At 71.5% G+C, this 111,596-nt stretch carries 115 protein-coding genes (2 of these 115 running past the window's edge); 57 read left to right on the top strand and 58 right to left on the bottom strand.

All coding sequences use genetic code 11. From position 1 onward, the window contains the following. A protein-coding gene (locus C4V41_RS39515; protein WP_103961114.1) for a PP2C family protein-serine/threonine phosphatase crosses the window boundary here: on the top strand, positions 1–617 show its 3' portion. It extends 580 nt beyond the left edge of the window; the window shows 617 of its 1,197 coding nt (coding positions 581–1,197); the start codon falls outside the window, past its left edge; it ends in the stop codon at positions 615–617. Here C4V41_RS39515 and C4V41_RS39510 read toward each other — a convergent pair. Then, positions 599–1,072, bottom strand: coding sequence for an SRPBCC family protein (locus tag C4V41_RS39510; RefSeq protein ID WP_103961113.1), 474 nt, complete (start codon positions 1,070–1,072; stop codon positions 599–601). The two genes, C4V41_RS39515 and C4V41_RS39510, sit on opposite strands and share 19 nt — an antisense overlap. A gap of 95 nt (positions 1,073–1,167) precedes the next feature. Here C4V41_RS39510 and C4V41_RS39505 point away from each other — a divergent pair, with 95 nt between their 5' ends. From C4V41_RS39505 to C4V41_RS39485, 5 genes are all read left to right on the top strand, one after another. Further along, entirely contained in the window at positions 1,168–2,076 is a 909-nt protein-coding gene (locus C4V41_RS39505) for an aldo/keto reductase (protein WP_200824526.1), read from the top strand. A 255-nt stretch (positions 2,077–2,331) separates the two neighbouring features. Then, positions 2,332–3,303, top strand: a complete 972-nt coding sequence (locus tag C4V41_RS39500) for a C40 family peptidase (RefSeq protein WP_235030663.1) — start codon at positions 2,332–2,334, stop codon at positions 3,301–3,303. Positions 3,304–3,546: 243 nt separating this feature from the next. Beyond that, positions 3,547–4,359 carry a peptidoglycan recognition protein family protein gene (locus C4V41_RS39495; RefSeq protein ID WP_160150540.1) on the top strand — a complete coding sequence of 271 codons (813 nt, stop codon included), beginning with the start codon at positions 3,547–3,549 and terminating at the stop codon, positions 4,357–4,359. A 52-nt stretch (positions 4,360–4,411) separates the two neighbouring features. Then, on the top strand, positions 4,412–5,710 hold the full coding sequence (locus tag C4V41_RS39490; RefSeq protein WP_103961109.1) for a family 4 glycosyl hydrolase: 1,299 nt from the start codon (positions 4,412–4,414) through the stop codon (positions 5,708–5,710). An 8-nt stretch (positions 5,711–5,718) separates the two neighbouring features. After that, positions 5,719–6,498, top strand: a complete 780-nt coding sequence (locus C4V41_RS39485) for a DeoR/GlpR family DNA-binding transcription regulator (RefSeq protein WP_200824525.1) — start codon at positions 5,719–5,721, stop codon at positions 6,496–6,498. Here the strand turns inward: C4V41_RS39485 and melA are convergent. Together melA and C4V41_RS39475 are read right to left on the bottom strand one after the other, a co-directional pair. Beyond that, on the bottom strand, positions 6,495–7,763 hold the full coding sequence (gene melA, locus C4V41_RS39480) for an alpha-glucosidase/alpha-galactosidase (RefSeq protein WP_103961107.1): 1,269 nt from the start codon (positions 7,761–7,763) through the stop codon (positions 6,495–6,497). The genes C4V41_RS39485 and melA overlap by 4 nt on opposite strands. Then, entirely contained in the window at positions 7,760–8,710 is a 951-nt protein-coding gene (locus C4V41_RS39475) for a carbohydrate kinase family protein (RefSeq protein ID WP_200824524.1), read from the bottom strand. The genes melA and C4V41_RS39475 overlap by 4 nt, the downstream gene beginning before the upstream one ends. A gap of 116 nt (positions 8,711–8,826) precedes the next feature. Here C4V41_RS39475 and C4V41_RS39470 point away from each other — a divergent pair, with 116 nt between their 5' ends. From C4V41_RS39470 to C4V41_RS39460, 3 genes are read left to right on the top strand one after another with little or no spacing between them, the layout of a single operon-like run. Next, the gene (locus C4V41_RS39470) at positions 8,827–10,125 is read left to right on the top strand and encodes an ABC transporter substrate-binding protein (RefSeq protein WP_103961105.1); all 1,299 of its coding nucleotides are present in this window, start codon (positions 8,827–8,829) and stop codon (positions 10,123–10,125) included. A 2-nt stretch (positions 10,126–10,127) separates the two neighbouring features. Beyond that, positions 10,128–11,066: a carbohydrate ABC transporter permease gene (locus C4V41_RS39465; protein ID WP_103961104.1), complete on the top strand. Its 939-nt coding sequence runs from the start codon at positions 10,128–10,130 to the stop codon at positions 11,064–11,066. Continuing rightward, positions 11,066–11,884 carry a carbohydrate ABC transporter permease gene (locus C4V41_RS39460; RefSeq protein ID WP_103961103.1) on the top strand — a complete coding sequence of 273 codons (819 nt, stop codon included), beginning with the start codon at positions 11,066–11,068 and terminating at the stop codon, positions 11,882–11,884. The genes C4V41_RS39465 and C4V41_RS39460 overlap by 1 nt, the downstream gene beginning before the upstream one ends. A gap of 5 nt (positions 11,885–11,889) precedes the next feature. Here the strand turns inward: C4V41_RS39460 and C4V41_RS39455 are convergent, their stop codons facing one another. The 4 genes from C4V41_RS39455 to C4V41_RS39440 all read right to left on the bottom strand — a co-directional run bounded on the left by C4V41_RS39455 (position 11,890) and on the right by C4V41_RS39440 (position 14,788). Further along, positions 11,890–13,086, bottom strand: coding sequence for a cytochrome P450 (locus tag C4V41_RS39455; RefSeq protein WP_103961197.1), 1,197 nt, complete (start codon positions 13,084–13,086; stop codon positions 11,890–11,892). A 126-nt stretch (positions 13,087–13,212) separates the two neighbouring features. After that, on the bottom strand, positions 13,213–13,890 hold the full coding sequence (locus tag C4V41_RS39450; protein WP_235030662.1) for a GntR family transcriptional regulator: 678 nt from the start codon (positions 13,888–13,890) through the stop codon (positions 13,213–13,215). 111 nt (positions 13,891–14,001) lie between these two features. Continuing rightward, positions 14,002–14,397 carry a hypothetical protein gene (locus tag C4V41_RS39445; RefSeq protein WP_200824523.1) on the bottom strand — a complete coding sequence of 132 codons (396 nt, stop codon included), beginning with the start codon at positions 14,395–14,397 and terminating at the stop codon, positions 14,002–14,004. A 100-nt stretch (positions 14,398–14,497) separates the two neighbouring features. Further along, on the bottom strand, positions 14,498–14,788 hold the full coding sequence (locus C4V41_RS39440) for a hypothetical protein (RefSeq protein ID WP_103961100.1): 291 nt from the start codon (positions 14,786–14,788) through the stop codon (positions 14,498–14,500). 714 nt (positions 14,789–15,502) lie between these two features. Here C4V41_RS39440 and C4V41_RS39435 point away from each other — a divergent pair. From C4V41_RS39435 to C4V41_RS39410, 6 genes are all read left to right on the top strand, one after another. Beyond that, complete coding sequence (locus C4V41_RS39435; protein WP_146103953.1) at positions 15,503–15,886, top strand: hypothetical protein; 384 nt, start codon at positions 15,503–15,505, stop codon at positions 15,884–15,886. Between the two features lie 121 nt (positions 15,887–16,007). Continuing rightward, a complete protein-coding gene (locus tag C4V41_RS39430; protein WP_103961098.1) occupies positions 16,008–16,547 on the top strand; it encodes an RNA polymerase sigma factor in 540 nt (179 codons plus the stop codon). After that, positions 16,544–17,407: a hypothetical protein gene (locus tag C4V41_RS39425; RefSeq protein WP_103961097.1), complete on the top strand. Its 864-nt coding sequence runs from the start codon at positions 16,544–16,546 to the stop codon at positions 17,405–17,407. Before C4V41_RS39430 ends, C4V41_RS39425 begins: the two co-directional genes overlap by 4 nt. Positions 17,408–17,428: 21 nt before the next feature. Next, positions 17,429–17,890 (top strand): SRPBCC family protein, encoded by a 462-nt coding sequence (locus C4V41_RS39420; protein ID WP_103961096.1) that lies wholly within the window; start codon positions 17,429–17,431, stop codon positions 17,888–17,890. Positions 17,891–17,929: 39 nt separating this feature from the next. Continuing rightward, positions 17,930–18,595, top strand: coding sequence for a dihydrofolate reductase family protein (locus tag C4V41_RS39415; RefSeq protein ID WP_103961095.1), 666 nt, complete (start codon positions 17,930–17,932; stop codon positions 18,593–18,595). A gap of 41 nt (positions 18,596–18,636) precedes the next feature. Beyond that, a complete protein-coding gene (locus tag C4V41_RS39410; protein ID WP_200824521.1) occupies positions 18,637–19,200 on the top strand; it encodes a cysteine dioxygenase family protein in 564 nt (187 codons plus the stop codon). Between the two features lie 149 nt (positions 19,201–19,349). Here C4V41_RS39410 and C4V41_RS39405 read toward each other — a convergent pair whose 3' ends face one another. Continuing rightward, positions 19,350–20,351, bottom strand: coding sequence for an alpha/beta fold hydrolase (locus tag C4V41_RS39405; RefSeq protein WP_103961094.1), 1,002 nt, complete (start codon positions 20,349–20,351; stop codon positions 19,350–19,352). Between the two features lie 70 nt (positions 20,352–20,421). Here C4V41_RS39405 and C4V41_RS39400 point away from each other — a divergent pair, with 70 nt between their 5' ends. The 3 genes from C4V41_RS39400 to C4V41_RS39390 all read left to right on the top strand — a co-directional run bounded on the left by C4V41_RS39400 (position 20,422) and on the right by C4V41_RS39390 (position 24,368). Continuing rightward, a complete protein-coding gene (locus C4V41_RS39400) occupies positions 20,422–20,994 on the top strand; it encodes a helix-turn-helix domain-containing protein (protein ID WP_235030661.1) in 573 nt (190 codons plus the stop codon). An 87-nt stretch (positions 20,995–21,081) separates the two neighbouring features. Then, on the top strand, positions 21,082–22,344 hold the full coding sequence (locus C4V41_RS39395) for a glycosyltransferase (protein WP_103961195.1): 1,263 nt from the start codon (positions 21,082–21,084) through the stop codon (positions 22,342–22,344). After that, positions 22,341–24,368: an ArnT family glycosyltransferase gene (locus C4V41_RS39390; protein WP_103961092.1), complete on the top strand. Its 2,028-nt coding sequence runs from the start codon at positions 22,341–22,343 to the stop codon at positions 24,366–24,368. Before C4V41_RS39395 ends, C4V41_RS39390 begins: the two co-directional genes overlap by 4 nt. A 3-nt stretch (positions 24,369–24,371) precedes the next feature. Here the strand turns inward: C4V41_RS39390 and C4V41_RS39385 are convergent, their stop codons facing one another. Next, complete coding sequence (locus tag C4V41_RS39385; protein ID WP_103961194.1) at positions 24,372–24,884, bottom strand: phospholipase; 513 nt, start codon at positions 24,882–24,884, stop codon at positions 24,372–24,374. A gap of 292 nt (positions 24,885–25,176) precedes the next feature. Between C4V41_RS39385 and C4V41_RS39380 the strand changes: the two genes are divergently transcribed. After that, positions 25,177–26,523: a carotenoid oxygenase family protein gene (locus C4V41_RS39380; protein ID WP_103961091.1), complete on the top strand. Its 1,347-nt coding sequence runs from the start codon at positions 25,177–25,179 to the stop codon at positions 26,521–26,523. Here the strand turns inward: C4V41_RS39380 and C4V41_RS39375 are convergent. From C4V41_RS39375 to C4V41_RS39345, 7 genes are all read right to left on the bottom strand, one after another. Further along, positions 26,520–29,699 carry an efflux RND transporter permease subunit gene (locus C4V41_RS39375; RefSeq protein ID WP_103961090.1) on the bottom strand — a complete coding sequence of 1,060 codons (3,180 nt, stop codon included), beginning with the start codon at positions 29,697–29,699 and terminating at the stop codon, positions 26,520–26,522. The genes C4V41_RS39380 and C4V41_RS39375 overlap by 4 nt on opposite strands. Before the next feature lie 133 nt (positions 29,700–29,832). Then, positions 29,833–30,498 (bottom strand): response regulator, encoded by a 666-nt coding sequence (locus C4V41_RS39370; RefSeq protein WP_103961089.1) that lies wholly within the window; start codon positions 30,496–30,498, stop codon positions 29,833–29,835. Then, positions 30,495–31,694 carry a sensor histidine kinase gene (locus C4V41_RS39365; protein ID WP_200824520.1) on the bottom strand — a complete coding sequence of 400 codons (1,200 nt, stop codon included), beginning with the start codon at positions 31,692–31,694 and terminating at the stop codon, positions 30,495–30,497. The genes C4V41_RS39370 and C4V41_RS39365 overlap by 4 nt, the downstream gene beginning before the upstream one ends. A gap of 9 nt (positions 31,695–31,703) precedes the next feature. Beyond that, positions 31,704–33,578, bottom strand: a complete 1,875-nt coding sequence (locus tag C4V41_RS39360) for a cytochrome c oxidase assembly protein (RefSeq protein ID WP_235030672.1) — start codon at positions 33,576–33,578, stop codon at positions 31,704–31,706. A 5-nt stretch (positions 33,579–33,583) separates the two neighbouring features. Further along, positions 33,584–34,063: a DUF305 domain-containing protein gene (locus C4V41_RS39355; protein WP_235030671.1), complete on the bottom strand. Its 480-nt coding sequence runs from the start codon at positions 34,061–34,063 to the stop codon at positions 33,584–33,586. A gap of 63 nt (positions 34,064–34,126) precedes the next feature. Beyond that, positions 34,127–34,897 carry a SigB/SigF/SigG family RNA polymerase sigma factor gene (locus tag C4V41_RS39350; protein ID WP_103961086.1) on the bottom strand — a complete coding sequence of 257 codons (771 nt, stop codon included), beginning with the start codon at positions 34,895–34,897 and terminating at the stop codon, positions 34,127–34,129. Between the two features lie 174 nt (positions 34,898–35,071). Further along, positions 35,072–35,638, bottom strand: a complete 567-nt coding sequence (locus tag C4V41_RS39345; RefSeq protein ID WP_103961085.1) for a TetR/AcrR family transcriptional regulator — start codon at positions 35,636–35,638, stop codon at positions 35,072–35,074. Between the two features lie 74 nt (positions 35,639–35,712). Between C4V41_RS39345 and C4V41_RS39340 the strand changes: the two genes are divergently transcribed. After that, entirely contained in the window at positions 35,713–37,467 is a 1,755-nt protein-coding gene (locus C4V41_RS39340; RefSeq protein WP_103961084.1) for an ABC transporter ATP-binding protein, read from the top strand. 54 nt (positions 37,468–37,521) lie between these two features. After that, positions 37,522–38,523 (top strand): iron-containing redox enzyme family protein, encoded by a 1,002-nt coding sequence (locus C4V41_RS39335; RefSeq protein WP_103961083.1) that lies wholly within the window; start codon positions 37,522–37,524, stop codon positions 38,521–38,523. A 929-nt stretch (positions 38,524–39,452) separates the two neighbouring features. Here C4V41_RS39335 and C4V41_RS39325 read toward each other — a convergent pair. The 4 genes from C4V41_RS39325 to C4V41_RS39310 are packed head-to-tail and all read right to left on the bottom strand — an operon-like array spanning position 39,453 to position 43,532. Next, positions 39,453–39,668, bottom strand: a complete 216-nt coding sequence (locus C4V41_RS39325; protein ID WP_103961192.1) for a CDGSH iron-sulfur domain-containing protein — start codon at positions 39,666–39,668, stop codon at positions 39,453–39,455. Between the two features lie 35 nt (positions 39,669–39,703). Continuing rightward, complete coding sequence (locus tag C4V41_RS39320) at positions 39,704–40,699, bottom strand: hydroxyacid dehydrogenase (RefSeq protein WP_103961082.1); 996 nt, start codon at positions 40,697–40,699, stop codon at positions 39,704–39,706. Then, positions 40,699–41,745 carry a LacI family DNA-binding transcriptional regulator gene (locus C4V41_RS39315; protein WP_103961081.1) on the bottom strand — a complete coding sequence of 349 codons (1,047 nt, stop codon included), beginning with the start codon at positions 41,743–41,745 and terminating at the stop codon, positions 40,699–40,701. Before C4V41_RS39315 ends, C4V41_RS39320 begins: the two co-directional genes overlap by 1 nt. Further along, positions 41,742–43,532, bottom strand: coding sequence for a DUF2264 domain-containing protein (locus C4V41_RS39310; protein ID WP_103961080.1), 1,791 nt, complete (start codon positions 43,530–43,532; stop codon positions 41,742–41,744). The genes C4V41_RS39315 and C4V41_RS39310 overlap by 4 nt, the downstream gene beginning before the upstream one ends. 218 nt (positions 43,533–43,750) lie before the next feature. Here C4V41_RS39310 and C4V41_RS39305 point away from each other — a divergent pair, with 218 nt between their 5' ends. The 8 genes from C4V41_RS39305 (at position 43,751) to C4V41_RS39270 (ending at position 52,719) form a co-directional block, all read left to right on the top strand. Next, positions 43,751–45,037: an ABC transporter substrate-binding protein gene (locus C4V41_RS39305; RefSeq protein WP_103961079.1), complete on the top strand. Its 1,287-nt coding sequence runs from the start codon at positions 43,751–43,753 to the stop codon at positions 45,035–45,037. Beyond that, positions 45,034–46,023 carry a carbohydrate ABC transporter permease gene (locus C4V41_RS39300; protein ID WP_103961078.1) on the top strand — a complete coding sequence of 330 codons (990 nt, stop codon included), beginning with the start codon at positions 45,034–45,036 and terminating at the stop codon, positions 46,021–46,023. The genes C4V41_RS39305 and C4V41_RS39300 overlap by 4 nt, the downstream gene beginning before the upstream one ends. After that, positions 46,020–46,841 (top strand): carbohydrate ABC transporter permease, encoded by an 822-nt coding sequence (locus C4V41_RS39295; RefSeq protein ID WP_103961077.1) that lies wholly within the window; start codon positions 46,020–46,022, stop codon positions 46,839–46,841. The genes C4V41_RS39300 and C4V41_RS39295 overlap by 4 nt, the downstream gene beginning before the upstream one ends. A 27-nt stretch (positions 46,842–46,868) precedes the next feature. Next, complete coding sequence (locus C4V41_RS39290) at positions 46,869–48,284, top strand: RICIN domain-containing protein (protein ID WP_103961076.1); 1,416 nt, start codon at positions 46,869–46,871, stop codon at positions 48,282–48,284. Between the two features lie 66 nt (positions 48,285–48,350). After that, the gene (locus C4V41_RS39285; RefSeq protein ID WP_103961075.1) at positions 48,351–49,307 is read left to right on the top strand and encodes a hypothetical protein; all 957 of its coding nucleotides are present in this window, start codon (positions 48,351–48,353) and stop codon (positions 49,305–49,307) included. 71 nt (positions 49,308–49,378) lie between these two features. After that, positions 49,379–50,308 (top strand): cucumopine synthase-related protein, encoded by a 930-nt coding sequence (locus C4V41_RS39280; RefSeq protein WP_235030660.1) that lies wholly within the window; start codon positions 49,379–49,381, stop codon positions 50,306–50,308. Further along, positions 50,305–51,393, top strand: coding sequence for an NAD(P)/FAD-dependent oxidoreductase (locus tag C4V41_RS39275; protein WP_103961073.1), 1,089 nt, complete (start codon positions 50,305–50,307; stop codon positions 51,391–51,393). Before C4V41_RS39280 ends, C4V41_RS39275 begins: the two co-directional genes overlap by 4 nt. A gap of 3 nt (positions 51,394–51,396) precedes the next feature. Continuing rightward, positions 51,397–52,719, top strand: a complete 1,323-nt coding sequence (locus tag C4V41_RS39270; protein WP_103961072.1) for a cytochrome P450 family protein — start codon at positions 51,397–51,399, stop codon at positions 52,717–52,719. Here C4V41_RS39270 and C4V41_RS39265 read toward each other — a convergent pair. Further along, complete coding sequence (locus tag C4V41_RS39265) at positions 52,716–53,330, bottom strand: TetR/AcrR family transcriptional regulator (protein ID WP_103961071.1); 615 nt, start codon at positions 53,328–53,330, stop codon at positions 52,716–52,718. The genes C4V41_RS39270 and C4V41_RS39265 overlap by 4 nt on opposite strands. 99 nt (positions 53,331–53,429) lie before the next feature. On the opposite strand from C4V41_RS39265, the gene manA reads away from it, so the two are divergent. The 3 genes from manA (at position 53,430) to C4V41_RS39250 (ending at position 55,540) form a co-directional block, all read left to right on the top strand. Then, complete coding sequence (gene manA, locus C4V41_RS39260; protein WP_235030659.1) at positions 53,430–54,584, top strand: mannose-6-phosphate isomerase, class I; 1,155 nt, start codon at positions 53,430–53,432, stop codon at positions 54,582–54,584. 109 nt (positions 54,585–54,693) lie between these two features. Next, positions 54,694–54,885 carry a hypothetical protein gene (locus C4V41_RS62260; RefSeq protein WP_160150538.1) on the top strand — a complete coding sequence of 64 codons (192 nt, stop codon included), beginning with the start codon at positions 54,694–54,696 and terminating at the stop codon, positions 54,883–54,885. 25 nt (positions 54,886–54,910) lie between these two features. Beyond that, positions 54,911–55,540 carry a flavin reductase family protein gene (locus C4V41_RS39250; RefSeq protein ID WP_200824519.1) on the top strand — a complete coding sequence of 210 codons (630 nt, stop codon included), beginning with the start codon at positions 54,911–54,913 and terminating at the stop codon, positions 55,538–55,540. Here C4V41_RS39250 and C4V41_RS39245 read toward each other — a convergent pair. After that, complete coding sequence (locus C4V41_RS39245) at positions 55,518–57,101, bottom strand: FAD-dependent oxidoreductase (protein ID WP_103961068.1); 1,584 nt, start codon at positions 57,099–57,101, stop codon at positions 55,518–55,520. The two genes, C4V41_RS39250 and C4V41_RS39245, sit on opposite strands and share 23 nt — an antisense overlap. Before the next feature lie 92 nt (positions 57,102–57,193). Here C4V41_RS39245 and C4V41_RS39240 point away from each other — a divergent pair, with 92 nt between their 5' ends. Next, entirely contained in the window at positions 57,194–57,772 is a 579-nt protein-coding gene (locus C4V41_RS39240) for a helix-turn-helix domain-containing protein (RefSeq protein ID WP_103961067.1), read from the top strand. Here the strand turns inward: C4V41_RS39240 and C4V41_RS39235 are convergent. Then, complete coding sequence (locus tag C4V41_RS39235; protein WP_103961066.1) at positions 57,747–57,986, bottom strand: sigma-70 family RNA polymerase sigma factor family protein; 240 nt, start codon at positions 57,984–57,986, stop codon at positions 57,747–57,749. The two genes, C4V41_RS39240 and C4V41_RS39235, sit on opposite strands and share 26 nt — an antisense overlap. Before the next feature lie 193 nt (positions 57,987–58,179). Here C4V41_RS39235 and C4V41_RS39230 point away from each other — a divergent pair, with 193 nt between their 5' ends. After that, entirely contained in the window at positions 58,180–58,872 is a 693-nt protein-coding gene (locus C4V41_RS39230) for an RNA polymerase sigma factor (RefSeq protein WP_200824518.1), read from the top strand. A gap of 21 nt (positions 58,873–58,893) precedes the next feature. On the opposite strand, the gene C4V41_RS39225 is transcribed toward C4V41_RS39230, so the two are convergent. After that, the gene (locus tag C4V41_RS39225; RefSeq protein ID WP_103961065.1) at positions 58,894–59,736 is read right to left on the bottom strand and encodes an NAD(P)H-binding protein; all 843 of its coding nucleotides are present in this window, start codon (positions 59,734–59,736) and stop codon (positions 58,894–58,896) included. Between the two features lie 82 nt (positions 59,737–59,818). On the opposite strand from C4V41_RS39225, the gene C4V41_RS39220 reads away from it, so the two are divergent. Then, positions 59,819–60,853: an AraC family transcriptional regulator gene (locus C4V41_RS39220; RefSeq protein WP_235030658.1), complete on the top strand. Its 1,035-nt coding sequence runs from the start codon at positions 59,819–59,821 to the stop codon at positions 60,851–60,853. Between the two features lie 106 nt (positions 60,854–60,959). On the opposite strand, the gene C4V41_RS39215 is transcribed toward C4V41_RS39220, so the two are convergent. After that, on the bottom strand, positions 60,960–62,351 hold the full coding sequence (locus C4V41_RS39215; RefSeq protein ID WP_103961063.1) for an amino acid permease: 1,392 nt from the start codon (positions 62,349–62,351) through the stop codon (positions 60,960–60,962). Positions 62,352–62,413: 62 nt separating this feature from the next. Further along, positions 62,414–63,976, bottom strand: coding sequence for a hypothetical protein (locus C4V41_RS39210; RefSeq protein ID WP_103961190.1), 1,563 nt, complete (start codon positions 63,974–63,976; stop codon positions 62,414–62,416). Between the two features lie 125 nt (positions 63,977–64,101). On the opposite strand from C4V41_RS39210, the gene C4V41_RS39205 reads away from it, so the two are divergent. Continuing rightward, entirely contained in the window at positions 64,102–64,860 is a 759-nt protein-coding gene (locus C4V41_RS39205) for an alpha/beta hydrolase (protein ID WP_103961062.1), read from the top strand. A 96-nt stretch (positions 64,861–64,956) separates the two neighbouring features. Next, positions 64,957–67,404 (top strand): hypothetical protein, encoded by a 2,448-nt coding sequence (locus C4V41_RS39200; RefSeq protein WP_146103951.1) that lies wholly within the window; start codon positions 64,957–64,959, stop codon positions 67,402–67,404. 62 nt (positions 67,405–67,466) lie between these two features. Here the strand turns inward: C4V41_RS39200 and C4V41_RS39195 are convergent, their stop codons facing one another. Next, a complete protein-coding gene (locus C4V41_RS39195; RefSeq protein ID WP_103961060.1) occupies positions 67,467–68,549 on the bottom strand; it encodes a Gfo/Idh/MocA family protein in 1,083 nt (360 codons plus the stop codon). Further along, on the bottom strand, positions 68,534–69,241 hold the full coding sequence (locus C4V41_RS39190; RefSeq protein ID WP_103961059.1) for a ThuA domain-containing protein: 708 nt from the start codon (positions 69,239–69,241) through the stop codon (positions 68,534–68,536). Before C4V41_RS39190 ends, C4V41_RS39195 begins: the two co-directional genes overlap by 16 nt. Positions 69,242–69,439: 198 nt before the next feature. Here C4V41_RS39190 and C4V41_RS39185 point away from each other — a divergent pair, with 198 nt between their 5' ends. From C4V41_RS39185 to C4V41_RS39160, 7 genes are all read left to right on the top strand, one after another. After that, on the top strand, positions 69,440–70,339 hold the full coding sequence (locus C4V41_RS39185; RefSeq protein WP_160150537.1) for a CHRD domain-containing protein: 900 nt from the start codon (positions 69,440–69,442) through the stop codon (positions 70,337–70,339). 149 nt (positions 70,340–70,488) lie between these two features. After that, positions 70,489–70,647 (top strand): hypothetical protein, encoded by a 159-nt coding sequence (locus C4V41_RS62255; protein WP_160150536.1) that lies wholly within the window; start codon positions 70,489–70,491, stop codon positions 70,645–70,647. Between the two features lie 27 nt (positions 70,648–70,674). Continuing rightward, entirely contained in the window at positions 70,675–72,618 is a 1,944-nt protein-coding gene (locus tag C4V41_RS39180; protein ID WP_103961057.1) for a B12-binding domain-containing radical SAM protein, read from the top strand. Continuing rightward, positions 72,615–73,610, top strand: coding sequence for a multinuclear nonheme iron-dependent oxidase (locus tag C4V41_RS39175; protein ID WP_103961056.1), 996 nt, complete (start codon positions 72,615–72,617; stop codon positions 73,608–73,610). Before C4V41_RS39180 ends, C4V41_RS39175 begins: the two co-directional genes overlap by 4 nt. Continuing rightward, positions 73,592–74,347, top strand: coding sequence for a hypothetical protein (locus C4V41_RS39170; RefSeq protein WP_103961055.1), 756 nt, complete (start codon positions 73,592–73,594; stop codon positions 74,345–74,347). Before C4V41_RS39175 ends, C4V41_RS39170 begins: the two co-directional genes overlap by 19 nt. A gap of 23 nt (positions 74,348–74,370) precedes the next feature. After that, positions 74,371–76,308 carry a RiPP maturation radical SAM C-methyltransferase gene (locus C4V41_RS39165; RefSeq protein ID WP_103961189.1) on the top strand — a complete coding sequence of 646 codons (1,938 nt, stop codon included), beginning with the start codon at positions 74,371–74,373 and terminating at the stop codon, positions 76,306–76,308. Continuing rightward, positions 76,305–76,973 (top strand): DUF5825 family protein, encoded by a 669-nt coding sequence (locus C4V41_RS39160; RefSeq protein ID WP_103961054.1) that lies wholly within the window; start codon positions 76,305–76,307, stop codon positions 76,971–76,973. Before C4V41_RS39165 ends, C4V41_RS39160 begins: the two co-directional genes overlap by 4 nt. On the opposite strand, the gene C4V41_RS39155 is transcribed toward C4V41_RS39160, so the two are convergent. Beyond that, positions 76,954–77,715: a Stf0 family sulfotransferase gene (locus C4V41_RS39155; RefSeq protein WP_103961053.1), complete on the bottom strand. Its 762-nt coding sequence runs from the start codon at positions 77,713–77,715 to the stop codon at positions 76,954–76,956. The two genes, C4V41_RS39160 and C4V41_RS39155, sit on opposite strands and share 20 nt — an antisense overlap. 172 nt (positions 77,716–77,887) lie before the next feature. On the opposite strand from C4V41_RS39155, the gene C4V41_RS39150 reads away from it, so the two are divergent. Then, positions 77,888–78,343: a hypothetical protein gene (locus C4V41_RS39150; protein ID WP_103961052.1), complete on the top strand. Its 456-nt coding sequence runs from the start codon at positions 77,888–77,890 to the stop codon at positions 78,341–78,343. 18 nt (positions 78,344–78,361) lie between these two features. On the opposite strand, the gene C4V41_RS39145 is transcribed toward C4V41_RS39150, so the two are convergent. Beyond that, on the bottom strand, positions 78,362–79,345 hold the full coding sequence (locus C4V41_RS39145; protein WP_103961051.1) for a helix-turn-helix transcriptional regulator: 984 nt from the start codon (positions 79,343–79,345) through the stop codon (positions 78,362–78,364). Between the two features lie 191 nt (positions 79,346–79,536). Between C4V41_RS39145 and C4V41_RS39140 the strand changes: the two genes are divergently transcribed. Beyond that, positions 79,537–80,745, top strand: a complete 1,209-nt coding sequence (locus C4V41_RS39140; RefSeq protein ID WP_103961050.1) for a cytochrome P450 family protein — start codon at positions 79,537–79,539, stop codon at positions 80,743–80,745. On the opposite strand, the gene C4V41_RS39135 is transcribed toward C4V41_RS39140, so the two are convergent. Both C4V41_RS39135 and C4V41_RS39130 read right to left on the bottom strand, forming a co-directional pair. After that, on the bottom strand, positions 80,738–81,397 hold the full coding sequence (locus C4V41_RS39135) for a phosphatase PAP2 family protein (protein WP_103961049.1): 660 nt from the start codon (positions 81,395–81,397) through the stop codon (positions 80,738–80,740). The two genes, C4V41_RS39140 and C4V41_RS39135, sit on opposite strands and share 8 nt — an antisense overlap. Continuing rightward, positions 81,390–82,130 (bottom strand): phosphatase PAP2 family protein, encoded by a 741-nt coding sequence (locus C4V41_RS39130; protein WP_235030657.1) that lies wholly within the window; start codon positions 82,128–82,130, stop codon positions 81,390–81,392. The genes C4V41_RS39135 and C4V41_RS39130 overlap by 8 nt, the downstream gene beginning before the upstream one ends. A gap of 98 nt (positions 82,131–82,228) precedes the next feature. On the opposite strand from C4V41_RS39130, the gene C4V41_RS39125 reads away from it, so the two are divergent. Next, the gene (locus tag C4V41_RS39125) at positions 82,229–83,113 is read left to right on the top strand and encodes a diacylglycerol/lipid kinase family protein (RefSeq protein WP_103961047.1); all 885 of its coding nucleotides are present in this window, start codon (positions 82,229–82,231) and stop codon (positions 83,111–83,113) included. On the opposite strand, the gene C4V41_RS62250 is transcribed toward C4V41_RS39125, so the two are convergent. Genes C4V41_RS62250 through C4V41_RS39115 form a run of 3 tightly spaced genes read right to left on the bottom strand, consistent with a single transcriptional unit; the run spans position 83,114 to position 84,296 of the window. Beyond that, a complete protein-coding gene (locus C4V41_RS62250; RefSeq protein ID WP_160150535.1) occupies positions 83,114–83,284 on the bottom strand; it encodes a hypothetical protein in 171 nt (56 codons plus the stop codon). Between the two features lie 53 nt (positions 83,285–83,337). Next, positions 83,338–83,760 carry a PPOX class F420-dependent oxidoreductase gene (locus C4V41_RS39120; protein ID WP_200824517.1) on the bottom strand — a complete coding sequence of 141 codons (423 nt, stop codon included), beginning with the start codon at positions 83,758–83,760 and terminating at the stop codon, positions 83,338–83,340. A gap of 20 nt (positions 83,761–83,780) precedes the next feature. Then, a complete protein-coding gene (locus C4V41_RS39115; RefSeq protein WP_103961046.1) occupies positions 83,781–84,296 on the bottom strand; it encodes a pyridoxamine 5'-phosphate oxidase family protein in 516 nt (171 codons plus the stop codon). Positions 84,297–84,424: 128 nt separating this feature from the next. Between C4V41_RS39115 and C4V41_RS39110 the strand changes: the two genes are divergently transcribed. Then, positions 84,425–84,706 carry an ArsR/SmtB family transcription factor gene (locus C4V41_RS39110; protein ID WP_103961045.1) on the top strand — a complete coding sequence of 94 codons (282 nt, stop codon included), beginning with the start codon at positions 84,425–84,427 and terminating at the stop codon, positions 84,704–84,706. Next, the gene (locus C4V41_RS39105; RefSeq protein WP_103961044.1) at positions 84,703–85,092 is read left to right on the top strand and encodes a VOC family protein; all 390 of its coding nucleotides are present in this window, start codon (positions 84,703–84,705) and stop codon (positions 85,090–85,092) included. Before C4V41_RS39110 ends, C4V41_RS39105 begins: the two co-directional genes overlap by 4 nt. A gap of 8 nt (positions 85,093–85,100) precedes the next feature. Here the strand turns inward: C4V41_RS39105 and C4V41_RS39100 are convergent, their stop codons facing one another. Continuing rightward, on the bottom strand, positions 85,101–85,571 hold the full coding sequence (locus C4V41_RS39100; protein WP_103961187.1) for a VOC family protein: 471 nt from the start codon (positions 85,569–85,571) through the stop codon (positions 85,101–85,103). A 175-nt stretch (positions 85,572–85,746) separates the two neighbouring features. Between C4V41_RS39100 and C4V41_RS39095 the strand changes: the two genes are divergently transcribed. Beyond that, positions 85,747–86,022, top strand: coding sequence for a hypothetical protein (locus C4V41_RS39095; RefSeq protein ID WP_103961043.1), 276 nt, complete (start codon positions 85,747–85,749; stop codon positions 86,020–86,022). A gap of 6 nt (positions 86,023–86,028) precedes the next feature. On the opposite strand, the gene C4V41_RS39090 is transcribed toward C4V41_RS39095, so the two are convergent. From C4V41_RS39090 to C4V41_RS39080, 3 genes are all read right to left on the bottom strand, one after another. Beyond that, on the bottom strand, positions 86,029–86,919 hold the full coding sequence (locus C4V41_RS39090) for an ABC transporter permease (protein ID WP_103961042.1): 891 nt from the start codon (positions 86,917–86,919) through the stop codon (positions 86,029–86,031). 245 nt (positions 86,920–87,164) lie between these two features. After that, positions 87,165–87,761 (bottom strand): TetR/AcrR family transcriptional regulator, encoded by a 597-nt coding sequence (locus tag C4V41_RS39085; RefSeq protein ID WP_103961041.1) that lies wholly within the window; start codon positions 87,759–87,761, stop codon positions 87,165–87,167. Positions 87,762–87,843: 82 nt separating this feature from the next. Beyond that, positions 87,844–88,854, bottom strand: a complete 1,011-nt coding sequence (locus C4V41_RS39080) for a D-ribose ABC transporter substrate-binding protein (RefSeq protein WP_235030656.1) — start codon at positions 88,852–88,854, stop codon at positions 87,844–87,846. A gap of 131 nt (positions 88,855–88,985) precedes the next feature. On the opposite strand from C4V41_RS39080, the gene C4V41_RS39075 reads away from it, so the two are divergent. After that, complete coding sequence (locus C4V41_RS39075; RefSeq protein WP_235030655.1) at positions 88,986–90,431, top strand: sensor histidine kinase; 1,446 nt, start codon at positions 88,986–88,988, stop codon at positions 90,429–90,431. A 19-nt stretch (positions 90,432–90,450) separates the two neighbouring features. Here C4V41_RS39075 and C4V41_RS39070 read toward each other — a convergent pair whose 3' ends face one another. Continuing rightward, a complete protein-coding gene (locus tag C4V41_RS39070) occupies positions 90,451–91,293 on the bottom strand; it encodes a hypothetical protein (protein ID WP_200824515.1) in 843 nt (280 codons plus the stop codon). A gap of 103 nt (positions 91,294–91,396) precedes the next feature. Then, positions 91,397–92,182, bottom strand: coding sequence for a polyphosphate kinase 2 (gene ppk2, locus C4V41_RS39060; protein ID WP_103961039.1), 786 nt, complete (start codon positions 92,180–92,182; stop codon positions 91,397–91,399). 102 nt (positions 92,183–92,284) lie between these two features. Here ppk2 and C4V41_RS39055 point away from each other — a divergent pair, with 102 nt between their 5' ends. Continuing rightward, a complete protein-coding gene (locus tag C4V41_RS39055) occupies positions 92,285–92,932 on the top strand; it encodes a helix-turn-helix domain-containing protein (RefSeq protein WP_103961038.1) in 648 nt (215 codons plus the stop codon). On the opposite strand, the gene C4V41_RS39050 is transcribed toward C4V41_RS39055, so the two are convergent. The 6 genes from C4V41_RS39050 to C4V41_RS39025 form a co-directional block, all read right to left on the bottom strand. Continuing rightward, positions 92,933–93,706, bottom strand: a complete 774-nt coding sequence (locus C4V41_RS39050; protein WP_103961037.1) for a DUF6544 family protein — start codon at positions 93,704–93,706, stop codon at positions 92,933–92,935. A 97-nt stretch (positions 93,707–93,803) separates the two neighbouring features. Then, positions 93,804–94,928: an esterase-like activity of phytase family protein gene (locus tag C4V41_RS39045; RefSeq protein ID WP_235030654.1), complete on the bottom strand. Its 1,125-nt coding sequence runs from the start codon at positions 94,926–94,928 to the stop codon at positions 93,804–93,806. A gap of 132 nt (positions 94,929–95,060) precedes the next feature. After that, entirely contained in the window at positions 95,061–95,849 is a 789-nt protein-coding gene (locus C4V41_RS39040; RefSeq protein ID WP_103961036.1) for a putative protein N(5)-glutamine methyltransferase, read from the bottom strand. Between the two features lie 157 nt (positions 95,850–96,006). Further along, positions 96,007–98,508, bottom strand: a complete 2,502-nt coding sequence (locus C4V41_RS39035; protein WP_103961035.1) for a sensor histidine kinase — start codon at positions 98,506–98,508, stop codon at positions 96,007–96,009. Next, positions 98,478–98,861: a response regulator gene (locus tag C4V41_RS39030; protein WP_160150534.1), complete on the bottom strand. Its 384-nt coding sequence runs from the start codon at positions 98,859–98,861 to the stop codon at positions 98,478–98,480. Before C4V41_RS39030 ends, C4V41_RS39035 begins: the two co-directional genes overlap by 31 nt. Positions 98,862–98,925: 64 nt before the next feature. Further along, positions 98,926–99,612 carry a response regulator transcription factor gene (locus C4V41_RS39025; RefSeq protein ID WP_200824513.1) on the bottom strand — a complete coding sequence of 229 codons (687 nt, stop codon included), beginning with the start codon at positions 99,610–99,612 and terminating at the stop codon, positions 98,926–98,928. A gap of 201 nt (positions 99,613–99,813) precedes the next feature. Between C4V41_RS39025 and C4V41_RS39020 the strand changes: the two genes are divergently transcribed. Both C4V41_RS39020 and C4V41_RS39015 read left to right on the top strand, forming a co-directional pair. After that, positions 99,814–100,098, top strand: a complete 285-nt coding sequence (locus C4V41_RS39020; protein WP_146103950.1) for a hypothetical protein — start codon at positions 99,814–99,816, stop codon at positions 100,096–100,098. 6 nt (positions 100,099–100,104) lie between these two features. Continuing rightward, positions 100,105–100,698: a hypothetical protein gene (locus C4V41_RS39015; RefSeq protein WP_103961031.1), complete on the top strand. Its 594-nt coding sequence runs from the start codon at positions 100,105–100,107 to the stop codon at positions 100,696–100,698. Positions 100,699–100,901: 203 nt separating this feature from the next. Here the strand turns inward: C4V41_RS39015 and C4V41_RS39010 are convergent, their stop codons facing one another. Further along, on the bottom strand, positions 100,902–101,792 hold the full coding sequence (locus C4V41_RS39010) for a calcium-binding protein (RefSeq protein ID WP_103961030.1): 891 nt from the start codon (positions 101,790–101,792) through the stop codon (positions 100,902–100,904). A gap of 197 nt (positions 101,793–101,989) precedes the next feature. On the opposite strand from C4V41_RS39010, the gene C4V41_RS39005 reads away from it, so the two are divergent. After that, positions 101,990–102,757: an NAD-dependent epimerase/dehydratase family protein gene (locus C4V41_RS39005; RefSeq protein WP_103961029.1), complete on the top strand. Its 768-nt coding sequence runs from the start codon at positions 101,990–101,992 to the stop codon at positions 102,755–102,757. On the opposite strand, the gene clpX is transcribed toward C4V41_RS39005, so the two are convergent. The 6 genes from clpX to C4V41_RS38975 all read right to left on the bottom strand — a co-directional run bounded on the left by clpX (position 102,749) and on the right by C4V41_RS38975 (position 107,718). Continuing rightward, a complete protein-coding gene (clpX, locus tag C4V41_RS39000; protein WP_103961028.1) occupies positions 102,749–103,990 on the bottom strand; it encodes an ATP-dependent Clp protease ATP-binding subunit ClpX in 1,242 nt (413 codons plus the stop codon). The two genes, C4V41_RS39005 and clpX, sit on opposite strands and share 9 nt — an antisense overlap. A gap of 6 nt (positions 103,991–103,996) precedes the next feature. After that, complete coding sequence (locus C4V41_RS38995; RefSeq protein WP_103961027.1) at positions 103,997–105,187, bottom strand: cytochrome P450 family protein; 1,191 nt, start codon at positions 105,185–105,187, stop codon at positions 103,997–103,999. A gap of 75 nt (positions 105,188–105,262) precedes the next feature. Beyond that, a complete protein-coding gene (locus C4V41_RS38990) occupies positions 105,263–105,760 on the bottom strand; it encodes an OmpA family protein (protein WP_103961026.1) in 498 nt (165 codons plus the stop codon). Beyond that, on the bottom strand, positions 105,760–106,326 hold the full coding sequence (locus C4V41_RS38985; RefSeq protein WP_103961025.1) for a hypothetical protein: 567 nt from the start codon (positions 106,324–106,326) through the stop codon (positions 105,760–105,762). Before C4V41_RS38985 ends, C4V41_RS38990 begins: the two co-directional genes overlap by 1 nt. Positions 106,327–106,613: 287 nt before the next feature. Further along, positions 106,614–107,132, bottom strand: coding sequence for an FBP domain-containing protein (locus C4V41_RS38980; protein ID WP_103961024.1), 519 nt, complete (start codon positions 107,130–107,132; stop codon positions 106,614–106,616). Positions 107,133–107,145: 13 nt separating this feature from the next. Then, on the bottom strand, positions 107,146–107,718 hold the full coding sequence (locus tag C4V41_RS38975) for a TetR/AcrR family transcriptional regulator (protein ID WP_103961023.1): 573 nt from the start codon (positions 107,716–107,718) through the stop codon (positions 107,146–107,148). A 106-nt stretch (positions 107,719–107,824) separates the two neighbouring features. Here C4V41_RS38975 and C4V41_RS38970 point away from each other — a divergent pair, with 106 nt between their 5' ends. Next, complete coding sequence (locus C4V41_RS38970) at positions 107,825–108,298, top strand: DUF5946 family protein (RefSeq protein WP_103961022.1); 474 nt, start codon at positions 107,825–107,827, stop codon at positions 108,296–108,298. Here the strand turns inward: C4V41_RS38970 and C4V41_RS38965 are convergent. Beyond that, entirely contained in the window at positions 108,285–109,148 is an 864-nt protein-coding gene (locus tag C4V41_RS38965; RefSeq protein ID WP_103961021.1) for an SMP-30/gluconolactonase/LRE family protein, read from the bottom strand. The two genes, C4V41_RS38970 and C4V41_RS38965, sit on opposite strands and share 14 nt — an antisense overlap. Then, the gene (locus C4V41_RS38960; RefSeq protein ID WP_200824512.1) at positions 109,145–110,053 is read right to left on the bottom strand and encodes an EamA family transporter; all 909 of its coding nucleotides are present in this window, start codon (positions 110,051–110,053) and stop codon (positions 109,145–109,147) included. Before C4V41_RS38960 ends, C4V41_RS38965 begins: the two co-directional genes overlap by 4 nt. A gap of 106 nt (positions 110,054–110,159) precedes the next feature. Here C4V41_RS38960 and C4V41_RS38955 point away from each other — a divergent pair, with 106 nt between their 5' ends. Then, on the top strand, positions 110,160–110,654 hold the full coding sequence (locus C4V41_RS38955) for a MarR family winged helix-turn-helix transcriptional regulator (RefSeq protein ID WP_103961019.1): 495 nt from the start codon (positions 110,160–110,162) through the stop codon (positions 110,652–110,654). Between the two features lie 5 nt (positions 110,655–110,659). Here C4V41_RS38955 and C4V41_RS38950 read toward each other — a convergent pair whose 3' ends face one another. Together C4V41_RS38950 and C4V41_RS38945 are read right to left on the bottom strand one after the other, a co-directional pair. After that, on the bottom strand, positions 110,660–111,556 hold the full coding sequence (locus C4V41_RS38950; RefSeq protein ID WP_407670134.1) for a pentapeptide repeat-containing protein: 897 nt from the start codon (positions 111,554–111,556) through the stop codon (positions 110,660–110,662). 26 nt (positions 111,557–111,582) lie between these two features. Further along, positions 111,583–111,596 carry the end of a GNAT family N-acetyltransferase gene (locus tag C4V41_RS38945; RefSeq protein WP_103961017.1) on the bottom strand. The gene runs 772 nt beyond the window's last position, so the window shows 14 of its 786 coding nt (coding positions 773–786); the start codon falls outside the window, past its right edge; it ends in the stop codon at positions 111,583–111,585.

Raw genomic sequence — 111,596 nt, 5'->3', positions numbered from 1 at the left:
CCCTCGACGACGACACCCTAAACCTGTCGATCTTCGACGCCATGGGCCACGACACCTCCGCCGGGCTGACGGCCAGCGTCGCGATGGGCTCGTGCCGGAACAACCGCAGGCAGGGCATGGGCCTGGCGGCGAACGGCGAGGCCATCGACGCGGCGATCCACGCGGAGTTCACCGGCAGGTTCGCCACGGGGATCCTGGCCCGGCTGGAGCTGAGTACCGGGTGGCTGACCTGGGTCAACCGCGGCCACCACCCGCCCCTGGTGATCCGCGAGGGCCGGCTGGTGGCAACCCTGGAGAGCAGCCTGCCCGACCCGCCGATGGGCTTCGGCCTGAGCGGCGACACGGGCGAGCTGCGCTACCAGCTGCAGCCGGACGACCGGCTGCTGTTCTACACCGACGGCATCGTCGAGGCGCAGAGCCCGGACGGGGAGCGGTTCGGGCTGGAGCGCTTCATCGACTTCGTGATCAGGCAGGAGGCCGACGGCGTGTCGGCGCCGGAGACGCTGCGTCGGCTGATCCAGGCCATCCTGCGGCACCAGCGCGGCCGCCTCCAGGACGACGCGACGGTGATGACGGTGGAGTGGCGCAGCCCGCGCCGCTACCAGCTCCTGCTCTGATCCTCACCGGCGGCCCGCTCGATGTGGGCGTTGCGCAGCAGGATGAGCTTGGTCATGTAGCGCCGCAGGACGAGGAGGTCGGCGAGGGCGCCCAAGGGGCCGGCGGGGGCGGTGAAGTCGATGACGTCCGTCATGAGGGTCGCCGCGCCGCCGTCCGCCGGCTCGAAGGCGTGCGCGTGGTGCCAGCGCCGGAACGGGCCGCGTACCTGCTCGTCGACGAAGGACGCAGGCCGATCGTACGCGCTGATCGTCGAGGTCATGTGCCAGGTGAGGCCGAAGTGCCGGGCCCGCCACGTGACCTGGTCGCCCAGGCCGAGCAGGCCCGAGGTGACGCCCGCGACCGCCCGCTCGCCCGAGTGGCGCATGGAGGAGGCGTGCAGCTCGACCGACAGGGACACGTCGAAGACGACCTCTGGCGGCGCGGGAACGAGGGTGACCACCTCGAAACGGGACATACGGGGAGCCTATCCACGGCCGGAAATGACGGTCATGGGAGGATCGGCGGCGGGGAAGCGATCTCCAGCAGGTCTCGACGAGAAGGAGCGGACAGTTGCCAGAGCAGCAGGGGCGCCGCGTGCCCGGTATGGAGGGGCCCATGGAGGCGGTGACCCTCGGCACGTCGGGGCTGGGCCGGAACCCGGGTGACGAGCAGCTCGCGGACGCGCTCATGACCGGCCGGTTCCGCCAGATCGACACCTCCAACGAGTACGCGGGCGGCCGCAGCGAGACGCTGATCGGCCAGGCGTACGCGAAGGCGCGCGAAGGGGTGACGATCTTCACGAAGGCGGATCGCGACCCGGAGACGGGCGTGTTCGACGGTGACCGCGTGCTGCGGTCGTTCGAGGAGACGATCACCCGGCTCGGCGTCGAGACGCTGCCGATCTACCATCTGCACGACCCGTTCACGATCACGGTGGCCGAGGCGATGGCGCCGGGCGGGGCCGTGCCGGCTCTGGTGTCGCTGCGTGAGCAGGGGCTCGTCGGCGGGATCGGCATCGCGGCCGCCGACGACGGCACTCTGGTGGAGGACTACATCCGTACCGACGCGTTCGACGCGGTGCTCACCCACAACCGGTACACGCTGGTGGACCGGCGGGCGGAGGAGATCCTGCGGCTCGCCACGGAGCGGGACATGACGGTCTTCAACGCCGCCCCTTTCGGCGGCGGCATCCTGTCCGGCTCTCCGCGCCACGCCACCCGGTACGGCTACCGTCCCATCTCCCCCGAGTTCGCCCGGCACGTCGAGCGGGTCGGGGAGCTGTGCGAGCGGTGGGGCATCGGCATCGCCGCGGCCGCGCTGCACTTCTCCCTGGCCGAGCCGCGCGTCCACTCCACGGTCGTCGGCATCTCGTCCCTGGAGCGGCTCGCCACGCTGGCCGATCTGGTGGACACCGAGATCCCCGACGGCTTCTGGACCGGCCTGGAGGCCCTCGGCACCCCACCGCCGTCGACCGGCTGAATCCGGGCAGGACTCCGCCCCGGCCGATCGGCCGATCGGCCGAGTCCAACGAGGATCCGGAGGAGGAGGTCGGCCTCGCGCTGGAGGCGCGGCGCAACTCCGACGGGATCGTGCCGGCCTCGCCGCGTTCGGCCACCGCCGCCTGGCCTGTCTCGCGGGCCCTCCGCCTCGCCGCCGTTCATCTGAACGGCGGCGAGGCGGCCTGCGTATCCCCTCATGAAGCGGCACCGGAAAGACTTTCGAGGAGCCATGCGAGTGAGAGAGCTCAGGCGAGCGGCGATGGCCGCGGCACTGGCCGGGATCGCGGTGGCGGCCATGCCGGGCACCGCCCTCGCCGACCCCTCACCGGCCCAGGTCAGGGCCAAGCTGGTGAAGCTGAACGAGCAGGCCGACCAGCTCGTCGAGCGCTACAACCAGGCCACGGAGACCTACAAGAAGGCCAGGAAGAAGTACGAGACGCTCAACGCCGAGCTCGGCCGCAAGAGCGCGTACGCAGACGGCCTGCGCCAGGATCTCGTCACCGCGGCGGTCAGTGAATACCAGTTCGGCAGCCCCCAGACCTGGCAGCGGCTCGTCGGCGAGGGCAGCCCCGAGTCGGTCCTGGGCAGCATGGCCTCGCTGGAGCAGATCGCCGGCGACCGGGCCGCGAAGATCCGGGCCTTCGAGGCGGCCACCAAGGACCTGCGCGACCGGCGCGACGAGGCCAAGAAGGTCCTGGCCGAGGCGGACAGCGCCCGTGACAAGGTCAGCCGGGAGAAGGAGAAGGTCGACGACCTCGTCGACAAGCAGACCGAGATCCTGCGCCGCCTGGGCACCCTGAAGACCGGCGATCCGAACAGCGTCGGCGTCAAGTACACCGGCCCGGCCTCGGGCAACGCCCGCGAGGCCCTGCAGTTCGCCTTCGCCCAGGTGGGCAAGCCGTACCGGTACGGCGCCACGGGGCCGGACTCCTTCGACTGCTCGGGTTTCACCCAGGCCGCCTGGCGGGCCGCCGGGGTCCAGTTACCCCGCACGACGTACACGCAGTGGAGCTGGGGCGCCAGGCGCCGCATCTCGCTGGAGGCGATCCAGCCCGGTGACCTGCTCTTCAGCAAGGGGCTCGGGCACATGGGCATGTACGCGGGCAACGGCAGGATGGTGCATTCGCCGCAGACCGGGGACGTCGTCAAGATCGTCAATCTGGACGACTACTGGCGCAACCGTCTCGTGGGCGCGATCCGTCCTTAAAGCCACCGGTTTACCGATTTTTCCGGCCATGTGCCTCTGCGGCATGCTAAAGATCTATAAGGACACGCCCGCGCCGTCATGAGGAAAGCCGCAGCCATCCACCTTCCAGGACGTCTGACCCGCACCTCCGATGGCGCCGCCCTGTCCGTCTCCCTTCATGGTGATCACTTACCGCAATCGAGTGGCCACTTTTTGTCAATCGAAGGTTGTGAGACTCATCCAGACGCCTATTGGAGGTGCCCGATGCCCTATTTGACGCAACTCGCCGACGTTGCCCGCCGTACCGGTCACCCGGTGACCGAAGTGGCCGGGTGGAAGACCCGTGGCCACGGCCCGCAGCCCGAGGTGCAGGGCCTCGTCTGCCACCACACCGCGGGCCCGGCCGGCGGTGGTGACTATCCGTCACTGGCGGTCGTGCGCGACGGCCGTCCCGGCCTGGCCGGGCCGCTGTCGCAGTTCGGGCTCGGCCGGTCCGGCCGCATCTACGTCATCGCGGCCGGGCGCTGCTGGCACAACGCCCCCTCGACCTCGCCGCTGCACGACAACTCCAGCTCGCTCGGCATCGAGGCCGAGAACAGCGGCGGCCAGCCCTGGCCCGAGGTCCAGCGGGAGGCGTACGTCCGGCTGTGCGCGGAGCTGTGCCGCGAGTTCGGGCTGGCCGCCTCGCGCGTGAAGGGGCACAAGGAGGTCAACACGGCCAAGCCGGACCCCCACTCGATCAACATGAACGACTTCAGGGCGGCCGTGGCCGCCATCATCGGCGGCACCACCCCGCCGCAGCCCTCCTGGACGGAGAAGATCGTGAGAGAACTGCCGATGATCGGGCTCGGCGACGACAACCAGGACGTCAAGACGGTCCGCGGCTGCCTGTTCGCCCGTGGCCAGGTGCCCGCGGCCGCGTACGCGAGCGTCCCGAACGGCCTGCGGGGCTGGCTGGAGACCGCCCTGTGCGACGCCGGGCTCGTCACGCTCATCCGCAATTTCCAGCAGGCCCAGGGCATCGGCGTGGACGGGATCGTCGGCCCGGTCACCTGGCCGACCCTGCTGCGCGTGTAGCGGCGATCGCACGTCCGCCGGTGGGACGTGGCGGACGTGCGATACTTCGGGGATGGCGCGGATCGTCTTCATCGGGGTCGGTGATGTGGAGCTGACGCGCCGCGTCGTCTCCGCCCTCGCGCTCGCCCCCCTGCTCCGCGGCGAGCTGGAGATCGTGCTGCACGACGACGACCCCGGCCGGCTCGCCACCGCGGAGACCCTCGTCCGGGCGCTCGACGCGGAGGCGGCCGCGGACGCCAAGATCCGCAGCATCTTCGACCGGCGGCAGGCCCTGCGCGGCGCCGACTTCGTGGTGAGCCAGCTAGAGGTCGGCGGGTTCGAGGCGATCCTGCGCGACTTCGAGATCCCCCACCGCTACGGCCTGCGCCAGACCATCGGCGACACGATCGGCATCGGCGGCATCTTCCGCGGTCTGCGCACGATCCCGAAGCTGATCGAGCTGGCCACCGAGATGGCCGCCCAGTGCCCGGACGCCTGGCTGCTGAGCTGCACCGACCCGATGGCGATGACCGGCTGGGCGGTCCACGAGGCCACCGGCCTCGAGCGGTTCGCCGGGCTGTGCCACGCGGTGTGCGACACGCACGCCTACCTGGCCGACCTGGTGGGGCGCGGGCAGGACGAGGTGAGTTTTCTCAGCGCCGGGCTCAACCACCAGTCGTTCGTGCTGCGCTTCGAGGCGGGCGGCCGCTCGCTCTATCCCGATCTCGACGCGGTGCTCGCCACCGACCCGCAGCTCAACCGGCACGTACGCGCCGAGCTCTACCGCAGGTTCGGCTACTTCCCCACGATGTCGAGCGAGCACACCGCCGAATACGTGCCCTGGATCATGCGGCACTCCGAGGAGACCGCCAGGCTCGGCGTACCGGTCGAGGAATACCTGCGCCGCGTCGGCAAGAGCCTGCACCTCTACGAGGAGACCCGCCGCGCCCTGTCGGCCGGGCACTCCCTGCTCATCAGATGGCAGCACCAGGAGCCGGCGGCCGCGGTGATCCTCGCGATGCTGACCGGCGAGGAGAAGGAGATCTACGTCAACGTGGCCAACCGGGGCCTGATCGGCAACCTGCCGGAAGGGTGCTGCGTGGAGGTGCCGGCCCTGGTCGGCTCCGCCGGGATGCGGCCGCTGGCCGTCGGCGACCTGCCCGTCCAGCTCGCCGCGCTCAACCGTACGTTCCTCAACGTCGTCGAGCTGACCATGCGCGCGGTGCTCGACGGCGACCGGGAGCACATCTACCACGCGGCGATGCTCGACCCGAACACGGCGGCGACGCTGCCGCTGCCCGCGATCGAGTCGCTCTGCGACGAGCTGATCGAGGCGCACGGCGACCTGCTGCCGCAGGCGGTCCGTGCATGATGGAGTCGATGCCGACCGAGGTGCGGCGCGAGCGCATGCTGGCCCTGCTCACCGAGCAGGAGTTCGCGCGGGTCGCGGAGCTGGCCGAGGCGTTCGGAGTGTCCAGCGTGACGGTCCGCGCGGACCTCGACGCGCTGGAGGAGCAGGGCCAGGTGCGCCGGGTGCGCGGCGGCGCCGTGTCGGCCGCTCCGGCGCCGCACGTCGAGCCGTCGTTCGAGCTGTCGCTGGGCACGGCGGCGGTGGAGAAGTCGCTCATCGCCAAGGTCGCCGCGCGGCTGGTCGGCTCGGGCGACAGCGTGCTGATGGGCGCCGGCACCACGACCGCCTACGTGGCCAGGGAGCTCGTCGCCCGCCCCGACCTGACCGAGGTGACCGTGTTCACCAACGGGCTGCGCACGGCGCTGGAGCTGGAGCCGGCCCTGCCGCGCATCTCGGTCGTGGTGACCGGCGGCAGCCTGCGGCGCCAGCAGCACTCGCTGGTCGATCCGCTGGGCGGCAAGCTGCTGGAGGGCATCCGGGCCCACTCCGTCATCCTGGGCTGCGGCGGCGTGGACGCCGCGGGCGGGGTGACCAACGTGAGCCTGCCGGACGCGGAGATGAAGCAGCGCATGCTGCGGGCCGCGACCAGGAAGATCCTGGTCGCGGACGCGTCCAAGCTGGGGGTGGTGGAGATGGCGCCGATCTGCGCGATCGGCGAGATCGACCTGCTGATCACCGGCGAGTCGGCCGACCCCGAATGCGTCGCCTCGCTGCGCGACAAGGGGCTGGAGGTCGAAATAGCCCGTTAGAGCCGCAGCGCCTCCGGGAGGAGGTCGCCGTGGGCGCGGGTCATGTCGTCGGCCAGGCGCCAGATGTCCTCCACCGGCAGCGAGGCGGCCGTGTTGGGGTCCACCATGAGGGCGTGCCTGACGTGCCGGGGGTCCCCTTCGAGGGCGGCGCGCACGGTCAGCTCGGCCACGCTGACATAACCCCTGTTCACGGCCGCGCACTGCGGCGGCAGCGCGCCGACCGCGGTGGGGCGCACGCCGGTGGCGTCCACGACGCAGGGCACCTCGACGACGCAGCCGGCGGGCAGGTTGGAGATCAGCCCGTCGTTGACGACGTTGCCGTAGACGACGCGCGGGGTGCCGGTGACGATGCTGTGGATGATCTGCGGGGCGTACTCGTCGGTGCCGGCGATCTCCAGCTCGCCCCCGTGCCGTACGAGGTCGCGGGTGCGCTTGTACTCGCGCACGTTCTCCTCACTGATCCCCAGGTACTCCCCCACCGGGATGCGCAGCCGGTCGATCTCGGAGTCGTGGTGCATGAACCAGGGCACGTACTCGGCCGAGTGCTCGCTGGTCTCGGTCGGGTAGTAGCCGAGCCGCCGGTACATGTCGACGCGCACCCGCCGCCGCAGCTCCGGGTCGTCGACGTCGAGGCGCGGGTACAGGTCCTCGCCGTCGCGCTCGAAGCGCAGGACCCACGCCTGGTGGTTGACGCCGGCCGCGACGTACGAGATCTCCTCGTACGGCACCGACACCAGCTCGGCCAGCCCCCGCATCGTCCAGTAGACCGAGTGGCAGAGGCCGACCACGTTCTTGACCTTGCCCGACAGGTACCAGACGTTCATCGCCATCGGGTTGGTGTAGTTGAGCAGCAGCGTGTCGGGGCAGACGGCGGCGATGTCGGCGGCCAGCGCGTCGAGCACGGGGAACGTGCGCAGCGCGCGGAACACGCCGCCGGTTCCGATGGTGTCGGCGATCGTCTGGCGCAGGCCGTACCGGGCGGGGATCTCGAAGTCGATGACGGTGGAGTCATAGCCGCCGACCTGGATCATGTTGATCACGAAGTCGGCTCCGTCGAGCGCCTCGCGGCGGTCGAGGTGGGCGGTGACGGTGGCGGCGTCGCCGGTGATGCGGCGGGCGACGGCCTCGGCCACTTCGAGGCGTTCTGGGTCGATGTCGTGCAGGGAGATGTGCGCCCCCCGCAGCTCGGGGAACGTCACCAGGTCGGCGAGCAGGCCCTGCGTGAAGACGACGCTTCCGGCCCCGACGAACACGATCTTCTTCATGAGGTTGCTTCCTCCCAGGTGGGCTGCGCCGCGGTGCCCCCGGCGGCGCGGGTGGACAGGGTGCCGCAGGCCACGGCGACGGCCAGGCTGCGGCGGAGCGGGAGGCCGCGCAGGAGCGCGGCGAGCAGGCCCGCGTTGAAGCTGTCACCGGCGCCGACGGCGTCGACCACGGTGGCGGGCCGCGCGGGAGCCTCGACCGGCTCGCCGTCGGCGAAGGCGAGAGCGCCGTGCGCGCCGCGCTTGACGACGGGCAGGGTTCCCCGGGCGGCGAGCGTGCGCACGGCGTCTTGTACGGTCTGCTCACCGGCCTGAGCTGCGGGGCTTCCCTTGAGGGAGGCCGCGATCGACAGGGCCTCGGACTCGTTCGGCAGGAGGACGTCGGTGAACGGAAGCACCTCGTCGAGGCCCGCCCACGTCCCGGAGGGGTCGTCGTTGGTGTCGAGGGAGGTGGAGGCGCCCGCGTCCCTGGCCTTGCCGAACAGGCCGGGCAGCCCGGCGGCGAGCAGGGGCTGCAGGAAGTACGAGGAGACGTGCACGTGCGCGGCCCGCTCGATCAGCCCGGTGGGCACGTCCGCCGCGGCGAGCCGGTCGAGGCAGCCGGGGGCGGTGAGGATGGCCCGGTCGTCGCCGTCCACCAGGACCACGGTCATGGCGGTGGGCACGGCGGGGTCGACGACGCAGCCGGACACGTCCACGCCCCCGGTACGCAGGGCGTCCAGTACGAAGGCCCCCGCGGGGTCGTCCCCCACCCGCCCGGCGAACGCCGTGCGCAGGCCGAGCCGGGCGGCACCGTACGCGGTGATGGCGCCGGAGCCGCCGAGCACCAGGCCGGCGGCGGGGACGAGTTGCTCGCGCTGGCCGAACTCGGGATGGCGAGGCGAACCCGAGACGATCACGTCCGGGTTGGCGTCGCCCACGACAAGAAGGTCGAAGGTCGTTCTGGACACCAGGGCACCGTCGCAGGAGTTGTGAAAGCTTGTCAAGCCTTGCGATTTTTCGAAGGTATTGACAAGACTTCGAAAGACACCATGATTGGCTCCAACATCCGGGAGGAGCATCCACAGTGCGAAGAAGAACCGCGACAGCCCTGGTCGCAGCGATCATCCTGGTAGCCGCGGGCTGCGGGGGAACGCCGCAGGAGGGCCCCAAGACGGCGGACCCGCAGGCGAAGGTGAAGCTCACCTGGTGGACGGGCCAGACCTCAGACGCGCAGAAGATCCTCGAAGGGCTGGCCGCCAAGTTCACCAAGGCCCATCCCAACGTCACCATCGAGCTGGCCTCGGGCGCGTCCACCACCGACGAGCTGCTGCAGAAGCTGTCCGCCGGCTTCGCCAGCGGCGTTTATCCCGATATTTCGTACGCTTTTGGTAGCTGGGCTTCGCAGCTCCAGGAGTCGGGCAAGGCCCAGGACCTCACGGCCAAGGTGAAGGACCCGGCGGTCAAGTGGGAGGAGTTCCCCGAGTCCGCCCGCACCACCGCCACCCCGAACGGCCAGGTCATCGGCTTCCCCGCGCTCGTGGACAACCTCGCGCTGCTCTACAACAAGACGGTCTTCGACGCCAAGAAGGTGCCGTACCCGACCGACGAGTGGACCTGGGACGACTACCGGAACGCGGCCAAGCGGCTCACCGACCCGGCGAAGAAGATCTACGGCGCCGCGTACACGGTGAGCGGATCCGAGGACACCACCTGGCGGTTCTGGCCGCTGCTCTGGCAGCGCGGCGGCTCGGTCCTGACGCCCGACCAGAAGAAGCCGGCGTTCAACTCCCAGGCCGGGGTGGACGCGCTGGAGTTCCTGCGGGCGATGGCGGTGGACGACAAGAGCGTCTACCTGGACCAGACCGACGCCCGGTATCCGGCGCTGTTCGAGGACGGCAGCATCGGGATGATCATCTCCGGGCCGTGGGTGCTGTCCGACCTGAAGCGCAAGAAGACCGACTACGGCGTGGCCTTCCTGCCCGGCACCAACGGCGACCACCAGACGGTGTCCGGGCCCGACCTGTGGACCCTGTTCGACAACGGGGACGCCAACCGGGCCTACTGGTCGTTCGAGCTGATGAAGTGGCTCACCTCGGCCGAGGGCGACTCCGAATGGAACCTGGCCAGCGGCAACCTGCCCCTGCGCTCCTCCGAGAAGGACATGCCCGCGTACGACACGTACGTGAAGGAGTACCCGGGCGCCGAGAAGCTGGTGGCCAACCTGGCGAACGCCAAGCAGGCCAGGCCCACGGTCAGCGGGTACGTCGAGATGTCCAGGTTCGTCGGTGAGGCCATCTCCAAGACGCTGCAGGGCGCGGCCACACCGAAGGAAGCCCTCGACCAGGCGGCGACCAAGTCGGCCCAGGCCCTGGCCGGGGGCTGAGGATGTCGCTGCTGTTCGCCGGGCGCCGCCCGGTCGCCCACCGCGCCACGAGCCCCTCCGGCCGGGCGCGGTGGCTGAGCCGCACGCTGATCGGCTGGGGGTTCGCCGGGCCGGCCACCGCGCTCGTGGTGGGCCTGTCGATCTTCCCGGCCGTGTGGGCGTTCCTCATCTCCCAGCAGAAGTGGAACGGGATCGCCCCCGCCAAGCCGATCGGCTGGCTGAACTACGAGCTCATGGCCCAGGACCCGGACCTGCTCGCGGCGGTCGAGCACACGGTCGTGTTCACGGTGCTGTTCGTGCCCGCGTCGATCTTCCTGGGCATGCTCATCGCGGTGGCGCTGAACCGGCCGATCCGGCTGGTCGGCTTCTACCGTACGTGCATCTTCATCCCGTTCGTGGCGTCGGCGGCGGCCACCGGCATCCTGGCCAACTTCGTCTTCAACCCCCAGTACGGCGCCGCCAACAGCGTCCTGCGCACCATCGGCCTGCCACAGCAGCAGTTCCTGGAGAGCCAGTCGCAGGCGCTCCTGGTGATCGCCCTGATCGCGCTGTGGGGACAGGTCGGGTTCACCGTCGTCGTGTACCTCGCCGCGCTGCAGGACATCCCCAAGGACGTCGTCGAGGCGGCGCGGATGGACGGCGCGAACCGCTGGCAGGTGTTTCGGAACGTCACGCTGCCGCAGCTCGGGCCGGTCACCGTGTTCACCGCCATCTGGCAGACGATCACCGCGCTGCAGCTCTTCGACCTGGTGTTCACCACGACCAGGGGCGGCCCGCTGGGCTCGACCCAGACGATCGTGTACTACGTCTACGCCCAGGCCTTCCAGCTCACCAGGTTCGGCTACGGCTCGGCCGTGGCGTACGGGCTGTTCGCCGTGACCATGCTCATCACCGTCGGGATGCTCATCTACTCCCGGCGCAGCAAGATCGAGGCCTTCTGATGAAACGCCTGCCGTTCAGTCCGTGGCATCTGCTGCTGATGCCGGTGGCCCTGCTGTTCGCGCTGCCGCTGGTGCAGATGGTGCTGACCGCGTTCATGCCGGACAGCGACATCAACCGGTTCCCGCCCCGGTTCATCCCGAGCACCCTGCAGCTCGGCGGGTTCATCGGCCTGTTCACCGAGTCGTCGGCGCTGCGCTGGCTGCTGAACACGGTGATCGTGGCGGCGGTCGCGGTGGTCTCGCACCTGATCCTGTGCTCGATGGCCGGGTACGGCTTCGCGCGGCTGAAGTTCTTCGGCCGGGGCGCCGGGTTCCTGATGATCATGGCGACCATCATGATCCCGGCCCAGTTGCTGATGATTCCGACGTACGTCATGTTCAGCCGGCTCGGGCTGGTCGACACGCTGGCGGCGGCGTTCGTGCCGTGGCTGGCGTCGGCGTTCGGGATCTTCCTGATGCGCCAGTTCTTCCTGTCGCTGCCCGCCGAGCTGGAGGACGCGGCCCGGATCGACGGGTGCTCGACGTTCGGCGTGTTCTGGCGGGTGGTGCTGCCGCTGGCCAGGCCCGCGCTGGCGACGCTGACCGTGTTCACGCTGCTGGGCTCGTGGAACGACCTGATCTGGCCGCTGATCGCGATCAGCGACGAGAGCCTGTACACGATCCAGCTCGGGCTGGCCAACTTCCAGGGCACCCGGCACACGCAGTGGTCGCTGCTCATGGCGGGCAACGTGGTGGCCACGATGCCGCTCATCATCGCCTTCGTGGTGGCGCAGCGGCAGTTCGTGGCGACGATGACGTTCAGCGGGCTCAAGGGCTGAGGCGGCTACCAGGCGACCTCGAAGGACGACAGCCCGTAGACGACGTTGAAGGAGCGGAACTCGGCCGGCTTCCCCGCCTCGCGCAGCCCGGGGAAGCGCTCGAACAGGGCCGGGAACGCGATATGGAGCTCCATCCTGGCCAGCGGCGCGCCCAGGCAGTGGTGCACGCCGTGGCCGAACGCCACGTGGCCCAGGTCGCCGCGGGCGATGTCGAACCGGTCCGGGTCGGCGACGAGCGCGGGGTCGCGGTTGGCGGCCGGCAGCACGCACACGACCAGCTCGCCCGCCGGGATGCGGACGCCCGACAGCTCGACCTCGGTCGTGGTGACCTTGAAGGTGCCGGTGTGGACGATGCTGAGCCAGCGCATCAGCTCCTCGACCGTCGCGTTGATCCGCTGGGGCTCCTTCTTGAGGAGTTCGAGCTGGGCGGGGTGGCGCAGCAGGGCCAGGGTGCCGATGCCGAGCATGTTGGAGGTGGTCTCGTGGCCGGCCAGCAGGAGCAGGCCGCCGATGCCGATGAGCTCGTCGGCGCTCAGGTCGTGGCCCTGCTCGCGGACGAGCATGCCGAGGAGGTCCTCGCCGGGGTCGGCCTGGGTGCGGGCCACCAGCTCCGCCATGTACGCGCGCGACTCCCTGCTGGCCGCCATCCGGTCCTCGATGCGTACCGAGAGGTCGAGCATCTGCCGGGTACGCCGCTGGAAGTCGTCGCGGTCGGCGTACGGCACGCCGAGCAGCTCGCAGATCACCAGCGAGGGCACCGGCAGCGCGAACGCGGTGACGAGGTCGGCGGGCGGCCCGGCCGCCTCCATCGCGTCAAGGTGCTGGGCCACGATGGCCCTGATGCGCGGCTCCAGCCGCCGCATCCGGCGCATGGTGAACTCCGGCGTCAGCATCCGGCGCAGCCGCGTGTGCTCGGGCGGGTCGAAGGACAGCAGGTTGCCCGCCCGCATCTTCCTGATGTCCTCGGGGCTGACGTCGGGCAAGCCCGGCGGCCGGAAGTTCGACCGCTCGGCGTTGCTGAACCGTGTGGAGTCGCCGAGCACCTCCCGCACGTCGGCGAAGCGGGTCACCATCCACGCGTCGAGCCCCAGCGAGGTGCTCACCCGCCGCACGCCCTCCTTCTCCCGCACCTCGACCAGCTCGGGGTCGGGGTCGAAGCCGGCGCGCCACATGAACAGAGGTAATACCGGGGAATCGCTCATCGTCGTCTCCTCACCGGGATCGGCGCTGATCACCGCCTAAGGAGACCCTAACTCCGCATCCCGCCCCGTGGTCGCCGCGGCGGGAAGCTGCTCGTTCGCCCTGCGGTCGCCGCGACGGGGAGTGGCTCAGAAGGCGGGCGGGGGGCTCGGCCGTTCGCTCAGCGTCGCGCGGATCCTGTCGCAGGACCCGTCGAGGTGCGCGGCGAGCGCGGTGAGCGCCGCCGCCACGTCGCCCGAGCGGATGATCCCGCTCAGCTCGGCGTGGTCGTCGGCGACGGGCACCAGGTCGCGGTCGGTGTTGGTGATCTCCAGTACGGTCGCGAACAGCGGCCGGTGCAGCGCCCACGTGGCGGTGAGCCAGCGGTTGCCGCCGAGCGTGTAGAAGCCGCTGTGGAAGTCGAGGTCGGCGGCGGCGAAACTGGCGGGGTCGGAGGCGGCGGCGGCCGACCGCATCCGGCCGAGCGCCTCGTCGATGGGGGTCCAGTCGGCGGCGTCGAGCCGGGCGACGGCCTCCTTGATGGCCAGGCTCTCCAGGGCGCCGCGCAGGGAGTAGAGCTCCACGAGATCCTTGTCGGACAGCCCTCGGACCGAAACGCCGCGTTTGCGCGTCTCGACCAGCCCTTCGATCTCGAGCTGGCGCAGCGCGTCGCGGACCGGGCCCCGGCTGACGCCGAAGCGCTCCGCGATCTTGCCTTCGACGAGATGTGTGCCCACGCTCAGCTCACCGCGCACGATGAGCGAGCGGAGCTGGACGAGCAACTGATCTCCGAGCGGCGGGTTCCGCAACGGATTGATGATCGTCACCAGCGTTCCTCTCGTGGTCTCCGCCCGGGACGGAACCATCCCGCTTCACCCTACCTGATCAACGTCAACCGTTTACGGTTAACCGACATCGGTAGTGATCAAGCTCCGATCTTACCGGTGGTCCCGCCGCAGGCGTTCCACGAGCCGGGCCGGGGACTCGACGGTGACCGTCAGCGCGGGGTGGGTGAGCAGGCCGAGGGGGTCGCTGCCGCGTACCGGGCGATGGAAACGGACGCAGGCGCCCTGCTCGGTGCTGGTGCCGAAGGTGAGCCCCCGGTCCGCCAGCGACACGCGTACACCGATGGCCTTGAGCGGTGAGTAGGGGCCGGACAGCTCGGCGCCGGCCACGTTGCTCAGCGGCGTCCGCACGACCCAGGGCCCGAAGCGGACGTGCAGCGCCTGCGGGGTCAGCGTCAGCCCGCACGTGCGCGGGCCGATGCCGAGCACGCCCAGCAGCGGCCGGTAGCGGTCGTCGAAGACGAATCCGTACTGCTCATCATGGCTCACATGCCTGCGGATACCCGGCCCGCCCGCCGCCACACCGGCCGGACGTCCTCGGGGGCCGGCCGCTACCGGTCCACCATCACTGATCCACCGCCGCTGATGGTCAGCCCGCCACCTGGATGCGTTCGCGCGCCCGCGCCGGGCCTACCCGGCCGCCCGCCTGGAGGCCCGCGGTCACGGCCGGCACGCTGTCGGCCATGACGATGTGATCCGCCAGGCTGGTGCGGCGCATCATGATCGTGCACACGTGCGGCGGCCGGGCCCCCGGTGCGCTGGTGAAATCCATGTCGCCCTGCACGCGAAGAACCGAACACCCGTTGGCGCCGGCCCCTTCCGCCTGAAGCCGCGGCCCCCGCCAAGCGATCTCACGCCGTTCGCCCTCGATGATCCTCACCTCCTGTGAACAGTGCTCTACCCCGGGCAACAACGCGCACTCTCGTGCCGCCGGGATCGGCCTCAGGCCAGGGTCGCGACCACTACCGCGCAACAACCCAGCGACTCCAGCCACCGGCGCCGGGCTCGGCGCCGGACACCCACGGGTTTCGTACGGCGAAGGCGCATCCGTTCTCTCCGTTCACGCAGGATCGGCTCCCGGCTGCCGGGAGATGATGACCCTTGCCAGCATGGAGGACGCCTCTCTTCGGATTGTCGCGATCTTCTCTCGAGGACGGTCCCGGCCTCCGGCGCCTCGCTCGGGCGGCATCTGGACCGGAGCGGGATCGGCCCGGCCTGGTCAGGGCCGGTGGGTTCCGAACTCCCAAGGATCGCCCTGGGATACTTTGAGCCGGAACACGGGCCGGACCACCCGTGTGGGGGTACGGGTACGCGGGGCCTGGCGGCGTATGGTGGGTTGCCTGGGACATTTCGCATGTCGGCAACCGTGTCGGCGTCGCCCCCCGACACAGCCGGCCCTCGACGCCGGAGACAGGCGGCACGCCCGATGCCGAACCGCTACCCATCGCCCCCGACCGGCCTGGATCCGGAAGCCGCCGACGCCGCGTGCGGCACCCGCGGCCCGTACGTTCCCCCGCAGCGCCCTAACGAAGGGAATTCGATCATCGTCACCCGTTCCAGTCCACCGTCCGAGCAGCCGGTCCGGCGTCGCCGCGTGAGCGAGGCGAAGCTGGGCACGCGCGGCCAAGCGGCCGCGGACGTGGCCCGATGGACCTGCCCCCACGGCCTGCACGCCGGCAGGGGTTGCATCGCCTGCTACCACGCCACCGCCGACGCGGAGCCGGGGTTGCCGCTGTGGCGGAGCGCGGTGTGGTTCACCTCGGAGCGGCCCATACCGATCAGGGTCCTGAAGGACGTACGCCGTCACGGCCGCCGCTTCGCGCTCGACCAGCCGTCCACGCCCCTGGTCTACCTTCTCAGCGGACAGGTACGGGCGGCCACGGGTACGGAGGCGATCGCGGGACTGGTCGGGTTCCTCCTGGACAACCGGCACGTCGTCGACGCGTTCACCGTGACGGAGATCCGCGCCGCCGCCTGACGGACGGCCATCCGCCCGGATGTAATGGTTCACCGCCTTTCTCGCCAAGAAGGGGAAACTCGGGAGCTATAGGAAGGCACACGGGATGGCCGACGTTCCATCGCAGGATCTTCGCCGGACGATGCGAGATCCCACGGCGTTCGAGGTCTTCTACCGAAGACACGCCGAGCGCGTGAGCCGCTTCGTGGCCCGCCGGATGACCGATCCGCACACGGTGGACGGTCTCACCACAGAGGTGTTCCTGGCCGCCATCGACACCGCGGCCACCTACCGGCCGGATCGGGGCAGCGAGGAGGCCTGGCTGTTCGGCATCGCGCGCAACGTGGTGGCCTCCGAGCAGCGCAGAGCGGCCAAGGAGCTGCACAAGAACGCCCGAGCGGCGGGGCGGCGCACGCTGGACGCCGACGACATCACCCGCCTGGAAGAGCGCGTCGACGCGGAACGGGCCGCCCGCCCGCTGCTGACCGCCATCGCCGGCCTGCCCGGGAGTCTGCGGGCCGTGGCCGAGCTGGTGGACGTCGACGGCCTCTCGGTCACCGACGCGGCGACGGCGTTGCGCATCCGCGTCAGCACCGCCAGGGTCCGGCTGCACCGGGCGCGCCGCCGGCTCTTGGCCGACCCGGCCGGCCTCCCGGAATCCGTCTTGGAAGGATCGTCATGAACGAGACCCTGGCCGGCTTCGAAGAGCGCCGGCTGGCCGAGCTGAAGGACCACATCGCCGCGCGGGCGGCGGCCGGACGGAACAGGCGGCCACGCCGCCGGATCATGTTCGCCATGGCGGCCGGAGCGGCGGCCGCGACGGTCGCCGCGGTGGCCACCGTCACGTCTCTGGGCGGCGGCGACACCGCCTACGCCGTCACCAAGGACTCCGACGGCATCGTTCATGTGACGGTACGCGACTTCGCCGACGCGAAGGGCTTGAACAGGCAGCTCACGAGCCTGGGCGTGCCGGCCCTCGTCGACTACGTGCCCGCGGGCCAGAGGTGCAGGGACGAACGCGGGACCGCCGTACGGGACGTTCCGCGCGGCCTGTACCACGCGCCGGCGAACATCCCCGGCGACAAGGAGGGCCACGGCTGGCAGATGCGGATCGACACCAAGCTGTTCAAGCCCGGCCAGACCTTCGTCTGGACCCTGGAGGTCGACCCCATCTACGGATGGACCGGCACCAGCACCATCCTCATGCACGGCCCCGTGGCCCCCTGCGTGCTGGTCCCCGATGACACGCCGCACAACGTGCCGGCCGTGTCTCCGCTCCGGGTCACGTCCTCGCAGGCGTACGAGGGGAAGACCGTCGGCCGGGTCCGGCCGGAGATCGAGAAGCGCGGCCTCAAGGTCACCTATCTCGTCACCGAGCCCCGTCCCGCCGGCGACCGACGGCCTCGCGAGGCCTCGCGTGACATCCCCTACGTCATGTACCCGAACAAGCAGAACACCCCGGTCGGCGACGACTGGTTCGTCTGGCAGGTGGACGAGCCGCGGCAGGGGACGTTCCGGCTGATGGTCACCCGTGAACTCTGAGTGTTACCGGCTGGAGGAGAAATGAGCGGCGCCCAGTACACGCTGGCCGGCGGCCTGTCGGTCGCGCTGCCGCCCGCCGAGGCGTTCGAGCTGTTCACGCCGCGCGGCGAGGAGCGGTGGGTGGACGGCTGGAGTCCGCGCTTCCCCATGGACGCCGCCGACGACTCCGCCCCCGGCACCGTGTTCGAGACCGACGCGGACGGCCGGACGACCACCTGGGTCGTGGTCGGGCGCGAGGCGGGCCGCTGGATCTCGTACGCCAGGGTCACGCCCGGCCGGCGGGCCGGGACGGTCACCGTCGAGGTGAGCGCGGACGACCGGGGCGGCAGTGACGTCGGGGTGACGTACGAGCTGACCGCCCTGTCGCCGGAAGGGGAAGAGGAGCTGCGCGAGTTCGCCGACGGTTACGCCGGTTTCCTCGGCTCATGGGAGGAGGCCATCGCGCGCCAAGGGGGCTTGTCAATCGGACATCGACGTGTCTAGCTACGAACGACGACCCCCGATTGCCCAGGAGCATCAGCCATGTCACTGGTCCGCGTTCACAACTTCTCCATCTCGCTCGACGGCTACGGCACCGGTGAGGGGCAGAGCCACGACGCGCATTTCGGTCACGCCGGGGAAAGGCTGCACGAATGGATGTTCGCCACTCGGTGGTGGAAGACCGGCGGTAGTGGCGGCGTCGACGACGTCTTCGTGCAGCGGCACAATCCGGGGATCGGCGCCGAGATCATGGGCGCCGGGAAGTGGGGCCACCCCGGGTGGCACGAGGACCCGGAGTGGAAGGGCGCCTGGGGTCCTAACCCGCCGTTCCACACGCCGGTCTTCATCCTCACCCATCACACGCGCCCGTCGATCGAGATGGAGGGCGGCACGACGTACCACTTCATCGACGCCTCCCCCGCCGAGGCCGTCGAGGCGGCCCGCAAGGCGGCGGACGGCAAGGACGTGCGTCTCGGCGGGGGTCCGACCGTGATCCGTGACTTCCTCGCCGCCGGGCTGATCGACTACATGCACGTCGCGGTGGTGCCGATTCTGCTCGGCCGAGGTGTACGCCTCTGGGAGGGGTTGGAGGGCCTGGAGAAGGACTACCAGGTCGAGGCCACCTCCTCGCCGAGCGGAGTCACGCATGTGACGTTCACACGCGGTGGGGATGTCGAGACGGCCGGGGCGGCTCCGACCATTCGTTGACGGCGCCGGATGGCGCCGCCGGCGAATCGAAGGAGAACGACGTGGAGACCTTGGACCGCTTCATCGAGGACGTGACGAACCTGGTCGGCAGGATCGACGACGAGCACGAGATCACGAGAGAGGTCTCGGCTCTGCTGTCCCGGCTGCTGGCCGGCGGCTACCGGCTTCCCCCGGAGGTCACCCGGCCGTCGAAAGATCGCCATGTCACGTACCCGCTCTACATCGCCCCCGACGACAGCTGGTCGCTGGCGTCCGTGGTCTGGAACATGGGTCAGCGCACGCCCGTGCACGGGCACGAGATGTGGGGTGTCGTGGGCGTCTACTCGGGCGCCGAGCAGGAGGTCCGCTACGTCAAGCCCCTGCCGTCCGAGACGGGCAGGGCCCTGACGCCGGCCGGTGAGCAGGTGTGGGAACGCGGGCAGGTCACCGTGTGCTGTACGACCGACGACGACGTCCACGCCGTCGTGGCCATCGGCGACGAGCCCACCATCGGGATCCACGTCTACGGGGGCAACATCGGCACGATGAGCCGGCGGTCGTACGATCCGGCCACGGGGGCGGTCCACTGGTTCGTCTCCGGCTGGGACAGCCCGGTGGCCGATTAATGTCCGGTGAATGTCCGCCTTTCACGCGGTTATCGACGGTCGGACTTTTGATACGTTGTCAATCGTTCGACCGACGTCTCAAGCCAGGGCAGCAAAGAAGTGACCGTGTGCGCGTGCCGCCGTGCCGATCTCGGGCGTCATGTTCATGTTCAGCAATCACCAGGCCTCATGTGCGGCCCTGGCCGGCATGGAGTCGGACCTTTGCCCGTGAACGCGAGGATTTCGCGCACCACGGCCTTGGGGTTTTCTTCCGCGAGCCAATGCCCTGATTTCGGGATCTCGACCGCGCGTGTGATGTTGCCGAGCATCGGCGCCAGGGTCGGCCGGGTGGCGGCGAGTGAACCGGTGGCCGTGAGGAGAAGCGTGCGGGTGCTCACGCGGGCGGCCGCGGTGTTGTCGCGCTCGTCCTGGTCCAGGCTCCGGTAGAGCTCGAATCCGGCACGCAGCACGTCCGGGCGGCTGTAGGTGCGGACGAATTCACTGGTTTCCGCTTCGGTGAACGGCGATCGTGTCCTCGTGCCGCCGAACGCCGTTCCGCCGTAGGCGACTTGCGGGTAGAACGCCGTGAGGTAATCGCGCACATCGCCCGGGTCGTCGATGAGTTTCTCGGGGATCGCCCGCTGGCTGTTGAAGGCCATGTGCCAGGAGAAGGTTCGGTACCGCGCGGCGGCCAGTTTCGGGCCGGGGAGCGGATAGTCCATATGCACGTAGGACTTCACCTCGCCGGGGAATTGGGAGACGTACTGGAATCCGACTCCGGCACCGAGGTCATGGGCGACCAGGTCGAATTCGTCGAGTCCGATCCGATCGCGCAGCAGGTCGTGGACATAACGTGCCAGGGTCTTCTTGTCGAAGCTCGCCGGGCTTCCCGCACTGTCGCCGAGGCCGGGGAGGTCGAGGGCGTAGACGGTGTGATGCTCGGCGAGGGCCGGCATGATGTCGCGCCATTCGTACCAGGTCTGCGGCCAGCCGTGCAGGAGCACCAATGCCGGGCCCTTTCCGGCCATGACGTAGTGCATGCGCACGTCGCGGACCTTCGCGAACCTGTGCTTGAACTCCGTGTCGTGCTTCGTGGTGGCCGCGGCAGTGCCGCCCATGACGAGGGAGAGGGCCAGCGCGACGGCTCCGAGGAGGCGGAGAGAGTGCTTCATGTGCACAAGCTTCACGTGCGGGCTTGCGGTGCTGCATACTTTTTTGCAGGATTGCAAAAGGAGCCGGCCCGTGACAGAAGACGAAGCGGTACTGGAGAACGTCGGCCCGAGGCTGCGGCACTTCCGCAAGGCTCTCGGCATCACCCTCGCCGAGCTGGCGGAGCGCACAGGGCTCACTCCGAGCACCATCTCCCGGCTGGAACGCGGGCACGTCCGGCCCACGCTGGAACAGCTCTTGCCGCTGGCCCGCGCCTACTCCGTGCCGCTCGATGAGCTCGTCGCGGCACCGTCCACCGGGGATCCGCGGGTGCACCTGCGGCCCTTTCAGAAGCATGGGCTGACGTTCGTGCCGCTGGGTATGAAGACGGGGGGCGTGCAGGCGTACAAGGTGATTTATCCGCCTGTTTCGCAGCTTCCGCCGCCGAAGCTCCACCGGCACCCCGGCCGGGAGTGGTTCTACGTGCTCCAGGGCGCGGTCCAGCTCGTCCTCACCGGCACCAAGACGGTGCTGACGGCGGGCGAAGCGGCGGAGTTCGACACCAACACCGCCCACTGGATCGGCAACGCCCGGGACGACATACCGGCGGAGACCATCGCCATCTACGGGCAGCAGGGCGAGCGCGTTCACATCACGGACGTCTGAATCGGCGAGAGCTCTCACATTACTCACACAGTCGCATGCGATGACTGGCGTCATGACAGATTCGCGAGCGGGCGAGTGGTGATGCGCATGACCGACAACGCCGTGACCGCGCGAGGCGACACCGACGTGCCTCCCGGACTGACCGCGACGGTGGAGATCGTGGTCCCCGTCCACAACGAGGAACGGGCTCTGCCCGGTTGTATCGACGTACTACGCGACCATCTCCAGCGGTATTTCCCTTTCGAGTGGACCGTCACCGTCGTGGACAACGCCAGCACCGACCGCACCCCTGAGGTCGCCGCCGAGCTGGCCGAGCGCCATCCCGACGACGTGCGGGTGCTGCGGCTGGAGCGCAAGGGGCGCGGACTGGCGCTGCGTACGGCGTGGGCGCGCAGTCAGGCCGACGTCGTGGTGTACATGGACGTCGATCTGTCGACCGGTCTCGACGCGCTGCTGCCGTTGACGGCGTCGCTGGTCAACGGGCACTCCGACGTGGCGATCGGCTCCCGGCTGGCGCGCGGGGCACGCACGTTGCGCGGGCCGCGCAGGGAGATCATCTCGCGGGGCTACAACGCGTTGATCCGGTGGACGCACGGGGTGGGGTTCACCGACGCGCAGTGCGGGTTCAAGGCCGCCCGCACGGCGGTGATCCGGCCGCTGCTGGAGAAGGTCGAGGACGACGGCTGGTTCTTCGACACCGAACTGCTGCTGCTGGCCGAGCACAACGGGCTGCGGGTGCAGGAGGTCCCGGTGGACTGGGTGGAGGACGTGGACAGCCGGGTGCAGGTGATGTCCACCGCCCTCGACGACATCAAGGGCCTGCTCCGGGTGGCGCGGGCCAAGGCGTCGGGCGCGGCGCGCGTACCGGATCTGCCGCGGCGGCCCGAGCCGCGCGCCGCGCACCCGGACGCCGTGCTGGCCGACCGGAGCAGCGGCGGGTTGTTGTGGCAGGTGGTGTCGTTCGGCGCCATCGGGGTGCTGTCGACGGTGGCGCATCTGGGCCTGTACGCGCTGCTGCGGACGTGGTTGCCCGTGCTGCCGGCGAACCTGCTGGCCCTGACGCTGACCACCGTGCTCAACACCGAGGCCAACCGCCGTTTCACCTTCACCTCCTCCCGCGGCTCCGCCACGCGTACGCACCTGCTCGGGCTGGTGGTGTTCGGCCTGTACTACGCGCTGACCTCCGGCGCGCTGCTGGCCCTGCACGCCGTCACCCCGGCTCCGTCGCGCGCCGTGGAACTGACGGTGCTGGTCTGCGCCTGCGTGCTCGGCACCGCCGGGCGATTCCTGTTGTTGCGCGGCTGGGTCTTCCGCCGGGCCGCCGCTCCTGAAAGCCGATCATCCAGATGACCGTCATCTCCCTGCGCGCGGCCGCCCCCAGACGGTACGCGCTGACCGCGATCTGCCTGCTGGCCGCCGTGCTCTACGGCTGGTCCTGGTGGACCTGGGGCTGGGGCAACACGTATTACAGCGCCGCCGTCAAGTCCATGTCGGCGAGCGTCACCACGTTTCTGTTCGGCTCCTTCGATCCGGCCGGTGTCGTCACGGTGGACAAGCCGCCGATGGCGATGTGGCCGCAGGTCGTCTCGACCTGGATCTTCGGCTATCACGGGTGGTCGCTGCTGCTGCCGCAGATCATCGAGGGCGTGGCGGCGGTCTTCCTGCTGCATCGCGCCGTACGCCGGTGGGCCGGTGAGGGCGCCGGACTGATCGCCGCCCTCGTGCTCGCGCTGACCCCGGTCACCGTCGCGATCAATCGGGACAACAACCCGGACACGCTGCTGGTGCTGCTGCTGGTGGCCGCCGCCTACGCCCTGACCCGTGCGCTGCGAGGCGGCATCGCGCCGCGCCGGGCCACCGGGTGGCTGATGCTGGCCGCCTTCCTCATCGGGTGCGGGTTCACCACCAAGATGCTGGCCGCGTGGGTGTGCCTGCCCGCCTTCCTGCTCGCCTACCTGTTCGGTACGGCCGCGCCCTGGCGGCGGCGGATCGGTGACCTCGCCGCGGCGGGCGGGGTGCTGCTGGCCGGCTCGCTGTGGTGGGTGGTGCTGGTGGATCTTTGGCCGGGGGAAAAGCCGTACATCGGGGGCAGTACGGACGGCTCCGCCCTTGATCTCGTGCTCGGCTACAACGGCCTCGGACGAATCTTCGGCGGGGGCGGTCCGGGTGGTATCGGTCCAGGTGGTGGCGGTCCGGGCGGGGGCGGTCCGGGTGGGATGCCGTCGATGCCGCCGGGTGGGTTCCAGCCTCCCGATACGCCCATGCCGCGTGGTGGTTTCGGCGGGTTCGGTGGTTCGTCCGGACCGTTGCGGATGTTCAACGAAGTAGTGGGCGGGCAGATCAGCTGGCTGCTGCCGCTCGCGCTGCTGATCGTCGTGGCCGCCGTCGTGTTCGCCGCTAAGGCCAGGCGCCGGGGAGTGCCGGCCGTTCGTGGCGGGTGGTTGTTGTGGGGCGGGTGGCTGCTGGTCAACGCCGTCGTCTTCAGCTTCGCCTCCGGGATCTTCCACTCGTACTACACCACGATGCTGGCGCCGGCCCTGGCCGCTCTGGTCGGCGCGGGAGTGGTGTGGCTGGCCCGGCACTCCCGGGGCGCCGTGGCGGCCGCCGGCGCGGTGGCCGTCACCGCGGTCTGGGCGTGGGTCCTGATCTCGCGCGACACCTCGTGGAACGGCTGGCTGCGGTACGCCGTGCTCGCCGCCGCCGTCGCCGCGATCGCCTTCCTCCTCCTCACCGGGCTGCGCGGTGCCCGTACGGGGCCGGCCGTGGCGGCGGCGGTGCTCATCCCCTCGTTGCTGGCGCCGGCGACGTGGTCGATCGCCTACGCCTTCGGGCCGCCCGACGCCAACGGCACCAACCCGGCGGCGGGCCCGCGCACCACCTTCGGCGGCGGGATGCCCGGCGCCCGTCCCGGAAGAGGCGGGCCGATGGGCGGCGGGCCGACGGGCGGGCCGATGGGCGGCGGGGCCGAGCTCAGCGCCGGTCAGCGCAGGATCCTCGACTACGCCGTCGCCCACTCCGGCGGTGCCCGCATCAAGCTCGCGATCAACACCGCCGCGATGGGCGCCGCCGCGTACATCATGAACAGCGATGAGACGGTGATCGGCATGGGCGGCTTCATGGGGTCCGATCCCGCGCCGACCGCGGAGCAGCTCGACCGCTGGGTCAAGGCGGGCGAGCTGCGCTACGTCCTCAGCGGCGACGGCCCGGAGCGGATGATGGGAGGCGGGCAAGGGGCCGCGCAAGCCCGTACCACCTGGATCGCCCGCGCCTGCGAGGAGGTTCCCGCCGCCGAGTACGGCGGCACCGAGCAGAGCGACACCTCGGACAGATCACCCTTCGGCGGCGCCCAGAAGCTCTACCGATGCGGCTCGTGAACGTCACGCGGCGGCGCGCCGGGCCTCCCGTTCGACCCGCCGGATCTGCTCGTCGCTGACGGCGAGGTCGCCGAACTGCCGGACCGCCTGATAGTAGGTCCAGGCGAGCCCGTCACAGGTCCTCTTGGACACCCCCGAGTATCCGGCGCACACCGCCCGCATATCGAAGAGGAACGCGTCGTCGATTCTGTCCTTGTTCGCCGGGAACTGGCTTACGGACTTGTAGTTCCGGTAACCGAAATCGTGCCGTCGGCACGACATCCGGAAGTCGAATCCGAGCGGCTGGTCCGGGCTGCTCGAACACAGGTCCGTCGACCAGTCGAAGGCGTACGACTCCCACGCCCCCTGGTTCTCCCAGGCGTTCCGCCACGAGGCGGCGCTGGGGGCCGTGGGCTGGGAGAACGAGGACAGGACGGCGAGTTTCTGTTCCAGGGTCACGGCCGCGTGGGCGGGTGACGCGAAGGACAGGAGGAGGGCGGCGATGGGGGTGAGTGTCACAACGGATCTGCTGACCATTCTGCTGACCATGAGACCTGCTTCTTCTGCCCGGGGCCGGATACGTGTCGCGGCCAGGTTCGCCCGACGCCCTAACGATGAAGCGAAATAACGGAGAACGCGAAGCAGATCTTGCTCAATTTTCGGGCGAGAGTTTACGGAGGAAGACCCTTTACAGAGGGTCTGCCACATGTCAAGGGAAGAGTCAGCGATCGCCCGGCTGACGCCGCCGGAAACGACAAGACTGTTTTTTCGGAAATCTTCCCGGCATGCTGGCGCGGCCGGATCGGACGACACACGAAGGAGTCGGCGGATGACGACCGCGCAAGAAGGCAACCTGCCTCTGCACCTGGCGGGCAACAACGCACCGGTCACCGAGGAGGTGACGGTGGAGCCGGCCGAGGTGACCGGCGCCATCCCCGAGGAGCTGAACGGGATCTATCTCCGCAACGGCCCCAACCCGCGTACGGGCTGGTCACCGCACTTCTTCGCGGGCGACGGCATGGTGCACGCCGTGGCGCTGGCGGGCGGGCGGGCCCGCTGGTACCGCAACCGCTACGTCCGCACCCCGCTGTACGAGCACCCCGGCGAGTCCCGCTACGCCCTGGCCTACGACGCGGCCACCGGCCAGGTCGACTACCGGGTCACGACGGCCAACACCCACCTGGTCTCTCACGCGGGCCGGCTGCTCGCCCTGGAGGAGGGCGGCTTCCCGTACGAGATCACGCCCGAGCTGGAGACGGCCGGGCCGTACACCTTCGGCGGCGCCCTACGGACCCCCATGACCGCCCACCCCAAGATCTGCCCGCGCACCGGCGAGCTGCTGTTCTTCGGCTACCGGCTGCGCCCGCCGTACCTGACCTACTACCGCGCCGCGCCGACCGGCGAGGTGCTCCAGGCGCAGGTGGTGCCGGTGCCGCGGGCGACGATGATGCACGACTTCGCCATCACCGAGCACCACGCGATCTTCATGGACCTGCCCGTCGTGTTCGACCCGGCGATGACCGGCGGAATGCCGTGGCGGTGGGACGACGGGCACGGCGCGCGGTTCGGCGTGATGCGGCGGGACGGCGGCGAGGTGCGCTGGTTCGAGGTCGATCCGTGCTACGTGTGGCACACGATGAACGCCTCGGAGCGGGACGGCACGATCACGGTCGTCGGCTGCCGTGTGCCGACGCTCTGGCGCGCGGGCCCCGAGGACGTCGGCGGCGGCCTGCCCCGGCTGCATGAGTGGCGGCTGGACACGGCCACGGGCAAGGTCTCGGAGCGGCCGCTGGACGACGCCCCGCTCGAATATCCGCGCGTCGCCGACGCCGAGGTCGGACGCCCGCACCGCTTCGGCTACGTCACGAGCTTCTCCCTCGAAGCCGAGCCCGAGCGCTCCGAGATCTACAAGTACGACTTCGCCAGGGGCGCGGCCCGCGACACCCACCGGCTGCCCGCCGGGCATCTCTGTGGCGAAGCCGCCTTCGTCCCCCGCCGGCAAGGGGCGGGGGACGACGACGGCTATCTGCTGACCTTCTGCCACGATCGGGCCCGGGGCACCGGATACCTGGCGATCCTGGACGCCGCCGACCTGTCGGCCCGGCCGGTGGCCGAGGTCCGCCTGCCGGTCCGCGTCCCCACGGGCTTCCACGGCATCTGGGTGCCGAAGAGCTAGGAGACGCCCACGGGCACCGGCTTCTCCACGGCCTCCGGCGTGCTCCGCCGCTTCTCCTTCCGGTTCTCGACCATGGTGTACAGGGTCGGCACCAGCACCAGGGTGAGCAGAGTGGAGCTGACCAGGCCGCCGATGACCACGATGGCCAGCGGCTTGGAGATGAAGCCGCCGCCTCCGGTGAGGCCCAGCGCCATGGGCATGAGGGCGAAGATGGTGGCGAGCGCCGTCATCAGGATCGGCCGCAGCCGCTTGCGCCCGCCCTCGACGACCGCCTCCTGCAGCGGCATCCCCTGCCGCCGATACTGGTTGATCAGGTCGAGCAGCACGATCGCGTTGGTGACCACGATGCCGACCAGCATGAGCAGCCCGATCATGGCGGCGAGGCCGAGCGGGGTGCCGGTGACCAGGAGCAGCCCGATCGCGCCGGTGGCGGCGAACGGGATGGACACCAGCAGGATCAGCGGCTGGATCAGGCTGCGGAAGGTGCCGACCATGACGAAGAACACCAGGGCCACGGCCGCGACCAGGGCCAGGCCCAGGCTGCCGAACGCCTCGGCCTGGTCGGCGCTGGCACCGCCCATGGAGTAGGTGGCCCCGGCGGGCAGGGTCAGCTTGGCGAGCCTGTTCTCCAGGTCGGTGCCGGCCGTGCCGAGGTCGGAGCCGGTGTACTTGCCGGAGACGGTGGCGCTGCGCTGCCCGTCGATGCGGGTGACGGAGACGGGCCCGTCGACCTGCGCGACCTTGGCGACGTCGCGCAGCTCCACGCCGCCGGGCAGCTCCAGGTCGCGCAGCTCGCCGAGGGAGGCGGGCACGTCGCCGGTACGCAGGACGACGTCGGCCGTGGTGTCGTCGAAGGTGAGCTGGGTGACGGTGGCGCCCTGGAACGCCTGGGCCACCGCCTGCCCGATGGCCATCTCCGACAGGCCCTTCTCGGCGGCCTTCTCGCGGTCCACGGTGACGTCCACGCGCGGCGCGGTGTCGGCGGCGCTGCTGGTCACCTCGGTCAGGCCGGGCATCGAGGCCATCGCGGCGCGTACGGTGTCGGCCGCCTCGCGCAGGCCCTCCTGTTCGGTGGCGTGCACCACGACCTGCAGGCCGTCGCCGCCGAAGCCGCCCGACTGGCCGACGCTGATCTCACCGGCGTCGGTGAGCGCGCCGAGCCGCTCGCGCAGGGTGTTCTCGACGGCGGCGGTCTCGCTGCCGTCGCGCAGCGTGAGGGAGTAGCTGGCGCGCGCCGTGCCGCCGCCACCGCCACCGCCCGCTCCGGGCGGGCCGCCGCCCGTCATGCTGACGTTGCTGCCGCCACCCACGGTGACCTGGTAAGACGCGATGTCCTTGATGCCGGTCAGCACGTCCTCGACCTGCTTGGCCTTGGCGTCGGCGGCGGTCAGGGAGGTGCCGGCGGGCAGGTTCTGGGTGACGCTGACGGTGTTCTGGCCGGCGTTGTCGATGAAGCTGGTCTCCAGGCGCGGGATCAGGGCGAGCGTGCCCGCCAGGATGGCCAGCGCGGCGGCGACCGTGGACAGGCGGTGCCGGGTGGCGAACCGGATGACCGGCACGTAGGCGCGCTGCAGCGGGCTGCGCCGCTCGCGCTCCTCGGCCACGTCGCGGCCGGTCTCCTTCTTGCCCGGCTTCAGGAACCAGTAGCTGAGCACCGGCACGACGGTCAGCGACACCAGCAGCGAGGCCAGCAGCGCCACCGTCACGGTGATGGAGAACGACCCGAACAGCTCGCCGACCAGGCCGCCGACGAAGGCGATGGGCAGGAAGACGGCGACCGTGGTCAGGGTGGAGGCGGTGACGGCTCCGGCGACCTCGCGCACGCCATTCTCGATGGCCTGCCGTTTGCGCTCGCCGTACGACAAATGGCGTTTGATGTTCTCCAGGACCACGATCGAGTCGTCCACCACCCGGCCGACGGCGATGGTCAGGGCGCCGAGGGTGAGCATGTTGAGCGAGTAGTCCCAGGCCCACAGCGCGATCAGCGCGATCAGCACCGACAGCGGGATGGAGACCGCGGTCACCAGGGTGGAGCGGATCGAGAACAGGAACACCAGGATGATCAGGACCGCCATGGCCAGGCCGAGCAGGCCCTCCGTGGTGAGGCTCTCGATGGCCTGCTCGACCGAGGGGGCCTGGTCGAACACGATGGTGAGGCTGCTCTGGCCGCCGAGCTGCCGGGCGAGGGCGGGCAGCTCGGCCCTGACCTCGTCGGAGATCGACACGGCGTTGCCGTCGGGCTTCATGGTGATCGAGATGCCCAGGCTCGGTTTGCCGTCGGTACGGGTCAGCGTGGCGGAGTCGGCCAGGCCCAGTTTCACGCTCGCCACGTCGCCCAGCCGCACCGGGTCGGGCTTGGGGGCGGGCTTCGCCTGCTGGGGCTGGGCGCCGGGACGGCCGGGCTGCTGAGTCTGCTGGGCGGGCTGCTGCGCGGGTGCCGCCGCCGGGGTGAGGTAGAGGTCCTTCAGGTCGGCGACGCCGTCGAACCGGCTGCCCACCTGGACGCTCAGCGCGGTCCCCGACTTGGTCAGCGTGCCGGCGGGCAGCGGGTTGCCCGCGTTCTGGATCGCGCTGGAGATCGCCGAGGCGTCCAGTCCCTTGTCCTTGAGCTCGTCCTCGTCGGGCGTGATCGTGATGACCTCGGCGCGAAGGCCCGTGACGGTGGCCTCCTTGACGCCCTCGATGCCCGCGAGCGTCGGCACCACCTGGGTGGACAGCCGGTCGGCGAGCCCCTGCTGGCCCTCGTCGGAGGCGGCGGCCAGCTGCATGACCGGCAGGTCGTCGGTGCTGCCCACGGCGACCTGCGGGTCCACGTCATCGGGGAGCGACAGCCGGTCCACGGCCTGCTGGATGTCGCTCTGGGCGGCGTCGACGTCCGTGCCGAAGTCGAAGGCCACCTGGATCGTCGAGCTGGACTCCCGCGAGGTCGAGGTGACGCCGGTGACCCCGGTCAGGCCGCGTACCGCGTCCTCGATGGGGACGGTGACACCGTCCTCGACGATCTGCGGCGCCGCGCCCGGGTAGGCCGCGATGATCGAGACCTGCGGGAAGGCCAGCGAGGGCAGGAGCTGCTGTTTCAGCTGGGGGATGGTGAAGATCCCGAAGGCCGTCACCGCGAGGGTGACGAGCGCGACGAGGCCTCGGTTGGCGAGGCTCAATCTGGCCAGGAACGACATCGGTCCACTTCTCTTCGCATTCGGGTCAGGCCGCGCGGCCCGATGTCTCAAGCCTTGTTGCCGTATACGAAGGAAATTTCCGACCTGGGGATGGTCCTGATCTACCGCGATCGCCGTACGGGGCCGTGGCCCGCTACTGCGGCCGCGGTCGAACCATGCCCGTCTCGTACGCGATGATCACGAGCTGGGCGCGGTCATGCGCGCCGAGTTTGAGCATCGCCCGGTTGACGTGGGTCTTGACGGTCGTCCTGCTGATCCCCAGCCGGAGGGCGATCTCGTCGTTGGTCAGGCCGGTCGCCACCAGGATCATGATCTCGCGCTCGCGTTCGGTGAGCACGGCCAGGTCGCCGGGCAGGTGGTCGGGATGGGCGTTCGGGCTGGCCAGGAAGCGGGTGATCAGGCCCTGGGTGGCCGACGGCGACAGCAGCGCCTCTCCCCTGGCGACCACCCGGATGGCCTCCTGGAGCTGTTCGGCCTCGACGCTCTTGCCCAGGAACCCGCTGGCGCCGGCCCGCAGCGCGGCGAAGACGTACTCGTCGATCTCGAACGTCGTCAGCACCAGCACCCGGGTCGCCGTGCCGCTCTTGGTGATCTCCCTGGTCGCGGCCAGGCCGTCCATGCCCGGCATGCGGATGTCCATCAGGACCACGTCGGCCCCGGTCTCCCCGGCCAGCCGCACCGCCTCGCCGCCGTTGGCGGCCTCGCCCACCACGGTCAGGTCGGGCGCGGTCTCCACCAGCACCCGGAACCCGGCCCTGACCAGCGCCTGGTCGTCGGCCAGCAGGACACGGACGCTCATGCGAGCGCCCCTTCCGGCGCTGGCAGCACGGCGTGCACGCACCAGCCGCCCCGCCGGTCCGGTCCCGCGCTGAAGGTGCCGCCCACGGACAGCGCGCGTTCCCGCATCCCGATCAGGCCGTGCCCCGCTCCCCCGGTGGGTGGCCCGCCTGGGCCGTCGTCGGTGACCTGGACGGTCACCTGGCCGGGCTCCCAGCCGAGCCGCACGTGTACGCCGGCGTCCGTGGCGTGCTTGCTGACGTTGGTCAGCGCCTCCTGGAAGATGCGGAACGCGGCCAGCTCCACCGGCGCCGGCAGCGGTCTCGGCACGCCCTCGGCCAGGCACTCCACGTTCAGGCCGGCCGCCGTGAACGAGGCGATCAGGTCGGGCAGCCGATCGAGGCCGGGCGACGGTTCCGCCGGCACGTCGTCGGGGCTCCCGGGCCGCCGCAACAGGCCGACGGTGGTGCGCAGTTCGTTCAGCGCCTCCTTGCCCGCGTTGCGGACGTGGCCGAGCGCCTGGCGCGCCTCGTCCGGCCTGCTGTCCAGCACGTGCGCCGCGACCTGGGCCTGGACGTTGATGAGCGCGATGTGGTGGGCCAGCACGTCGTGCAGCTCACGGGCGATGCGCAGGCGTTCCTCCATCACGCGGCGCTCGGCCTCCTCCTCGCGGGTGGCCTCGGCCCTGCGCGCCCGTTCCTCGATGGCGGCCACGTACGCCCGGCGGCTGCGCACCGCGTCCCCGATGGCGGTGGCCATGCCGATCCAGGCCACCTGCGCCAGCAGCTCGGGCGCCACCAGCGACTCCCCCGCGAACACGAACCTGGATCCGGCCAGGACGAGCGAGACGGCCAGCCCGGTGAACCAGGCCGTCCGGCGCGCGCTGTGCAGGGCCACGGTGTACACGGCGATCATCGGGCCCAGGTCGAGCGGGGTGCGGTCGCCGCCGAGCGCGAAGTAGACGACGAGGCCGCCCAGGCACGCGGCCAGGGCGGCCCGCGGGTGGCTCCGCCGGAACACCAGCGCGCCGCAGACCACCAGGCCGATCACGACGGCCTCCATGGTGAGCGGGTCGGTCGTCGTCGCCCACGGGGGACGCGGCCTCGGTGGCGCGTGCCTCTCGGCATAGGGGGCCAGAAGCGTCGCGATGTAGAGGAACGCGGCCAGCACGATGTCCCAGACGCGCGGCACCCGTCTCGCCCAGCTCAGCAAACTCACTGTTCCACGCTATGGCCGATCGGCGCCCGCTCCCTCATTCACGGGTACCGGACGCGCGTACTGCGATCGCGGTAGCGCCTTCTCAGGCTGCTCGGGTGCCGGTCGCCGGGCCCGCAGCAGCCGTACGGCCAGGAGCGAGAGCGGGAGCAGCGGCCCGAGCAGGTAGACGGCCGCGGCCAGCCGCTGGTCGTCGAACAGGTCGGGCGCGCCGGGCGGGGCCACGACCAGGAACCAGTCGGCCCCGGCCAGGGTTCCGAACAGCAGGGAAACGCCCACCACCAGGTGCACGGCCGCCACCACGGTCAGCGCCCCGGCCCGGAAGGCCCAGGAGACCCGGGGCAGCGGGTCCACGGCCGTCAGCAGCCAGAAGACCGGCAGGGAAGCGCCGAGCAGCAGGAACGCCGTCGCCAGATGGGCGACATGTCCGGACAACGACCATTGGAGCCAGCCGGTACGGTGCAGCAGCGGCAACGCCGGCACGTACGCCACCAGCGCCCACCCGAACAACGCCCGCCCGGGAGCCCGCGAACCGATCCTCCCGTACTGCGACGAGGCGGTCGTGGCCCGGCCCGCCAGGGTGAGCGGCGCGCCGAGGCAGAGCAGCAGCGGCGCGACCACGGTGAGCACGACCTGCTGCACGGCGTGGATCGACAGCATCGCCCGCGCGTAACCGCCGACGCCGCCGAGCAGCACGAACCCGATCAGCGCCAGGCCGGCGTACCAGGCCAGCGTGCGGCCGTACGGCCAGGGGCCGGCGCGGCGCGTGCCGATCTGGTAGGCCAGCGCGGGCAGCGCCAGGAGCAGCAGGATCAACGCGTCGGGGCGGACCTCGGTGAACAGGGCGCTGGGCGAGACCGGGGCCAGCGCGTACTCCAGCAGGTCGTGCTCGTTACCGGCCGGCTCCGCGGCCGGGACCGGTGGCGGGGTCCGCGACAGGCCGACGGCCAGGGCCATCGCCGCCGCCATCACGATCACCTCGCCCACGGCCAGCCGGACGAAGACGTGGCGCACGCTGCGGTCGGCGACGCGGTCCACCGTCCGCTGCCGGTGCGTCCAGCCGAACATCGCCAGGAGCGCCAGCGCGGCGGACTTGGCCAGCAGGAACCAGCCGTACTCCGTACGCCACAGATCAGACACCTCGGGCAGCCGCACCCACGCGGCGGCCACGCCGGAGACCGTCACCGCGGCGAAACAGCACAGCGCGATCGTGCTGAACCTGGGCAGCACGATCCGCAGGCTCGCGGAGCGGCGGAAGTGCAGGAGCACCGCGCCCAGGCCGCCGACCCACACCGCCATGGCCAGCAGGTGCGCCGTCAGGGCGGACACGGCCAGGTCGTGGTCGCCGGCGGAGGCCGCGTGGCCGACGTACGCGGGCGGGAGCAGCCCCGCCGCGGCGACCACGAGCGGAACCCACGCGGGCAGCCGCCGCAGCCGGGTGGCCAGGCCCGTCGCGAGGGTCATGGCCAGCACGAGCAGCAGGGCTTCGGCCTGCGGGATGGAGCCGCCGGTGCGCAGCAGGCCGGGATCGGCGAGCAGCTCCGTGACCGGCAGCGCGACGACGTCCGACACGGTCAGCACGTAGACGAGCAGCGCGGTGACCGTCCAGCCGAGCGCCCACCAGCCGGCCGCGCGCACGCAGGCCGCCTTCTCCGGCGAGTCGCGCGGCGCCAGGACGGCGGCCGCGAGCAGCGTTCCGACGGTGCCGACCCCGCACAGGTCGAACAGGAACCGGGCCAGCATCAGCGCGCGCTCGGTCAGCGGGCCCGCGGTGGGCAGCCCGGCGATCTGCGGCTCGGCGGCCCCGCCCAGCGGCAGCACGAGCACCAGCGCCACGAGGCCCACGGCGACCGCGGTGCCGGCGGAGATCCGGGCCGACGCCCTCATCGTCGTCACGACAGCCGCTTGTCGATCTCCGCCAGCTCGGCGCTCTGCTCCTTGATGAGCCGTTCGGCCATCTCCTTCGTGGGGCCGTGCTCACCCTCCGTCTTCACCTGCTCGGACATGTGGACGCCGTGCTTCAGGTGCTCGGAGAGCGCCTTCAGCCACTGCTCGTCGAAGCCGTCCCCGGCCGGGATGTCCGCCCCCGCCGCCCGCGCTCCGGCGACGGGCACCGCGACCTGCCAGGACTGCAGCCAGGACGCCATCATGTCGATGTCCGTCTGCTCGGCCGCGATGAGCTTCTTGCTCAGGTCGCGCACGTACGCGCTGCCGCCCTGTTTCGCGCCCGCCTCGGCCAGGCGGATCGTCTCCTGGTGATGTCCGATCATGTCCTTGCTGAACGTCACGTCGGCCTGGACGTGATCCACCGTCGTGTCCGCCGCCGCGGCGCAGCCGGTCATCAGGACCATGCCCAGCAGTGCCGGCACCATCAAGCTCCAACGCATACATGGGGGTACGCGCGGTGCGGTGCGGTGGTTCGAGTGAATCCCGTCTCAGTCGGACAGGGCCTTGCGCAGCTTGGTGAGCACGGAGCGCAGGATCCGGGAGACGTGCATCTGCGAGATGCCGAACTCGGTGGCGATCTCGGACTGGGTCATGTTCCCGTAGAAGCGCATCAGCAGGATGTTGCGCTCCCTTTCCGGCAGCGCGTCGATCAGCGGCTTGATCGCGTGCCTGCCGAGCATGGTGTCCAGCGTGTCGTCCTGCGCGGGCAGGAAGTCGCCCAGGTCGGCCGCGTCGTCCTCGCCGCCGACGGGGGCGTCGAGGGACAGCGTGTTGTACGCGGTGGCCGCGTCGAGCGTGAGGAGCACGTCCTCCTCGGAGATGCCCATCCTGGCCGACAGCTCCGCGACGGTCGGCGAGTGGCCGAGCTCCTGGGTGAGCTCCTGCGTGGCCTTGTTGAGCTCCAGGCGGCGCTCCTGGTAGACCCGCGGCACCCGGATGGCCCAGGTGCGGTCGCGGAAGTGGCGCTTGACCTCGCCGACCATGGTGATCATGGCGTAGCCGCGGAACTCGTGACCCAGCTCGGGGTCGAAGCCGTTGATGGCCTTCATGAGGCCGACGTACGCGGCCTGGCGCAGGTCCTCCATGGACTCGCCGCGGTAGCGGTAGCGGCGGGTGACCTCGCCGACGAGGCCGGTGTACATCTCGACGACGCGCTCACGGATGCGAGTCTGGTGCCACTCGCCGATCTCCGGCCGGTTCAGCTCCGCCAGCAGTTGCTCGGCGGTCATGTCTTCGAACGCGATCTCCAGGACGGCCATCTGATACTCCACAAATGTCTCAGGCGGCCCCGCACATGGAAAAAGCCCAGGCAGAGGCACACCACGATGTTTCGTAGGAGAAGCCCTCTGCTTGGACTTCGAGATCAAGAATGCCCCATGGATCGGCATCCCATGCCCAATTTCGGTAACGAACAGGTCACATCCGCGCTGAAGCTAGCCGGCGCGGGTCGCCTTTCTGAGGGTATGGAGGCACAGATCCAGGGCGGCGTGCTTGGGGGCCTCGTTCGTCCGGGTGTGCTGCCAGGCGGTGTAGAGCAGCGCCCACATCGTCTCGGACACCCAGGACGCCGGCATGCGCGGATCGAGGGCGCCCTCGGCGTGGCCGCGCTCGACGAGCCGGGCCAGTGCCCTGTCGGACTCGGTCTCGGTCTCCCAGCCCGCCCACTGCGCCAGGCTCGGGTTCTCGAAGGCGAACAGCAGGGCGTCGCCGAGCTCGAAGTATTCCTGGCAGACCCGCTCCAGCGCCGCGTCGGCGGCCCCATCTTCCAGGCGGGCGCGGACGGTCGCCGCGTCGATCCGCTCCAGCAGGTACGTGCCGATCGCGGCCAGCAGGTCGGACCGCTCGGGGAAGTAGCGGTGGATCGTGGTGCGCCCCACCCCGGCGGCGACCGCGATGTCGGCGAGGGAGGCCGCCGCGTTCTGGGCGAGAACCGTCAGGGCCGCGTCAAGGATGGCTCGCCTGGTTCGCGCCCGGGCGCCGGTGGGGGCGTCTGTGTCCATGAGACTACGGTAGCGCGTACTTCCATTATGGAATGAATTTGACTTTTTCGGAACAAGAATGTTCCATTTTAGGTATGGCTGTTCCAGAGAGGTTCCCCCGGCTCCGCGTGCTGTGGTCGTTCGCCCGGCCGCACACGCGCACGCTGGCGCTCGGGCTCGTGCTGGCGCTCGTGACCTCCGGGCTGGGCCTGGCCTCGCCCATGGTCACCAAATGGGTGCTCGACGAGCTCGGCACGGGCGGCTCCCTGGCCGGCCCGATCGCGGCGCTGCTGGGCCTGCTCGTCGTCGGAGCGGTGATCGCGCGCTGGCAGTGGACCAAGCTGGGCGCGCTGGGCGAGCGCGTCGTGCTGGACGCGCGTGAGTCGATGGTGCGCCGCTTCCTGCGCGCCACCGTGCCCGCGATCACCAGGCATCCCCCGGGCGAGCTGGTCACCCGGGTCACCTCGGACACGGTGCTGCTGCGCGAGGCCGCCACGTCCAGCGTGATCGGGCTGATCAACGGGGTCGTCATGCTGGCCGGGACCCTGGTGCTGATGAGCGTGCTCGACCTCGTCCTGCTCGGGGTGACGGTGGCGGCCGTCTCGGTGGTCATCGTGCTGTTCGCGCTGCTCATGCCCACGATCTCCAAGGCGCAGGAACGCGCTCAGGAGCAGGTCGGCCGGCTCGGCGGCGTGCTGGAGGGCGCCCTGCGGGCCGTCAGGACCGTCAAGGTGAGCCGCGCCGAGGACCGCCAGGCCGACCGCATCCTGAGCCACGCCAGGACCTCCGCCGAGCACGGCGTGCGGGCGGTGCGCGCGGAGGCCACCGCCTGGACCATCGCGTGGTCAGGGGTGCAGCTCGCGATCATCCTGGTGCTCGGGATCGGCGCCTGGCGGGTGGGGGCGGGGCAACTGGAGGTGTCCGGCCTGATCGCGTTCCTGCTGTACGCGTTCGGCCTCATGGATCCCATCACCGAGCTCAGCCAGAACTTCACCGCCCTGCAGTCGGGCATCGCGGCCGCCGAGCGCATCCGCGAGATCGACGCCATCGAGACCGAGCCCGTCACCCGGCCGGGCGCACGTCAGAGCCCGGCCGGCGCGGGTGGGCCCGTCCTGGAGTTCCGGGGCGTCACCGCCGTCTACGGGCCGGACGCCGAGCCGGCCGTGCGCGGCGTCGACCTGGCGATCCCGCGCCGTGGCCACGTCGCCGTCGTCGGCCCGTCGGGGGCGGGCAAGACCACGCTGTTTTCGCTCGTCCTGGGCTTCCTGGAACCTCAGGACGGCACCCTGCTCCTCGACGGCCGCCCGTACGCCGAGTACACCCGGGACGAGATCAGGTCGCGGCTGGCGTACGTGGAGCAGGACACGCCCGTCGTGCCCGGCACCATCCGCGACAACCTGCTGTTCTCCCACCCCGACGCCACCGAGGAGGAGCTGGCCGGGGTGCTGGCCGACGTCCGGCTCGCCGGCAAGGTCGCGGTGCTCGACGACGGCCTGGACACGCCGCTGTCGTCCACGCAGGTCTCCGGCGGCGAACGCCAGCGCATCGCCCTGGCCCGCGCGCTGCTGCGCACGCCGGACGTCCTGCTCCTCGACGAGGCCACCGCCCAACTCGATGGGCTCACCGAGGCGGCCGTCCACGACTGCGTCCGCGCCCGGGCCGCCACGAGCGCGGTGGTCACGATCGCGCACCGGCTGTCCACCGTGATCGACGCCGACGAGATCATCCTCATGGAGGACGGCCGCGTCCGTGCCCGTGGCGGCCACGCGGAACTCCTGGCCACGGACACCCTCTACCAGGAGCTCGTCGCCTCCCTGCGCATCTCCGCCCAGCCGGCCACGGCCGTTTGAGCACCTGGTTCAGGGGCAGTTCAGGGATCCGATCGTCTCGCGGGGGGGTGCTTGATGCGGCTGCCACCTGTCCGGGGCCCGATCACGGAGCTGCTGTTCGACCGGCTCGCCGGTCCGCCGGGGGTGCCGCTGCCGGACATCTCCGTCGAGGGCGGGCTCGGCGACGACGATCTGCAGCTCGCCCTGTTCGCCTGTTACGAGCTGCACTACCAGGGGTTCGACGGGGTCGACGACGGCTGGGAGTGGGAGCCGGGGCTGCTGGGGTTCAGGCGGGTGCTCGAACGGCGCTTCGAGTGGGCGCTCGCGGACGCCGTCCCCCGTCCCGGCCCGGTGGCGCCCGGTGAGGTGCGGCGGGCGCTCGGCGAGCTGACCGGCTCGGACGAGGGGCCGCCGCTGTCGCGGTTCCTGCAGCGCGAGGCCGATCTCACGACGTTCCGCGAGTTCGTCATCCATCGATCGATTTATCATCTCAAAGAGGCCGATCCTCATACCTGGGGCATCCCACGGCTGCGCGGCAGGTCCAAGGCGGCGCTCGTGGAGATCCAGGCCGACGAGTACGGCGGCGGCCGGCGGGAGCGCATGCACTCCGAGCTGTTCCGCGCCACCATGCGCGGCCTCGGCCTCGACGACTCCTACGACGCGTACCTGCCCCGCGTCCCCGGTATCACCCTGGCCGTCTCCAACGTGATGTCGCTGTTCGGGCTGCACCGAAGGCTGCGCGGGGCCCTGCTCGGCCACCTGGCGGCGCTCGAAATGACATCCTCCGTCCCGAACCGCCGCTACGCCCTCGGCCTCCGCCGCCTCGGCGGCGACCCTTCGGCGGTGCGCTACTACGAGGAGCACGTGCAGGCGGACGCCGTGCACGAGCAGATCGCGGCGAACGACCTGTGCGGCGGTTTCGCGGCCGCGCACCCGGAGCTGACGGGCGACATCCTGTACGGGGCCGCCTGCGCGCTGACCCTCGACCGCCTCTGGGCCCGGCACGCCATGGCCTGCTGGGAACGCAGCGTCACCTCCCTCCTCGGCGCACACGAAGGCGTGGCAGCCGTCACGTGAACGACCTGGACCTGGACTATGTGCTGCCCCTGCGCTGGACCGACGACGCCGGGCTCGACGAGCTGACCGCCTATCTCGGCAGGCTGACCCCGTTCGTGCGGGTGATCGTCGTGGACGGGAGTCCTGGTGAGCTGTTCGACCGGCACGCTCACCGCTGGCAGGGCCTGGTGCGGCACGTGCGCCCGGCGGCCGGGCTCGGGTTCGCCAACGGCAAGGTCGCGGGCGTCACCACCGGGCTGCGGCTGGCGGCCGGCGACCGGGTGGTGATCGCCGACGACGACGTGCGCTACGACCTGCCCGCCCTGACCGCGATCCACGCCCTGCTGGCCGGCGCCGACCTGGTCAGGCCGCAGAACTACTTCGACCCGCTCCCCTGGCACGCCCGCTGGGACACCGCCCGCACCCTGCTCAACCGCAGCCTCGGCGCCGACTACCCGGGCACGTTCGGCATCCGGCGCGGCTTCTTCCTGCGGATGGGCGGATATGACGGCGACGTGCTGTTCGAGAACCTCGAACTCATCCGCACCGTGCGCGCCCATGGCGGCCGCGAGCTGTGCCCGCCCGGCCTGTACGTGCGCCGGCTCCCCTGCGACGCGCGCCGGTTCTGGTCGCAGCGGGTCCGGCAGGCGTACGACGACCTGGCGCAACCGGTCAGGATGGCGGTGTTCCTGGCCGTCCTGCCCGCCGTCGCCCTGCTGCGGCGTCCCCGTCTCCTGCTGGCGGGGGCCGCGCTGGCCGTGGTCATGGCGGAGACGGGGCGGTGGCGCGCGGGCGGGCGGCGGGTGTTCCCGGTGTCCGGGTCGCTGCTGGCGCCGGTCTGGATCATGGAGCGGGCGGTGTGCGGCTGGCTCGCTCTCGGGTCCGCGCTGACGGGCGGCGTGCCGTACGCGGGCGGCCGGATCAGGCGGGCCGCCCATTCGGCCCGCGCCCTACGCAGGCGGGTCGGGCTCGCTGGTGGCGCGGAAACCGGCGGCCTTGTGCGAGCCGTCGCAGAACGGCTTGGCCGCCGACCGGCCGCACCGGCACAGGGCGACCGTCGCCCGGCCCGCGTCGATCCGCTCCCCGTCCTGGGTGACGAGTTCGAAGGGCCCTCTGAGCAGCAGTGGACCGTCCTCGCAAGGCGTCACCGTCACCACGTCGCGCATGCGCCTCCCCTGCCCCACCGCCCACGGTGAAAACGTCAGGCGATCCTGTTCAGGTCGGCGGGGCGTACCGTGCCTCTGAGCGGGCGGCCGCGGGTCAGGCGTTCCACCTCGGCCACCGCGAACTCTCCCAGCCGCCGCAGCTCCCGCCCTCTGGCGCCGCTGATGTGCGGGGTCACCAGGACGTTCGGCAGGCCGAGGAGCGGATGGCCGGAGGGCAGGGGCTCGGGGTCGGTGACGTCGAGGACGGCGCCGATGCGGCCGGTGGCGCAGTGCCGGACCAGGGCGGCGGTGTCGATCAGGGAGCCCCGGGCGGTGTTGATCACGACGGCGCCGTCCCGCAGGAGTGACAGGCGGCGTTCGTCGAGCAGGCCGCGGGTCTCCGGGAGTTCGGGGGCGTGCACCGTGACCAGTTCGGCGTGGCGGCACAGCTCGTCCAGTGGAACGGCCCGTACGCCCAGTGCCGCCGCCTCCTCCCCGCTCGTGTACGGATCGCTGAGCAGCACGTCCGCCCCATGATCGTGCAGCCGGTCGATGACCAGCCGCCCCACCCGTGAGGCCCCGATGACCCCGACGGTCGAGCCGGACAGTCCGCCGCGCTCCCCCGGGGTCGCCACGCCGGGCAGCGCGTCGCCCGACCAGGCGCCGGCCGCGTACGCGCGCGCCCGGGGGAAGGTCTGCTTGGCCGCGAGCACCAGCATGGCCAGCGTGAACTCGGCCACCGGCACCGCGTTGGCCTCGGCCGCCGACGACACCGTGATGCCCCGGTCGAACACCGCCGCCGTCAGATGCCCTTTGACGCTGCCCGCCGCGTGCACGACCGCCCGCAGCCGCGGGGCGGCGGCCAGGACGCCGGTGTCGATCCGGGGGCAGCCCCAGCCGGTGATCAGGATCTCGGCGTCGAGCGGCCCGTCGAAGGCGTCGATCACGCGCTCGTGCACCCGCGTCACCAGGGACAGCCGCCGCCGCAGGTCCAGCGGGAACAGCTCGGGCAGCAGCAGGGGCTGCATGGCGAACGCCGCGAGCGGGGTCATCAGGAGCCGAGCGGGGCCGCGAGGCGTGGGCGTACCGAGTCGCGGACCACGATGTGGGTGCCGAGCGTCATGGGGCTGGTGGTCGTCCGGCCGAGCGCGAGGCGGACGGCGGCCCGGCCGAGCTCGTCGTGCGGCAGGTGCACGGTGGTCAGCCCCAGGTCCTGCGCGGGCGGCACGTCGTCGTAGCCGACGATCGACATGTCCTCGGGCACCCGCAGGCCGTGCTCGCGCAGGGATTGGATCGCTCCCGCCGCGACGAGGTCGTTGCCCGCGAAGACGGCGGTGAAGTCGGGCGGCCCGGCGGCCAGGCGGCCGTTCATCGCGGCGTATCCGGCGTCCCTGGAGAACTCCGCCTCCACCTCCAGGCCGGGGTCGCCGGGCACGCCGTGCTCGGCGAGCGCGCTGCGGTAGCCGGCCACGCGGCTGTCGGAGGTGGTGTGGCCGGGCCGCAGCCCCAGGTAGAGGATGCGGCGGTGGCCGGCCGACAGCAGGTGAGCGGTGACGGCGTGGGCGCCGCCGGTGTTGTCGAAGCCGACGACGAGGGCGGGCACGCCCTCCCCCAGCGGCGGGCGGCCGCACAGGACGAGGCGGGAGCCGGCGGCGGCCAGCGCGTGGGCGTACTCGGTCATGCGCTTGCGGTATTCGTCGTCCACGATCACGCTGCCGACCAGGATGACGGCCTCGGCCCGCTGCTCGCGCAGGAGCTGCACGATCGACAGCTCGCGGCCGGTGTCGCCGCCGTGGGTGCAGATCAGCGACAGCCGGCCCTCCTGGGCGGCCTGCTCCTCGACGCCCTGGGCGATGTAGGCGTAGTAGGGCACCGCGACGCTGTTGACCACGATCGCGATGGCGCCGGGGCGGGCCGCGGACAGGGCGCGGGCGTGGGCGTTGGGGACGTAGTCGAGCTCGCGTACGGCGCGGATGACCTTGTTGCGGGTGGCGGCGAGGACCGGGTAGTCGCCGGCCAGGACCCGGGAGACGGTGGCGACCGAGACGCCGGCCTGGCGGGCCACGTCCCTGATGGTGACGCGGTTGGAGGTGGTCATGCGGACTCCCAGGTGACGACGGTCCCGTCCGGGTGGCGCCGCAGGTAGCGGGGGCGGTCGCCGAGCTCGATCTCCACGTGCTCGCCGCCGGGCAGTGAGAGGACGCAGCCGTTCGCGGTGACGACCAGGTCCGGGGTGAGCGAGCCGCCCGCGAGGGTGACGACCGAGGCGAGCAGGACCGTGCCGCCCGGATGGTCGGCCTCCAGGTAGGGGACGGTGACGTCGGGGCCGAAGGCGGTGCCGGCCGAGAAGCGCGCCACGCCCTCCCGGTGCCAGCCGTGCAGGGGGGTGATGGTGCCGGCGAGGTCTTCGCGGGTGGCGTGGCCGCCCTCGCGGACGGTGTGCCCGGCGGGGGCGGTGACGCGGTGGAGGCGGATCTCGTGCGGCCCGTGCACGTAGGAGGCGCTCTCCACGACGGCGGGCGGCTTGCCGGAGGTGGAGCGGGAGGCGGCGAACCGGTCGGCGGCGGCGATGCGCTCGATGCGCCCGCGCCGGCTCTCGGTCCCGCCGGGAGCGATCACGGCCAGCCGGTTGTCGACGGCGTCCGTCACGATCACGGGGGCGGTGTGGGTGCTGTACGCGAACCGGTCGTAGTGCGGGTCGTCGTGGGCCGGCTCCGGAGGGGGCGCGTTGTGGTCGCTGCCGTGGTTGACCAGCCGGACGATCCCGTCGTCGCGGGTGGAGTGCAGCAGCCAGCCGGGCCCGCGCAGCGCCACCACCTGGTCGCCGGTCTCGGCCGGGCCGGGCTCCTCGGTGGCGGTCCACACCGGGTGCCCGGCGGGCAGCAGCAGCCCGATGAACCCCTTGCTCGCCCAGTACGGCGAGCACGGCCCCGAGTACGCCTGCGTCACCGGCAGATACTCCCCGTGCCACCCCAGGCTCAGCAGCCCGTCCTCCCCCACGGCGCCGTGTGACAGGAAGTGCCGCAGCGTCCCGCTGGCCAGGCGGCGGGTGCGGCCGGGCGGCAGCGGCGTCGCGTCGAAGAGCGCCCCGAGCCACAGCGGGGCGGCGGCCGCGAACCGGTAGGTCAGCGAGCGGCCCTGGTGCACCGGAGCCCCGTCGGCGGCGAAGAAGTGCTGGTAGGAGGCCAGGAAGGCGCTCAGCCTGTCGCGGTAGACGGCGTCGGGGGCGCCGGACATGCGGGTGTACCACAGCGTGTACAGGTGCATGGCCCAGCCGCAGTAGTAGTCGTAGTTCTGGCCGTCGCCGTCGGTGTACCAGCCGTCGCCGACGTACCAGCTCTCGACCTGGCCGAGGGCCTCGGCGATCTCGGCGGGCGTGTGCGGAGCGCCGGCGTTGGCCAGGAACTGCTGGACGATCACCTTGAACAGCACCCAGTTGCACGGCCAGGCGCGCTTGCCGGTGATCCCGCCGAGCCACGCGGCCACCCGCCGCCGGACGGTCGGGGAGAGACGGTCGTACAGGCCGCTCTCGTGCAGGGCCAGCGCGATGGAGGCGGCCTCCACGATCTGCTGGGAGTTGTCGGCGATCGCGGGCCACGCGTACGGCGAGGCGGGGTCCGTGCCGGTGGCCAGGCCCTCGGCGTAGCGCTCCAGCACGTCGTCCCGGCCGCGGAAGGCGGCCAGCAGGAACGTGCGGGCGAAGCCCTCCAGGCCGTCGAGCACGGGACCCGACGAGCTCGGCCGCCCCGGCAGGCGAATCTGCGCGAACCCCGGCACCGCGTACGGGACCACGGCCTCCAGCAGCCCGTCGGCGGCGGCCAGCCAGTGCTCGCGGGTGTAACCCGTGTGCGGCGAGGCGACCTGGTCGGCGGGCGGCAACTTCACGACAGCGCTCCTCAAGGTAACCGGTTACTTCAGCGGTGCCCAGGACGCTAAGAGATCCCTCCCCGTCCGTCAACCCCGGCTTGAGCGGGTTTGTAACGAAAAGTTAACAGGACATTGACGACCCCGGAGGATCGCGTCTAGCGTCCGCGTCACGACGTCTGAAGTAACCGGTTACCTGGCATCGGCACCGACTCACTCCCCCCAGAGAGGTGGCCCCGATGAACAGACCACTCACGCGCCGCGGACTGCTCAAAGGCTCCGTGCTCTTCGTCGCCGGAGCCGCCGTCTCCGCGTGTTCCACCGCGGACCCGCTGGCCAAGACCGGCTCCGCGCCCGCCGCCGGCGCCCCCAAGATCACGCTGACGCACTGGTACCACGAGTACGGCGAGGAGGGCACGCAGCAGGCGGCCATGAAGTACGCCGCCGACTTCACCAAGGCCAACCCCGACATCGCGGTCAAGGTCTCCTGGATCCCGGGCGACTACGGCACCAAGTGGACGGCCGCCGTGCTGACCCAGGACGGCCCCGACGTCTACGAGGTCAACGACGTCAGCCCCAACATGGTCAAGGCCGGCCAGGTCACCCCGCTGGAGGAGGTGTTCGGCGCGGAGAAGGCCGACTACAACGCCAAGGTGCTGGAGCCGTACACGTGGGGCGGCCAGGTGTACGCGGTGCCGATGATCGTGGACCCGATGCTGGTCTTCTACCGCAAGTCCCTGTTCCAGAAGGCCGGCGTCACCGTGCCGACGAGCTTCGCCGAGTTCGCCGCGGCGGCCGGGAAGCTCACCCAGGGCAAGCAGAAGGGCCTGTTCGTCGGCAACGACGGCGTCGGCTCGCTGGGCCAGATGGTGCCGTGGTCGAACGGCAACCTGCTGATCGACGACCGCAAGATCACCTATGCCGACGCCAAGGTCGTCGAGGCGCTGACCGCCGTCAAGGACCTGTACGACAGCAAGGCCACGCTGCAGGGCTACTCCACCGACTGGTGGGACCCGGGCGCGCTGATCACGGGGGCGGCGGCCATGCAGTGGGTGGGCCTGTGGACGGTTCCGGGCCTGACCGAGGAGCTCGGCGACGACTTCGACGCCTTCGCGCTGCCGCCGTTCGGCCCCGGCGGGCAGGCCGTGGTCAACATGGGCGGCTGGGTGCAGGTCATCAACGGCAAGAGCCGCAACCTGGAGGCGGCCAAGAAGTACGTGCGCTGGCTGTGGGTGGAGAACACCGCGGCGCAGACCGACTGGAGCCTGGGCTACGGCTTCCACATCCCGCCCCGCAACAGCGCCGCGAGCCAGGCGACCAAGCTGCAGAGCGGGCCGGCCAAGACGGTCATGGACGCCGTCGCCGCCCACGGCATCAAGCAGCCGGCGCTGTGGACGACCGAGGTGCGGCAGCCGTACACCGACGCCGTCACCGCGATCGTCAAGAAGGGCGCCGACCCGAAGAAGACACTGGCCGAGGCGGCCAAGCGGTCGCAGGACATCCTGGACAAGGTGCCGGTGCTATGACGACGACGGCCACGCCGGCCCGTCCCCGCACCCGCGGGCCGCACCGCCGCCGGGCGCCGGGGCGGTGGGCCGGCCGCCGGCCGGCCTGGCGCGCGTTCCTGCTGCTCACGCTGCCGATGGTGGCCGGGCTGTTCGTCTTCAAGTACGTAGCGATCGGCTGGGGCCTGCTGCTCAGCTTCAACGACGCGCGCGGCACGATCAGCCTGGGGAACTGGAACGGCACGGAGAACTACCAGCGGCTGCTGTCGGACCCGGCCTTCATCCGGTCGCTGGTCACGATCCTGCTGTTCACGCTGTTCATCGTGCCGGTGACGTTCGTGCTGGCGCTGGGCCTGGCGGTGCTGGTGAACCGGCTGCGCGGCGGCCGGGCGTTCTTCAGGACCACGTTCTTCATCCCGGCGGCCGTGTCGTACGTGGTCGGCGCTCTCGTGTGGAAGATGAGCCTGTTCAGCGGCACCCCGTCGGGCGTGGCCAACAGCCTGGCCTACCTGCTCGGCTACCAGGACTCGATCGGCTGGGTGGCCACCGTGGACCCGCCGCTGTACTGGATCGTGCTGGTCACCGTGCGGCTGTGGCTGCAGACCGGCTTCTACATGATCCTGTTCCTGGCCGGGATCCAGCAGATTCCCGCCCAGCTCTACGAGGCGGCCCGCGTCGACGGGGCCGAGTCGGAGATCAGGCTGTTCCGGCACATCACCTGGCCGATGCTGCGCAACACGTCGGTGGCGGTGACGCTGCTGCTGATCATCAACGCGTTCCAGGCGTTCGACGAGTTCTACAACATCCTGGCCTCCAACCTGTCGGGGCTGGGCGGCGCGGACGGGCGCACGCCGCTGATCTACCTGTTCCTGACGGCGCTCGGCGAGCAGAACTACGGCGCCGGGTCGGCGGGCGCGTTCGTCATCACCGTGCTGATCGTGGTGTTCACGCTGCTGCAGGGCCGCTTCGCCGGGTTCGGCAGGACCGCTGAGGAGGAGGGGCGATGAGGGGGCGGCGTCTGGGCTCGTACGCGGCGGTGATCGTCTTCGCGGTGCCGTTCCTGCTGCCGTTCTACCTGCTGGTCCGCAACTCGCTGATGAGCAGGCGGGAGCTGGGCTCGCTGGACTGGCACTGGTGGCCCGAGCAGATCGGCTTCCAGGGGTTCACCGACGCCTTCTCCAACGACGCGGTGCCGCTGGCGCACGCGCTGTGGAACTCCACGCTGATCTCCGCGATCTCCGCGCCGCTGGCCACGCTGCTGGCCTCCATGGCCGGGTACGCCCTGGCCCGCATCCCCGTCGCCGCCTCCCGCCCGGTGTTCTTCTTCATCATCGCCACGATGATGGTGCCGGGCGCGGCCACGTTCATCCCGACGTTCGTGGTGGTCGGGTCGCTGGGCGGGGTCAACACGATGTGGGGGCTGATCGTCCCCGGCCTGTTCAGCGCGTTCTCCGTGCTGCTGTTCCGCGGCTTCTACCTGCGCTTCCCGCGCGAGCTGGAGGACGCGGGCCGGGTCGACGGGCTGGGCTACCTCGGCCTGTACGGGCGGCTGGCGCTGCCGAACTCCGGCGCCCTGTTCGCCTCGCTCGGCATCCTGTCCTTCATCGAGCACTGGAACGCCTTCCTGTGGCCGCTGGTCATCGGCCAGGACCCGGAGTTCTGGACCGTGCAGGTGGCGCTGTCCACCAACCTCAACCAGCAGGCGGTCAACATGCCGGCGCTGTTCGCCGGCGCGCTCGTGGCCATCCTGCCCCTGGTCGCCCTCTTCCTCATCGCGCAGCGGTGGATCGTCAGAGGCGTCCTGCTGACCGGCATCAAGGGCTGACCCCCTGGACCCCCTGAGAGGAGCACCATGTCCCGCGTCCTACCCTTGCTCGCCGCACTCGTCCTCGCCCTCTTACCCGCGCTTCCCGCGCGGGCCGCTCCGGTCACCGTGCCGGTCGGCGCCCAGTTCACCGACACATCGGGCAACCTGCTGCACGCCCACGGCGGCGGGGTGGTGAAGGCGGGCTCGTACTACTACTGGTTCGGCGAGAACCGCAACGCCGACGGCACCTTCCGCTACGTCTCCGCCTACCGCTCCACCGACCTGCGCACCTGGGAGTTCCGCAACCACGTGCTCACCCAGTCCAGCGCGACCGAGCTGCAGGTGGCCAACATCGAGCGGCCGAAGGTCATCTTCAACCCCGCCACCGGCCAGTACGTCATGTGGATGCACAAGGAGAACGGCCGCGACTACGGCGAGGCGCGGGCGGCGGTGGCCGTGTCGAACACGGTCGACGGGAACTACACCTATCTGCGCAGCTTCCGGCCGCTCGGCCACATGTCGCGCGACATCACCGCGTTCGTCGACACCGACGGCACCGGCTACATGATCTCGGCCGCCGACGAGAACTACGACCTGCACGTCTACCGGCTGAGCGCCGACTTCACCGACGTGGCCACGCTGGCGCGCATGTGGGACGGCGACCACCGGGAGGCGCCGGCCATGTTCAAGCGCAACGGCGTCTACTTCCTGCTGACCTCCGGCGCCACCGGCTGGCAGCCCAACCAGGCCAAATACGCCACCGCCACCAGCATCACCGGCACCTGGAGCGCCTGGCAGAACGCGGGCGACGGGCTCACGTTCGGCTCCCAGCCCGCGTACGTGCTGCCGGTGCAGGGCACGTCCGGCACGTCGTACCTGTATCTCGGCGACCGATGGGCCGGCGCGTGGGGCGGCCCCGTCAACGACTCGCGGTACGTGTGGCTGCCGATCCAGTTCTCCGGCAACACCGGCATGAGCCTGACCTACGCGCGCCAGGTCACCATCGACGCCGCCGCCGGGACCATCGCCTCGACGGGCTCCGGCTACGACCGGCTGACCGTACGGCACTCCGGGAAGTGCGCCGACGTGCGCAACGCCTCCGGCGACAACCTGATGGCCGTCATCCAGTACACCTGCGGCGGCGGCACCAACCAGCAGTGGCGGATCCAGTCGATCAGCGGCGGCCACGTGCAGATCATCGCCCGCCACTCGGCCAAGTGCCTGGACGTCAACGGTGTCAGCACCGCCGACGGGGCCGCGCTGCAGCAGTACGGCTGCGGCACGGGCACCAACCAGCAGTGGACCCTCCAGGACGCGGGCGGCGGCTACCTGCGGCTGGTCGCCAGGCACTCGGGCAAGTGCGCCGACCTGCCGAGCTCGTCCACGGCCAACGATGTGCAGTTCAAGCAGTATCCCTGCGGCGGCGGCCAGAACCAGCAGTTCACCCGCACCCCGCTGTGACGGCCGCTCCCGGCCCGCCCGAAATTACCTCGCGGGCGGGCCGGGACCAGAGCTAGATTCGCTGATGTGGCCGAACCCCTCGAGATCGCGTGCGACGAGTCCGGGTCGGAGGGCGAGAAGCTCGTCGGCGGCAACAGCGACGTCTTCGCGCACGCCAGCGTGCTCATGGACGCCGCGACCGCGTCCGACTGCGTCGGTGAGCTGCGCGAACGGGCACCGACCCCGGCCAACGAATACCGCGCGGGCCACGTGCTGCGCGAGAAGTACCGCCCGGCGCTGCTGTGGCTGCTCAGCCCCGACGGGCCGGTGCTGGGCAACGTGCACGTCTTCCTCACCGACAAGATCTACTACGTCGCCGGCAAGGTCGCCGAGCTGCTCGTCGAGGACCACACGCCGCGCATCGGCCTCGACCCGCGCGCCGGGGCCACGGCCGCCGCCCTCTACCGGGAGGGCCGGCGGACGTTCGGGCCCGAGCGGTGGACGGCCTTCCTCGACGCGTTCAACTACCTGCTGCGCGCCAAGAACGGCCAGGGCGTCACCACGTCGGTCGAGGAGACCTTCCGCCTGGTCGACGGCCTGCGCGGGGCGGGCGGCCCGGCGGGTGAGATCATGGAGTCGCTGTGGCGGGCCAGGCCGCGGGTGGAGTCGTTCAGGGAGCGGCTGCTCGGCGACCCCTACGTGTTCCCGGCGCTCGACCCGCTCATCCCGGCCATCGTGCGGGCGGTGACGTACTGGGGCGCGGGCGGCCCCGTCCTGGTCGTGCACGACCGGCAGACCACGCTGACCGACGAGCGCGTGGCGCAGATGCGGGAGATCTCGGGCGGCCGGATGGCCGGGCTGCGGCTGGTCGACTCGATGCTGGACGACCGGGTGCAGGTGGCCGACGTGATGGCGGGCGTGGCCCGCAAGATCGCCCTCGACGAGCTCACCGGCCGGGCCGACCCCGTGCTCAGCGCCCTGATCCGGCCGTACGTGGACCCGGCGTCGATCTGGGCGCCTCCAGATGAGGTCATGTCCCGGTAAATAGCCGTACCCTCCCTCTATCGTCACGATTTGTGTCGATAGAGTGACGTACTGTGAACGAATCTAAGCGTGTGGAAATCGCCTGGCCCAGCCTCGGCATCACCGTGGGGGCCGAACTCGATCAGCGCAACCCCTCACTGGCCACGTGCCTGTGGGACGCGCTGCCCTACCGCAGCCTGCAAGGTCATGCCCTCGTCGCCGGGTATCACCTGTACCACCTCGCCCCGGTTCATACGCTGCTGCACGCGCCCGCGGAGTACCGCGTGGACCGGCGCACCGTCCCCGACGGCACCCTGTTCTGCTCGCGGCTGCAGCACCTCGGCATCAAGTACGGCGAGCTGACCGAACCCATGACCGCCACGCCGGTCGGCCAGGTCGACGAGTCCGACCTCGAAGCGCTCGCCCAGGCCGGCCGCGAGGTGTGGCACTCGGTCTACGCCACCAAGGAGCCCGTGATGGCCGAGGTGCGCCGCGCCGGCGGCCCCGGCGGGCACGACCTGCCGCGCATGCCCGTCGGCGACCCGCAGCTCAACCAGCTCGTCAAGGAGGTGCACGCCGAGACCGAGCGCATCTGGCTGGACCCGCCGCGCGAGCTGCTCGACCTGCACGAGGGCCGGATCCCGTCGGGCGCGGGCAGCTACGAGACGGTGCTGACCACGCTGCTGTTCGTCAACGGCGAGACCCGGCCGCTCGGCTACAGCTGTTACGGCGGCCTCGTCCGCGCGGCCCTGGACGGCATGCCGATGCCGTGGCTGCGCCAGATGACCCGCCAGCTCGCCCACACGCCCGCGGAGTTCCTCGGCTACTGCGGCCTGGACCGGCTGTGGGACTTCACCCAGCGGCTGCTGACCGGGCTGGAGCGGCTGAACAGCCACGAGGACTTCATCGCGGTCATGGGGCACATGGCGCTCTACTGCAACTGCCTGGGCGGCTGGAACCTGCACCTGTTCCCGTGGCAGGCGGGCGAGCACCTGCGCAGGATCCAGGGGACCCCGGCATGACAGGGTCACGGGTGGTGGTGATCGGCGGGGGCGTCATCGGCCTGTCGATCGCCTTCCACCTGGCCGAGGCCGGGGCCGACGTGACGCTGCTGGAGCGCGGCACGCTGGGCTCCGGCGCCTCGCGCGCCACCGCCGACGTGGTGCGCTCCTACTTCGCGGGCAACGCCATCAGCTCGGCGCTGGCCGTACGCAGCCTCGACGCCTATCGCGCCTTTCCCAGCAGGCCGGGCACCGAGCTGCCGCTGCGGCAGGTCGGCTACCTGGTGCTGTTCACCGAGCGCGAGCAGGTGGCCGCCTTCGAGGCCGACCTGCCCGCCCAGCACGCGGCCGGGGTCGACGTCGGGCTGATCAGCGCGGAGGAGACCAGGCGGCGCAACCCGCTCATCGGCGACCTGCCGCTCCAGGCCGCCGCGTACTCGCCGGACGCCTACATCTCCGACACCACGGCCATCGTCACCGCCTACGCGCGGGCGGCCGAGCAGGCCGGGGCGGCGCTGCGTACCGGCTGCCCGGTGACCGCCATCGACCCGGAGGCCGGGCGCGTGCAGACCGCCGACGGTGAGATCGCCGCCGACGCGATCGTGTGCGCCGCCGGCGCCTGGTCGGCCTCGCTGGTCCGGTGCGCCGGGGTGGACATGCCGCTCATCGAGCCGATCGAGCAGGAGCTGCTCACCACCGACCCGCTGCCGCCCGGCACGCCCGACGTCCCGGTCACCCTGCACGCCGCCAGTGGCCTGCTGATCCGGGTGCGCGACGACCGGATGCTGATCGGCATGGGCTATCCGGGGCCCGACCGCGAGTCGTGGCGGCGGGACGTGGCCGTGCAGGTCGCCGCCACGTACCCGAGCCTGGCCGGGGTCGCGCTGCACACGGCCGTCACCGGCCTGCGCGACGCCAGCCCGGACAAGACCGCCTTCGTCGGCCACCAGCCGGGGCCGCCGGCCTTCCTGTACGCGACCGGCTTCTCCGGTCACGGCCTGTGCAACGCGCCGGCCGCCGGTGAGCTCGTCCGCGACCTCTATCTCGGACAGGATCCCGGCTTCGACGTGACCGCGCTGGCGGTCGGCCCGCGACGAACGGGGTGAACCATGGCAGACGACAGCCGCTCCGACCTCGACCCGGCCGCCCGCCACGGCGACGGCCAGGACCTCGAACCCGGCCCCGGCCCGGACGTCGGCCCCGGCCCGGCCACGCACACGGGTGACGGCCGTTTTGTTCTTGATCCGGCCACGCCCGACATGCACGCCGACAACGACCGGCTGCGGCGGGCCGGGCCGCTGGTGCCCGTGAGCGCCGAAGGCTGCCCGGTCTGGGCCGCCACCCGGTACGAGACGCTCATGACCGTCCTCACGCATCCCGGCATGTCCAGAGAACTGCACCACTGGGGCCGCCGGGACACCATGCCGCCGGGCTCGGCCATCGATCGCATCGTCACCGACACGTCCATGCTCAACGCCGAGGGCGAGCGCCACCGCCGGCTGCGCATGCCGCTGACCGCCGCGTTCTCACAACGCCGGCTGAACGGCCTGCGCCCCCGGATCGAGGAGCTCACCGACCGGCTGATCGACCGGCTGGCCGAGATGCCGCCCGGCGAGCCGGTGGACCTGCGGCTGGAGTTCGCCTATCCGCTGCCGCGCGAGGTCATCTCCGAGCTGATCGGCATCCCGGAGGCCCACCAGGACGAGCTGCACCGGCTCACCGACGCCGTGGCCCAGGTGGGCGGCCTGGAGGACTCGCCCGCCCTGCGCGAACGGCTGCGCGAGCTGCTCGACCAGATCATCGACGCACGACGCGGCACGCCCGGCGAGGACCTCATCTCCGACCTGTTCGAGCTGCACGAGAAGGACGGCGGGCGGCTGTCGGAGGACGAGCTGTTCGCCACGATCGAGCTGCTGTTCATCGCCGGGCACGTGACGACCGTCAACCTGATCACCAACGCCATCGGCGCCCTGCTCAGCTCGCCGGACCAGCTCGACCTGCTGCGCTCGGGGCAGTGCCCCTACAGCGCGGCCGTGGAGGAGACGCTGCGCTGGGACTCGCCGATCGCGTACTTCCCGATGCGCTACGCCGTGCAGGACCTGGAGATCGACGGCGTGCGCCTGCGGGCCGGGGAGCCCGTGCTGGCCTGCTTCGCCTCCGCCGGCCGCGACCCGGGCCAGTACGGCGAGCACGCCCACCGGTTCGACATCACCCGCCCGCAGGTCACGCACCTGGCCTTCGGGCACGGGCCGCACTTCTGCCTCGGCGCGCCGCTGGCCAGGCTGGAGGGTGAGATCGCGCTGCGGGCGTTGTTCGGGGCGTTCCCCGGCATGACGCTCGCCGTGCCGCCGGAGGAGCTGCCGCCGCTGGACACGCTGCTGGGCAACAGCACCCGCACCATGCCCGTCCTGCTGGGCCCGCGCGCTCGCTAGGGTTTGCGCAGGGCGGCTCGGGCGGCGGCCGCCATCTCGGGGGTGAGCAGGGGGCGGGAGTAGACGTCCAGGATCGCGAGCATGAGCTTCTCCTGCCCCTCCGGGGTGGTCAGGTCGATCTCCATGCCGCGCTCGACGTGCCGGCTCAGCACCCCGACCGACAGCGCCATCGCCGCGATCAGCGTGGAGCGCGTCTTCGGGTCGGTGGCGGGCGGGTCGGGCCGCTTCTCGTCGTCCTCGGCCAGCCACCGCTCGCCGATCCGCACCATCTCGTCGAACAGCGGCCCCGCCCAGCCCTCGGTCAGCGCCCGCGCCATGTAGCCCTGGTAGGGGCCCATCGCGGCGATCGGGTTGAGGCCGGGCGCGCCCGGCGCGGCGTGCTCGGCCTCCTCGTGCAGGCGGCGGATGATCTTCATCAGGTGCTGGTCGCACGCCTCGCGCAGGCCCTGCTTGGAGCCGAAGTGGTGGCGCACCAGGCCCAGCGACACGCCGGCGCTCTCCGCGATCCCGCGGATCGTGGCCCGCTCGAAGCCGTGCTCGCCGATGTGGCGCATCGCGGCGTCCCTGATGCGGGCGCGGGCGGTCAGGTCTTCGGGATCGGGTACGGTCATTTGTATACTTTACTGTACCGATGTATAGCGTACGCCCCCCGGTCGCGCGGACGCGCCGAACCCGTTCTACGCTCCATTCCGACGATTGGAGCCCACGCCGTGCCACAGACCGCGCCCATGCGCCTGGCCACCACCATCCGCCCCTACGACTGGGGGTCGGTCACCGCCCTGCCCGAGCTCTTCGGGACCGAGCCGACCGGGCGGCCCCAGGCCGAGCTCTGGATGGGAGCCCACCCCGGCGACCCCTCGACCGTGGACGGGCTCCCGCTGAACGAGCTCATCGCCCGCGACCCCGCCGGAACGCTCGGCGAGGCGGTCGCCGCCAGGTTCGGGCCCGTGCTGCCCTACCTGCTCAAGGTGCTGGCCATCGCGCGGCCGCTGTCGCTGCAGGTGCATCCGACGATCGAGCAGGCGCGGGCCGGGTTCGCCGACGAGACGGCTCGGGGGGTGCCGCTGGACGACTACGCGCGTACGTACAAGGACGCCTCGCACAAGCCCGAGATGGTCTGCGCGATCACGCCCTTCCACGGGCTGTGCGGGTTCCGCGCGCCCGCCGCCACCGCGGACCTCCTCGACCGCCTCGGCCTGCCCGGCCTGCGGCCCTGGATCGGCACCCTCAGGACCGAAGAGCCCGCGCGGGCGGTGCGCACCGTGTTCGCCGAGATGCTCGACGACGGCTCGGCGCCGCTGCGGGCCGAGATCGAGCGGGCCCTGCTCGACTCCGACGACTTCGCCGTGTACGCCGGCATCGCCCGCGCCTGTCCCGGCGACCGGGGCGTGGCGGCCGCCCTGCTGCTGCACCACGTCACGCTGGAGCCGGGCGAGGCGCTCTATCTGGGTGCCGGGGTGCCGCACGCCTATCTGGGCGGCATCGGGGTCGAGATCATGGCCAACTCCGACAACGTGCTGCGCTGCGGGCTCACCGGCAAGCACGTGGACGTGCCCGAGCTGATGCGCGTGGTGGACTTCACGCCGTCGGACCCGCACGTCGTGGCGCCCGAGAGCGGGGCCCCCGGCGAGCACGCCTACCGGCCGCCCGCCCCCGAGTTCGCGCTGACCCGCTATGACCTGGGCACGCACACCCTGCCCGGCGGAGTGCCGCAGATCGTCGTCTGCATCGAGGGTGAGGCCGTGGTCGGTGAGGTGTCCCTGCGGCCCGGCCAGTCGGCGTTCGTTCCGGCCGGTGCCCCTTCGACGATCTTGTCGGGCAAGGGCGTCGCGTACCGCGCCGAGCCCGGGGCCTTTACATTGTAGATCTTTTATCAGGAAATAGTGCCACAAGTCCCGGTAAAGCCAGACTTTTACCGCTATGCACGGGGGCGACACGCGGCCACCATCGAACTTGTCCGCATTGTGGAGGTGGATGAAGATGATCGGTGGCCGGATGGTCATGGAAGCGCCGGTGCTCGACGCCGAGCTGCTGGCGCTCAAGAAGCGGGTGAACCAGCTCGAAGAGCACGTACGCCAGCTCAACGCCGCGAATCTCGCCCTCGTGCGGGCCATGGAGGCCCTGCACGCCCAGTCGAAGGCCGGGCACGCTTCGGCCGGGGCTTGAACGTCCCGTTCCTAGGCTGCGGTCCATGACCACGGACCACATGACCATCGAGCCGAACATCCTGTACTTCGGAACCCCGGTCGTCCTGCTGTCGACCGAGAACGCGGACGGCTCCTGGAACCTGGCGCCCATGTCGTCGGCGTGGGCGCTGGGCAAGGTGATCGTCCTCGGCCTGGGCCCCGAGGGCCAGACCGCGCGCAACCTCGCCCAGCGCCCCGACCTGGTGATCAACCTGCCCGCGCCGCACCAGTGGGCCGCGGTGGAGCGCCTGGCGCCGCTCACCGGCCGCGACCCCGTACCGGCGACCAAACCGGCGGGCTGCCGCTTCGAGCCCGACAAGTTCGCCGCCGCCGGCCTGCGCGCCGAACCCTCCGACGGCGTGCGCCCGCCGCGCGTGGCGGGCTGCCCGCTGCAGTTCGAGGCCAGGGCGGAGAGCGTGCGCGGGGACGTCTCGGGTTCGTTCGTCATCGCCGAGGCCGCCGTCTCCAAGGTGCACGCCGACCCGCGCATCGTCGTGCCCGGCACCCAGCACGTGGACCCGGCCGCCTGGAGCCCGCTGATCTACAACTTCCGCCACTACTTCGGTCTCGGCCCCGAGCTCGGCCACTCCTACCGCAGCCAGACGGCCTCGGTCAGCGCAGGCGGCGGAGCTTGAGTACGTAGTCCTTGCGGGTCCCGTGGCGGCCGTCGAGGCCGTTCTGGGCGCGTTCGAACTCCTCGCCGACCAGCGGCTCCCACTCCCCCGCCGCCGGTTCGAGGTCGTCGAACACCTCCTGCGGCGTCGGGAAGTGAGTGCCGGTCCCGCGCTCGGCCTCCCAGGACGGCCATCCGGTGTGCCCGATGACGAGCAGCACGCCGCCGGGCGCGACCGCCGCCGCCGCGGAGCGCAGGATCTTCTCCCAGGACCGCTTCGCCGGTGGGTGCAGGTAGGAGGCGGAGACGAGGTCGTAGCGGCCCTCGGGGAACGAGAGGTCCAGGTCGTGCCGCTGCCAGTCGATCGACTCCGCCACACCGGCCTTCTCCGCGTGTACGGCGGCGCGGTCGAGGGCGACGCCGGAGACGTCGGCGGCGGTGACCCGCCATCCCCGGGACGCGAGCCAGATGGCGTCGGCACCCTCACCGCAGCCCAGGTCGAGGGCGCGGCCCGGCGGCAGGTCCGCGGCCTCGCGGACGAGCCCCACGTTGGGGTCGCCGCTCCACAACCGCGTGCTCTGGCCGTAGCGGGCGTCCCAGAACTCCTCCGGGGTGGAGGAGTCGTGGTCCCCATGGGCCCGGTAGACCCGGCGGGCGGTGACGGCGGCCTCGGTCTCCTCGTTGATCAGGTCGCCGTTGATGGCCGCGGCCGCGCGGACGCCCGCCGCCGCCGCGGAGATGACCTGGTCGACCAGGTTCGTGACGTTGCCCGCCACCCACACGCCCGGCACGCTGGTCGCGCCCGACGGGTCGGCCGGGATGTAGGTGCCCATGACGTGGCCGCCCATCTCCAGTTCCGCGGTCTCCAGCCCCAGATCGGCCAGGAACCCGGCGCGGGCGGTCATGCGGGTGGCGACGGCGATCGCCTGACGGGGGATCACGCGGCCGTCCGCCAGCCGTACGCCGGTGAGCCGGTCATCGGTCACCTCGACGCCGGTCACCTCTCCCTCGACCACGGTGATGCCCCTGGCGGCGAGCTTCTCCCGGGCCTCGTCGCCCGGGTCGGGCCGGTCGTGGACGAAAAAGGTCACGTCGTCGCTCCACTGCCGCCACATCAGCGCCTGGTGCACCGACATCGGCCCGGTGGCCAGGACGCCGATGGGCTGGTCGCGTACCTCCCAGCCGTGGCAGTACGGGCAGTGCAGCACCTCGCGGCCCCACCGCCCGGCCAGCCCCGGCACGGCGGGCAACTCGTCCACCAGGCCGGTGGTCACCAGCAGCCGGGCCGCCTCGACGGTGGCGCCGTCGCCGAGCACGACGCGGAACCGGCCGCCGGCCTTCTCCACCGCCGTCACGGTGCCGGTCATGATCTCGCCGCCGTATCCGGCCACCTCGTCACGGCCGGCGGCCAGCAGGTCCAGCGGTGACATGCCCTCCCGGGTCAGATAGACGTGCACGCCCTTCGCCGGGGCGTTGCGCGGTTGCCCCGAGTCGATCACCAGCACGCTGCGCCTGGCCCGCCCCAGGGTGAGCGCGCCGCCCAGCCCGGCGGCCCCGCCGCCGATCACGATCACGTCGTACATCGCGGTTCCTCTCTCTTTCAGTCGCTGCGCCACTGTCCGCCAGGAGCCGGCGAATTGACAAATTTCGTTGCCGGAATGGCAAGCTAGGAGGCATGGATCTCGAGGAAGTGCTCCAAGCGGTGGGCCCGCGGTTGCGGAGCCTGCGCCAGGAGCGCGGGACGACGCTGGCGCAGCTCTCCAAGAGCACCGGCATCTCGGTCAGCACCCTGTCGCGCCTGGAATCGGGGCGGCGCAGGCCGACGCTGGAGCTGATGCTGCAACTGGCGCGGGCCTACCAGGTGCAGCTCGACGAGCTGATCGACGCGCCGGTGACCGGCGATCCGCGGGTGCACATGCGGCCGGACAAGCGGTTCGGCATGACGTACATTCCGCTGAGCCGCCGGCCCGGCGGGATGCAGGCGTACAAGCAGATCTATCCGCCGCACTGGCCGGGCTACGAGCCGGAGCAGCAGGTGCACGAGGGCTACGAGTGGCTCTACGTCCTGTCCGGGCGGCTGCGGCTGCTGCTCGGGCAGCACGACGTGATCCTCTCGGCGAGCGAGGTGGCGGAGTTCGACACCCGGACGCCGCACGCGTTCGTCAACCCGGACGACGAGCCCGCCGAGGTGCTCGCCCTGTTCGGCCCGCAGGGCGAGCGCATGCACGTCAAGGCCCGCCCCATCGCCAAGTAGTTCGGTCTTCGAGCGCCGCCAGGTCGAGCCGGGCCAGGCGGTCCGGGCCGGCGAGGATGTCGATGACGGCGATGCGCCCGTTGACGATCGTGAAGCTCATGACGGCCGACGGCTTCCCGTCCGCCGTGGTGACGACGCCCGCCATGCCGTTGACCAGCGCCGGATACCCGGTGGACGACGACTGCCGCCGGAACGTCAGCGCCTGGCCGGCCACCCGCGCCGAACCGATCGGCCAGGAAGTGGTGCTCGTTCATGCGGGGCTCCACCTCGTCGTAGCGCTTCAACACAGCATTGACGTTCAGCAGCCACCCGATGTGACGATTTTTCGGGAGAGGTGTCGATTACCGCCGTCCCCGCGTGTCGGTGAAGTGGACGGGCCGGTGAAGGCGGCCCCTTGACGAGGGAGCATGATGACGACCAGGCGGTTCGAGGTGCGGTGGGAGGACGTCCTGCCCGCGTCGCCCGAGCGGACGTGGGACGGGATCACCCGGCAGAGCGCCGGGTGGCTCTGGGAGATCGCGTACGAGCCGCGCGCCGGTGGCGCCGAGCGCGGGCTGAGCGGCGGCGGTGGCACCGTGACGGTGTGGGAGCCACCGGGCCACTTCGCCACCCGCGCCACCCGTACCGACGGCCACGGGCGGCTGCTGCGGCTGGAGGAGCAGGACCGCTCGGCCTGGGAGCAGGAGCCGATCGCGGAGGCCGACCGGCTCCTGGTGGCGTCCCTGACGGCGGGCCCACCCGGGCGCTTCACGCTGCAGGCCGCCATCGCGGCCCTGCACGCCCAGGCGCCCACCTATGCGGAGACGGACTGGCCACAGATCCTCATCCTGTACGGGGAGTTGCTGCGGGTCTGGCCGTCACCCGTGGTCGCACTCAATCGCGCGGTGGCCCTGGCCATGGTGGAGGGCCCTGAGGCGGCACTGGCCGAAGTGGAGGCACTCGAACGCGACGGCCGCCTGACCGGCTACCGCTACCTGCCCGCCACCAAGGCCGACCTCCTGCACCGTCTGGGCCGGGACGCGGAGGCGGTAACGGCCTACCGGGAGGCGCCGGCCTTGACCGGAAACGCGGCAGAACAGGACTACCTGACCGGGCGGTGAAGGGGCGTGCGGGAAACGGGTCTAACCCCAGGCCCCCGCTGTGGCGGCCGCCCGGGCGAAGGTGGTGAAGTCGCGGGGTTCGCGGCTCAGGGCCCGGCGTACGCCGTCGGAGAGGTGGGCGTCCAGACCGGACCGGATCGGGGCCACCGCGCCCGCGAACTCCCCGGCCTCGCGCTCCGGCCACCCCTGGGCGATCAGTTCGGCCACGTACGTCTCCGGGGAGAGCGGCACGTACCGGATGGTCCGGCCCGTCACCGCGGAGATCTCGGCGACCGCTTCGGCGATCGTCAGGGCGCGGGGCCCGGACAGCTCGTACGTGCGCCCTTCGTGCCCGTCTCCGGTGAGCGCGGCGACGGCGACGTCCGCGATGTCGGCGGCGTCCACGAAGCTGGCGGCCCCGCCGGCGGCGGGCAGCCTCAGTTCGCCCGCCAGGACCGCGTCGCGGAAGAAGCCCTCGCTGAAGTTCTGGGCGAACCACCCGGGCCGCAGGATCGTCCACGCCAGCCCGCTGCCGCGCACCGCGCTCTCGCCGTCGATGTGGCCCGCGCCCACCGTGCCGGAGCCGTCGGCGTACCCGGGCACGTCCACGCCGCGCCCCGACAGCAGCACCAGCCGCCGTACGCCCAGCGCCTCGGCCCGCTCGACGAACGGGCGGGTCAGCAGCGCGCCGTCGAACGGCACCACGTACGCCGCCCGCGCCCCCTCCAGCGCGTGGTCCCAGGTGCCGCGGTCGTTCCAGTCGAAGCGCCGCTCGCCGGAGCGCGAGGCCACCCGGACGGCCGCCCCCATGTCCCGCAGCCGGGCGGCGACCCGCCTGCCGGTCGTGCCCGTACCGCCCACCACCACGATCGTGTTCTCAGTCATGAACCCAGTCAACGGCCGGGACCTGCCTGGGGGCCATGTCCGTGCGGCTCGCCCGGATGTTCGAGCGTCTAGGGTGTTCGGCGTGGACGTGTTCGCCCGCCTGATGGACGGGGTCAAGGCCCGGGGCGCGCTGTTCGGGCAGGCGGTGCTGGAGCCGCCGTGGTCACTCGAATTCGCCACGAACGCCCCGCTGACGCTGATCGCGATGCTGCGGGACCAGGCGTGGCTGACCCCGGGCGAGGCGCGGCCGACGCCGGGCCATGCCCCACGAACCCGCGCCATGCCCACCGGGGGTTCGGCGCGGACACCCCGTGCGACGGAGGCACGAGCGGGCGACATGGACGCTGGGGCGGTGGGTGGCGGGGAGCCGCTGTGGCTCAATGCGGGGGACGTCGCGATCGTCCGTGGCTCGGTGCCGTTCACGGTGGCCGGCTCGCCGGACACACCGCCCGGCCACGTCGTCACCGCCGACGACTACTGCGCGCCCGAGGCGAGACCACTGGCGGCTCGGACCTGCGGGGAGCGTCCCGATGGGCCCGCGCTGCTGCTCGGCGGCGCGTACGCCGGTGGTGTGAGCGAGCGGCTGCTTCGTGCCCTGCCCCGGGTGCTGGTGGTGGCGGACGGACAGCGGGCGTTGCTCGACCTGGTGGCGGGTGAGGTGGCCAAGGAGGTGCCGGGGCAGCAGGTGGTGCTCGACCGGCTGCTCGACCTGCTGCTGGTGTCCACCCTCAGAAGCTGGTTCGACCGGCCGGGGGCGCGGGCGCCCGGGTGGTATCGGGCGACGGGCGACCCGGCGGTCGATCAGGCGCTGCGCCTGCTGCACGACGACCCGGCCCACCCGTGGACGGTGGCGAGCCTGGCGGCCAAGACGGCGACGTCCCGGGCGGCGTTCGCCCGCCGTTTCGCCGAGCACGTCGGCGAGCCGCCGATGCGCTATCTGGCCGGCTGGCGGATCGCGCTGGCGGCCGACCTGCTGCGCGACACGGACGCCACGGTCGCGGCGATCGCCCGCCAGGTCGGGTACGCCAACGCGTTCGCACTGAGTGTGGCCTTCAAGCGCATCTACGGCATGACCCCGACGGAACGCAGGCAGCCGGGCGTCCCGGATCGGCGCTGATCCGAAGAGCTCCTCCCGGCCGCCGCACGCACGAGATGCCGGGCGCCTCGGCCCAGCCGCCACCGCGCGAGCGGCCGAGGACGGGCGGCCGATGGCCAGCGGCGGGTCAGGGGTTCAGGGCCGAGTGCCGGCGGCTGTAGGCGAAGTAGACGGCCAGGCCGATGGCGAACCAGGCGGCGAAGCGCAGCCACGTCAGCGGGTCGAGGAAGGTGATCAGCCAGATCGAGAAGACCACCCCGACGGCCGGCACCACCGGCATGCCCGGGGTGCGGAACGTGCGGGGCAGGTCGGGACGCCGGTAGCGCAGGACGATCACCGCCACGCACACCACCACGAACGCCAGCAGGATCCCGATATTGGTCAGCTCCGCCGCCTCACGAATGGGCAGGAACCCGGCGATCAGTGCCGACGCCACCCCGACGATCCAGGTGACGCGGGTGGGCACCCGGCGTACCGGATGGAGCTTGGCGAACCAGGCGGGCAGCAGCCCGTCGCGGCTCATCGAGAACCACACGCGGGTGACCCCGAGCATGAACGTGAACATGACCGTGAGGATGCCCACGATGGCCCCCACCGCGATCACGGAGGCCAGCCCCGACAGGCCGACGGAGGCGAACGCCGAGGAGAAGCCGCTCTCCGGGTCGATCTGCCGGTAGTCCTGCATGCCGGTGAGGACGAGGGTCGCGAGCACGTACAGGATCATGGAGATGACCAGCGAGTAGATGATCGCCTTCGGCATGTGCCGCTGCGCGTCGCGCGACTCCTCGGCGGCGGTGCTCATCGCGTCGTAGCCGAAGACGGCGAAGAACACGGTGGCGGCCCCGGTGATCGCGCCGCCGACCCCGAACGGGAAGAACGGCGTGTAGTTGGCGGTGTTGACGTAGAAGAAGCCGACCACGACCACCAGCAGCACGACGGCGATCTTGATGGCCACCACGAACGTCTCGAACCGGGCCGCCGCGCGGATGCCGAGGTTCAGCAGGAACGCGATGAGCAGGCACAACACCATCGCGAACAGGTCCACCACGTGCCCCTCGCCGCTGCCGGGCGCGCCGAGCATCCAGGCGGGCAGCCCGGCGCCGAGCTCCTGCACGAGGAAGCCGAAGTAGCCGGAGATGCCGATGGCCACGACGGCGACGATGGCGGTGTACTCCAGCAGCAGGTCCCAGCCGATCAGCCAGCCGACGATCTCGCCGAGGACCGCGTAGCCGTAGGTGTAGGCCGAGCCGGCCTTCGGGATCAGGCCGGCGAACTCGGCGTAGGAGAAGGCCGCGGCGGCGCTGGCGATGCCCGCGATCAGGAACGACACGAGCACGGCGGGCCCGGCAGTCTCGTTGGCGACCGCGCCGGCCAGGGCGAAGATGCCCGCCCCGATGATGCCGCCGATGCCGATCGCGGTGAGCTGCCACAGCCCGAGCGACCTGGACAGCTCGCCCTCGTGCTCGGTGGCGATCTGCTCCACCGGCTTGCGCCTGAACACGCTTCCAGAAGTGACCATGACGCCCCCATTGCCGGTCGTCTACGGACCTTCCCACCTGGGCGTTCACTAATCCGGTGGGGTCAGAACGGGAGGGCGCGCCGCAGCACGTCGAGCGTCTCGTCGGCCCAGGCCAGCACGCCCAGCCCGGAGGCGAGGTTCTGCGGAGGGCGGGCGACGAGCGTGTCGCGCCGCAGCAGCCGGGCGAAGTCGACGGTCACCGGATCGGCTCGCGGGGTCGTCCCGTCCGGCCGGGTGAACGGCACCCCGGCCTTGCGCATGACGTGGATGATCTCCTGGGCCAGGATGCCGTAGCCGACCGTGGTCGGGTGTACGCCGTCCAGCGAGAACAGCCCGCCGGCGGCGCGCCCGCCCTGCCCGTCGGACATGAGGAAGCGCGACGTGAGCGGCGGGTCCACCGCGTCCAGCACGGACGGCAGCGGGTACGGCGTCCACCACCCCGGCCGGGCCAGCGCATCCTCGATGTAACGGCGTTCGGCCACCCGGTCGAGCAGGCCGGCCACGTCGAGCAGGTACCAGTCGAGGCGGTCGCCGCGGGCCCGGCGCACGACGTCGGTGATGGCGTCGTTGTACTGGTCGATGGCGCTGTCCACGGCGCGGGCCTCGACGGCCGTGATGCTGGGGTCGCGGTTCCGGTCGAAGCTCCGGTCGGAGATCCACGGCCGGGTGTAGAAGGGGTAGTAGCGCGAGCCCGGCTCGATCTTCGGCCCGACGCCGCGACCGATCGGCGCGATCGTCACGTGCGGCACAGTGCACCAGATGACGTGCCGGGCGCCGACGCGGCGTACCTCGTCCTGGACGGCCTCCAGCTCGGCCTTGAAGTGGGTGGGCCGCCAGACCGTGAAGTCCTTCTTGCGAGTCAGGTCCTTGAAGCCGTCCTTGCTCCAGACGACCCGCAGCCGGGTGACCGCGCCGAGCGCGTTGTTGGCGCCCAGGAACACCACGAGCGTCTCGATGCCGTGGTCCGCGTCCCCCTTCTGCGCGCCCAGCTCGGCGGCGAGCTGGAAGACGGTCCTGTCGCGCCCGTCCACCGGTTGCGCCGGGTAGACCCGGAGGGCGGCCCGCTCGCCTGCGTTCTGGACGATCTGGTCGAGGAAACCGTCGTTGGGCTCTTCCAGCCGGTTCAGGAAGCCGCGCACGGTCTGGTCGAGCGCGTCGCGCAGGTCCCATCCGTACATGGCCAGGTTGTGGTTGATGCCGCTGAGGTGCGGCACCGCCGAGCCGGGGCCGCGTTCCCAGTAGTCCTCCAGCACGTCCATCCACTGGCGGCCGGAGAACAGCGCGAGCGGGACCTCCCACCAGCTCAGTTGCTCGCCGTAGCGATCCTGCAGCTCGCGCAGCAGCAGCTCGATGTTGATCGGCAGGCCGCCGGGACCGCCGTAGGACGGGAAGCGGAACGTTCCAAGGGCGCCCAGCTCGTACGCGATGATCGCCGGAACCGACAGGTCGGTCTGGTACACCGCGCCGCTCTGGAACCCGTGGAACAGCGAGTCTCCGATGGTCACCAGCCGGTGCGGCGGCCGTCCCCGTGGGGTCATCGGCACCTTGACGCCCAGCGTGGGATCGGTTTTCGGCTCGCGTGCCGTCCGCGTGATCTTGACGTCATCCGGGATCTTCTCTGCCATCGCCATCGACCTCCCGCCGCACTGTAGGCCCGGAAGGGCCGCCGTAGCGCCAGGAGGTCACCCGGGGATTTCCCTAGGTTGGGCACTCGCTAGCATCCATCGTCGAGCAACCGGAAAGGCGTGAGATGACCGAGCACCCCCTGTGGCCCGCGACCGGCGAGGCGAGCATCACCGCGTACCCCGTGGGTCCCGGCCCGGCCGTGATCGTGTTCCCCGGGGGCGGCTACGGGCATCTCGCCGATCATGAGGGAGAGCCGGTCGCGCGGTGGCTCAACTCGCTGGGCGTCAACGCCTTCGTCCTGCGCTACCGGATCGCGCCGCACCGGCATCCGCTGCCGCTGCTCGACGCCGCGCGGGCGGTGCGCTGGGTCCGGCACCACGCCGCGGCGCACGGGGTGGATCCGGGGCGGGTGGGCGTGCTGGGGTTCTCGGCGGGCGGTCATCTGGCGGGGCTGCTGGCGACGGAGTCCGGGCCGATGCTGGCGGAGGGGCCGCACGACGCCGTGGACGCCGCCGACCCGCGGCCGGATCTGGCCGTGCTGTGTTACGCGGTGACGGTCCTGACCGGGCCGGCCGCTAACGAGGGGTCGGCGCGCAACCTGCTGGGAGCGGACGCGCCCGAGCCGGCCAGGGCCGAGCTGTCGATCGCCGGGCGGGTCGGCGCCGCGACGCCGCCGATGTTCCTGTGGCACACCGCCGACGACGAGGCGGTGCCGGTCGAGAACACGCTGCGGGTGTCGGAGGCGCTGGCCCGGCACGGGATCCCGCAGGAGGTGCACATCTATCCCAGCGGCCGGCACGGGCTCGGGCTGGCCGAGTCGGACCCGGTGCCCGCGGACTGGACCCGGCGCTGCGCGGCCTTCCTGCAGGGCCGGGGCTGGTAAAGCGGCCGGCCTGGTGAAACCAGGCACCCCCCTACTCATGCGCGTCGCGCCCGCGCGGCTCATCATTGAGTCCTGCCGCGGAGGAGGTGACGCGTCGTGCCCTCAGGAATGGCCTCCCGTCCCGACGCCCTGTCCGGCGTCACCGAGCTGCGCCTGCACGGGGTGGGCGGCACCTCGCCGCAGGCGCTGCTCGACGATCTCACGCCCATGCGGGTCTCGGGAGACCGCATCGCCGGCTTCTACCGCACGGCCGACCAGGACGGGCGGCACGTCGAGGCGTATTCGTGGGGCGGCCTGACCTCCGGCAGCTCGTGGCGGGTGCTCTGGCTGTTGCTGCTGCCGTTCGCGCTGGCGAACATGGCGGCCAGGATGTTCCCGGCCTGGCTGCCCGACCGCCCGGTCCGGTTCCGGCTGTTCCGCTGGGCGGCCCGGCTGGCCTCCTTCGCCCTGACGCTGAACCTGGTCATGCTGGCCGCCGTCATCCCGATCGACTACGTGGCCTACCAGTGCGGCGGCGTCGAGGCGTGCGCGCGGTGGTGGCCGCTCTCGGAGCTGCCGCAGGACCGGCCCGCCGTGCGGATCCTGGCCGGCGCGGTGGTGCCGCTGCTGGTGATCGCCATTCTGTACGTCCTCGCGTACACCTCCCAGAACCGCTACGACCAGGTCAAACCGGCCGGCCCCGAGGAGGGCAAGGAGCGGCCGGAGGTGGACCGGCGGACGTTCCGCGGCCTGTCGGACCCCGCGTTCTGGAACGACGTCGACTACACCAGGACACTGACCCGCCTGCACGTCGCGGGCTCCGTCGCCCTCGTCGCGGCGCTGGTCGGATGGACGGCGCACAGCGTCTCGCCGGTGGCCGTACCGTGGCTCGTCCTGGCCCTGCCCGTAGCGGTCGCCACGGGATGCGTGCCGGCGCTCGCCGCCGACACCGCGAGCCGCCGGCTCTCGTGGGCTCTTCTCGGGCTCGCGGGCGTCGCCATGGTGATCGCCGCGGTCGTCGCCGTCACGCGCCCGCAGCCCGATCCGGCGATCACGGGCCCGCACGAGCTGCCGGGCGTGCAGGTGTTCATGGACGGCGTGTACGGGATCGTCTTCACCACCCTGTTCCTCATTCTCGCGACGCTCGTCGCGGCCGCGTGGACCAGGCCGAACCGGCTCCGCCTGCTCCTGCGCGCCCTCCTGGTGACCGGCGCGCTGACCGCCGGGATCCTGCTGCTGTCGGCCTGGGAGACCGGCAGCCCGTGGATCTGGATCGGCACGGGCCTCGGCATCGTCGTCGGCGCGCTCGGGGTGGTCTCCGCGCGGCCGGACGGCGGCGGGACGTTCCGGTGGGCGGCGCCGTTCGTGGTGCACGGGCTGGCCGTGGCGGCGCTCAACACGTTCATGCTGGCCACGCTGCTGGGCGTGGCGGACCTGCTGGGCGACGTCCGGCCGTGCCACGGGCCCGTGGGCGGGCTGTGCGCGGCCGAGCCGCACGGCCCGGTGCCGATCGCGGTGTTCCCGATGATCGGGGACGCCACCCCGTACCTGATCGTGGTCCCCTTGCTGCTGGTGCTGGCCTTCACGGTCTACCAGGGGCTGCGCTGGTGGATCAGCGGGGCGCGGGGCGAGCGGGCCGTGCGGGACGAGTACCGGCTCAGGGAGGCCGCGCACGCGATGGACCCGGAGTGGTGGGTGTCCACGGTCGCCGGCGGCGAGCGGCCCGCCTGGCAGAAGCGGCTGATCGGCGGGTGGCCGCGCCGGGTGGCCAGGGCGCGGCGGCTGGCGCACGTGCCGCGCGACCTCGACCTGCTGCTCACCGCGCTGGTGGTGGTCGGGCTGGTGCTGTTCGCGTGGATCCAGTCGCGCATCTGGTCGCGGAGCCCGCTGCCGGTCAACTCCGACCGGCTCACCACCGTCAGCTCCTTCGTCGCCGCGCTGCTGCCGGTCGTGCTGCTGGGCCTGCTGTGGCGGGGGTGGCGGCACGAGGAGAACCGCCGGATGATCGGCGTGCTCTGGGACGTGGCCACGTTCTGGCCGCGCCATTCGCATCCGCTGGCGCCGCCGTCGTACGCCGAGCGCGCCGTGCCCGATCTGCAGCGGCGGCTGTGGTGGCTGCACGACAACGGCGGGCTGCCGCTCGTCGCGGCGCACAGCCAGGGCTCGGTCATCGCCGTCGCGGCCCTGGCCCAGCCCCGCTCCCGCCCGGAGGGCGACCACGTCACCCTGGTGACGTTCGGCGCGCCGCTGCGCACCCTGTACGCGTGGGGCTTCCCCGCCTACTTCGACGACGCGCTCTTCGACCGGCTGGCCCACGGCCCCGACATCAAGGTGGCCCGCTGGCGGAACTTCTGGTGCGACACCGACTACATCGGCGGCCCGGTGTCGGTCCGCGGCGACGTCGACCACCGCCTGCCCGACCCGCCGACCAGCCGTTTCCTGTACGGCCAGCCGCTCCCGAAGGTGGGCGCGCACACCGGCTACTGGGACGACGCGGAGCTCGGCCGCCACATCACCCTGCTGGCCCACCGATCAGCGGAGGAACGGAACGTCCTCAGCCTGTGAATCGTCTTGTGCGAGAACCGGCTCCGCCCCCGTTTCACGCGCCGAGGGGGCGGAGCCGGCCGCTAGTCGCCGGCCGTCACCAGGGCGACGGGCTTGGGGCGCTCGCAGGTGCTGCCGATGTCGACGGAACGGCCGGAGTGGGCCGAGGCGAGCAGTGACTCCATGACGTCGAGCACGTGGAAGGCCAGCGTCCCGCCCGCCCGGGGCTCCCCGGGGCCGGCGAAGTCGAGCAGGCCCACGCCGCGCCCGGCGCCCGCGTACCCGGCGGACTCGGGCAGCGTGCGCCAGCCGTCGTCACCCACGCCCGACAGCAGGACGGGCCCGTCGAAGTGGTTGGGGTCGGGGACGACGAGCGAGCCCCTCTCCCCGTGGACCTCGATCCTGGGCGCCTGGGTGGCGGCCGCGTCGAAGCTCATGACCAGCGTCGAGAGCACCCCCGAGGCGTGCACGAGCACGCCGGTGACGTGGGTGTCGACGGTGACGGGGATCTCCTCGCCCTGGCGCGGGCCGGAGCCGATCGTGCGCTTGGACCGGGTGCGGCTGGCCGCCCCGATGACCGTGGCCACCGGGCCGAGCATCGTCACCAGGCTGCTGATGTAGTAGGGGCCCATGTCGAGGAGCGGGCCGCCGCCGGGGACGTAGTAGAAGTCGGGGTTCGGATGCCAGCGCTCGTGGCCGGGCGTCATCATCGTCGCCGTCGCCGCGACCGGCCGGCCGATGAGGCCGTCGTCGATCGCCACGCGCGCGGTCTGCGTGCCGGTGCCGAGGACGGTGTCCGGCGCGCATCCGACCCGCACCCCCGCCTCAGCGGCCGCCGCCAGCACCCCGCGGGCGTCCTCACCGGTCGCGGCCAGCGGCTTCTCGCAATAGACGTCCTTCCCCGCCGCGATGGCCAGCAGGGCGATCTCGGCGTGCGCGGCCGGAATGGTCAGGTTGAGCACCACCCCGATCCGCGGATCCGCCATCAGCTCCGCCACGGTCAGCACCTCGACCTCCGGATACGGCGACACCGCCGCCCGCGCCCGCTCAAGGTCCAGGTCCGCGACCGCCACCAGGCGCACCTGCGGCAACCGGTCAATGGTCTGCAGATACTGCGCCGAGATGGCGCCGCATCCGACAATGCCGACGTTCACCGGCTCGCCCACAGGAGCCCCCTTTCGATGATGGTGCGCACGTTGTCGTCCCGCAGCACGTCGAGGCTGTGCCCGGGCGTCGCGACGAAGATCTTGCCGCTGCCCCAGCGCCGGGTCCAGATGGCCGGCGAGGTGACCTCGCGGTGCCAGGGGTCCCACGGGCGCACCTTCTGCGTCGTGGTCGCCAGCACGTCGATGTAGTCGTCGGTCAGCACCCAGTACTGCTCGGTGACGAGGTCGAAGTCACCGATCCCCGCGGTGATGGGGTGCTCGGCCGCCTCGGGGAGCATGTTGACCGTGTAGGGGACGAAGTTGTGGGCCTCGGTTCCGGCGCCCTCCTCCGCCGGGTCCTTGCCGGGGTGGCAGGCGAACTGGCCGCCGATGAGGTGCAGGTAGTCGGAGGAGTCGCGGTAGGAGTCGGCGATGCCGCCGTGCCAGCCCGCCATCCCGGTGCCCGCCTCGATCGCCGCCCGCAGGCCCTTGAGCTGGCCGGGCTCGATGGCGCCCATGGTGTAGCACTGCACGATGAGATCGACTTCGGACATGAACGCGGGGTCCGCGTACGGGGCGGGGCTGCCGGACAGCCGCACCTCGTAGCCGTTCTTCTCCAGGAAGGGCACGAAGAGGTCGGTGGCCGCCACGGGGGCGTGCCCCTCCCAGCCGCCTCGCACCACGAGGGCCGTACGCGTGTGTTCGCCTGCCATGCAATCGCCTATCACTCGGGGGGACGTCTCCCGTCCATCATGCCTACTCCCCCGCCTCGCGATTCACCCAGGCCCACCGCCGGCCCCGGCCGTCTCCTTCGGAATCCCGGTCCGCGTATTAATGCACATTCGGCGATTGAACTCGGGGCGGGACGCGTGCCGTACAACGGGGCGTCCAAACAAATGAAAGGTTCAATCATGTCGAAGCGTATCCTCACCGTCTCCGGTCTCACCATCGCCACCGCGCTGATCGGCGCATCCTTCAGCCCGGTCGCCGCCCAGGCGAGCGCCCCCGCGTATTTCGCGGCGACGCTCCAGGGCGAGAACGAAGTGCCCGTCGCCGGAATGAAGGTGGGTGACCGGAACGGAAGTGCGATCGCCGTGTTCCGCATTCATGGCCGGCAGGTCGACTACGCCATCCGGTGGAGCAGGGTGGCCCCGCCGTCCGCGTTCCACATCCACCAGGGCAAGGCGGGCAAGAACGGCGACGTCAAGATCCCGTTCTTCGGCGCGGCGCTGCCCGCCGGGCTCGGCGCGGTCAAGGGGACGGTCACGGTCAAGGACGACGGCCTGCTCCGCGGCATCAGGAACACCCCCAAGAACTGGTACGCCAACCTGCACACCGCCGAGTTCCCCGGCGGCGCCGTACGGGCCCAGTTGCACCGCGTCCGTCCGGTCGCGCTCGAATCCGTGCTGGCCGGCGGGTCGGGCGCCACCCTCACCGCGCAGGCCGACGGCCGTCAGGAGGTGCCCGCGCCGGGCACGAAGGTCGGCGACCGGGACGGGCGGGCCGCCTGGCTGGTCTGGGTGAAGGGCACCCGCGTGCACTTCGCCACCGCCTGGAAGCGCATCGCGGCCCCGACGAACGGCCACATCCACCGCGGCGTGAAGGGCAAGAACGGCCCCGTCGTGGTCGACTTCTTCGCCGCCAAGGACGGCCTGCCCGCGGGGATCAACGGCATCGCCGGCAGCGCCACCGCCGACGCGAAGGTCGCCCGCGGCCTCAGGAACAACCCGAAGGGGTGGTACACCAACCTGCACACCGCCGAGTTCCCCGGTGGCGCGGTGCGCGGGCAGCTGCACAAGGGCGGCTGGTAAACGTTATTGCGGGCCCCGGGCGGCATATCGCCCGGGGCTCTTTTCCTTTCCGGACGGCCCTTAATCGGCGCTAAGTGGCTCTTGACGGTGAGAATGACGTGATTATCGTTGAGCGGGTTATGTAAGTCGGCTTTCCCGAAGGAGGGACCGTGGCCGCGGTGCTACCCGAAAGAATCATCGACGACGAATTCACCGAACTCGACCGGCTCGAAGTGATCGAGTCGAGCGAACTCAAGCTCAGCGGGTCCTACCACTCCTACACCTACAAGGCGGCGGAGGACACCGGCGACCTGCCCATCAAGGGCTGACGCCGCGATCGGCGGGGGAGGTTCATCGTGCCGTCTGCTGACGAGAGGGCCGACGTCCTGCTCGTCTTCCCGCCGCAGACCGAGGCCAGGTTCTTTCCCTATCTGAGCCTGCCGTACCTCACCGGTCATCTGCGGCGGCTCGGGCGGCGCGTGCACCAGGCCGATCTCAACATCGCCCTGCTGCACGACCTGCTGCGCCATCCGGAGCTGCTGGGCGAGGCGGAGAACGACCGGCCCAGCGATCGACCGGGCGACGGGCCGGGTGGCTGGTACCGGCGGGCGATGGCCGAGGCCGTCGTCCGGCACGCCGGCGAGCTGCGCGCCCACGTCCTGCGCAAGGAGCCCGCGGCGGAGCTGGGGCCCGCGCGTGCCGTCCGCCTCGCCCATCACGCCATCGAACTGCTGGTCCGCGACTCGTTCCTGGCCAGGACCTGGCGGGGGCTCGGCGAGCTCGACGAGGCGGCCCGGGAGGCCGCCCGGTTGCCGCCCGCCGCGTCGGGGCCACCGGTCGAGCACCTGTACCGCATGGTCGAGACGCTCCTCGACCGGCACCGCCCGCGCGTGGTGGGCCTGTCCGTGGCCTTCTTCAGCCAGCTCGGCCCCGCCCTGCTCATCGCGGCCTGGGTCCGGCGGCTGCGCCCGGAGGCGAAGATCTGCCTGGGCGGCCAGCAGGTGATTCTCAGGCACGAGGACCTCGCGCGGCTGCCCGGCGTCCTGGCGTCGGTGGACGCGCTCTGCCGGACCGCCGGCGAGCAGCCGCTCGAACGCTGGCTGGACGCCCTGGACGGCGTCGTCCCGGAGAGCGAGGTCCCCGGCATGGTGTGGCCGGCGACGGGGCGCCGCTCCGAGCGGCCGGTGACGCTGCGCTTCCACGAGCTCGGGCCGCCCGACTACACCGGGCTGCCGGTGCGCTCGTACCTGAACGAGACCATGGAGGTCGCGATCGTCTCGTGCGTGGGCTGCTTCTGGGGGCGCTGCGCGTTCTGCTCCTACGGCAACCGTTCCCTCGCGCCGGGCGCCTACCAGCAGGGCACGGTGCGGCAGATCGCCGACGCGGTGCAGGCGGTGGTCCGCGACACCGGCGCGGCGTTCGTGGCGATCTCCGATGAGAACACCAACCTGCGGCTGATCCTGAAGGCGATGCGCGAGGTCCGCGCGCGCGGCGTCAAGGTCGGCTTCGGCGTGCGCAGCAGGCTGGACGCGACCCTGGCCGACCCCGGGTTCTGCCGGAGCCTGGCCGAGGCCGGCTGCGAGCTGATGTCGGTCGGCTACGAGGGCAACTCCCAGCGGCTGCTCGACCTGATGGACCGGGGCGTGCGGGCGGCCGACTACCAGCGGATCGTCGAGAACGTCGCGGCGGCGGGCATCGTGCTGCGGTTCTCCGTCATGGGCCACGTCTTCGACGAGACGCCCGCCGAGTTCGAGGAGTCGCTGCGCTTCCTCACCGACAACCAGGAGCGGATCGGCATCGACGCGCTGGAGCTCATGATCCCGGAGCCGGGCAGCAGGCTCGCGGACGACCCGGACGGCTTCGGCCTCGCCCTGGACGGCTCGGGCGCGCTCGCCGGCAATCCCGAGCTCAGCTACCTGTCCGGCCGGGTCGGCCAGGCCCTCACCGTGCCCGGCGGGCCGAGTCGCGCCGAGGCGCTCGACCGTCTCGTCCGCGTCTTCCACACCGTACGGCCCGGCCGGCCGACCGCGATCCTGCCCCGCCGCCAGGCCGCGCCCGCCACCGTCGCCGCGGCCGACCCCCACCCCTGGGTACGCACCATGCCGACGGACGACGGCCGCCTCGTCCTCGCCGACCTGGTCTGGGAACGCTTCTACGCCCTGCCGCGCGACGACGTCGAGCAGCATGGCGACGGCGTGCTGCACGCGCGCACCACCCGCGGCCGGCGGCTGCTGGCCCGGCTCGTGGAGGCGGCGGCGGGCACCGAGCACCGGGAAACGCCTATCGGGAGACCCCTATGACATCCGAGATCACCACGATGAACGGGCCGGCGGTCGCCGGGAGCACCACCCGGATGGGGTTCGGGCTCCTCATGGACATGCCGTGGGGCGGCGGCTCACTCGGCCGGCGCGGCGTCGGGTTCGTGGAGAGCGACGACGGCGGCGACATCACCGCGCGGGTGCGCGCCTTCGCCGGCCGCCACGGCGCCGACTTCGCGTACGCGGCCTTCGCCTACCAGCCGCGCTCCCGCGCCGTCCCCCGGGCGGCCGACTACGTCCGCGCCTATGACCGCTTCTTCGAGGCGCTGCCCGGCGGACTCGGCCGGGCCTTCCACCAGACCGAGTTCAACATGGGCAGCCCGGAGCGCTACGACCGGCGGCCCGCGGCCGACTTCACCAACGAGCTGGCCGCCCGGTACGGCTTCCGCTGGGTGGTCGAGGATCTCGGCATCTGGAACCTGCGCGGCTGTCCCCTGCCGTATCCGCTGCCGCCGCCGCTGACCGAGCCGGGCCTGGAGCTGTCCACCAGGAACGCGGCCGAGACGGCCGGGCTGCTGGAGTTGCCACTGCACGTCGAATTCCCCGGGTTCACCGAGGGCGGCTCGTTCGTGCTCGGCGGGCTGGACGCGTTCGCGTACTTCCGGCGGCTGGCCGACGACGCGGACGTGCTGGTGACGCTCGACGTGGGGCACCTGCTCAGCTACCAGTGGCTGCGCGGGCGTACCGGCCGGCACATGATGGACGACATCGAGGCGCTGCCGCTGGAGCGCTGCCGGGAGCTGCACCTGTCGGGGTGCCAGATCGTCGGTGGCAAGTTCCGCGACCTGCATCACGGGGTGCTGCTGGACGAGCAACTGGAGCTGACGGCGTACCTGCTGCCGCGCTGCCCGAACCTGCTCGGCGTCACCTACGAGGACCCGATGTTCCGCGACGACGGCCGGATGGTGGAGAAGTCGCGGCGGAACTACGGCCGCCTCAAGGAGCTGGTCGGCGCGTGGGCGGACGGGACATGAGCGCCCCGGCGGCCCGGCCGCTCGACGGCGAGCGGCTCTCGGACCTGATCATGCGGTTGCTGCTCGACGGCCGGTTGCGGGAGCGGCTGGCCACCGAGGGCGCCGCGGCGGTGGCCACGAGCGAGGGCGAGCTGGAGTGCCTGGAGACGATCGACCTCGACGAGCTGGACGCGGCCGCGCGCCGGTTCCGTTCGACGATCTGGCGGCTCGGCACGGGTGGCAGCCTCGCGACGGCGTTCCCGCACAGCCTGCGCCTCATCGCCGCGACGGAGGCCGAGCTGCTCGACGGGTTCCTCGGCTCGCCCCGGTTCGCGGAGTTCCGGCTGGTGCCGTACGCGGGGACGGGGTTGTCGGTGGAGGAGGCGTTCGCCCGCTTCCTGCTCGACCTGGCGCCGGAGCCTCGCGTCCTGCGCGAGACGATCACCCATGAGCTGATGATCGCCCTGTTCACGGCGCTGTCGTGCGAGCGGCCGCTGTCGTTCGCCATCGGCTGCGAGGGCATCGTCGAGACCGGCCGGGGCCACGCCGCCCTGCGCCGGTACGCGCCGGACTCCCTCACCTCCTGGGGCGAGAACCCGGGAGAGGGCGCGGAGCCGGTGCCGTACGCGTACTTCGCCACGCCCGCCGGGGTCACCCGTGGCGTGGTGTCCGAGCGGGTGGCCGCGGCCTTCGCGGCCGAGCCGTCGGACGGGAGCCGGGCGGCGCGCGACGCGCTGTCCCGGCGCGGCCTGTGGTGAACCTGGAGAAGAAGGACGGAACCATGCACATCGTGTTGGTGGACATGCCGTGGTCGACCGTGGACGCGCCGTCGCTGTCGCTCGGCGTGCTCAGGCGCCGGGTCCTCGACGTGTTCCCCGGCGACGTCGTGGACGTCGTCCACGCCAACCTCGACTTCATCGACTGGGTGGACGCCCAGGTCGGCTTCTCGTTCGAGGAGTACGACACCTTCGTCAGCTCCTACTTCTCCGGCCACAGCGAGTGGATCTTCTCGGCGGCGCTGAACGAGCGGCCCCGGTGGAAGGTGGCGGAGTTCGCCGAGTTCCTCGACGGCAGCGTGCCCGAGCCGATGCTGGCCAAGGCGACCGAGCTGCACGAGCTCGCGCCCCGCTACATCGAGGACATCGCCGCCCGGATCGTGGCCATGGGGCCGGATCTGGTGGGGTTCACCGCCACGTTCGCGCAGAACGCGGCGGCCCTGGCGGCGGCGCGTGCGGTCAAGGCGCTCGCCCCGGACGTCGTCACGGTGTTCGGCGGCGCCAACTGTGAGGGGCCGCAGGGCGCGGCGATGCACCGGAACTTCCCGTTCGTGGACTACGTGGTGCGCGGCGAGGGCGAGCTGGCCTTCCCGGCGTTGCTGGACGCGCTGCGCACCCGGGGCGAGGTGTCCGAGATCGCCGGGCTGTGCTGGCGTCAGCCCGGCGGCGCGTCGGTCGCGAACCGGGTGGAGGCCCGGCCGCTGCCCGCGTCGGCGCTGGTCGCGCCCGAGTTCGGCGACTACTTCGAGCGGCACGCGCGCTCCGTCGCGGGCGCGTGGGTGGAGCCGCGGCTCACCGTGGAGGGGTCGCGCGGCTGCTGGTGGGGCGAGAAGCACCACTGTACGTTCTGCGGCCTCAACGGGTCCTTGATGCAGTTCAGGAGCAAGGATCCCGGCCGGTTCGTGGACGAGATCCTCGGGCTGGTCGAGCGGCACCGGATCCTCGACGTGTGGGTGACCGACAACATCCTCGACATGGCGTATCTGTCGTCGATGGCACCGCGCCTGCGAGAGTCCGGCTACGACCTGCGCATCGGCTACGAGATCAAGGCGAACCTGCGCCGCGACCAGCTCGAAACCCTGCGCGCCGCCGGGATCACGTACATGCAGCCCGGTGTGGAGAACCTGAGCAGCCACGTGCTCGCCCTGATGGACAAGGGGGTGAGCGGCTGCCTGAACGCCCGGCTGCTGCGCGACGCCGAGACCGTCGGCATCAACCTGAACTGGAACTACCTGTACGGCTTCCCCGGCGAGACCGAGGCCGACTACGACAACGTGATCGAGCAGGCGGCCGCCCTGCACCACCTCATGCCGCCGTCGAACGCCACCCGGCTGAAGGTCGAGCGCTTCAGCCCGTACTTCGACCGGCCGGAGCTGGGGTTCGGCGACCTGCGGCCGGCCGCGCAGTACGCGCACATCTACGACCTGCCGGAGGCCGAGCTGTCCGAGCTCGTCTATGTCTTCGACTCGCCGCACCGCGGGATCGGCGCGGGCTGCCTCGACCGGCTGCGCGCGGCCGTCGCCGCCTGGAAGGACGCCTATCCGATCAGCCGCCTGACCCACTGCGACCTGGGTGACCACATCGTCCTCGTGGACAGCAGGCCCGGGTTCTCCTGGCGGCTGCTGGATCTGACGGATCCGCTGGAGGTGACGGTGTTCCGCCTGCTCGACACGCCGCACGGCCTGGCGGCCCTGACCCGCAAGGCGGCGGCCAGGCACGACGGCGTGACCGAGGACGGCATCGCGGCGTTGCTGGAGCGGTGGCGGGAGCTGGGGCTGGTGTTCTGCGACGGGGGCCAGGCCGTGCACATCGCGCCGGCGGTCGCCAACCAGGATCTGCTGCGTCTCAACGGCGACAATCTCGGACGGGGCGAACCGCTCGTACCGGCCCTCGCCCGGCCGGTCACCACGGAAACGGCCGTCCCGGCGGGAGTGGGCCGATGAGCGCGCGCCCGGCCGTGGCCTCAGGGATCCCGGCGCCCGTGCCGATGGAGCTGTGGAAAGAGCGCGACCCGGCCGCCCGGCGGATTCCCGGTGTGTACGCGGGCCGCGCGGACCTCACCGGCGACCCGCTCGCGGCGGTGTCGCGGCTGGCTGCGGACGGCGTCCAACTGGCCCGCCTGGACGACCTGGTCGACCTGGGAGACCCCGACGGCGCCGCCACGGTGGCCGCCCTGTGCGTGGTCCGCGAGCTGACCAGCCACGGCATCGCCGTCGACTGGACGATCCGCCTGCCGGCCGCCCAGGACTGGCGGCCCCTCAGCCACCTGTACCCGCCGGCGGCCGTCGCGTCGGAGGCCGGCGACGGGGATCGGATCGCGGCCGAGTGGCGGGCCACCTTCCACGTCGCCATGTGCGGCTACCGGGCCGGCCCCGGCTTCCTCGAAGTGCGGGACCGCCGGACGGGCACGTTCAAGCGGCTCGTCCTGCGCAACCCGGGCCGCGAGGAGGCGATCGCGGCCCTGCTGCGGGGCGTCCGCGCGACGGCGCTCTCCCCGGCCGTGACCGAGCACTACCTGCGGGCCGGCCTCCTCCACCGGACCGGGCGGTATGTGTGGTGGGCCCCCTATCGGATCAGGCGCTGGCCGCTCAGCGAGACGATTCCATGACGTCCCGCTCGAACCTCGCCACCCACCGCTCGGTGACCTCACCCGACTGACGCTTGATGCCCGGGTCCGGCAGGGAGTCCGGCGGCTGCACGCCCAGGTGCCGCAGGCAGCCGAGCACGGTGCCCGGGTGGTCGGCGAGCATGTCCTCGTAGTAGACGACGTGCGGCTCGTGCCCGCGCCGGGCGAAATATCGCTCCCACACCCGCGTCTCGGCGTCGAGCTGGTGCAGGTGACGGAGGATCTCGGCGTAGTCGTAGCGAGGTTCGGTACGCGCCCGGCTGGTCGACAGGTAGACGCCGTCCACGATCCAGACGCCGGTCTGCTTGGCCAGGACGTACGAGATGGCCTGCCTGACCCGGTCTCTGCGCCGCAGCCAGATGTAGCGCGGCGACAGGAGCAGCTCGTCCAGGTCGACCTCCAGCCCCGGCAGGTGCTCGCCGTGCACCTTGAGGCCGAAGACGCCGTTCGGGCTGGTCCGGCAGGTCATCAACCGGCGGATGTAGTCCTTCACCAGCCCGGCCGGGTCGGCCGTCTCGAAGCCCCAGCGCTCGAAGTAGTCGAGGACGTGGGTGTCGGTGAGGTAGCCGTCGGCGAACCCGGCCCTGCCGGTGTGCCAGAGCGTGCGAACGAGCATGTTGCTGCCGGAGCGGGGCGCCGCGGCGAGCACGTAGCGGACCGGGGGCAGCCCGGCGAACGGCGGGAAGTCGAACTCCGTGCTGTTGGTGCGGAAGAAAGGCGCCACCCTTCCATACCTACCATCCCGGCCGCTTCGCTTCGTTTCGCGGACAGGTCATGGCTCAGGATTTCGCGGGCAGGCACAGACAACGATTCACCGGAGGCTCACCATGAGGTGGTGGCTTGTTCACTCACGGTGACCATTTGACTTGTCTGCCCCGAAAGGTATGACATCTGAGATGAATGCCCCTTTCGAGCTCAGTGGGAGCAACAGCCAGCAAACTCCCGCGCCGGGGATCTCTCATCTGGCGGAGGGGCGCCTGGAGCGCGCCGCGGCGGCCGCGAAGGACGCGAACTACTTCAGAGCGATGCTGCGCAGGATGCGGGACCGCCGGCGCGGCGCGAGCGACTCCGCCGGAGAGGCTCTCCCACGAAGGCCGGACGCGAACCCGGATGAGAGCAGGGCCGCCGCGCGGTTGCGGATGGCCCGCTGGCGGTACAGCCAGACGTTGACGCTCAGCGCCGAAGCGCATCAGCGTCTGGCCGACCATTTCGAGCGGCGGGCGAGCATGGCCGCCGCCGGGACCACGGGAACCGGGTCGGCCGCGTGGCTCAGTGAGAAGGCCGCCTGGCATCGCCGGGCCGCGGGCCGCGACCGCGAGGCCGCCTCCGCCTGGCGTCCTGCGGGCTTCTGACGCCCTCGCCGCCGGTGGTCATGCTCGGAGCGTAACGCTGGGCGGCACGTCATAGACCGACCGGTAGAAGGCGGTGAAGCGGCCCGGGTGGGCGAAACCCCAGCGGTTGGCGATGGCGATGACGGTGTCGCCCTTGGTCGGATCGGCGGCCTGCAGGTCGCGATGGGCGCAGGCGAGCCGGACCCGGCGTACGTACGCCATCGGCGTGGTGTCGAGATGACGGCGGAAGGCCAGTTGCATCGCCCGGATGGTGACGCCGGCGGCGGCGGCGATATCAGCCGGGCTGAGGTCGTGGCCGGGATGATCGTCGATGTACGTCAGGGCGCGGCGCAGGGTGGCCGGGTGGGCGTCGTGACGGTCCTCGATGGTGGGCAGGCCGAGTGCGGTGTTGGGGAAGACGGCCAGGGCGGCACCGGCCAGCAGCCGGCCGGCGGCCCCGAGCATCAGGGGCTGGGCCACGGCCGCGGGGTTGGCCAGCAGCCCGGCCACGTAGGCGCGGGTGGCGTTCCAGTGCGCCGCGGCGGCCGGTGAGACGGGGTCCAGGCCGGTCAGTCCGATGGCCGCGGCGCGCCTGGCCGGGGCCGTCTCGGCGACCTGGGCGAGCAGGCTGGGGTCCAGGACCGTCGCCTCGACCCGGCCGGGCAGCCATCGCGTGGCGTGGGGCAGGTCCAGCCGGTTCATCAGGAACACGGCGCCGGGCGCGTACCGGCCTTCGCTCCTGCCGCAGGTACGGTCCACCCGGGAGGTGGTGCTCATGCACACCACGTACCCGCTCATCGGCTCGACCGAGAACGCCAGCCGCGCCAGTTGCGCGGCGGTGTCCAGGCAGAACGCCCCGGCGTCGAGACGACGATGCCGCATGCGCAACAGGCCGTCGCCGTCGCCTTGGATGCGCAGACCGGTGCCGTAGGTGGCCACCAGGTATTCACGCATGGCCTCGGCATCGGTGGTGTCGAACTCCGAGAGCACCGGCTGCGCGGTCGTCTGCCCGGCGTGAGTCATGATCGCCTCCAGGTCAGCCGAAGGTGCACATCATTCCGACGGTACTTCCCCCCCCCCCGCGGCGTGCGAGTGGATCCGCCGAGAACGTGCGGGGCCACCCTCCGGCCCGGGTTCCCCAGCGGCCGGAAGGGGGTAAATCCACCTCACACCTGCTCGACTCGTGCCCGGCTCGTGCCCGCAGGAGGTCCCCCGTGACCGGCTCGCCCACGCTTCTCGACACCACCGGTGTCCGCCTCCATGAGCAGATCGACCGGCTGCGCGCGGCCGGTCCCGCCGTCCCCGTCCTGCTCCCCGACGACCTCGTCGCATGGTCCGTCACCCGGGGCGACGTGGTCAAGCACCTGCTGACCCATCCCGGCGTCTCCAAGGACGCCCGCCGGTCCTGGCCCGGCTACCGGCCCTTCGCCATCCCCTGGCTGACCGTGTGGGTCGACGTCGTCAGCATGTTCACCACCGACGGCGCCGATCACCAGCGGCTGAAGGACCTGGTCGGGAGGGCTTTCGCGCCCCGGCGCATCGAGGTCATGCGGCCGGCCGTCGGCAGGATCGTCGCGACCCTGCTCGACGAGCTCGCGACCGTGCCCGCCGGTGAGCCGGTGGATCTGCGGGCGCGCTTCTCGTACCGCATCCCCAGCCAGGTGATCTGCGACCTGTTCGGCGTGCCGGACGCGCTGCGGCCGGCCATGCTGGGCGCCATCGACCAGGTCCTGGACCAGAGCCTGAGCGTCCAGCAGGCGACGGCGGTCCAGCAGCAGATGTACGCCGCCATGCAACGGCTCATCGCCGCCAAACGGGCCGGTCCCGGCGACGACATGACGAGCCTGCTGCTGACCGCGCAGCAGGAGGACGGCGATCGGCTCAGCATGGACGAGCTGATCAGCACCCTGCTGCTGATGATCGGGGCGGGCAGCGAGACCACGGTGTCGCTGATCGACCACGCGATCATCGCCATGCTCGCCCACCCGGAGCAGCGCGCCACCGTCCTCGCCGCGCCCGGCCGCTGGAGCGACGTCGTCGAGGAGACGCTGCGCCGGCAGTCGCCGGTCATGCACCTGCCGCTGCGCTACGCGACCACGGACATCGACCTCGGCGAGGGGGTCACGATCGCCAAGGGCGATCTGATCCTGATCGCGTTCGGCGCCCACGGACGGGACCCGGAGGTCAATCCGGAGCCCGGCAGGTTCGACATCGACCGGCGCGACCGCCAGCATCTCGCCTTCGGGCACGGCCTGCACTTCTGCCTCGGCGCGCCGCTGGCCAGGCTGGAGGCGGGCATCGCCCTGCCGGCGCTGTTCGAGCGGTTCCCGCGCGTCCGGCTCGCGACCGGCGCGGGTGAGCCGGTCCCGCAGGCGAGCTTCATCGGCAACGACGTCCGGGCGCTGCCCGTGCTCCTCACCTGAGGGACGGCGTACGTTCCCGGGCCGGGGACGCGTACAGGATCGCTCGCGCCGCCATCACCACGCACCCGATGCCGAGCAGCAGGCCCCAGGTGACGTCGGTGAGGAAGTGCATGCCCCGGTAGAGGCGCGAGAAGCCGACGGCGAGCGGCGCGAACAGGGCGAGCGCCCAGATCAGCACCTGGAGCGCCCGGGTACGGACGCGCAGCGTCAGGATGAGCGCGATCCCGCAGTAGAACGCGACGGCGGCGCTCATGTGCCCCGACGGGAAGCTGGAGGTGGGCGGGGCCGGGTCGAGGTGCGGCACGCGCGGCCGGTGCCGCTCGACGAGCACGGTGGTGGCCAAAAAGATGAGCGACTGGCTCCAGACGGCCGCGAAGAGGAAGATCGATTCGCGCCAGCGGTGGAACACGAGCCGGCACACGACGACCGCGATCGCCGTCAGCGCCACGATGTAGGGCGTGTCGGACAGGCTGCTGCCGAGGTCGGTGGCGGCGTTCCACCAGGAGGTCCGATCGGCGGCCAAGGCCTCGCTGACGCCCGCCTCTCCGGTGGGCCAGGCGAGAATGACCTGGCCGGCGGCGTACGTCACCCCGAGCATCGCCAGTACGGGTAACAGGAGCGTCAGCGCGTAGTACCTGATGTGCTCAGTCATGACTCACCTTCACCGACTCGGGAGCGATGCCCTCGGCCAGCGGCGAGGCCGGCCTGCGGCCCTGCTCACGCCGCCACGTCTCGAATCCCGCCGTGGTCGCCGCGACCACGGCCATCCCCAGCACCAGGCCGCCCGCCACGTCGCTCACCCAGTGCACGCCGAGCGCGATCCTCGTGTAGCCCACCGACAGCGCCAGGAACGCGGCCACCGCCCAGGCCACCCACCGCCCCCGTCGCGGCAGCCGCGATAAGACGAGCAGGACGATCACCGCCGCGCCGACGGTCGCGGCGACCGTGTGGCCCGACGGGAACGAGTCGCCCGGCGCGAGCGCGACGGGGTCCGGCAGGTGGGGCCGGGCCCGGGCCACGATGATCTTGATGGCGAGGCCCAGCACCCCGCCCACCGCCACGGTGGTGACCGCCCAGAGGGCCAGACGGCGGGCGCCCTTCCGCAGCAGCCAGGCGGCGTACGCGACGACCGCGATCCGCCACGGCCACGGCCCGAACACCTCCGACCAGACGGCGAGCACCGTGGTCATGGCGGGGTTGGCGTGCGCGTACGCGTGCAGCTCCGCGGCGACCCGCGCGTCCAGGTCGTTGACCGGCATCTTGGCCACGACGAGCAGCAGGCTGAACGGAATCATGATCAGCGCGACCGCGAACCCGGCGAGCGTGAGCCGCAGCCCTAAGGCATGATCACGGTTGACGCGAGCCTCGACCCACCGGTGCCTCACTGTCTCCTGACCTCCTTCGGTACGCATCCGCGCTCGCTACCCCGCCAGGGCGCATTGATTCCTGCCTGGAATCGGCTCGCCTGGGTAGTCGGGAAGGCATGTCCCCCACCGTGGCGGTTGTCGCGCACCGTAAGAAGACCCTGGGCGCCGGCCTTGACCGGCTGCGCGTGCTCATCACCGAACAGGACGTCGGCGAGCTCCTCTGGTACGAGGTCGGCAAGAGCAAGAAGGCCCGCAAGAAGGTCAGGGAAGCGCTCGACGAGGGTGCCGAACTGGTGTTCGTCTGGGGCGGCGACGGCATGGTGCAGCGGTGCGCCGACGTCATGGCCGGCTCCGGGGTGCCCATGGCGATCCTGCCCGCGGGCACCGGGAACCTGTTCGCCACCAGCCTCGGCGTGCCCGCAGACCTTGAGGAGGCCGTACTGATCGGCTTCCACGGCCGCCGGGAAAAGCTGGACCTGGGCGTGCTCAACGGCGAGCACTTCGCGGTGATGGCCGGCGCCGGCTTCGAGGCCGAGATGATCGCCGACGCCGACGGGCGCGCCAAGCGGCGGCTCGGCAAGCTCAGCTACGTCAAGGCGGCCGTCCGGCACGTCGGCGGGCCGCTGGTGCCGATGAAGGTCGAGATCGACGGTACGACCTGGTTCGACGGGGAGGCGAGCTGCCTGCTGCTGGGCAACGTGGGCACGATCGCGGGCGGCATCGAGGCGTTCGACGACGCCCGGCCGGACGACGGCTGGCTGGAGGTCGGGGTCTCCACGGCCAAGGGGCCGATCCAGTGGGCCCGGGTGATCGGCAGGATGGCCGCGGGGCGTTCCGAGGACTCCCCGTTCGTCCGGATCACCCGTGCGCGGAAGGTGTCGGCCCGGTTCGGGGCGCCGCTGACGTACGAGCTGGACGGCGGCGAACGCGAGCCCACCACCCGGCTCGAAGCCGAGGCGGCCCCTGGCGCCCTGACGGTCTGCCTGCCGGCGGAGCACTAGTCAGCAGGCGCCCACGCGGTCCTTCCCGTCGAAGGCGAGGCCGACGGAGGTCACGCCGCCTTTCACGGACGCCTTCCTGCCGTCCTGCCCCTCGTCTTGCGCGGCCTCCTGGAGACCGGAACAGCCCGTGAGAGCCGGTAACACGCCCAGGCCGGCAGGAACTCGCCTCATGCTCCGCACTCTCCGATGATCGACGAACGGTGGCGTTGCAGTGTAACCGTGACTCAGCCGAGTCCGGACCGGGCGATGACGTTGGTGATGCCGATGCGGACCGCGGTGAATCCTTCCCGTACGAACGATTCGGCGATGTCCTTGGCGGGCTGACCGGGGTAGTAGCGGCCGGCGATGCCTGCGGCGACCTGTTCGACCTGCTCCGGCTCGGCGGAGGTGCGCGCGTGTCCTTCGATGGTGACGAAGCCGTAGGGCTGCCGGTCGTCGCTGACGCAGACCGCGACGCGCCGGTCACGCGCCAGGCTCTTGCCTTTGACGCTTCCGGGCGACAGGGCGAAGGCGAGTTCGTCGCCGTCGAGGATGAAGCAGACCGGGGTGACGTGGGGCCGCCCGTCGGCGCGCGTGAGGGCTATGTGGGCAAGCCTTGTCCCCGCCGTGACGAAGGATCGCCATTCGTCGTCGGTCATCGTCGTCATAGGTGTGGTTCCTTTCGAGGTCAGGTGCGGTCGAAGCGCCAGCGGGCAGCGCTGAACCCCTTCTCCTTGCCGAAGGCGAACACCCGCGCCGGTTCGAGCGCGTAGACGTGCCGGGGATCGTCGTCGGCGGGGTCGTAGAACTCACCGTCGCTGACGACCGGATGCCACCACGGATACTTGACCGGGAACAGGTCCGCGACCTGTCGCAGCCGGTCCGCGTCCCGGACGAGATGAGCGGCGCCTTCGAGCACCAGGTCGACATCAGGACCGGGCACCGTGACCGCGCAGCCGTCGTTCCGTTCGAGGTTGCGGGTCTTGCGCGACTGCCGGAAGGTGACGAAACAGACCGTTCCTTCGAGCCACACGGCCAGCACCGGCACCACGTGCGGCCGGCCGTCCCGGTCCGTGGTGGCGAGCAGGTAGTCGCCCGCCTCGGCCACCCGGGTCCGCACGTCCGCCCAGCCGAGTGTCGTCAGGGGTGTGCCGCGCGGACTGGACAGAGGCTCGGGAGCCGGCTCTTTCCCGTACGTCGTCATACCGATGACGCTAGGCGAGCCAGCCCATTAGTAAAAGCGATGGTTTCCGATCAATTCAATCGCTTTGAGCGATACCATGACCGGCGCCGAATTGACATGCAAGTAGCGACTTGCCTATGGTGCGACGTGTGGGTGACGTCTTCAAGGCCCTGGCCGACTCCACGCGCCGCACGATCCTCGACGAGCTGACCGACCGGAACGGGCAGACACTCTTCGAGATCTGCGCCCGGCTGGCCACCAAGCACGGGCTCGGTTCGTCGCGGCAGGCGATCTCGCAGCATCTCGACGTACTGGAGGCCGCCGGCCTCGTCGAGACGCGGCGCGAGGGCCGGTACAAGTTCCACTACATCAACACCACACCGCTCGAACCGATCGTCGAGCGGTGGCTCGGAAAGAGGGAACCGACATGAGAATCAACCTGACCAGCGTGCTCGTCGACGACCAGGAGAAGGCGCTGCGCTTCTACACCGAGGTGCTGGGCTTCGTGAAGAAGCACGACGTCCCGATCGGCGAGGACCGGTGGCTGACCGTGGTGTCGCCGCAGGAGCCGGACGGCGTCGAGCTGGTGCTCGAACCGAGCAGTCACCCGGCGGTGAAGCCGTTCAAGGACGCGCTGGTCGCAGACGGCATCCCGTTCACCGCCTTCGCCGTCGACGACGTCAAGGCCGAGTACGAGCGGCTGCGCGACCTCGGCGTGCGCTTCACCCAGGAGCCCACCGACATGGGGACGGTGACCACCGCCGTACTCGACGACACCTGCGGCAACCTGATCCAGATCGCCCACGTGGCCGGCTGATCAGCCCCTCAGGAGCGCTCCTCGTCCTTGGCGAAGCCGTCGAGCGAGACGCGCTCCTCCTGGGTGCGCAGCTCCTGGAAGACCGTGATGTGCACGCCGCCGGGCGCGTCGAGGCGGGCGTTCAGCGACTCCCACGGGGTGACGGTGGGCGGCGCGACCTCGTCCGCGCCCGCCGCGACCAGCCGCTCGGTGGTCTGGCGGGCGTCGTCCACCTCGAACGCGACCCGGAACTTGGGCGCCACCTGACGGCCCACCTCGACGTCGTCGATCATCTTCTTCTGCGCCGGGTTGGCGATCTCCAGCGTGGCCCGGCCGGCGTCCAGGATCGCCACCCGCGCGCCGTCGCCGGTGCTGAACGCCGCCTCCTCGGGCAGGCCCAGGACGTCGCGGTAGAAGGTCAGGGCGGCCTCGTAGTCTTCGGCCTCGACCACGAGCCTGAGCTGGCGGACGGCGGGCCGGGGTTCGGGGGACGTGCTCATGAGGCGGCTCTCCTTCATTGCCGAGGGTATGTCCTTCAACCCAACCGGATCGCCGTCCCCGTTCATCCCGCCCGCCACGCCGACGCGATCTTGTAGGATCCGCAGACCGATTCGAGACAGGAGCGCAAGGCGATGCTGTACGTGACCACGGCACTGGCCCTGACGACCGTGCTCGGTGCCCCGCCCGCGCAGCCGCCGCTTCCTGACCGCGTGCCACTCCCTGGAGTCGTCGGCCTGCGTCTGGGACACCGCCACCGGCAAGGCCGTCACCCGCATCAAGGTGGCCAACCGCTTCCCGGTGTTCGGCTGGTACGACGAGAAGCACCTGCTCGTGCCCGTCAAGGACGGGTTCGGCGTCGTGGGCCTCACGGGCAAGGTCGTCGAGACCCTGGTCAAGGTCGGCAAGGACGTCGACATCCATCCGACGTTCGACGCCCGCGTCAAAGGGTGAGCCGGGTCAGCCCCGCCCGTAGCGGTCCTCGGCCCGCCAGAAGTACCAGAACCCGGCGATGAGCGCGAACACCGCCCAGAACAGGCACGACAGCCACACCATCTGTGGTGGGGTGTGGCCGTGGATGAGGATGTCGCGCATCCATTCGATGTAGGAGGCCGCCGGGTTCAGGTACATCGCGGTGGCCACCCACTCCGGCAGGCCGGCGCTGTTGACCACTTTGTCGTGGATGGCGAAGAACACGCCCGAGGCGTACAGCCAGGTGCGCATGATGAACGGCAGCAACTGGTTGAGGTCGCGCACCGAGGAGCCCATCCTGGCCAGGATCAGCCCGGCCCCGACGTTGAACATCGTCTGCAGCAGCAGCACGATCGGGATCATCAGCCAGAACCACGACGGCGACTCCCCGGTGATCACCACGATGACCAGGAGCACGCCCATGGAGATGACGAGCTGCTGCAGCTCCTGAATCGTGTACGCCAGCGGCAGCGAGGCGCGCGGGAAGTGCAGGGCGCGGATCAGCGACAGGTTGCCGGAGATCGACTTGGCCCCGGCGGTGACGGTCCGCTGCGTGTAGGTGAAGACGAACATGCCGGTCAGCAGGAACGCCGGATAGTTCGGGATGTTCTTGCTGCCGCCCAGGATGAGGCCGAACATCACGTAGTAGATGGCGGCGTTCAGCAGCGGGGTGATGACCTGCCAGAGCTGCCCTAGCGCCGAGCCGGAGTATTTCGAGACGTTGCGCGAGGTGGCGTACGTCAGCACGAAGTGCCGCCGTTCCCAGAGCTGGCGCAGGTAGGCGATGAACCCCGGCCGCGCGATGGCCGGGCGGAGCCCGTGCCTGCGGGCCAGCTCCGCCAGTGATTGCGGCGACGAGTCTTCTTCCACGTGGCTCATGAGCACCTCGAAGCGTCGCGGTCACCACGCGCCCGCCCGGTGACCGATGGGCCGGCCGATACCCGATCATCCCCCGTCAGAGGGGGTGCGGGTCCAGTTTCGTGACCGGAGCGTCGCGGAGTCGAGCCTTTCCGTCAGTTCGGGCGTTCGATCGGTTCGGCCGTTCGGCCAGCGCGGGCGTTCGATCGGTTCGGCCGTTCGGTCGGTTCGGGCGTTCGATCGGGTACGGCGCCGGAGCGTCGCGGTCAGCTCGGGCGTTCGGTCAGGTACGGCCGCAGCGTCTGGCCGAGGGAGTCGCGCAGGGCGGCGGCGAGCGTGCCGTCGCCGGACAGGGCCCAGAGGATGAGGGTGCCGTTGTAGGCGATCTGGACGGCGCGGGCCAGCGAGGCGAGCTCGGTCCCGGCCACCAGCTCACCCGCCGCCACCGCCTCCGCCAGCAGACCGGCGATCTCGTCGCGGGTACGGCGGGCGTGCTCGGCCGCGTGCGCGCGGAACTCCGGGTCGGTCAGGTCGAGCTGCAGGAACCCGAGGCTGCCGGCCAGCTCCTCGGGGGTGGACACGCCCTCGGCCAGGACGGCCAGCGCGGCCCCCAGCGCGGCCAGCGGGGTGCCGTGCTCCTCACGGGCCCGCTCGAACGGCTCCCGCACCGTCCGCGCGGCGTGACTCGCCACCGCGAGCAGCAGCCCCCGCTTCGACCCGAACCGCTGCACCAGCGTGGCCGGCGACAGCCCGGCCTCCTGGGCGACGCCGGCCAGCGTGATGCCCTGCGGCCCGTGCCGGCCGATGGCACGCCCGGCGGCCTCCAGGATCGCCTCATCGCTGGTGGTGCGCGGCCTGCCCATGCCCGTCCTCTCCCGGAAACCGAATGTCTCTTTCTACCAACCTTTCGGGCGGTCGCCGGTCTCCGGTCGGCACAGGGAGTCTTTAGAAGGTCCAGAACTCATGGGCGTTGCTCTTGGTCGCCAGTTTGATGGGAACCGCGACCGACTTCGGGATGGTCTGCCCCTTGGCCGCCTTGATGGCGTCGTCCACCGCTCGCGAGCCGATCCGCCGCGGCTGCTGGGCGACCGTGGCCGCCATCGTGCCCGCCCGCACCGCCTTGATGCCGTCCGGCGTGCCGTCGAAGCCGACCACCTTGACCTGCCGCCCCGCTCTGGCCCCCAGCGCCTGAATCGCGCCCAGCGCCATTTCGTCGTTGCTCGCGAACACCCCCGCGATGCCGGGGTGACGCCGCATCAGGTCCGCCATGACGGCGCGGCCCTCGGCCCTGTCGAAGTCGGCCGATCGCCTGGCGACGACCTTGATCTTCGGGAACGCGGCGATCCCCTGGGTGAAACCACGGTCGCGGTCGCGCGAGGCGGAAGCGCCGGCCACACCTTGGAGCACGACCACCTGGCCCTTACCGCCGACCTGCCTGGCCAGCTCCCGCGCACCCAGCCTGCCGCCGTCCACATTGTCGGACGTCACGGTCTGTGTCACCTCGGCGCCGTTGACACTGCGGTCGGCCGCGATCACCGGGATGCCGGCCTGACGGGCCGCCTTGACCGCCGGCGCGATGGCGTCGGAGTCGACCGGGTTGAGGATGATTGCTTTTACGCCTTTTTTGGTGAAGTTTTGAATCTGGCCGGCCTGCCGGGAGTTGTCGTTGTGGGCGTCCGTGACCGTCAGTTTCACACCGGCGAGTTGCGCCGCGGCCTCCGCTCCGTCGCGGAATTGGGCGAAATAGGGATTGCTCAGCGTCGACACCGAAATGCCGATCGTCAGGTCGCCCGAGGTCGTGCCCCCCATGGGCGAGTCGCAGGCGGTCAGGCCGAATACGCCGCCGAATATGAGAATCGCGAAAACTCGCAAGATCGTTCTTCTTACTGGTCGTGGCCGCCCCATTTCAGCCGCCAACGCTGTGCTGCTGGATAAAGTATATGCGATGGATTTCACGAGCCGCCGGCCTGACCCCGCCACGCTGGCCGCCACTATGGCGGCGTTTACTGGCTTTTGGGATTTTATCTCCCAATGGCCAGCTAGGGTTTGGTACAGGAGCTATTACGGTTGCGGCTGGTCACGAGGGGGTGATCAGAGTCGGCAGGTGGCGTCGCTACTCGATCCGAGCCTGGCTGACCCTGCTCGCCAGCGCCGTCATGGCGCTGCTGTGCTCCGCCTTGGCGGTGTTCATCGTGCTGGTGGAGCGGCATGCGGCCATCGATCACCGGACCGACCGCCTCTTCGCGCTCGCTGTGGAGATGGGCGTCCAGGTGCGCCAGCAGGCACCCGATCTGGCGAAAGCCGGTCCGGTCCCGGCGGTCCAGGTGTTCAACTCGACCGGCGACGTGGTCGCGGCCACCCGGGAGATGGCGGGCAGGCCGCCCATGACGAACCTGCGCCCCGATCCCGACGGCTTCGCCACCATCCGCACGTGCGATGCGCGAGCGTTCCCCGGCCAGTGCATGATCGTGCTCGCCTACCCGCTTCATCGCTCCGACGGCGTGTGGCTGATCAACATGGCCGTTCCCGACGTCCCCTGGTACGTGGGCCCGGAGCTGCTGATCCCGCTCGCCGCGGGCTGGCTGCTCCTGGTCGGGGCGACCGCCGCGGGCAGCTATCGGATCGTGGGCAAGACCCTGGAGCCGGTGGGCGCCATCAGCCGCAACCTCGCCCGGATCACCGCCAGTGACCTGGGCCATCGCGTGCCGGTGCCTCCGTACCACGACGAGCTGCGGGATCTGGCCGAGACCGCGAACCGAACGTTGGATCGGGCCCAATCGGCGGTGGACCAGCAGCTCCGCTTCGCGGCCGAGGCCTCCCACGACCTGCGCAGCCCGCTGACCGCCATGCGGATTCGTATCGAGGAGGCCCTGATGGACCCGCGCCAGGCGGACTGGCCGCATGTCGCGGGCATGGTGCTGGAGAGTGTGGAACGCATGCAGATCCTGGTCCGCGACCTACTGCAGCTCGCCCGGCTGGACGCGGGTGTCACCCGCCGCCGCGAGATACTCGACCTGACCGAGCTGGTGCGGCGCGAATTGGATCGGCGGCCCGTCGGAGTCTACGTACGCCACCGCCTCATGACCGGGATGATCGTTCAGGGCGACCGGCTCGACCTGACCAGGCTGCTGAACAACCTGCTGGACAACGCCGAACGGCATGCCGAGTCCGTCATCACCGTGCTCCTCACGCTCGATGACGGGGATGCGGTGCTGGAGGTGAGCGACGACGGAGAAGGCGTTCCACCCGCGCAGCGGGAGATGATCTTCAAGCGGTTCGCGCGGCTGGAGGCCTCCCGAGCCAGGGACGCCGGCGGGACCGGGCTTGGGCTACCGATCGCCCGGCAGATCGCGCAAGCCCACCATGGCACCCTGACCCTTGAGGACAGCCCCCGCGGCGCGCGGTTCGAGCTCCGCCTTCCCAGCTGCACCACGCACGACACCACGCACGACGCGGATCATGCGCATGGGGAGAAGGCGCGGCTTGGCGCGGCGAGCCACGTTGAACATCGGACCGGTGGTCCCCTGTCCTGATCGTGAACGGTCGGGAGCGCTAGCCGGGGACGGTCACGCCGGTGACCGCGAAGCGTTCCACCGTCGCGATGTGACCGCCGGTCGAGGCCACCACCGTGAGCGTACGTCCCGGCCGCGCCGTGAACGTGACCCGGCCCGACCAGGGTGAGTTGGTGCCGCCCGCCGCCACGCAGCACCGCTCCCCCAGCGGCTTGGCCGTGCCCGGCCGGTATATCTGGATCCGGATGCTCTCGTCCACGCCGCTGATCCGCCCGCCCACCGTCAGCGGGGAGCTCGCGGTGGCGCCGTATCGGGGGGTGGTCAGGGTGAGGGTGGTGTCGTCCGTGCCGACCACCTCCCAGGGGGCGTCCTTGCCGCCGCCGTACCGCATGAGGTGCACCACGGCCGCCACCAGCGGTTTCGGGCCCTCCTCCGCGCGGAACCCGACGTGCACGCGGGCGTGCGCGCCGTCCTCGACGGTCTTGACGGCCCGGTCGATCTCCTTGAAGCCCAGGAAGTCGCGGGAGAAGGCGACCGCCGTCCGGCCCGCGTCGAGGTGCCACTTGCCGGTGCCGTTCGCCTGGTAGGAGCGCTGCCAGGCCGCCGCCTCGCCCGGGCCGGAGAACGGCCACAACGGCTGGTAGCGACCGGCGATCAGCGTCCCGCCGGGAGCGGGCTCGGACGTGCTCGCGGAAGCGGAGGTGGTGGTGGCGGGGGCCGGGGTCGTGGGGGCGGGGGTCGTGAGGGGAGGGCTCGTGACGGGGACGGACGAACGGGACGGGGACGAGACCGTGGCCCCGGTTTCACCGGTGCCCCCGCAGCCCGCCACGGCCAGCCCCAGCAGGGCCAGTAGCGGGAGGGCTCGCTCGGTGAAAGCTTTCATGTAGTGCCTCCTGGTCACGCGGCCACGCCTGACGAGGAGAGAAGTACCCCGTCGGAAGACCTCGTACTTAACGCCCGCCGCACCGGTTCGGCGGCGCGGGCGGTCAACCGGTCACGTCGGGCACGAGCGTCTCCACGCGCGGCGGGCGGCGGTAGCCGGTGGGGGCCGGGCGCGGCGGGATCTCCAGCGGCGAGCGCACGACCTCGCGGAACGGGATCGTGGACAGCAGGTGCGAGATCATGTTGATGCGGGCCCGCCGTTTGTCCTCGCTCTCCACCTCATACCAGGGCGCCTCGGGGATGTGCGTGTGGATCATCATCTCATCCTTGGCGCGCGAATACTCCTCCCATCGGGCGATCGACTCCAGGTCCATCTCCGACAGCTTCCAGCGCCGCATCGGGTCGGCGAGGCGGGCGCGGAAGCGGCGTTCCTGCTCGTCGTCGCTGACCGAGAACCAGTATTTGCGCAGCAGGACCCCGTCCTCCACCAGCAGCCGCTCGAAGATCGGGCACTGGTGCAGGAACCGCGTGTACTCCTCCTGCGTGCAGAACCCCATCACCCGCTCGACCCCGGCCCGGTTGTACCAACTCCGATCGAACAGCACGATCTGCCCGGCGGCGGGCAGGTGCTCGACGTAACGCTGGAAGTACCACTGGGTGCGCTCCCGCTCGGTGGGCGCGGGCAGCGCGACGATCCTGGCCACGCGGGGGTTGAGATATTCGGCGACCCGTTTGATCGTGCTCCCCTTGCCGGCCGCGTCCCTCCCCTCGAAGACGACGACCACCCGCCGCCCCTCGGCCCTGACCCACTCCTGCAGCTTCACCAGCTCCGCCTGCAGCTCGAAAAGCTGCTTCTCGTACGGCTTACGCTTCATCCTGTCGGCGGTCATTCGACGAGTCCCTCCGGGCCGCGCCATGGCTAGGGGATCCGGTACGCGGGTAGCGTCCAGGCATGCCCCCCTGCTACTGACGTACATCTGGGAGAGGCCATCATGACAGGCACAGGCGACCTCGGCCGCCGCATCATCCACCACCGCGAGCGCCTCGGCCTGACCCGTGAGCAGGTCGCCGAGCGCGCCGAAATGTCACCGGGTTACATCAAATATCTGGAGGAGAACGCCGACACCCCGGACGCCGGCGCCCTCTACCGGCTGGCGGACGCCCTCGGGACGACGAGCGACGACCTGCTGGGCGGCGGCCAGGACCGGCCGCCGGGACGCGGGCCCGCCATGGCCAACCCCACGCTGGAGACGCTGGACGAGGCGGCGTGCCTGCGGCTGATCGAGCCGGGCGGGATCGGGCGGGTGGCGTTCAGCGGCTCGCACGGGCCGACGGTGCTGCCGGTCAACTACCGCATGCACGGCGGCGCCATCGTGTTCCGTACGGCGGTGGGCGGCCCCATGGACAAGGACCTGCGGACCGGCCTGGAGGGCGTCGACCTGCTGATCGCCTTCCAGATCGACAACATCGACGAGGCCAGGAGGGAGGGCTGGAGCGTGCTGGTGCAGGGGCCGGCCCACCATGTGCCGCCGGAGGAGGCGGCCGACTCGGGGGTCACCCCGTGGGCGGGCGGCGAGCGGCAGCTCTGCATCAGCATCATCCCGCAGCGGATCACCGGCCGCCGGATCCACGGCATCTGATCACCGGTAGACGGCGTCGCCGACCACGAACCGGATGAACTCGCCCTGTTCCCACCGTGGCGTGCCGGGCCACCAGCCGCCCCGCACGCCCTCGGGAATGGTGAACCCGTCGAAGGCCGCCTCGCCCTCGCACACCACCCCGAACGACTGCCACTGGTACGGCCCGCCGTCCGGGGCGCCCCACCGGGACACGGTGACGCTTTCGAGCCTGCCGTCCTCGTCGACCACCAGCAGCACGTCGTGGTCCTCGCCGCCGACGGGCACCGAGGCCAGCGCCTGGCGGTCGTCGAGCCCTTTCCATCGCACCCGGGGGTCCAGCGCGGCGGCGGGCGCCAGGACCAGCTCGCACGCCAGCCGGCCGGCCGCGCTCCTGCTGACGTCGGGGCCCGTGCCCGACATCACCGGGAAAGTGTCGAGGGCCCGCCAGCGCGTCTCGCCGGTGCCCGCGCGGTAGCGGTCGAACCCGCGTACCGGGAGCATGCCGCGCCGGGTGGCGGCCGTCCACACGAACCCCTCCAGCGGGACCAGCACCTGCGTGGCGTGGAAGTCCCGCCACGCGTTCAGCCTGATGGTGCCGCGCGTGGTCAGCACGACGCCGCGCAGCAGCGGCGTGCCGGGCGCGATGGCCCGCAGCACCCACCGGCGGGCCGACTCGGGCAGCAGGTCCGCCCGCCCCGGGTCGAACGGCCGCGCCCCGGCCGTCGGCTCCTGCAGCAGTTCCCAGTCACGCCGCGCCTCTTCGCTCAGGTACGGCGGCGCCATGACGACCGTCATGACGCCCTCCTTGATCCGCCCATTGCCGGCCTCCGCCCTGTGGACCCCTCCAGCACACACCAGCCGGGGCGCGAAGTCCTCCCCCGGCCGCCGGCGATCAGCGGCAGCCCGTGGCGCCGAACACCGTGAACTGCGTCGACTCGCGTACGTCGAAGTTGTCGTCGGAGCCGATCACCAGCGTGCACTCGCCGCTGTCCAGGCGCGGCCCCCAGGCCATGCTCTCCAGGTTCTGCACCGGCGGGCGGAAGGCGCCGAGGTCGTAGACCAGGCGCTTCCTGACCGGGCGGTAGGGGCCGCCGTGCGCCAGAGAGGGCCGGTCCATGACGTTCGTGGCGCCGCGCAGGTCGATCTCGTACAGCTTGACCCGGTAGTTCACGCCCTCGATCCAGGATCGTTCGAGTGCCAGGTAGCGGAACTCGTCGATGGGCAGGATCTCCGACACACCGCTGTCGGCCGTGCCGGTGGGCGGGACGGGCGCGGCGGGCAGCGCGTCGAGCGGGTAGGCGTACTGCGCGCGCAGGCGGCCCTCGCGGTTCCACGTGGTCAGCCGGGCGGCCGAGCCGCGCTGAACCGTCGGCTCCGGCCCGTCCTCCCAGCGCGGGCCCTCGGTCATGGCGGTGATCGTGTGCGCGGTGACGGCCAGCCCTTCGAAACCGAAATTACGCCGCGGGCCGTTCTCCACGCCCGTCATGCGCAAATTCTGCGGCACCGGCAATTCCCCCACGTGCCGCCCTTGCACGTCCATTCCGCGCACCAGCGCAGGCGAAATGGGAATATCCGGATGTGTGGCGTCGGGCCGGTCCCCTTCGTCGCCCCACAGCAGCCGCCGGGTCCACCGGTCGAACCTGATCGACTCGGGGTCGGCCGCCTCCGGCCTGCCGTAGCCCGGGTACGGCGACCCGTCGGCCCGCGTCAGCGTCGTGACCCCGGTGAAGTGCACGCCGCTGAAGCTGCCGGTCTTCCGGTCGATGTCCAGCCGGCCGGTGTAGAAGCGGGCGGGGTTGTAGCGGGCGCGGTCGTCGGAGATGAAGTACCACGTCCCGGTGCGCGGGTCGCGATCGATCCCGGACAGGCCGCCCACCGCCGTCCCCTCGAACCGCTCCATGTGCGGCACCCGCTGCTCCCCCAGGAAGCGGGTGATCCGCAACTCCTCCTTCCGCTCCGCCTCGGCCGGCGGGGCCAGGGTCACCACCACCGTCAAAGCGACGGCGATTTCCATCATTTTCCGCGTACGGGCCATTTGTTTTCCTCCGTCAATCGAATGCCGGAGGAAATGAAAGCGCGGCCGGCCCGGGAAGTCCACGAGCTAATAACCGTATGCCGCACAGCAAAAGGGGCGAACCCCTGGAAAAATTCAGAGCGTGCCGATGACCGCCGTCGCGTCCAGCTCGTCCGACGTCGCCACGCGGACCGTCAGCCCGGCGCGCGCCATCGCGCCGGCGGCCGGGCCCGCCTGCCGCTCGCTGGTCTCCACCAGCAGGTGGCCGCCCGGGGCGAGCCAGCCGGGCGCGCCGGCGATGACCCGGCGCACGACGTCGAGCCCGTCGTCGCCGCCGTCGAGTGCCACGCGGGGCTCGTGCAGCCGGGCCTCGGGGGGCAGCAGGCCGACCGAGGCCGACGGCACGTACGGGGGGCTGGCGATCAGCAGGTGCACCCGGCCGCGCAGCGAAGGCGGCAGCGGGTCGTACAGGTCGCCCTCGTAGACGTGCGCGCCGGGCAGGTTGCGCCGGGCGCAGCGCACGGCGGCGGGTTCGAGGTCGGCTGCGTGCAGTTCGGCCCGCTCCAGGCCGGCCGCCACCGCCGCGCCCATCGCGCCCGTGCCGCAGCACAGGTCGAGGACCACCGGCGGGCCGGCCACCCGCCGGGCCAGCTCGATGGCCTGTTCGATCAGGAAGCCGGTACGCGGCCGGGGCACGAACACCCCCGGCTCCACGACCACCCGCAGGCCGCAGAACTCCGCCCAGCCCAGCACGTGTTCGAGCGGCTCGCCCGCGACCCGCCGCCCGACCATGGCGGTCAGGTCTTCGGGGGTGGCGGCGGTGGAGACGAGAAGTCCGGCCTCGTCCTCGGCGAAGACGCACCCTGCGGCGCGGAGGGTGGTCACGATGGCCGACGTGGCGACAGATGATGAAAAAACCGACATGGGAGCCTTTCGGGATGCCGATGGGCGCTCCCGCGGTCACCTAGTCCCGGTGGGCCGCACGGCTGAAGGAGGGGAGCACCCAGCCAGTCACAGCGGTAATGGGTCTCACCTCCCTGGGACGTTCTCTTACGGAACCGTCACAGTACCAGAGTGGTTTTCACATTCCGGTTTCGGGTGACGCGGCCGGGATGTCCCCGTGCAGGTGCAGGCCGGCGCCCGGGCTGGTGTCGATGGTGAGGGTGCCGCCGATGGCGCCGAGCCGGTCGTACATGTTGGTCATGCCGTAGCCGGTACGGATCAGGTCGGGGTGACTGCCGTGCCCGGTGTCGTAGAAGTCGAAGGACAGCCCGTGCCCGCCCCGCAGGTCGATGGTGACCGTGGCCTGCTCGCCCGCGTGCTTGCCGGCGTTCTGCAGCGCCTCCAGCAGGCAGAAGTAGACGTTGATCTCGATCTCGGGCGGGTAGCGGCCGATTCCGGTGGCGCGTACCTCGGTCGGGAGCGGCGAGTGCCGGGCCGCCGCGCGCAGCGCCGCCGCCAGCCCCGACTCGGCGAGCTGCGGCGGGTAGATGCCGTGCGCCAGGTCGCGCAGGTCCGCCCCGGCGTCGCGCAGGTCGTCGGCGAGCTGCTCCAGGACCGGGCCCACCTGCGCCGGGTCGCCGGCCAGCAGGCGTTGCGCCACCCGCGACTGCACCGCCGCGGCCACCAGCCGCTGCTGGGCGCCGTCGTGCAGGTTGCGCTCGATCTGGCGGCGCTCACGGTCGCCTGCCGCCACCAGCCGGGCGCGCGACTCCTGCAGCGCCTCCGCCCTGGCCACCAGCATCACGTGGTTCCGCCAGGCCAGGTAGGAGACCCTGGTCAGGCCGATGACCACCAGGGCGATCACGACCCAGGCCGGCGGGTCCAGCGCGAACCCGGTCAGGCCGCGGCCGGGTGGCGTGATCGCGAAGGCGGTGACGATCGTACCGGCCATGATGATCTTGAAGCGGCGGCGGCGCAGGTAGGCCACCGCCAGCAGCACCGGCGAGACCGTCACCAGCGTGGCGTAGGGCAGCGCGGACGGGATCATCGCGGTCACGGCGATCGCGTAACACCACGAGATCCCCGCCGACAGCCCGATGGCCAGCTCGACGCGGTCGCGCCTGGCCACGCGCAGGGCCACGACGATCACGGCCGCCATCGCGGCGCAGCCGCCCGTCAGGGCGAGCAGCCGGGGCTGCCCGGTCCTGATGAAGGCCGTCAGCGCGACCGCGCCGGCCCCGAGCGCCAGGCCCAGGATGGCCAGCAGGCCGGTGGCGATGTACTGCTGCGGGTGCGGCTCCACGCTGCGCTGGACGCCGGTGTACGCCCGCGCGACGAGATCCCACGCTCTCTCCAGCAGCGCGCGGACGGCCTCGCCGCGCTCCTGGACGGGACGCTCCACGCCCGCGCTCTCCAGCACGGACCTGGGCATGTGACCGTGCAGCCGCAGCCCGCCGCCCGGCCGGGTGGCGACGGTCAGGGTGCCGCCGATGGCGCCGAGCCGGTCGTTCATGGTGGTCGTGCCGTGGCCCGCCTGGATCACGCGGGGGTCGCAGCCGCGCCCGGTGTCGCGGAAGTCGAAGGACAACCCGTTGCGGTCCTGCAGGGTGATGGCGACCGTGGCCTTGTCCCCGCCGTGCTTGGCGGTGTTCCGCAGGGCCTCAAGGAGGCAGAAGTAGACGTTGATCTCGATCTCGGGCGGGTAGCGGCCGATCCCGATGGCGCGGATGGTGGTCGGGACGGTGGCGTGCTGGGCGACCGCGCGCAGGGCGGTCTCCAGACCGTACTGGCCGAGCTGCGGCGGATAGATCCCGTGCGCCAGGGTGCGCAGCTCCTTGCTGGCCTCCTGGAGGTCGTCCGACAGCCGGCCGAGCAGCGGGCCCACCTCGCCGGGGTCCGTGTCCAGCAGCCGCCGGGCGTCCCGCGACTGTTCCATGGCCGCCGCCAGCCGCCGCTGGGCGCCGTCGTGCAGGTTGCGCTCGATCTGCATGCGCTCGCGGTCGGCCGCCGCCACCAGCCGGGCGCGGGACTCCTGCAGCGCCTCCGCCCGCGCGACCAGCATCACGTGGTTCTGCCAGGCCGCCAGCGACACCAGGATGGTCAGGAACGGGATGAACACGATCGCCATCGCGTCGGTGACCGCCTCCGCCGGGGCCTGGAGCCCGACGCCGCCGTACACACAGCCCACGACCACCAGCGCCGTGCCGACCAGCATCGTCGCGCCGAGCATCGCCGACAGCCGCTGATGGTTCATGTGCTGGACGGCCACCAGCACCGGCAGCAGCACGGCCAGCGTCAGCGCGGACAGCGCGAACGGCGCCATCGCCGTGATGAGGAGCGCCACCACCCAGTTCGACAGCGCGAAGACGACCACGGCCGCGAAGCGCCGGTACTGGTGGATCAGCCGGATGGCGCGGACCAGGAACGCCGCCATGACCAGCAGCAGCGCGACGATCACCTCGATCCAGTCGTTGTCCAGGCCGGTGGCCCGCAGCACGATCAGCCACACCACGGCCACCAGGACGCCGGCCAGGTCGGCCTGGATGTAGGTCCGCAGCCACTCCCATCCCGGCGCGCCGATCTCGACGATCTCCTGCCCCCGCAGGCCGGCTAAGAGCCGGATCGGCCCCCGTCGCTCCACAACGCCTCCAGTTCGTCGGGGCCGAAGCGGTCCTTGGGCCGATAGCGGGCCCCCATCACCATCGCGTCACGAGGCAGATCCTCGGTGTTGTTGACGGACAGCAGGACCACCTGGACCTCCGGATGCCAGCTCCTGATCTGCCGCGCCGCCTCGAGGCCGCCCATGCCGGGCATGTTCACGTCCATCAGCACCATTGCGACGTTGTGGTCCTCGAGAAAGCCCAGGGCCTCCTCGCCGCTGGCCGCCTCCCCCGCCAGCTCGAACCCCTCCACCACGGCGATCACGCCGGCCACGGCCCGGCGGAACGACGGCAGATCGTCCACCACCAGAACCCGCACGAGGTGTTGCTCCACAAGGCTGATCGTCGCACCCGATCGGCACTCTGTCGGTGGTGCCACCATCCCTAATCTCCCGGCCCTATCTCCCACTGTTGGCGGCAGCCCCGGAATCCAGGAACATGAGCACCGCCTTGACCCGCCGGTTGGTGTCCCGATCCCCGCGCAGGCCCAGCTTGAGAAAGATCGAGTTGATGTACTTCTCCACCGCCCGCTCCGACACCCCGAAGCCGGCCGCGATGGCCAGGTTGGACCGCCCGGCGGCCACCTCGGCGAGCGTCTCCCGCTCCCGGGGCGTGAGCTGCCGCATGGCGCCCGCCTCGTTGCGCGTCTTGGCCGACACCAGCGAGTCGACGACCACGGAATCGATGAACGAGCCTCCGGAGGCGACCGTGCGCACCGCGCTGACCAGCTCGCCGGGCGCGGCGATGCGCTCCTTCAGCAGGTAGCCGCGCCTGCTGCTCCCCTGCGCGATCAGGGCCAGCAGATAGCCGGGATCGAGAAACTGCGACAGGACGAGCACCGCCACCTCGGGATGCGTGGCGCGCATCGTCGTGGCCGCCCTGATCCCCTCGTCGGTCAGGGTCGGCGGCATGCGGATGTCCGTGACGACGACGTCGGGCCGCTCCACGCCGACCGTGGTCATCAGCGCGTCGTAGCCCGAGCAGACCCCGATGACCTCGACATCGGCCTCCGTGGCGATCAGAGCCTGAATGCCGGCCCGCACCAGCAGATTGTCCTCGGCGATCACTATCCGCAACGGCGTCACCACCAAACCGTAGTCCCCGCCCCCCGGACACTCAATACGCGGCATTCCGCTCGCACCCGCGAGTGAGGAAAACCGAACCATGAATGCGGAAGCCAGCTTTATCGCTCGAATAGCGGGCGCGGAGGAAACTGACCACAACGGCAGTGAACCTGCGAGAGAGATATGAGGGGTTTCAGCTAGGACGACAATGGAGGGGGAGTGGTGGCCGAAATGCTTCACGTCACCGAGCGGTCATCGCGAATCAGGTCCAGGATCAGCGCGTTGCCGACCCGCGCCGACCGGGCGCTCTGCGCCGGTCAGGACGAGCGTGCCCGCCAGTACGGATGGACGGTCACCAAGACGGGGTTCGGCTCCCGGCGGTATCGCGACCCGCGCTTCGACGCGCTCAAGGCCGCCCGGCTCGCCGACGCGACCAGTGCTGACAGAACCAGTGCCGACAGAACCAGTGCCGACAGCAGGCCCGTGTGTTCCGGCTCCGGGGGTTGATCCGACATGGACGCACGTAACATGCGCCGCAACCCGTACGTGCTCGACGACCTGCGGCCGGGCCTGGGGACGGGCCTCGTCGTCGTGCTGTGGCGCTGGCGGACCGAGATCGTGCTGTTCGCCCTGGCCGCCGCGGCGGTCGTGGTGATGGCGGGGGCGGCCGGCAAGGGCCTGTGGTGGGCGCCGATCGCGCTCGCGGGGAGCGTCTCCGTGCCCGCCACGCTGCCGGCGGGCCGCAAATGGATCGCGCGGCACTTCTGGTGCCTGTTCTCCCGGCACCGGCTGCAGCGGGTGTGCCTGGAGACGTCGATGCACACGCGAAAGGGCCGAATTCCGCTGGTCCTCTGGATAACGCCGACGGACCTCGGGGAAAGAGCTTTCATTCTGCTCCGGGCCGGGATTTGCGCCGAGGACTTCGAGGCGTTCGCCGGGGAAATCGCGGCGGCCTGCTACGCGACCGCGGTCCAGGTCGAGCGTCATCCGCGGCGGGCGCAGTTCGTCACGGTCGAGATCCTGCGGCGGGGCGTGGTGCTCGGGGCGGGCACCTGGGGCGACGGGACGCCCGACGCGGGACAACCGGTCGAGAAACTGGCCGGATAGCTCTTCAGGTGCGCGGGTCTTCTGGTGTGCGGGTCTTCTGGTGTGCGGGTCTTCTGGTGTGCGGGGCCCAAGCCACCCGGGCCTCGCGCCCGATCGAGCCTCAGGACGCCGAGGGCCCCGGGCCGCCCCGGCGCTCTGAGGCTCCGGCCGCCCGGACGGGAGCATCCGTCCGGGCGGCCGGCGTTCTCAGCAGGTGAATGTTCTCAGCAGGTGAATAGCGGGTCGAGGGGGTCGGCGTCGCAGAAGTCGATGCCCGCCCCGCCGGTCAGGGTGTCGTTGCCCATGACGTTGTCCCTGGCGAGCAGGCGGTCCGCGCCGTCGGCCCCGAACAGGGCGTCCGCCCCCGGACCGCCCACCAGCGTGTCGTCGGCCGCGTGGCCGATGAGCCGGTCGTCGCCGGCCTGGCCGAGCAGGAGGTTTCCGCTGATGTTGCCGATGAGCTCGTCGTTGAAGAAGGTGCCGGTGACGTTCTCCACGTCGTTGCCCAGGTTGTCCCCCTCCCCCGGCTCGCCGTCGCCAGGGTCGCCGTCCGCGGAGGCCCGTACGCCGACGCCGCGGGCCTGATAGGTCGCCTCGTCGGCGATCCCAGGCCCGCCCAGGACGTCGTCGGCCCCGTCCACCACCGCGTCCGCCGGGAACATGTCGTTACCACCTTCCCCGAACAGGTCGTCGTCGCCCGGCCCGCCGGTGATCCGGTCGTTGCCCCCGCCGCCGCGCAGCGAGTCCGCGCCGGGCCCGCCCAGGAGCCGGGACGGCAGGGTGGACCCGTTGGCGGCCTTGTCGTCGAGGTCGCCCACGTCCACCACGATGCCCGTGACGCCCGCGCAGGTCACGGTGTTGGCCGCGGTCTGCGCGCACCCCGCCCCCGCCGTGACCGGGTCGGCGGTGTCGGTGACCACCACGTCCCCGTTCGGCAGGGCGCCGATCGTGATCCTGTTGGCGATTCCGGCCTGCGCCGTGACCGTGAGGATGCCCCCCGACACCCCCGCCCCCGTGTTCGCGTGCGACGGCACGGCCAGCGCGACCTGCGCCGCCGCCGCCAGCCCGGCCACCACCGCGATGGCCCCGATCTTCCGCGTGCTGCCGCTGCCCATCTGCCGGTCCCCTTCGTGGATCCCCCGATGCCTCGCCGGCCCCCTGTCTCCCACCGCCGGCGTCCTTGCGAGCCAGTGGGCGCGCCGGAGCGGGCCGCGGAATAGGTCAAAATACGCACAAGCCGAATGGGCATGAAATTTCATGGCTTATCGGAAAGGGCGGGGCGGAATAGATTCGGTGGGAGGAACGGGGGGCCATGGGACCTGTGGTGATCACCGGCGGGTTCGGGCGCGTGGGCAGGCTGGTACGGCCCGCGCTGCTGGAGGCGTACCCGCTGCGCGTCGTGGATCGCACGCCCGGCGACACGCTGCCCGGCGAGGACGTCCTGATCGGCGACCTGAGCGAGCCCGGGACGGCGGAAGAGGCGCTGGCCGGCGCGTCCGGGCTCGTGCACCTGGCCGCCGACCCACGCACGGCCGCGGACTGGGAGGAGGTCTTCCGCGCCAACGTGGCGCTCACCCGCCGCGTCCTGGACGCCGCCGCCGCGCACGACGTGCCGCGGATCGTGCTGGCCAGCTCGGTGCACGCGATGGGCGAGTACAACCGGCCCGAGCACCGCCCGGTCGATCCCGCGTGGGAGCCGCGCCCCTGCTGCTCGTACGGCCTCAGCAAGGTGATCGTCGAAACCCAGGGCCGCCTGCACGCCGAGCTGACCGGCGCGTCCGTGGTGGGCCTGCGCCTCGGCGCGACCGGCTACTCCCTGGCCGAGGCGCGATACCTCGGCATGTGGCTGTCGGACCGCGACGCCGGCGCCCTGATGCTGGCCGCGCTGACGGCCGGCCCCGGGTGGAGCGTGCACTTCGGCATGTCGGCCAACACCCGGCGGCACTGGGACATCGCCTCGGCCAGGAAGCTCGGCTACGCGCCGCGGGACGACAGCGAGCCGTACGCCGCCACCGCCGGGCCGCCCACCGTCCCGATCTGCCGCATGTTCGCCGGCCCGGACGCCGGGTCCTCAGGCTGACTTCCTGCGGCGCTCACCGTCACGCCGGTCCCGGGGCACGAGGGTCGGGTTGACGTTGCCGAGCACCGTCTCGCGGGTGATCACGACGCGGGCCACGTCGTCCCGGCTCGGGACCTCGTACATGATGTTGAGCAGCACCTCCTCCAGGATCGCGCGGGCCGCCCTGGCGCCGGTGCGGCGCAGCAGCGCCTGCTCGGCCACGGCCGCCAGGGCGCCGTCGTCGAACTCCAGCTCCACCCCGTCGAGCTCGAACAGCCGCTGATACTGCTTGACCAGCGCGTTGCGCGGCTCGGTGAGCATCCGCGTCAGCGCCGCCTCGTCCAGCGGCCGCAGCGTCGTCACCACCGGCAGGCGGCCGGTGAGCTCGGGGATCAGCCCGTACTGCACCAGGTCCTGCGGCATCACCAGGGACAGCGGATCGTCGGCGGCGGCGCGCGGCGCGGCGCCGAACCCTGCGGAGCGGCGCGCGAGCCGCCGCTCGATGATCTCTTCCAGACCGGCGAACGCGCCGCCCGCGATGAACAGCACGTTCGTGGTGTCGAGCTGGAGAAAGTCCTGGTGGGGGTGCTTCCTGCCGCCCTGCGGCGGCACGGAGGCGACCGTGCCCTCCAGGATCGTCAGCAGCCCCTGCTGGACGCCCTCGCCGGAGACGTCGCGGGTGATCGACGGGTTGGCGCCCTTGCGGGCGATCTTGTCGATCTCGTCGATGTAGACGATGCCGGTCGCGGCCTTGTCCAGGTCCCAGCCGGCGGCCTGGACGAGCTTGAGCAGCAGGGTCTCGATGTCGTCGCCGACGTAGCCGGCCTCGGTGAGGGCGGTGGCGTCGGCGACGGCGAACGGCACGCCGAGCATCCGGGCGAGCGTCTGCACCAGGTGCGTCTTGCCGCTGCCCGTGGGGCCGAGCAGCAGGATGTTGGACTTGCCGAGCTCGACGTCCGCGCGCGAACGTACCCGCTTGTAGTGGTTGTAGACCGCCACCGACAGGGCCCGTTTGGCGTGGTCCTGGCCGATGACGTACCGGTCGAGGAAGTCGTGGATCTCGCGCGGCCGGGGCAGGGCCTCGGGGGCGCCGGCCGGTCCTTCCTCCTCCGCGACGAGCTCGTTGCACAGGCCCACACATTCGTCGCAGATGTAGACGGACGGCGGGCCCGCGATCAGCTTGCGCACGTCCTTCTGGCTCTTCCCGCAGAACGAGCAGAGCACCGCGTCACCGCCCTTGCCGGCGCGTGCCACGGGGGCTCAGCCGGCCCGGCGCGTGTGCACGGGCAGCGACGCCAGCCGCAGCGTGCCGGGATCCATCAGGTACGGCGCCTCCGCCGCGAGCGCGAGCCCCGGGAAGCGGCGCAGCACGGCCCCGATCGCCACCCCCGTCTGCACCCTGGCCAGCGACGCGCCCACGCAGAAGTGCGGCCCGTGCGAGAACCCGAGGTGCGGCACCGCCTGCTCCCGCGTGATGTCGAACGTGTCCGGCGCGTCGAAGACCCGGGGGTCCCGGTTGACGGCGGCCATCGAGGCGGAGACCGGCTCGCCCTTGCCGATGGCCACGCCGCCGATCTCCAGGTCCTCGCGGGGGAAGCGGGGCACGGTCAGCAGCGCGGGGCCGCACCAGCGGATCAGCTCCTCGACGGCGCGCGGCATGAGGGCGGGGTCGTCGCGCAGCGCCGCGAGCTGATCGGGGTGGGCGAACAGGGTCACGAGGGCGTTCGCGATGAGGTTGGTCGGGGTCTGGCCGGCCAGGACGAGCGTCCAGATCATGGTGACCAGTTCGGCGTCGTCGAGCCGGTCGCCGTCCTCCTCCATGACGCGGACGAGGTCGGAGACCAGCGCGCCGCCCCGTTCGGCCTGGGCGACCGCCGCCTTGGCTCCGTCGATGATCGCGGGGATGGCGTCGGCGAACGCCTGGCCGTGGCCGGTCAGCACGGCGGCGCCGTACTCGCGCCAGCGGGGGCGGTCGGCGTCGGGGATGCCCACCAGCTCGCAGATCACCTCGATCGGCAGCGGCTTGGCGAAGTGCGCCAGCAGGTCGACCGATCCGTCCGGCTCCGTCCGTTCCGGCAGTTCGTCGAGCAGCCGGTCGACGATCGCCTCCATCCGCGAGCCGAACGCGGCGGCCTTGCGCGGCGTGAAGGCGGGCGCGACCAGCCGGCGCAGGCGGGCGTGCTCGGGGCCGGTCATCTCGGCCATGCTCCGCATGTACGGGACGCAGTCCTCGGGCACGTCGGGCCGCATGAAACTACCGGTGTTGATCTCCAGTCGCGGGTCGCCCAGCATCGCCCTGGCCTCTTCGTGCCGCGTCACGACCCAGTACGGCCCGAACCCGGCCCCTGTCAGCCGCGCCACGGGCGACAACTCCCTGGCGGCGCCGTAAACGGTGAAGGGATCCCGCTGCACCGCCGGATCGGTCAGGTCGATCTCGGGGACGTCGGTCATGGCCGCTCCATTCAAATGATGTTGTCATCCGAATGGTCAAGGTATCTCGATTTCAGACCGCACGGCAACGCGGTGTCAGCCGTCGAACCGGATGACCACCCGCCGGTTCTTCGCCCGTCCCGCCGGGTCGTCCTTGCCGCCCTCGGTGTTGGGCGCGACGGGGTTCGCCTCGCCGTGGCCGGCGGCGACGACGCGGGGGGTGCCGCCGAGGATGCGGTCCAGCTCCTGTTTGACGCTCTCGGCGCGCCGCCGGGACAGGCCCAGGTTGTAGCCGGTGGCGCCCTTGGCGTCGGTGTAACCGTCGACGCGGACGGCGCCGGTGGCGCCGCGCAGCCGGTCCGCGATCGCGGTCAGGTGGCGGGCGGCGACCGGGGTCAGCGTGGCCTCGTCGAACGCGAACAGCACGTCGGACGAGATCGTGATCTTCTGCTGGAGCCCCTCCGTGGTGTCCGTCCGCAGCGGCTCGACGGTCAGCCGCAGGTCGAGCACGGCCTCCCGGAGGTTCTCGGCGGGCACCTCGGGGCCCATCAGCGCGGCCAGGACCGGCAACAGGGCCAGGATCCGCAAGCGCATCACGTCACCGGCACGTTCAGGAACGGCGGCTCGGCGCCGATGCTGACGTCCAGCTCGGTGACCTCGGGTCCCGGCGCGGGGAAGGTGTAGGTGCGCACGCTGGCCTCGCCCACCTTGATGATCCAGTACGGCGGCCGCAGCGGCCGGCCCGCCGAGTCGCGGACGATCAGGTAGCGCTTGAGCCTGACGGCGTCCACCAGGGTGATCGCCGACGGGCCCGCGCCGGTGAACTCCTCGACCGAGACGTAGGTGTCCGACTTCGACCGTGCGGTGATGGACAGCACCAGGTCGAGCAGCTTGCCGCGCCGTTTGAGCGCGAGCACCGACACCTCCGCGCTCAGCTCGGCGCCAGGTTTGAAGGTCGCGGTCGCGAGCGGTTCGGCTTCTGACCGCTGAGGGGCGCTCCCCTTTGGGCGCCCCTCAGCGGGCTTCTCCCCCGGGGCCGGGGCCGAAGCCGGGGCCGGGGCGGGCGGGGTCTGCCCGGTGGTGCGGCCGATTCCGGGAACGGCACAGGCCGCCACCGTGAGCGGCACCACCGCCGCGGCGATCCAGTCGCGAACGCGCATGACACCCTCCGAAGTCACCGGCCCGCCCCCACGGTAAGGAGGGACGGGCCGGGAGTTCGATGGACGAATACCGCCGCCGGGCCGGTACTTTTCCCTGGCGTTTTGAACCGATTCACGGCCGGAGGGAACCGGCAGGGGTGCCCGCGCTGTCCAAGTCATGGGCGACGTTCACGCCGGCGCCCAACCGCCTTTCGGTCGCCGAGCGACCCTGGCGCCCGCCGGCTGACGCCGCAGACGGCCCTTCCCGTCCGCGGGCGCGTGCTGAACGTCGCCCCCCGCCAACCCCGCTACGCGGACGCGGCGGCCAGATTGTCGTCGAGGACCCGGTTCAGGAACGCGTCCAGGTTGACGGCGGCCCGGGCGATCCGCTCCTCGGCCGTGAGCGTCTCGAACCGCTCCCCCGGCTCCGTCCGCTTCCTGCCGCGGACGTAGAGCGAGCAGGCCAGGTCCGCGCACATGTACGCCCCCACCGTGTTCCCCTGCCGCCCGGCGGCGCCGACCCGGGGCGCGGTGAACAGGGCGACCCCGGTGCCGGCGTGCGGCGTCACGCACACCGAGCACAGGGTGGACTTGGTGAAGCTCCTGCGCCGGTCCTGGCCCAGCCGCAGCGCGACCCCGAGGGGCTCGCCGTCGCGCTCGGCGACCAGGTAGGCGCGCTCGGGCGCCCCCGGATCGCGCCACCCCAGGAAGTCGAGATCGGGCCAGGGTGTCCCGGCCAGGTCGCGCGGCACACTGAGCCTGCGGGCCTCGCCCTTGGAGCAGTTGACGAAGCTGGCGCGCAGGCCGGATTCGGTGATGGGGTTCATGATCGCTTCCTTGTCATGGGGAGGCCTGCCAATGCCGCAGGGCGTTGTCGAGCGCGTCGAGGATCTTCGCCCAGGACGCGTCGGGATCCCGCGAGTGCCGGAAGCCGCCGCTCGCCTCCAGGGCGAAGAACCCCTGGTAGGTGCTGCGCAGCAGTCGGATGGCGTCGGTCATGTCCGGCTCGGGCAGCCCGTACGCGCTCAGATGCGCGTACGTGGTCGTCATGATCCGCTGATGCCCGGCGGACTCGGCGACGACGGCCGGCTCCACGGCCATCTGGGTGGCCTGGTAGCGGCCGGGCCGCGTCATGGCGAACGCGCGCCAGGCGTCGGCGAACGCGGTCAGCGACTCCTTGCCCGCCCGGCCCGCCGTGGCGTCGGTGAGCCGCTCGGCCAGCTCGCGGGCGGCCAGGACCGCCACCCGTACGCGCAGGTCCTGAAGGTTCTTGACGTGCGAGTACAGGCTCGCGTCCGCCACCCCGAAGCCGCGGGCCAGCGCGGACAGCGTGATGTTGTCGAACCCGACCTCGTCGGCCAGATCGGCGGCCGCCTCGGTCACCCGTTCGGCCGTCAGCCCCGCACGGGCCATGGGCACCTCCCCCTCGAAACCTAATAGGCATAATTTCTAACCTAGAGCCCCTAGGCTAGGCAAATCCTTTGCACAGGGCCGCGCCCGGCGTCTAAGGTTGCCGACCATGTCAGACGGCTGCGACTGCGGCGCGAGCGCCGGCCCGCTCGGCCTGTGCGTGGACTACTACCACGCGATCCTGGCCGAGGAGCAGGGCGATCCCTGGATGTACCCGTGGCACGGGCCCGTGGTGTGCGCGTACCTCCTGCAGCACCCCTCCCAGGCCCATGCGAAATACCTGGACGGCCAGTTCCGCCAGTTGCAGCTCTACGTGGACCAGGGGCTGGACGCGCTGCTGCGCGTGGCGGCGCACCAGGTGGCGCGCAACAACCACGCGGCGCGGTCGGGCTACGACCTGGCGCCGCTGGAGGCGTACGCGCCGCTGCCGCCGGGCGTTCCGGGGCGGTTCCGGGCGTCGTTCAGCGGGTTGCCGGTCAGGAACGGCAGTTTCGTCGCCGACGGGCACGCGGCCTACGGGCGCCACATCGAGGAGCTGGCCGCGGCGACCGTGGCGGGCTGGAAGGCCCTCACAGGGTCGTAGGGAGCACCGGGCGGCCGCGCACGCCGGGGTCGGCCGCGAAGAGGGCGCCCGCGTCCGGCTGTTCGGCGCGGTCCACGCCGAGGGCCGAGGTGGTGATGAACAGCCGGTCGAGGTTCTCGCCGCCGAACGTCACCGCCGTGACCTTCCGTACGGGCAGGCCGATGACGGCGTCGAGCCGTCCGCCGGCGTCGTACCGGTGCACGGCGCCGCCGCCCCACAGCGCCACCCACACGCCGCCCTCGGCGTCCACCGTCAGCCCGTCGGGCGCGCCCCGCCCGGGGTCGACGACGGCGAAGGGGCGCCGATCGGTGAGCCCGGCCTCGGGGTCGTAGTCGAGCACGTCGACGCGCCCGGTCGTGGTGTCGGCGTAGTAGGCCAGGCGGCCGTCCGGGCTGAAGTCGAAGCCGTTGGAGATCGTCACCCCGGGCAGCACCACGCGCAGCCCGCCATCGGGCCCGGCCACGTAGAACGAGCCGCGCCCCGGCCCCTCGTCGTAGGCCATGCTGCCGATGTAGAAGCGGCCGTCGGGGTCGCAGCCGCCGTCGTTCATCCGGATGGTGGAGTCGGTCCACGCCTCGCCCAGGGAGCGGAGCGGGGCGTCGAGGTCGTCGGAGTCGGCCAGCAGCAGCTCGCGCTCGGCCGCGACGAGGTAGCCGCCGGCGGCGCGGGGGCGGACGACGGCGGCCACCGCGCCCGCGTGGCGGCGGCGGACGGTGCCGCCGGCGTCGAGCGCGAGCACGTCACCGGCCAGCATGTCCACCCACCGCAGCCCGCCCCAGCGGCCGGACCACACGGGTCCCTCGCCGTGCTGGGCGACGGGGCCGGTCACGGTGTACGGGGCGATGGTCATGCCGCTGTCTCCTTGTGATCGCGAATGTCCTCTATTAGTACGCCACCGCGCACCAGGACGCGCGGCGCCGCAGGCAGCGGTCTGGCGGGCTGGAGCTGGGCGGTGACGAGGGCGGCCAGCACGATGATCGCGCCGAGGACTTGAAGGGCGGTGAGCTCCTGGCCGAGCACGGCCCAGCCGAGCGCGGTGGCGACGACGGGGCTGAGCAGGCCGAGGAAGGTGACCTTGGTGGCCGGCAGTTCCCGCAGCCCCCTGAACCACAGGGCGTAGGCGAGGGCCGCGCCGATGAGGGAGAGGTAGGCGTACCCGGCGAGGTTGACGGCGGTCAGCCCGGCCGGCGGCGCGCCTTCGGCGACGAGGGCCACGGGGAGCATGAGCACGCCACCGGCGACGAGCTGCCAGCCGGTGGTGGCCAGCAGCGGCGCGGGCGACTGCCAGCGCTTGCTCAGCACGACGCCGGTCGCCATGACGGCGGCGCCGCCGAGCGCCGCGGCCACGCCGATCGCGTCCAGGCGCGCGTCGGCGCGCAGCACGAGCAGCCCGACCCCGGCCACTCCGGCGACGGCGGCCAGCAGTGTCCGCGGCGTCAGGCGTTCGCCCAGCAGCCCGGCCGACAACATCGCGACCAGCAGCGGCTGCACGGCGCCGATGGTCGCGGCCACCCCGCCCGGCAGCCGATACGCCCCCACGAACAGCAACGCGAAGAACACCCCGATGTTCAGCGCCCCGAGCACCAGCGAGCGCCACCACCAGCTACCGCGCGGCACGCGCCGGGTGATGGCCACGAGGAGGAGCCCGGCGGGCAGGGCCCGGATCACGGCGGCCAGCAGCGGCCGGTCGGGCGGCAGCAGCTCGGTGGTGGCGAGGAAGGTGGTCCCCCAGATGGCGGGGGTCAGCGCGGTCACGAGGACGAGGCTCGTTCGATTGCTTAGCACTAAGACAAAGTAGCTCATCACTAAGCTACTTTTCCAGTGATGTACCTCACCGCTAAGACATCGATAGGCTGGGGTCGTGGCCGATCACGTCGATCTCGTACTGAGGCAATGGGGCGCCCAGCGTCCCGACCTGGACGTCTCGCCGATGGGGGTGCTCGGCCGGCTGTCGCGGCTGCAGCAGGTGGTGAGCGCGGAGCAACGCCGTACGTTCGCCGCCCACGGCCTGGACACCGCCTCGTTCGACGTCCTGGCCACGCTCCGCCGCAGCGACCCCCCGCACCGGCTGACGCCCAACGAGCTGATGCGCGCCTCCATGGTCACCTCGGGCGCGGTCACGCAGCGCCTCGACCGGCTGGAGTCGCGCGGCCTGGTGGTCCGCACGCCGAGCGAGTCCGACGGGCGGGGCGTGCACGTGACGCTCACCGAGGAGGGCCGCGCGCTCATCGATCGAGTGCTGCCCGATCACCTGGACACGGAGCAGCGGCTGCTGGCCGCGCTGCCCGAGGAGGAGCGGCAGGCCCTGGCGGGCACGCTACGCGTCCTGCTGGAGTCGCTCGGCGACACCACGTGATCTTGTCAGCGGCGGCGGGGCCGGCGCGCAGTGTTCGGACCGCGCCCCTGCTTGGGAGCCGTGGCCCGTTCCGCCCAGTGGGCGGGGCGGGTGAGTGAGGCGGGCAGGCGGGTGGTGGCGTCGCCTTGGGCGGCGTTGACCTGGGCCTGGGTGAGGAAGATGGCGCCGGTGAGGTCGGCGGCCGACAGGTCGGCGCCTCTGAGGTCGGCACCGATCAGGTCCGCCTGACGCAGATCGGCCCCGCGCAGGTCGGCCCCGATCAGGTAGGCCCCCCGCAGGTTGGCCGCGCGCAGGCCGGCCCCCTTGAGCCGGGCGCCGATCAGGTCGGCCCCCCTGCGTTCCTTGCCCTTGAGCCCGGCCCGCGCCAGCTCACTGGCCCGCAGCAGCAGGGCGTTGACCTGGGCCCGGTGCTCCGCCACGTCGACCTTCTCCAGCACGTCGGCGGGCTGCCGGGTGAGGTGGTCGGTCTCCGCCAGGGCCGCGTCCAGCTCGGCGTGGACGGGGGCGGCGGCCGGCAGGGCCAGCGCCTCCGCGAGATACCACAGCAGTTCGTGGAGCTGCCGCATGACCGGGAACACCGCGTACATCTGCCGGGCCGTGCCGGGCGCCTCCCGCCAGCTACGGCCCTCGAACGTGACCTGCGAGACCTTCTGACCGGCGCCGAAGCAGTCGAACACCGTGCAGCCGGGGAAGCCGCGCTGCCGCAACTGCTGGTGGATGGAGCAGCGGAAGTCTTCGCGCAGGTTGTGGCAGGGCTTCCCGGCGTCCTTGTCGACCGCGAAGTCGGCCGAGGCCGAGAACGGCAGCGCGACACAGCACAGCCCGAAGCAGCTCTCACAGTCGGCCAGCAGGCCGAGCTCGCGCGGGTTCGTTCCTGGCAACGCGCTGGTCTCCTCGGAAATGACGAAAGGGGGCAGGTCAAGGGTACTCAAGAATGGACGT

Source organism: Nonomuraea solani, assembly GCF_900108335.1.
Lineage (GTDB): Bacteria > Actinomycetota > Actinomycetes > Streptosporangiales > Streptosporangiaceae > Nonomuraea > Nonomuraea solani.
The sequence above is the reverse complement of the archived record's forward strand: the minus strand, read 5'-3'. Positions and strand labels throughout refer to the sequence as shown.

Coding starts and splice junctions, on each gene's coding strand:
- C4V41_RS39120 (WP_200824517.1), bottom strand. CDS start 83,760: ATGACGACGATGACCGACGACGAATGGCGATCCTTCGTCACGGCGGGG.
- C4V41_RS39355 (WP_235030671.1), bottom strand. CDS start 34,063: ATGGTGCCGGCACTGCTGGGCATGGTCCTGATGACCGGCTGCGCCGCG.
- C4V41_RS39405 (WP_103961094.1), bottom strand. CDS start 20,351: ATGAAGCACTCTCTCCGCCTCCTCGGAGCCGTCGCGCTGGCCCTCTCC.
- C4V41_RS39380 (WP_103961091.1), top strand. CDS start 25,177: ATGACGACCGCGCAAGAAGGCAACCTGCCTCTGCACCTGGCGGGCAAC.
- C4V41_RS38975 (WP_103961023.1), bottom strand. CDS start 107,718: ATGGCCCGTGCGGGGCTGACGGCCGAACGGGTGACCGAGGCGGCCGCC.
- C4V41_RS39115 (WP_103961046.1), bottom strand. CDS start 84,296: ATGACGACGTACGGGAAAGAGCCGGCTCCCGAGCCTCTGTCCAGTCCG.
- C4V41_RS39300 (WP_103961078.1), top strand. CDS start 45,034: ATGACGACGACGGCCACGCCGGCCCGTCCCCGCACCCGCGGGCCGCAC.
- C4V41_RS39335 (WP_103961083.1), top strand. CDS start 37,522: ATGCGGCTGCCACCTGTCCGGGGCCCGATCACGGAGCTGCTGTTCGAC.
- ppk2 (WP_103961039.1), bottom strand. CDS start 92,182: ATGACCGCCGACAGGATGAAGCGTAAGCCGTACGAGAAGCAGCTTTTC.
- C4V41_RS39485 (WP_200824525.1), top strand. CDS start 5,719: ATGCCGACCGAGGTGCGGCGCGAGCGCATGCTGGCCCTGCTCACCGAG.
- C4V41_RS38980 (WP_103961024.1), bottom strand. CDS start 107,132: ATGAACCCCATCACCGAATCCGGCCTGCGCGCCAGCTTCGTCAACTGC.
- C4V41_RS39070 (WP_200824515.1), bottom strand. CDS start 91,293: ATGAAAGCTTTCACCGAGCGAGCCCTCCCGCTACTGGCCCTGCTGGGG.
- C4V41_RS39325 (WP_103961192.1), bottom strand. CDS start 39,668: ATGCGCGACGTGGTGACGGTGACGCCTTGCGAGGACGGTCCACTGCTG.
- C4V41_RS39100 (WP_103961187.1), bottom strand. CDS start 85,571: ATGAGCACGTCCCCCGAACCCCGGCCCGCCGTCCGCCAGCTCAGGCTC.
- C4V41_RS39205 (WP_103961062.1), top strand. CDS start 64,102: ATGACCGAGCACCCCCTGTGGCCCGCGACCGGCGAGGCGAGCATCACC.
- C4V41_RS39165 (WP_103961189.1), top strand. CDS start 74,371: ATGCACATCGTGTTGGTGGACATGCCGTGGTCGACCGTGGACGCGCCG.
- C4V41_RS39175 (WP_103961056.1), top strand. CDS start 72,615: ATGACATCCGAGATCACCACGATGAACGGGCCGGCGGTCGCCGGGAGC.
- C4V41_RS39190 (WP_103961059.1), bottom strand. CDS start 69,241: ATGGCAGGCGAACACACGCGTACGGCCCTCGTGGTGCGAGGCGGCTGG.
- C4V41_RS39275 (WP_103961073.1), top strand. CDS start 50,305: ATGACAGGGTCACGGGTGGTGGTGATCGGCGGGGGCGTCATCGGCCTG.
- C4V41_RS39420 (WP_103961096.1), top strand. CDS start 17,429: ATGAGCGGCGCCCAGTACACGCTGGCCGGCGGCCTGTCGGTCGCGCTG.
- melA (WP_103961107.1), bottom strand. CDS start 7,763: ATGAAGAAGATCGTGTTCGTCGGGGCCGGAAGCGTCGTCTTCACGCAG.
- C4V41_RS39460 (WP_103961103.1), top strand. CDS start 11,066: ATGAAACGCCTGCCGTTCAGTCCGTGGCATCTGCTGCTGATGCCGGTG.
- C4V41_RS39415 (WP_103961095.1), top strand. CDS start 17,930: ATGTCACTGGTCCGCGTTCACAACTTCTCCATCTCGCTCGACGGCTAC.
- C4V41_RS38985 (WP_103961025.1), bottom strand. CDS start 106,326: ATGCGCGTTCGCGACTGGATCGCCGCGGCGGTGGTGCCGCTCACGGTG.
- C4V41_RS39295 (WP_103961077.1), top strand. CDS start 46,020: ATGAGGGGGCGGCGTCTGGGCTCGTACGCGGCGGTGATCGTCTTCGCG.
- C4V41_RS38970 (WP_103961022.1), top strand. CDS start 107,825: ATGTCAGACGGCTGCGACTGCGGCGCGAGCGCCGGCCCGCTCGGCCTG.
- C4V41_RS39145 (WP_103961051.1), bottom strand. CDS start 79,345: ATGACTCACGCCGGGCAGACGACCGCGCAGCCGGTGCTCTCGGAGTTC.
- C4V41_RS38965 (WP_103961021.1), bottom strand. CDS start 109,148: ATGACCATCGCCCCGTACACCGTGACCGGCCCCGTCGCCCAGCACGGC.
- C4V41_RS39385 (WP_103961194.1), bottom strand. CDS start 24,884: ATGGTCAGCAGATCCGTTGTGACACTCACCCCCATCGCCGCCCTCCTC.
- C4V41_RS39290 (WP_103961076.1), top strand. CDS start 46,869: ATGTCCCGCGTCCTACCCTTGCTCGCCGCACTCGTCCTCGCCCTCTTA.
- C4V41_RS39135 (WP_103961049.1), bottom strand. CDS start 81,397: ATGACTGAGCACATCAGGTACTACGCGCTGACGCTCCTGTTACCCGTA.
- C4V41_RS39510 (WP_103961113.1), bottom strand. CDS start 1,072: ATGTCCCGTTTCGAGGTGGTCACCCTCGTTCCCGCGCCGCCAGAGGTC.
- C4V41_RS39350 (WP_103961086.1), bottom strand. CDS start 34,897: ATGGCCGTCCTGGAGATCGCGTTCGAAGACATGACCGCCGAGCAACTG.
- C4V41_RS39430 (WP_103961098.1), top strand. CDS start 16,008: ATGCGAGATCCCACGGCGTTCGAGGTCTTCTACCGAAGACACGCCGAG.
- C4V41_RS39340 (WP_103961084.1), top strand. CDS start 35,713: ATGGCTGTTCCAGAGAGGTTCCCCCGGCTCCGCGTGCTGTGGTCGTTC.
- C4V41_RS39370 (WP_103961089.1), bottom strand. CDS start 30,498: ATGAGCGTCCGTGTCCTGCTGGCCGACGACCAGGCGCTGGTCAGGGCC.
- C4V41_RS39245 (WP_103961068.1), bottom strand. CDS start 57,101: ATGTACGACGTGATCGTGATCGGCGGCGGGGCCGCCGGGCTGGGCGGC.
- C4V41_RS39375 (WP_103961090.1), bottom strand. CDS start 29,699: ATGTCGTTCCTGGCCAGATTGAGCCTCGCCAACCGAGGCCTCGTCGCG.
- C4V41_RS39040 (WP_103961036.1), bottom strand. CDS start 95,849: ATGTCGGTTTTTTCATCATCTGTCGCCACGTCGGCCATCGTGACCACC.
- C4V41_RS39390 (WP_103961092.1), top strand. CDS start 22,341: ATGACCGTCATCTCCCTGCGCGCGGCCGCCCCCAGACGGTACGCGCTG.
- C4V41_RS39210 (WP_103961190.1), bottom strand. CDS start 63,976: ATGGCAGAGAAGATCCCGGATGACGTCAAGATCACGCGGACGGCACGC.
- C4V41_RS39360 (WP_235030672.1), bottom strand. CDS start 33,578: ATGAGGGCGTCGGCCCGGATCTCCGCCGGCACCGCGGTCGCCGTGGGC.
- C4V41_RS39455 (WP_103961197.1), bottom strand. CDS start 13,086: ATGAGCGATTCCCCGGTATTACCTCTGTTCATGTGGCGCGCCGGCTTC.
- C4V41_RS39045 (WP_235030654.1), bottom strand. CDS start 94,928: ATGATGGAAATCGCCGTCGCTTTGACGGTGGTGGTGACCCTGGCCCCG.
- C4V41_RS39050 (WP_103961037.1), bottom strand. CDS start 93,706: ATGACGGTCGTCATGGCGCCGCCGTACCTGAGCGAAGAGGCGCGGCGT.
- C4V41_RS39250 (WP_200824519.1), top strand. CDS start 54,911: ATGACCACGGACCACATGACCATCGAGCCGAACATCCTGTACTTCGGA.
- C4V41_RS39315 (WP_103961081.1), bottom strand. CDS start 41,745: ATGACCACCTCCAACCGCGTCACCATCAGGGACGTGGCCCGCCAGGCC.
- C4V41_RS39010 (WP_103961030.1), bottom strand. CDS start 101,792: ATGGGCAGCGGCAGCACGCGGAAGATCGGGGCCATCGCGGTGGTGGCC.
- C4V41_RS39105 (WP_103961044.1), top strand. CDS start 84,703: ATGAGAATCAACCTGACCAGCGTGCTCGTCGACGACCAGGAGAAGGCG.
- C4V41_RS39490 (WP_103961109.1), top strand. CDS start 4,412: ATGGCGCGGATCGTCTTCATCGGGGTCGGTGATGTGGAGCTGACGCGC.
- C4V41_RS39465 (WP_103961104.1), top strand. CDS start 10,128: ATGTCGCTGCTGTTCGCCGGGCGCCGCCCGGTCGCCCACCGCGCCACG.
- C4V41_RS39185 (WP_160150537.1), top strand. CDS start 69,440: ATGTCGAAGCGTATCCTCACCGTCTCCGGTCTCACCATCGCCACCGCG.
- C4V41_RS62260 (WP_160150538.1), top strand. CDS start 54,694: ATGAAGATGATCGGTGGCCGGATGGTCATGGAAGCGCCGGTGCTCGAC.
- C4V41_RS39015 (WP_103961031.1), top strand. CDS start 100,105: ATGGACGCACGTAACATGCGCCGCAACCCGTACGTGCTCGACGACCTG.
- C4V41_RS39125 (WP_103961047.1), top strand. CDS start 82,229: ATGTCCCCCACCGTGGCGGTTGTCGCGCACCGTAAGAAGACCCTGGGC.
- C4V41_RS39230 (WP_200824518.1), top strand. CDS start 58,180: ATGATGACGACCAGGCGGTTCGAGGTGCGGTGGGAGGACGTCCTGCCC.
- C4V41_RS39225 (WP_103961065.1), bottom strand. CDS start 59,736: ATGACTGAGAACACGATCGTGGTGGTGGGCGGTACGGGCACGACCGGC.
- C4V41_RS39425 (WP_103961097.1), top strand. CDS start 16,544: ATGAACGAGACCCTGGCCGGCTTCGAAGAGCGCCGGCTGGCCGAGCTG.
- C4V41_RS38995 (WP_103961027.1), bottom strand. CDS start 105,187: ATGACCGACGTCCCCGAGATCGACCTGACCGATCCGGCGGTGCAGCGG.
- C4V41_RS39495 (WP_160150540.1), top strand. CDS start 3,547: ATGCCCTATTTGACGCAACTCGCCGACGTTGCCCGCCGTACCGGTCAC.
- C4V41_RS39005 (WP_103961029.1), top strand. CDS start 101,990: ATGGGACCTGTGGTGATCACCGGCGGGTTCGGGCGCGTGGGCAGGCTG.
- C4V41_RS39395 (WP_103961195.1), top strand. CDS start 21,082: ATGACCGACAACGCCGTGACCGCGCGAGGCGACACCGACGTGCCTCCC.
- C4V41_RS39240 (WP_103961067.1), top strand. CDS start 57,194: ATGGATCTCGAGGAAGTGCTCCAAGCGGTGGGCCCGCGGTTGCGGAGC.
- C4V41_RS39320 (WP_103961082.1), bottom strand. CDS start 40,699: ATGACCCCGCTCGCGGCGTTCGCCATGCAGCCCCTGCTGCTGCCCGAG.
- C4V41_RS39055 (WP_103961038.1), top strand. CDS start 92,285: ATGACAGGCACAGGCGACCTCGGCCGCCGCATCATCCACCACCGCGAG.
- C4V41_RS39265 (WP_103961071.1), bottom strand. CDS start 53,330: ATGACCGTACCCGATCCCGAAGACCTGACCGCCCGCGCCCGCATCAGG.
- C4V41_RS39160 (WP_103961054.1), top strand. CDS start 76,305: ATGAGCGCGCGCCCGGCCGTGGCCTCAGGGATCCCGGCGCCCGTGCCG.
- C4V41_RS39090 (WP_103961042.1), bottom strand. CDS start 86,919: ATGAGCCACGTGGAAGAAGACTCGTCGCCGCAATCACTGGCGGAGCTG.
- C4V41_RS39085 (WP_103961041.1), bottom strand. CDS start 87,761: ATGGGCAGGCCGCGCACCACCAGCGATGAGGCGATCCTGGAGGCCGCC.
- C4V41_RS39150 (WP_103961052.1), top strand. CDS start 77,888: ATGAATGCCCCTTTCGAGCTCAGTGGGAGCAACAGCCAGCAAACTCCC.
- C4V41_RS39215 (WP_103961063.1), bottom strand. CDS start 62,351: ATGGTCACTTCTGGAAGCGTGTTCAGGCGCAAGCCGGTGGAGCAGATC.
- C4V41_RS39305 (WP_103961079.1), top strand. CDS start 43,751: ATGAACAGACCACTCACGCGCCGCGGACTGCTCAAAGGCTCCGTGCTC.
- C4V41_RS39345 (WP_103961085.1), bottom strand. CDS start 35,638: ATGGACACAGACGCCCCCACCGGCGCCCGGGCGCGAACCAGGCGAGCC.
- C4V41_RS39270 (WP_103961072.1), top strand. CDS start 51,397: ATGGCAGACGACAGCCGCTCCGACCTCGACCCGGCCGCCCGCCACGGC.
- C4V41_RS38990 (WP_103961026.1), bottom strand. CDS start 105,760: ATGCGCTTGCGGATCCTGGCCCTGTTGCCGGTCCTGGCCGCGCTGATG.
- C4V41_RS62250 (WP_160150535.1), bottom strand. CDS start 83,284: ATGAGGCGAGTTCCTGCCGGCCTGGGCGTGTTACCGGCTCTCACGGGC.